General features: G+C 57.3%; 89 protein-coding genes and 1 riboswitch (1 of these 90 running past the window's edge). Of the genes, 67 read left to right on the plus strand and 22 right to left on the minus strand.

Translation table 11 applies throughout. The annotated features are described in order from the left end of the window. Positions 1-297 precede the first annotated feature (297 nt). From G438_RS0105610 to glmM, 6 genes are all read left to right on the plus strand, one after another. A complete protein-coding gene (locus G438_RS0105610) occupies positions 298-1,188 on the plus strand; it encodes an aldo/keto reductase (protein WP_034285386.1) in 891 nt (296 codons plus the stop codon). 26 nt (positions 1,189-1,214) lie between these two features. Beyond that, the gene (locus G438_RS0105615) at positions 1,215-1,973 is read left to right on the plus strand and encodes an ROK family protein (RefSeq protein ID WP_026460486.1); all 759 of its coding nucleotides are present in this window, start codon (positions 1,215-1,217) and stop codon (positions 1,971-1,973) included. Next, positions 1,973-2,905 carry a tRNA pseudouridine(38-40) synthase TruA gene (gene truA, locus G438_RS0105620; protein WP_026460487.1) on the plus strand — a complete coding sequence of 311 codons (933 nt, stop codon included), beginning with the start codon at positions 1,973-1,975 and terminating at the stop codon, positions 2,903-2,905. Before G438_RS0105615 ends, truA begins: the two co-directional genes overlap by 1 nt. A 247-nt stretch (positions 2,906-3,152) precedes the next feature. After that, a complete protein-coding gene (gene rplM / locus G438_RS0105630) occupies positions 3,153-3,596 on the plus strand; it encodes a 50S ribosomal protein L13 (RefSeq protein WP_026460489.1) in 444 nt (147 codons plus the stop codon). Between the two features lie 43 nt (positions 3,597-3,639). Next, positions 3,640-4,131, plus strand: coding sequence for a 30S ribosomal protein S9 (rpsI, locus tag G438_RS0105635; protein WP_034285390.1), 492 nt, complete (start codon positions 3,640-3,642; stop codon positions 4,129-4,131). A gap of 404 nt (positions 4,132-4,535) precedes the next feature. Beyond that, the gene (gene glmM, locus G438_RS0105640; protein ID WP_026460491.1) at positions 4,536-5,888 is read left to right on the plus strand and encodes a phosphoglucosamine mutase; all 1,353 of its coding nucleotides are present in this window, start codon (positions 4,536-4,538) and stop codon (positions 5,886-5,888) included. 204 nt (positions 5,889-6,092) lie between these two features. Here the strand turns inward: glmM and coaA are convergent, their stop codons facing one another. Next, positions 6,093-7,046, minus strand: a complete 954-nt coding sequence (gene coaA, locus G438_RS0105645; RefSeq protein WP_026460492.1) for a type I pantothenate kinase — start codon at positions 7,044-7,046, stop codon at positions 6,093-6,095. 103 nt (positions 7,047-7,149) lie between these two features. Here coaA and glmS point away from each other — a divergent pair, with 103 nt between their 5' ends. The 11 genes from glmS to tsaD all read left to right on the plus strand — a co-directional run bounded on the left by glmS (position 7,150) and on the right by tsaD (position 20,697). After that, positions 7,150-9,066: a glutamine--fructose-6-phosphate transaminase (isomerizing) gene (glmS, locus tag G438_RS0105650; RefSeq protein ID WP_026460493.1), complete on the plus strand. Its 1,917-nt coding sequence runs from the start codon at positions 7,150-7,152 to the stop codon at positions 9,064-9,066. A 241-nt stretch (positions 9,067-9,307) separates the two neighbouring features. Then, entirely contained in the window at positions 9,308-10,222 is a 915-nt protein-coding gene (locus tag G438_RS0105655; protein WP_026460494.1) for a GRP family sugar transporter, read from the plus strand. 114 nt (positions 10,223-10,336) lie between these two features. Continuing rightward, positions 10,337-12,427, plus strand: coding sequence for a leucine-rich repeat domain-containing protein (locus G438_RS0105660; RefSeq protein ID WP_165569236.1), 2,091 nt, complete (start codon positions 10,337-10,339; stop codon positions 12,425-12,427). Between the two features lie 305 nt (positions 12,428-12,732). Next, on the plus strand, positions 12,733-13,980 hold the full coding sequence (alr, locus tag G438_RS0105665; RefSeq protein ID WP_026460496.1) for an alanine racemase: 1,248 nt from the start codon (positions 12,733-12,735) through the stop codon (positions 13,978-13,980). Beyond that, entirely contained in the window at positions 13,968-14,519 is a 552-nt protein-coding gene (gene tsaE, locus G438_RS0105670) for a tRNA (adenosine(37)-N6)-threonylcarbamoyltransferase complex ATPase subunit type 1 TsaE (RefSeq protein WP_026460497.1), read from the plus strand. Before alr ends, tsaE begins: the two co-directional genes overlap by 13 nt. A 10-nt stretch (positions 14,520-14,529) precedes the next feature. Further along, the gene (tsaB, locus tag G438_RS0105675; protein ID WP_026460498.1) at positions 14,530-15,234 is read left to right on the plus strand and encodes a tRNA (adenosine(37)-N6)-threonylcarbamoyltransferase complex dimerization subunit type 1 TsaB; all 705 of its coding nucleotides are present in this window, start codon (positions 14,530-14,532) and stop codon (positions 15,232-15,234) included. Continuing rightward, positions 15,231-15,722: a ribosomal protein S18-alanine N-acetyltransferase gene (gene rimI, locus G438_RS11035; protein WP_051259342.1), complete on the plus strand. Its 492-nt coding sequence runs from the start codon at positions 15,231-15,233 to the stop codon at positions 15,720-15,722. Before tsaB ends, rimI begins: the two co-directional genes overlap by 4 nt. 233 nt (positions 15,723-15,955) lie before the next feature. Beyond that, the gene (locus G438_RS0105685; protein ID WP_026460499.1) at positions 15,956-16,657 is read left to right on the plus strand and encodes a succinate dehydrogenase cytochrome b subunit; all 702 of its coding nucleotides are present in this window, start codon (positions 15,956-15,958) and stop codon (positions 16,655-16,657) included. Between the two features lie 16 nt (positions 16,658-16,673). Next, entirely contained in the window at positions 16,674-18,653 is a 1,980-nt protein-coding gene (locus G438_RS0105690) for a fumarate reductase/succinate dehydrogenase flavoprotein subunit (RefSeq protein WP_026460500.1), read from the plus strand. After that, a complete protein-coding gene (locus tag G438_RS0105695) occupies positions 18,650-19,393 on the plus strand; it encodes a succinate dehydrogenase/fumarate reductase iron-sulfur subunit (RefSeq protein WP_026460501.1) in 744 nt (247 codons plus the stop codon). Before G438_RS0105690 ends, G438_RS0105695 begins: the two co-directional genes overlap by 4 nt. Before the next feature lie 233 nt (positions 19,394-19,626). After that, complete coding sequence (gene tsaD / locus G438_RS0105700) at positions 19,627-20,697, plus strand: tRNA (adenosine(37)-N6)-threonylcarbamoyltransferase complex transferase subunit TsaD (protein WP_026460502.1); 1,071 nt, start codon at positions 19,627-19,629, stop codon at positions 20,695-20,697. Positions 20,698-20,757: 60 nt separating this feature from the next. Here tsaD and G438_RS0105705 read toward each other — a convergent pair whose 3' ends face one another. After that, positions 20,758-21,981: a glutamate--cysteine ligase gene (locus tag G438_RS0105705; RefSeq protein WP_034285394.1), complete on the minus strand. Its 1,224-nt coding sequence runs from the start codon at positions 21,979-21,981 to the stop codon at positions 20,758-20,760. Positions 21,982-22,290: 309 nt separating this feature from the next. Here G438_RS0105705 and G438_RS0105710 point away from each other — a divergent pair, with 309 nt between their 5' ends. Next, the gene (locus tag G438_RS0105710; protein WP_165569237.1) at positions 22,291-25,047 is read left to right on the plus strand and encodes a DEAD/DEAH box helicase family protein; all 2,757 of its coding nucleotides are present in this window, start codon (positions 22,291-22,293) and stop codon (positions 25,045-25,047) included. 107 nt (positions 25,048-25,154) lie between these two features. Here G438_RS0105710 and G438_RS0105715 read toward each other — a convergent pair whose 3' ends face one another. Continuing rightward, the gene (locus G438_RS0105715) at positions 25,155-26,393 is read right to left on the minus strand and encodes a THUMP-like domain-containing protein (RefSeq protein ID WP_026460505.1); all 1,239 of its coding nucleotides are present in this window, start codon (positions 26,391-26,393) and stop codon (positions 25,155-25,157) included. Between the two features lie 187 nt (positions 26,394-26,580). Between G438_RS0105715 and groES the strand changes: the two genes are divergently transcribed. Further along, positions 26,581-26,877, plus strand: a complete 297-nt coding sequence (gene groES, locus G438_RS0105720; protein ID WP_026460506.1) for a co-chaperone GroES — start codon at positions 26,581-26,583, stop codon at positions 26,875-26,877. 314 nt (positions 26,878-27,191) lie between these two features. Here the strand turns inward: groES and G438_RS11970 are convergent, their stop codons facing one another. The 3 genes from G438_RS11970 to G438_RS0105735 form a co-directional block, all read right to left on the minus strand. Next, positions 27,192-28,325, minus strand: coding sequence for a cytochrome c biogenesis CcdA family protein (locus tag G438_RS11970; RefSeq protein WP_051259343.1), 1,134 nt, complete (start codon positions 28,323-28,325; stop codon positions 27,192-27,194). Between the two features lie 9 nt (positions 28,326-28,334). Then, positions 28,335-29,198, minus strand: a complete 864-nt coding sequence (locus G438_RS0105730; RefSeq protein WP_026460507.1) for a DsbA family protein — start codon at positions 29,196-29,198, stop codon at positions 28,335-28,337. A gap of 234 nt (positions 29,199-29,432) precedes the next feature. After that, positions 29,433-30,350 (minus strand): MerR family transcriptional regulator, encoded by a 918-nt coding sequence (locus G438_RS0105735; RefSeq protein WP_026460508.1) that lies wholly within the window; start codon positions 30,348-30,350, stop codon positions 29,433-29,435. Between the two features lie 349 nt (positions 30,351-30,699). On the opposite strand from G438_RS0105735, the gene G438_RS0105740 reads away from it, so the two are divergent. The 4 genes from G438_RS0105740 (at position 30,700) to G438_RS0105755 (ending at position 35,099) form a co-directional block, all read left to right on the plus strand. Beyond that, positions 30,700-30,993: a WhiB family transcriptional regulator gene (locus G438_RS0105740; RefSeq protein WP_026460509.1), complete on the plus strand. Its 294-nt coding sequence runs from the start codon at positions 30,700-30,702 to the stop codon at positions 30,991-30,993. 268 nt (positions 30,994-31,261) lie between these two features. After that, entirely contained in the window at positions 31,262-32,530 is a 1,269-nt protein-coding gene (locus tag G438_RS11050) for an AGE family epimerase/isomerase (protein ID WP_034285398.1), read from the plus strand. Positions 32,531-32,639: 109 nt separating this feature from the next. Next, a complete protein-coding gene (gene guaB, locus G438_RS0105750) occupies positions 32,640-34,166 on the plus strand; it encodes an IMP dehydrogenase (RefSeq protein WP_026460510.1) in 1,527 nt (508 codons plus the stop codon). 237 nt (positions 34,167-34,403) lie between these two features. Next, positions 34,404-35,099 (plus strand): transaldolase family protein, encoded by a 696-nt coding sequence (locus G438_RS0105755; protein ID WP_026460511.1) that lies wholly within the window; start codon positions 34,404-34,406, stop codon positions 35,097-35,099. A 20-nt stretch (positions 35,100-35,119) separates the two neighbouring features. Here G438_RS0105755 and G438_RS0105760 read toward each other — a convergent pair whose 3' ends face one another. Continuing rightward, positions 35,120-35,860 carry an exonuclease domain-containing protein gene (locus G438_RS0105760; RefSeq protein ID WP_026460512.1) on the minus strand — a complete coding sequence of 247 codons (741 nt, stop codon included), beginning with the start codon at positions 35,858-35,860 and terminating at the stop codon, positions 35,120-35,122. A 222-nt stretch (positions 35,861-36,082) separates the two neighbouring features. Between G438_RS0105760 and G438_RS0105765 the strand changes: the two genes are divergently transcribed. Continuing rightward, entirely contained in the window at positions 36,083-37,207 is a 1,125-nt protein-coding gene (locus G438_RS0105765) for a GuaB3 family IMP dehydrogenase-related protein (RefSeq protein WP_026460513.1), read from the plus strand. A 176-nt stretch (positions 37,208-37,383) separates the two neighbouring features. Here the strand turns inward: G438_RS0105765 and G438_RS0105770 are convergent, their stop codons facing one another. Continuing rightward, on the minus strand, positions 37,384-39,081 hold the full coding sequence (locus tag G438_RS0105770; RefSeq protein ID WP_026460514.1) for a fumarate hydratase: 1,698 nt from the start codon (positions 39,079-39,081) through the stop codon (positions 37,384-37,386). A gap of 502 nt (positions 39,082-39,583) precedes the next feature. Between G438_RS0105770 and G438_RS0105775 the strand changes: the two genes are divergently transcribed. Together G438_RS0105775 and G438_RS0105780 are read left to right on the plus strand one after the other, a co-directional pair. Continuing rightward, on the plus strand, positions 39,584-40,969 hold the full coding sequence (locus G438_RS0105775) for a class II fumarate hydratase (RefSeq protein ID WP_026460515.1): 1,386 nt from the start codon (positions 39,584-39,586) through the stop codon (positions 40,967-40,969). Between the two features lie 205 nt (positions 40,970-41,174). Further along, entirely contained in the window at positions 41,175-42,473 is a 1,299-nt protein-coding gene (locus tag G438_RS0105780; protein WP_034285403.1) for an MFS transporter, read from the plus strand. Here the strand turns inward: G438_RS0105780 and G438_RS12360 are convergent. The 3 genes from G438_RS12360 to G438_RS0105790 are packed head-to-tail and all read right to left on the minus strand — an operon-like array spanning position 42,409 to position 43,870. Next, positions 42,409-42,717, minus strand: coding sequence for a Sec-independent protein translocase subunit TatA/TatB (locus G438_RS12360; RefSeq protein WP_131245804.1), 309 nt, complete (start codon positions 42,715-42,717; stop codon positions 42,409-42,411). The two genes, G438_RS0105780 and G438_RS12360, sit on opposite strands and share 65 nt — an antisense overlap. After that, the gene (gene tatC, locus G438_RS11055; protein WP_131245805.1) at positions 42,714-43,610 is read right to left on the minus strand and encodes a twin-arginine translocase subunit TatC; all 897 of its coding nucleotides are present in this window, start codon (positions 43,608-43,610) and stop codon (positions 42,714-42,716) included. Before tatC ends, G438_RS12360 begins: the two co-directional genes overlap by 4 nt. Next, entirely contained in the window at positions 43,607-43,870 is a 264-nt protein-coding gene (locus tag G438_RS0105790) for a twin-arginine translocase TatA/TatE family subunit (protein ID WP_026460517.1), read from the minus strand. Before G438_RS0105790 ends, tatC begins: the two co-directional genes overlap by 4 nt. 120 nt (positions 43,871-43,990) lie before the next feature. On the opposite strand from G438_RS0105790, the gene efeU reads away from it, so the two are divergent. The 6 genes from efeU (at position 43,991) to G438_RS0105820 (ending at position 49,293) form a co-directional block, all read left to right on the plus strand. Beyond that, positions 43,991-44,899 (plus strand): iron uptake transporter permease EfeU, encoded by a 909-nt coding sequence (efeU, locus tag G438_RS0105795; protein WP_026460518.1) that lies wholly within the window; start codon positions 43,991-43,993, stop codon positions 44,897-44,899. Between the two features lie 41 nt (positions 44,900-44,940). After that, positions 44,941-46,119, plus strand: coding sequence for an iron uptake system protein EfeO (efeO, locus tag G438_RS0105800; protein WP_026460519.1), 1,179 nt, complete (start codon positions 44,941-44,943; stop codon positions 46,117-46,119). Positions 46,120-46,197: 78 nt separating this feature from the next. After that, positions 46,198-47,514: an iron uptake transporter deferrochelatase/peroxidase subunit gene (gene efeB / locus G438_RS0105805; RefSeq protein ID WP_026460520.1), complete on the plus strand. Its 1,317-nt coding sequence runs from the start codon at positions 46,198-46,200 to the stop codon at positions 47,512-47,514. Between the two features lie 13 nt (positions 47,515-47,527). Beyond that, the gene (locus G438_RS11060) at positions 47,528-48,415 is read left to right on the plus strand and encodes a class I SAM-dependent methyltransferase (RefSeq protein WP_051259344.1); all 888 of its coding nucleotides are present in this window, start codon (positions 47,528-47,530) and stop codon (positions 48,413-48,415) included. Next, positions 48,408-48,764, plus strand: coding sequence for a cupin domain-containing protein (locus tag G438_RS0105815; protein WP_026460521.1), 357 nt, complete (start codon positions 48,408-48,410; stop codon positions 48,762-48,764). The genes G438_RS11060 and G438_RS0105815 overlap by 8 nt, the downstream gene beginning before the upstream one ends. Positions 48,765-48,921: 157 nt before the next feature. Next, positions 48,922-49,293, plus strand: a complete 372-nt coding sequence (locus G438_RS0105820) for a TfoX/Sxy family protein (protein ID WP_026460522.1) — start codon at positions 48,922-48,924, stop codon at positions 49,291-49,293. 137 nt (positions 49,294-49,430) lie between these two features. Here G438_RS0105820 and G438_RS0105825 read toward each other — a convergent pair whose 3' ends face one another. The 5 genes from G438_RS0105825 to G438_RS0105845 form a co-directional block, all read right to left on the minus strand. After that, entirely contained in the window at positions 49,431-50,789 is a 1,359-nt protein-coding gene (locus G438_RS0105825; RefSeq protein WP_026460523.1) for a Fic family protein, read from the minus strand. Between the two features lie 209 nt (positions 50,790-50,998). Then, entirely contained in the window at positions 50,999-52,366 is a 1,368-nt protein-coding gene (locus tag G438_RS0105830; RefSeq protein ID WP_026460524.1) for an alpha-amylase family glycosyl hydrolase, read from the minus strand. After that, positions 52,350-52,733: a hypothetical protein gene (locus tag G438_RS0105835; protein WP_026460525.1), complete on the minus strand. Its 384-nt coding sequence runs from the start codon at positions 52,731-52,733 to the stop codon at positions 52,350-52,352. Before G438_RS0105835 ends, G438_RS0105830 begins: the two co-directional genes overlap by 17 nt. A gap of 24 nt (positions 52,734-52,757) precedes the next feature. Further along, positions 52,758-54,842 (minus strand): NAD(+) synthase, encoded by a 2,085-nt coding sequence (locus G438_RS0105840; protein WP_026460526.1) that lies wholly within the window; start codon positions 54,840-54,842, stop codon positions 52,758-52,760. Positions 54,843-55,027: 185 nt separating this feature from the next. Continuing rightward, the gene (locus tag G438_RS0105845) at positions 55,028-56,167 is read right to left on the minus strand and encodes an ROK family transcriptional regulator (protein ID WP_051259345.1); all 1,140 of its coding nucleotides are present in this window, start codon (positions 56,165-56,167) and stop codon (positions 55,028-55,030) included. A 191-nt stretch (positions 56,168-56,358) separates the two neighbouring features. On the opposite strand from G438_RS0105845, the gene G438_RS0105850 reads away from it, so the two are divergent. The 7 genes from G438_RS0105850 to G438_RS0105880 all read left to right on the plus strand — a co-directional run bounded on the left by G438_RS0105850 (position 56,359) and on the right by G438_RS0105880 (position 64,226). Next, positions 56,359-57,663 carry an alpha-L-fucosidase gene (locus tag G438_RS0105850; protein ID WP_051259346.1) on the plus strand — a complete coding sequence of 435 codons (1,305 nt, stop codon included), beginning with the start codon at positions 56,359-56,361 and terminating at the stop codon, positions 57,661-57,663. 63 nt (positions 57,664-57,726) lie between these two features. Beyond that, positions 57,727-59,013: an ABC transporter substrate-binding protein gene (locus tag G438_RS11065; RefSeq protein ID WP_051259347.1), complete on the plus strand. Its 1,287-nt coding sequence runs from the start codon at positions 57,727-57,729 to the stop codon at positions 59,011-59,013. A 66-nt stretch (positions 59,014-59,079) separates the two neighbouring features. Next, positions 59,080-59,997 (plus strand): carbohydrate ABC transporter permease, encoded by a 918-nt coding sequence (locus tag G438_RS0105860; protein WP_026460529.1) that lies wholly within the window; start codon positions 59,080-59,082, stop codon positions 59,995-59,997. Beyond that, complete coding sequence (locus tag G438_RS0105865; RefSeq protein WP_084403147.1) at positions 59,987-60,919, plus strand: carbohydrate ABC transporter permease; 933 nt, start codon at positions 59,987-59,989, stop codon at positions 60,917-60,919. The genes G438_RS0105860 and G438_RS0105865 overlap by 11 nt, the downstream gene beginning before the upstream one ends. 25 nt (positions 60,920-60,944) lie before the next feature. Next, on the plus strand, positions 60,945-62,408 hold the full coding sequence (locus tag G438_RS0105870) for a M81 family metallopeptidase (protein WP_026460531.1): 1,464 nt from the start codon (positions 60,945-60,947) through the stop codon (positions 62,406-62,408). Beyond that, the gene (locus G438_RS0105875; protein WP_026460532.1) at positions 62,405-63,352 is read left to right on the plus strand and encodes an ROK family protein; all 948 of its coding nucleotides are present in this window, start codon (positions 62,405-62,407) and stop codon (positions 63,350-63,352) included. Before G438_RS0105870 ends, G438_RS0105875 begins: the two co-directional genes overlap by 4 nt. 10 nt (positions 63,353-63,362) lie before the next feature. Beyond that, a complete protein-coding gene (locus tag G438_RS0105880) occupies positions 63,363-64,226 on the plus strand; it encodes a copper homeostasis protein CutC (protein WP_026460533.1) in 864 nt (287 codons plus the stop codon). Between the two features lie 200 nt (positions 64,227-64,426). Here G438_RS0105880 and G438_RS0105885 read toward each other — a convergent pair whose 3' ends face one another. Together G438_RS0105885 and pta are read right to left on the minus strand one after the other, a co-directional pair. After that, entirely contained in the window at positions 64,427-65,638 is a 1,212-nt protein-coding gene (locus G438_RS0105885) for an acetate/propionate family kinase (RefSeq protein WP_034285408.1), read from the minus strand. Between the two features lie 131 nt (positions 65,639-65,769). Then, a complete protein-coding gene (pta, locus tag G438_RS0105890) occupies positions 65,770-67,269 on the minus strand; it encodes a phosphate acetyltransferase (RefSeq protein WP_026460535.1) in 1,500 nt (499 codons plus the stop codon). Positions 67,270-67,400: 131 nt separating this feature from the next. Here pta and G438_RS11975 point away from each other — a divergent pair, with 131 nt between their 5' ends. The 4 genes from G438_RS11975 (at position 67,401) to G438_RS0105910 (ending at position 73,236) form a co-directional block, all read left to right on the plus strand. Next, the gene (locus G438_RS11975) at positions 67,401-67,889 is read left to right on the plus strand and encodes a DUF3017 domain-containing protein (RefSeq protein WP_051259348.1); all 489 of its coding nucleotides are present in this window, start codon (positions 67,401-67,403) and stop codon (positions 67,887-67,889) included. Positions 67,890-67,949: 60 nt separating this feature from the next. Beyond that, positions 67,950-69,170 (plus strand): NADP-dependent isocitrate dehydrogenase, encoded by a 1,221-nt coding sequence (locus G438_RS0105900; RefSeq protein ID WP_026460537.1) that lies wholly within the window; start codon positions 67,950-67,952, stop codon positions 69,168-69,170. 200 nt (positions 69,171-69,370) lie between these two features. Further along, a complete protein-coding gene (locus G438_RS0105905) occupies positions 69,371-70,684 on the plus strand; it encodes a dicarboxylate/amino acid:cation symporter (protein WP_026460538.1) in 1,314 nt (437 codons plus the stop codon). Positions 70,685-70,938: 254 nt separating this feature from the next. After that, complete coding sequence (locus G438_RS0105910; RefSeq protein ID WP_034285413.1) at positions 70,939-73,236, plus strand: 6-phosphofructokinase; 2,298 nt, start codon at positions 70,939-70,941, stop codon at positions 73,234-73,236. Between the two features lie 124 nt (positions 73,237-73,360). On the opposite strand, the gene G438_RS0105915 is transcribed toward G438_RS0105910, so the two are convergent. Further along, positions 73,361-74,398: an acyltransferase family protein gene (locus G438_RS0105915; RefSeq protein ID WP_026460540.1), complete on the minus strand. Its 1,038-nt coding sequence runs from the start codon at positions 74,396-74,398 to the stop codon at positions 73,361-73,363. A gap of 259 nt (positions 74,399-74,657) precedes the next feature. On the opposite strand from G438_RS0105915, the gene pgi reads away from it, so the two are divergent. Beyond that, positions 74,658-76,337: a glucose-6-phosphate isomerase gene (gene pgi, locus G438_RS0105920; RefSeq protein ID WP_026460541.1), complete on the plus strand. Its 1,680-nt coding sequence runs from the start codon at positions 74,658-74,660 to the stop codon at positions 76,335-76,337. 269 nt (positions 76,338-76,606) lie between these two features. On the opposite strand, the gene G438_RS11070 is transcribed toward pgi, so the two are convergent. Beyond that, positions 76,607-78,229: an alpha/beta hydrolase gene (locus G438_RS11070; RefSeq protein ID WP_051259349.1), complete on the minus strand. Its 1,623-nt coding sequence runs from the start codon at positions 78,227-78,229 to the stop codon at positions 76,607-76,609. Positions 78,230-78,496: 267 nt separating this feature from the next. Here G438_RS11070 and G438_RS0105930 point away from each other — a divergent pair, with 267 nt between their 5' ends. The 10 genes from G438_RS0105930 to G438_RS11085 all read left to right on the plus strand — a co-directional run bounded on the left by G438_RS0105930 (position 78,497) and on the right by G438_RS11085 (position 89,465). Beyond that, positions 78,497-79,486, plus strand: coding sequence for a malate dehydrogenase (locus G438_RS0105930; RefSeq protein WP_026460542.1), 990 nt, complete (start codon positions 78,497-78,499; stop codon positions 79,484-79,486). 223 nt (positions 79,487-79,709) lie between these two features. Beyond that, positions 79,710-80,576 carry a formyltetrahydrofolate deformylase gene (purU, locus tag G438_RS0105935; protein ID WP_026460543.1) on the plus strand — a complete coding sequence of 289 codons (867 nt, stop codon included), beginning with the start codon at positions 79,710-79,712 and terminating at the stop codon, positions 80,574-80,576. Positions 80,577-80,672: 96 nt separating this feature from the next. Then, a riboswitch (ZMP/ZTP riboswitch) is annotated at positions 80,673-80,758 on the plus strand. Positions 80,759-80,820: 62 nt separating this feature from the next. Continuing rightward, the gene (gene glyA / locus G438_RS0105940; RefSeq protein WP_026460544.1) at positions 80,821-82,110 is read left to right on the plus strand and encodes a serine hydroxymethyltransferase; all 1,290 of its coding nucleotides are present in this window, start codon (positions 80,821-80,823) and stop codon (positions 82,108-82,110) included. Next, positions 82,107-83,009 carry a bifunctional methylenetetrahydrofolate dehydrogenase/methenyltetrahydrofolate cyclohydrolase gene (locus G438_RS0105945; protein WP_026460545.1) on the plus strand — a complete coding sequence of 301 codons (903 nt, stop codon included), beginning with the start codon at positions 82,107-82,109 and terminating at the stop codon, positions 83,007-83,009. Before glyA ends, G438_RS0105945 begins: the two co-directional genes overlap by 4 nt. A gap of 328 nt (positions 83,010-83,337) precedes the next feature. Continuing rightward, positions 83,338-83,829: an FAD synthase family protein gene (locus G438_RS0105950; RefSeq protein WP_034285416.1), complete on the plus strand. Its 492-nt coding sequence runs from the start codon at positions 83,338-83,340 to the stop codon at positions 83,827-83,829. Beyond that, positions 83,826-84,572 carry a CDP-alcohol phosphatidyltransferase family protein gene (locus tag G438_RS0105955; RefSeq protein WP_026460547.1) on the plus strand — a complete coding sequence of 249 codons (747 nt, stop codon included), beginning with the start codon at positions 83,826-83,828 and terminating at the stop codon, positions 84,570-84,572. The genes G438_RS0105950 and G438_RS0105955 overlap by 4 nt, the downstream gene beginning before the upstream one ends. A gap of 4 nt (positions 84,573-84,576) precedes the next feature. Beyond that, positions 84,577-85,491, plus strand: a complete 915-nt coding sequence (locus G438_RS11075; RefSeq protein WP_034285419.1) for a glycosyltransferase family 2 protein — start codon at positions 84,577-84,579, stop codon at positions 85,489-85,491. A gap of 11 nt (positions 85,492-85,502) precedes the next feature. Further along, on the plus strand, positions 85,503-86,726 hold the full coding sequence (locus G438_RS0105965) for a YveK family protein (protein WP_026460548.1): 1,224 nt from the start codon (positions 85,503-85,505) through the stop codon (positions 86,724-86,726). A gap of 55 nt (positions 86,727-86,781) precedes the next feature. Further along, on the plus strand, positions 86,782-88,125 hold the full coding sequence (locus G438_RS11080; protein ID WP_240471005.1) for a glycosyltransferase family 2 protein: 1,344 nt from the start codon (positions 86,782-86,784) through the stop codon (positions 88,123-88,125). Beyond that, positions 88,122-89,465, plus strand: coding sequence for an O-antigen ligase family protein (locus G438_RS11085; protein WP_051259351.1), 1,344 nt, complete (start codon positions 88,122-88,124; stop codon positions 89,463-89,465). Before G438_RS11080 ends, G438_RS11085 begins: the two co-directional genes overlap by 4 nt. On the opposite strand, the gene G438_RS0105980 is transcribed toward G438_RS11085, so the two are convergent. Beyond that, positions 89,428-90,033: a hypothetical protein gene (locus G438_RS0105980; RefSeq protein ID WP_026460549.1), complete on the minus strand. Its 606-nt coding sequence runs from the start codon at positions 90,031-90,033 to the stop codon at positions 89,428-89,430. The genes G438_RS11085 and G438_RS0105980 overlap by 38 nt on opposite strands. 61 nt (positions 90,034-90,094) lie before the next feature. Here G438_RS0105980 and G438_RS0105985 point away from each other — a divergent pair, with 61 nt between their 5' ends. From G438_RS0105985 to G438_RS11095, 3 genes are all read left to right on the plus strand, one after another. Continuing rightward, complete coding sequence (locus G438_RS0105985) at positions 90,095-91,594, plus strand: oligosaccharide flippase family protein (RefSeq protein ID WP_026460550.1); 1,500 nt, start codon at positions 90,095-90,097, stop codon at positions 91,592-91,594. A gap of 79 nt (positions 91,595-91,673) precedes the next feature. Next, positions 91,674-94,556 carry a fibrinogen-like YCDxxxxGGGW domain-containing protein gene (locus G438_RS11090; RefSeq protein ID WP_051259352.1) on the plus strand — a complete coding sequence of 961 codons (2,883 nt, stop codon included), beginning with the start codon at positions 91,674-91,676 and terminating at the stop codon, positions 94,554-94,556. 40 nt (positions 94,557-94,596) lie between these two features. Continuing rightward, positions 94,597-95,313, plus strand: coding sequence for a WecB/TagA/CpsF family glycosyltransferase (locus tag G438_RS11095; protein ID WP_034285422.1), 717 nt, complete (start codon positions 94,597-94,599; stop codon positions 95,311-95,313). Between the two features lie 227 nt (positions 95,314-95,540). On the opposite strand, the gene G438_RS11100 is transcribed toward G438_RS11095, so the two are convergent. Continuing rightward, positions 95,541-97,001, minus strand: coding sequence for a sugar transferase (locus tag G438_RS11100; protein ID WP_051259353.1), 1,461 nt, complete (start codon positions 96,999-97,001; stop codon positions 95,541-95,543). Between the two features lie 316 nt (positions 97,002-97,317). Between G438_RS11100 and G438_RS11105 the strand changes: the two genes are divergently transcribed. The 10 genes from G438_RS11105 to G438_RS0106050 form a co-directional block, all read left to right on the plus strand. Next, positions 97,318-103,371 (plus strand): Ig-like domain-containing protein, encoded by a 6,054-nt coding sequence (locus G438_RS11105; RefSeq protein WP_051259354.1) that lies wholly within the window; start codon positions 97,318-97,320, stop codon positions 103,369-103,371. Between the two features lie 28 nt (positions 103,372-103,399). Then, on the plus strand, positions 103,400-104,365 hold the full coding sequence (locus G438_RS0106010; RefSeq protein ID WP_026460551.1) for an AAA family ATPase: 966 nt from the start codon (positions 103,400-103,402) through the stop codon (positions 104,363-104,365). Positions 104,366-104,369: 4 nt separating this feature from the next. Next, entirely contained in the window at positions 104,370-105,662 is a 1,293-nt protein-coding gene (locus G438_RS11110) for a DUF58 domain-containing protein (RefSeq protein WP_051259355.1), read from the plus strand. Between the two features lie 14 nt (positions 105,663-105,676). After that, positions 105,677-108,106: a transglutaminase-like domain-containing protein gene (locus G438_RS0106020; protein WP_165569238.1), complete on the plus strand. Its 2,430-nt coding sequence runs from the start codon at positions 105,677-105,679 to the stop codon at positions 108,104-108,106. Next, a complete protein-coding gene (locus G438_RS0106025; protein ID WP_026460553.1) occupies positions 108,099-109,340 on the plus strand; it encodes an RDD family protein in 1,242 nt (413 codons plus the stop codon). Before G438_RS0106020 ends, G438_RS0106025 begins: the two co-directional genes overlap by 8 nt. 75 nt (positions 109,341-109,415) lie before the next feature. Next, positions 109,416-110,654, plus strand: a complete 1,239-nt coding sequence (locus tag G438_RS0106030) for an FHA domain-containing protein (RefSeq protein ID WP_084403151.1) — start codon at positions 109,416-109,418, stop codon at positions 110,652-110,654. Between the two features lie 3 nt (positions 110,655-110,657). Beyond that, positions 110,658-112,124: a serine/threonine-protein kinase gene (locus G438_RS11980; RefSeq protein WP_051259356.1), complete on the plus strand. Its 1,467-nt coding sequence runs from the start codon at positions 110,658-110,660 to the stop codon at positions 112,122-112,124. A gap of 625 nt (positions 112,125-112,749) precedes the next feature. Continuing rightward, a complete protein-coding gene (locus tag G438_RS0106040) occupies positions 112,750-113,973 on the plus strand; it encodes an arginine deiminase (protein ID WP_026460555.1) in 1,224 nt (407 codons plus the stop codon). Positions 113,974-114,012: 39 nt separating this feature from the next. Further along, positions 114,013-115,011 carry an ornithine carbamoyltransferase gene (argF, locus tag G438_RS0106045; RefSeq protein ID WP_026460556.1) on the plus strand — a complete coding sequence of 333 codons (999 nt, stop codon included), beginning with the start codon at positions 114,013-114,015 and terminating at the stop codon, positions 115,009-115,011. 4 nt (positions 115,012-115,015) lie between these two features. Then, on the plus strand, positions 115,016-115,343 hold the 5' end (the start) of the coding sequence (locus G438_RS0106050) for a carbamate kinase (protein ID WP_026460557.1). It continues 653 nt past the right edge of the window; only the first 328 of its 981 coding nucleotides appear in the window; it begins with the start codon at positions 115,016-115,018; the stop codon falls past the right edge of the window.

Here is a 115,343-nt window from a genome sequence, read left to right on the forward strand (position 1 = left end):
TCTCGGCGTCCTAGTGATGGGTCAACCGTACCGAATTCGCGGACTCGTCTGACCGCGCCCGCATGGGAACTGGCCCTACCCAAAGGCGAGCACTACATCCCCTCGCGCCGCGACCGGTCACTGGAATAACATGCCCCACCCCACACAACTCGGCATCCTCACCACCAACGACCCTCGTACTGACAAAGGTGCGCTTGTCGTGGAGTTGATGTCATGGGTGTCGACAAGCGGCACAGACAATTAGGGAAAATCGCGTAATGTGCCACGAAAAATGAATGTAATGAGTACAATCGGGACATGTTAGAACAAAGCGACGTTGTTGGGCCGCGACTGCCACTTTCGCCAGAGGCCACCATTGCGCAAGTGGGCTTCGGTACCTTTCAAATACCGCCAGAATCCACACAACAAGCCGTTGAAGAAGCTCTTGAGATTGGTTACCGACATATCGACACGGCCGCCGCCTATTACAACGAAGCAGGAGTAGGTGCCGCGCTCAAAGCTTCAGCAGTGCCACGGGAGCAGGTTTTCGTCACCTCAAAACTGCGTAACGTGGACCACGGACGTGCCAGTGCGCGACAGGCGGTAGAAGCCTCCCTGAAAGCGCTCGGCCTCGATACCATCGACCTTTACCTTATTCACTGGCCATATCCCAGTAAAGACCTGTATGTTGACACGTGGCAAGCACTCATCGAAGCTCAAGAAGACGGCCTCGTCACTCACATTGGTGTGTCGAATTTTCTTCCGCACCACCTTGAACGTCTGGCCACGGAAACTGGTGTTATGCCAACGGTCAACCAAATCGAGGTGCATCCACGCTATTCGCAACCTGAGTTGCGTCGCTACGCGCGCGAACATGGCATTCTTATCGAGGCCTATTCGCCACTTGGCCAAGGCGCAGATCTGCAACACCCAACGATTGTGGCGTTAGCAGAGCGCCTCAACCTTGCCCCAGCTCAGGTCATTCTTGCATGGCATGTAGCCAGCGGTCGCGTTGTCATCCCCAAGTCGGTCCACCCTGAGCGTATGAAAGCAAACCTCGCTTCGGCAGGTATTCACCTTAACAAAGCCGACTGTGCGCTTATCGATAGCCTGCACGTCCCCAGTGGGCGCGTTGGTGGCGACCCGAATACCTTCGCCTTTACCCAAACCCGTGAAGATATGGCGGCACGCCTTGCGGCGAAGAAGTAAGCGATTCATTTCGCTAGGCTTAGCCTATGAGCGACAGCAGTAGGCAACGTACCCTCGCAGTTGACTGCGGTGGTGGTGGTATCAAAGCGTCGGTCCTTGACGAGCATGGCACAATGTTGGCCCCTCCCAAACGCACGCCCACGCCATACCCGCTACCGCCACAACTACTTGTCGATATTGTTGTTGACCTTGCCTCAGCACTACCCAGCGCTACGCGCGTGACAATGGGGATGCCCGGCATGATTCGCCATGGTGTTGTCATTGCCACCCCTCACTACATCACAAAAGAAGGCCCACGCTCCCGTATTGTCCCAAGCCTTGTCGAACAGTGGGACCATTTCGATATGGGTCGCGCCATCGAGGCAGTCCTAGAGCTACCGACGAAGGTCCTCAATGACGCTGAGGTTGCGGGCGCAGGTGTGGTCACTGGCACAGGCCTGGAAATGATTATCACCTTGGGGACCGGACTGGGGAACGCCGTCTTTGACGGTGGAAAACTTGCGCCTCACGTTGAAATCTCTCAAGGGCCCGTGCGATGGGGGATGACTTACGACGATTACGTGGGCGAACACGAACGTTTGCGTTTAGGGGACGCGCACTGGTCACGCCGTATTCGCCGCGTCGTCGAAGGTCTACGCCCCATGTATATGTGGGACCGTCTGTATATCGGAGGCGGAAACTCGAAACGGATCACCCCGGGTCAACTTGCGCGTATGGGCACCGATGTTGTGATCGTTCCGAACGACGCGGGTATCATCGGCGGCGTGCGGTCCTGGGAACTGTAATGGACAATGTCGCCTCATCCCCCGATGTGCTCCGCATCAAATTCACCCTCGCCTACGACGGCACATATTTTCGAGGCTGGGCAGCTCAACCGGGGCAGCGTACCTGTCAAGGCGAACTTGAAACAGCTCTTGCCACACTTGCGCGTCAACCGCTTGCGGTGACTGTGGCTGGACGTACCGACGCGGGTGTGCACGCGCGCCACCAGTGTGCTCACGTGGACCTGCCGAGCAACGTTTGGGATGGCCTCGTGAGGGAAGAAACAACCCCGCCCAACGACGAGCGCCGACTAGTTGCTCTGGTGCGCAGACTCAATGGTCTTATCGCGCGCAGGTATGGCGAATGGATGCGCGAACATGGGCTTCCCAGCGTGAAAGGTGCCGCTGATCTTCTTGTGCTGGAAGCCCAGGTGGTGAACAGTGATTTTGATGCGCGCTTCGCTGCCAGTGGTCGTGCGTATATTTACCGCGTCGGCGTAGGTATGGCCGACCCCATGCGCCGACATGCGGTCTTATGGATGAATGACACCCTCAAAATCGGCCCCATGCGCCACGCGGCCCGCACGCTCCTTGGTGAGCATGACTTCCTGTCCTATTGTCGACCCCGACAGGGGGCAACGACTATCCGCACCTTACGTCGCCTTGACGTGCTTGAGGACAGTAATGGGGAAATATCCTTCCACGTTGAAGCTGACGCATTTTGTCATTCCATGGTGCGTTCCCTTGTCGGCGCCCTACTGGAGGTGGGGTGTGGGCGGCGCGAGGCGGACTGGCCTCGGCAATTATTGGAGGCATGCAGTCGCGAGGCGGCGGCACCTATCGCTCCGGCGCACGGATTGACGTTGGACCGTGTCGACTACCCTGCGCCGCATGCCTGGGGTGAGCGGGTGGCCCAAGCGAAACGACGCAGAGATGCCGATAATTGCGGATGTTAGATAGTGGCGAGCTGCGTCGCGTGGGTCGCTGTTTGTATCTGATGAGGATTTAACCACAGTTGGCTAATGGCTTTGACCCGCCTGCCTGATATTGCATAGACTGGTGGACGCTGTGCGTCAGCAGCATCTGGGTGCTTTCCCACTCGCCCGAATGCAAAGACTGACGCCTCGCGGAACCGTTTCGTGAGCGAAACAACCATCTGCGGTTGCTTCGCTCCATCGACCAAGAGAATTGAAGGTTACGCCCGTGCGCACCTATTCACCCAAGCCTGGGGACGCAGACAAGAAGTGGTACGTCATTGACGCCACTGACGTCGTCCTCGGTCGCCTGGCGGCCCAGGTTGCCGCCCTCCTTCGTGGGAAGCACAAGCCGACATTCGCCCCTCATATGGATATGGGCGACTACGTCATCATCATTAACGCCGACAAGGTTGCCCTCACCGGCAAGAAGCTCGAGCAGAAGATGGCTTACCGTCACTCCGGCCAGCCCGGTGGTCTTACTGCCACCTCCTACCGCGATCTTATGGCGCAACGCCCAGAGCGCGCAGTGGAAAAGGCCATCCGTGGCATGCTTCCCCACACCAGCCTCGGCCGTCAGCAGTTCAAGAAGCTGCATGTCTACTCCGGTGCTGAGCACCCCCACGCCGGTCAGATGCCGGTTCCCTACGAGCTCACCCAGGTTGCTCAGTGAGCGCATAGCTTACTGAAAACACCGAATTTCCTTGAGGAGAATCGTGGCAGAGACCATCGAGAACATCGAACTGGACGAGGAAACCGTCCCCAGTTCGTACACCACTGAGACCGAAACCGCCCCCGCAGGCGCAGGTCAGTCCATCACTGCTCCCGGCGCTGGCCTTGGCCGTCGCAAGGAAGCAGTGGCACGCGTTCGCCTGGTGCCTGGCACCGGCGAATGGAAAATCAACGGCCGTACCCTGGAGGACTACTTCCCCAACAAGTTGCACCAGCAGCTCGTGAAGTCGCCCTTCGTCCTTCTGGACCTGGATGGCCGCTTCGACGTTATTGCTCGTATCAATGGCGGTGGCATCTCCGGCCAAGCCGGTGCACTGCGCCTGGGCATTTCCCGCGCCTTGAACGAGATCGACCGTGAAGCAAACCGTCCCGCCCTGAAGAAGGCTGGCTTCCTGACCCGCGACGCCCGCGCTATCGAGCGTAAGAAGGCTGGCCTGAAGAAGGCCCGCAAGGCGCCGCAGTACTCGAAGCGCTGATTTGGCTTCATACCAGGCTTTTTGGGCCTGGAATGGCAATCCCCGTCCTCGCAGCAGAGGGCGGGGATTGCGTTTGCGTGACGAGGCGCTGATGGCCTTGGGATAGGCACTGGATCTTGGTGCGCCTTCGGATACCGCTGGAGTAGGTGTTGCCCAAGGCAGCCGTGGAATCCTGGCGCGCCTTCGGATACCGCAGGGGGAAGGCGTAGGCTGCAGCAGACAGCGGCAAGATGCCACTGCGACGCGAGTGAGATGCCGCGCGACAGTGCTGGGATTAGGGTGTGACATTGGCAAGATCTGGACACTATGGCCACAATGCGATACGTCATTCTTCATGTCACGGCATCGCCCGCGCTAGGCTTGGTGTGATTTGCTCATTACCTATTGCCCTAAGGAGATGCCCTGTGGCTCGTATTTTCGGAACTGATGGCGTGCGCGGCCTCGCCAATGTTGATATCACTGCCACCCTGGCCCTTGACCTTGGCGAAGCGGCGGCGAGGCTTATTGGTGGTGGCGTACGCGCTGACGGCACGAAGCCGCGCGCGGTGATTGGACGTGACACTCGTATCTCAGGGGAGTTCCTTGATCACGCATTAGCGGCTGGTCTTGCCAGCGCAGGTATGGATGTTGTTCGCGTTGGTGTCGTCACCACACCTACTGTGGCGCACCTGACTGCAACCCACGACAATGTTGACCTTGGTGTGATGATCTCTGCTTCGCATAACCCGATGCCCGACAATGGCATTAAGTTCTTTGCTCACGGTGGATACAAACTCGCCGACTCTGTCGAAGATCGTATTCAGGACCTGCTGGGAACCAAATGGAACCGTCCGACCGGTGAAGGTGTCGGCGAAGTCGGTTACGAGGACGATTGGGCTATTGATTCCTATATTGATCATCTTGTCAAAGCGGTAGGGACGAACCTGCGTGGCCTACGTATCGCTGTTGACTGCGCAAATGGCGGCGCCTCGGACCTTGGCCCGCGCGCACTACGTGAAGCGGGAGCCGATGTTGTTGTTCTCAACGCATCACCGGATGGCCGCAATATCAACCACAAATCCGGTTCTACTCACCCCGAGCAACTGCAAGCAGTTACGGTAGCTTCGGAAGCTGACTTTGGTGTTGCCTACGACGGTGACGCTGACCGTTGCTTGGCGGTCGACCGCAACGGCAACCTGATTGACGGCGACAAAATCATGGGCGCGCTGGCCGTCAACCTTCGAGATCAAGGAAAACTTGCCAAAGATACGCTGGTTGTGACTGTCATGTCGAACCTTGGCCTTATTCTGGCCATGCGGGATGCCGGTATTAATACGGTGCAAACGGCTGTTGGTGACCGTTATGTCCTGGAAGGGATGCTGTCGGGCGGCTACAATCTTGGCGGCGAACAATCTGGGCATATTATCGCCTCGGACCATGCGACGACAGGTGATGGAATCTTGTCCTCTTTGCTATTAGCGCGCATGGTGAAGGAAAGCGGTCGCGACCTCGCCGACCTTACCGCCTTCGTTCACCGCCTCCCTCAGACGCTCATTAATGTGTCAGGTGTGGACCGGTCGCGCGCGAGTAGCGATCCGAAACTTGCCGAGGCGGTAGCGGCAGCGGAGGCACAATTGGGCGAAAGTGGTCGCGTCCTTTTGCGCCCCTCTGGAACGGAACCACTGGTGCGCGTCATGGTGGAAGCAGCAACGCAGGACGAGGCCGATACGGTTGCCGCTTCTTTAGCGGATGTTGTCAAAGCCGAGCTCGCGCTGTAGGTAGGGCGAGCCAGGAAAGGCTTTGGCTCCTTGCATGTGGCTCGCGAAACGGATAGCGGGCGTGTTTATGACCGTTCACGCTTCGTTTCGTGAGCCATATGTGCGCAGAAGGGCGTGAGGGTTTTGGGGTTAAGGGATCAAAAGGCGGTGTAGAGCCACATTTGCGCGGGGGAGGGGAAGCTAGCCTCGGCGGAGCTTGGTATTTTAGTCTCGGCGAAGCTGAAGACTTTCGACGCGGTGACTGGCACCCTTGGTAAATATCATCGTGGCACGCTCACGCGTCGGCAATATATTTTCCGTCAGATTCGGCAGGTTAATGGCGTGCCAAATCATGCGCGCAGTTGCTTCCGCCTCGGCATCGGAAAGATCAGCGTAGGTGCGGAAAAACGAATCCTCACGTGTAAAGGCTGTTTTGCGCAGTTTGAGGAATCGTTCGATATACCACTGTTCTATGTGGGTCTCATCAGCATCGACGTAGATACTGAAGTCGAAGAAATCTGATACCGCCAAACTTGGCTTATCGGGTTGTGTCTTTGGCGGCTGTAAAACATTCAGGCCTTCGACGATGAGAATATCTGGTTGTTCAACACTGATTTCTTGGCCAGCCACGATGTCGTAAACGACGTGCGAATATACCGGTGCGCTCACGCGGGGTACGCCGGCTTTGATATCTGCCAAGAAATTGATGAGCGCCTGGCGGTCATAGGATTCGGGAAAGCCTTTACGTGCCAAAATGCCGCGTGCCTCAAGGTGAGCATTCGGGTAGAGAAAACCGTCGGTGGTGACCAGGTCCACGCGAGGCGTATGCGGCCAGCGTTGCAGTAAGAACTGAAGTAGACGGGCAACCGTTGATTTGCCGACGGCCACCGACCCGGCGATACCAATGACAAATGGTGTGGATGGGGTGTCCGCCTCGGCAAGGAAGGTGCGACGTTCCGCACCGGTGCGTCGCCGACCGTCAACGTAGAGTTGTAGTAGTGCTGACAAGGGCCGGTAAATCTCCTCGACTTCACGCATATCAATGGGATCACCCACTGAGGCGAGGCGGTCGATGTCGCTTTGTGTCAGCGGCATCGGTGTGCGCGTGGCGAGGCGGTCCCAAGCCTGCCGCTCAAAGCGGGTATAGGGCGAATATGAAGTGCCGTCCACTCGAGTCATAACAGTATTGTTACCCAGGTGGCGCCTGTGGTGTTCCTGTGTCTTGCTGTGTCGACTGCGCATTGAGCGCGCGTGTCCAAGATGCTTGTGGTGCAATGGAGCTATGTGTGGAATCGTTGGACATGTTGGCCCCGAGTCGTCGAATCGTTCGCGCGAGGTGGTGCTTGCTGGTCTTGCACGCCTCGAATACCGTGGCTATGACTCGGCTGGTATTGCCATGGCAAGTCCTGGCCGCGTCGAAGTTGTCAAAGCCGTAGGTAAACTGGTGAACCTTGCAGAGGCTCTTGACGAGGTGACACCCTCTGATGCCTTCAGCGCGATTGGACATACGCGGTGGGCGACCCACGGGCGCCCCACAACAGCCAATGCTCACCCGCATACGTCAACAGATGGGCGTTTTGCGTTGGTACATAACGGCATTATTGAAAATGCCGATAAGCTTCGCCAAGCTTTACGAGCACAAGGCCAACAGTTCTATTCTGAAACCGATACTGAGGTTGTCGTTCACCTGTTGCAACGGGCTTTTGATAGTGCGGAGCTTGTCGTCTGGGAGGGTACAGCAGGTGGTCTGCCAGCAGGGAGTGACGAGGCGGTGGCGCGCCTCGTTGGTGCAATGCGGCAGGTCACTGATCAGCTAGAAGGCACGTTTACCCTGCTCCTTGTGTATGAGGATGCCCCTGGTGTTGTGGTTGCTGCTCGCCGTTCTTCTCCTCTGGTCATTGGGCTGGGTGAGGGAGAAAACTTCCTAGGTTCAGACGTGTTGGCTTTTGTTGAGCACACGACAAAAGCCTTGGAGGTGGGGCAGGATCAGATCGCAGTGGTCACTGCCGAGGCGGTCACCGTAGTGAATCATGACGGTTCCGTTGCCTCGCAGCCGAAGGTTTTTGAAGCAGATTTCACTTCTGATCGTGCCACCAAAGATGGGTGGCCGACCTTTATGGAAAAAGAAATCCATGAGCAACCGCGGGGTGTACGCGAAACTCTGGCTGATCGCCTCGATCATCATGGCTACCTCACTTTGGATGAGGTACGTATTTCCGAGCATGTGCTGCGGTCTATTGACAAGATGATCATTGTCGGGTGTGGTACCGCCTCTTACGCCGGACAGGTAGCGCGTTACGCCATTGAACACTGGTGTCGGATACCGGTCGAGGTTGAACTCGCCCATGAGTTCCGCTACCGCGACCCGGTGGTCACCGAGAAGACTTTGGTTGTGGCCATCTCCCAGTCTGGGGAAACAATGGACACGATTATGGCGATTCGTCATGCGCGCGAACAGGGTGCTCGTGTGGTGGCCATTGTCAACACTCCTGGTTCGACGATATCGCGCGAGTCTGACGCAGTGTTGCTCACCCACGCTGGTCCTGAAATCGCGGTGGCCTCAACGAAGGCCTTTACTGCGCAGGTCAGTGCGTGCTTTGTCCTTGGTCTGTATCTTGCGCAGGTGCGCGGCAATAAGTACGTGGATGAAATCCAGGATTATATGGAGAAATTGGAAAAGCTCCCTGAGCAGATCCAATGGGTGCTTGATCGCGGTGAAACTGTGCGCCAGGCGGCACGCACAATGAAGGACGTCAATTCGGTGATCTACCTGGGGCGTCACGTGGGCTATCCGGTGGCACTTGAAGGCGCGTTGAAACTAAAAGAGATTTGCTATATTCACGCCGAAGGTTTTGCTGCGGGCGAGCTTAAACATGGTCCCATCGCGTTGATCGACGAGGGCCAACCAGTGGTGATTATCGTGCCGACACCTCGTCGCCCTGAGTTGCACAACAAGGTGGTGTCGAATATTCAGGAGGTGCGCGCTCGCGGCGCTCGTACCATCGTTGTTGCTGAAGAGGGCGATACGTCGGTTGACGCATTTGCGGAAGTTATTTTCCGTGTGCCGCCGACGCCAACGCTTTATGCGCCACTACTTACCGTGATTCCGCTGCAGATCTTTGCATGCGAGCTGGCGACAGTCAAAGGCCTGGATGTTGATCAGCCTCGTAACCTTGCTAAATCGGTGACCGTGGAGTAGTCGCACGTTTTAGTGCCGAGGCGCACTTCCGTTTGGGACCGATGTGCCCTGCAGGCGGGCAGGAGTGTGCTGTCTGCGTGAAGTGGTGTTCTACCGTTTTGGATGCGAGGTGCACTACCGTTGGGGGCCGAAGTGCCCCGCCGCCGGAGGCGCAGGTACTACCGATGTAATCGATGCGTGTGACGCCATTGCGTGCTGTGGTGATTTCAAAGAAAACGGGCCTATTCGATAGGCTTGGCCGGTGTTTGACTATCTTCTTGCCCTCACGCCGAGTCTACTTCTGGGATCGATGAGCGTATTGCTCATGTTTTTTGGGGGTACAGATCGTCAAAAGGTCACAGGCCTTCTGATCGGTGGCTTCGTCATGTCGGTGGTGTCCACATTCTTTTTTGACGTGTCGTGGACATGGCAGACAGTGGCTATTTCCTTTGTTTCTGGGATGCTTTTGGGCTGGGGTCTTTACGATCAAACGCGGTGTCTGCGTGTGCTTGGCGTATCTCGCACGATGCCGATTTCGACTGGCGCACAGTTGGCCTGTATGTCGCTTGGTGGCGTATTGCTCTTTGGTGAGTGGCGGAGTCACGGCGCATTAATTGCCGGAGTGACGGGAATCGTGCTGCTTGTTGGCGGCGTGTGGTTGACGTCGTTGACGGAAAAGACGGCGTCATCTGCCTCTGTGTCGTCCCGTCTTGACTGGGCGCGTGGAGTGCGACTGCTGGTGACGTCAACGATTGGTCTTGTTTCCTATATTTTGCTTACTCAGTGGTTCGGCATCGATGGTCGCGATGCGCTGTTGCCGCAGGCATTTGGGTACCTGTTTATTGGTATGGTCCTGTCATCGGCAGCTATGGCACGCATGCGTGGTGAGGACGAGACGGCCCTTGGTTCACGATGGTCGGTGGTGACTGCCAAACAGGTGATTTCTGGTGTGATCTGGGGTGGTGCTGTCCTGCTGCTGCAGATTTCGACTGCACGTGTCGGTGTTGCCGTTGGGTTCACTCTTTCCCAATTGGGCGTGATTTTGTCGACCCTTGGTGGCATTGTCCTCCTTGGTGAACATCGCACGCGAAAAGAAGCGTGGTGGACCGGTGCTGGTGTGACCTTGGTGGTGCTCGGTGCGGTGTGTGCGGGTATTGCTAAATCGCTTGATGTCTAAGCCGTTAAATGGAAGAGATCACAGAGTGGTGTAAGGTCTACCGTAAATAACTTAGGTATTACTAATATTCTTTTCTGGACGTGCAGAATGCGCGCCCAGAAAGGACCAACACTCGTGTCGCCCATCACTATGTGCTTCCGGCGAATTATTGGCCTAGGTGCAGTCGGCATCCTCGCGCTCACCTTGCTCACACCTCACCAAAGCGCCACCGCAGCCGCCGCAAATGTCACCGTTGACAACATCGTTTACAGTATCGACGAGGCCAACCCCGGTTCGCCTGCGACCGTCGTCAATTACGTGCGCGGAAAGCTCGCTCGCACTATTACGATCCCCGAGCACATTACCCATAACAGCCATCAATACCCGGTCACCACGATTAGTGAAAGCGCATTCCAAGGCGCCTGGCTCACCAGCGTTACCCTGCCATCATCGCTTACGCGGATTGACACCCTGGCATTCAAATCCAACCGCCTCAAAGAAGTGACGCTTCCGCAAGGGCTGACACATATCGGTGAAAGCGCATTCGAATCAAATGCGCTGACCACAGTGACCCTGCCTGATTCGGTGAAAACCATGGGAAGCGCCGCCTTCAAAAACAACCTGTCGTTGACGAGCGTCACCCTGAGTAGCGGGCTAGCAGAAATACCCTCGTCAACCTTCATCAACACCAAGATCACGACAGTGGATATTCCGGCCACTGTCACCAAGATCGGTGCAGCGGCATTCGCCTCATCTGGCCTTGAAAGTCTCACGATTCCAGCAAGCGTTGCAACAATTGGCCCATCAGCTTTTGAAGCCAACCGTATTGCCACACTCACATTGCCGGAAGGGATGACTGCGATCCCTGCAGGGGCCTTCAAAAACAACCTGCTGACCAGCCTCACCTTGCCATCTACAGTGACTGACATTGGGGCAAAGGCATTCGCTTCGAACCGCATTACCTCGGTGATTATTCCGCAGGGTGTCACCAAACTGCCGGAACAGGTATTCCACTCCAATAACTTGACCTCGATTACCTTCCCCAACACGTTGGCCACCATTGGCGAAGAAGCCTTTGAATATAACAACCTGAGTGAGATCACGCTTCCAGCCAACGTCACTGAAGTTGGACGTGGCGCCTTCGGTTCCAACTACTCCCTGAAAACCGTTCGCCTTGAAGGTTCTGCCCCCACCATTGTTGAGCCAAGCCAATGGGGTGGTCATAAAGGATCCTTCGGCACATACCGCGATGGCCTAGTGATCGAATACCACCAGCGATACGACGCTACTCATGTGGGCGAAGGCGGCTACACCACACCGACGTGGAAGCGATACACCACTGTGTCACGTGTCCCCACACATGCGCAGCTTCAACTGACACCGGTGATTGACGGTGGTCAGGCGCAACCCAGCGATGTCGCCTTCGCCGTCACGCGCGTCGACACGAACGAAGCAGTAACTGATCAGGCTGCACTGCTTCCAGGCACCTATCGATTATCGGCACGCCTATCATTTGCCTCCGGTGGCGGCGCGTACGAAAGCCAAGGGTGGACCTGCCAGGAAAGGCAAACAAGTGGTGTCACAAAGGAGATTGCCCCCGACGGTACGCTCACCGTGGCAGCAGGCGACGAGATCACCTGTACGCATCGTTTCCGTTATGTTCCTGCGCCACCATCACCGTCACTTTCAGTTGCCGTTGATCAACTAAAGGTAGCGACAGGCAGTGTAATGACCTTTACCGCGAGTGGCTTTAGCGCTGACGAAGAAGTGACCTTCACTGTTCACTCCGATCCGGTGCTGGCAGGCAAGGCAGCAGCAGATGCCCGAGGTGTGGCGGTACTGCGATGGACGGTGCCCACCGATTTCCCAACAGGGGAGCACCGCGTGCAAGCTGCTGGGCGCGTTGGTTCTGCTCAAACGGCATTTACCGTGACAGCTGCGAATAATGCCAACAACACAGGTGGCAATGGGAATAAAGGCAGCAGCGCGAATGCGGGCACCAATGGGAACGCCGGTGCAATATCTGGCGCGCAAGGCGGCACAGCCGCCCACGCCGCTCCCAGCTCATCGCAACCTACTCAGGCGAAAAATGCCGCACGAAGTGGCCGAACCCTCGCTGTCACTGGTACAAGCACTATGTCACTGATGATCGCCGCAAGTGCAGCTGCCGCCATGACAGGCATCCTTGCCCTCGCATGGCGAAAAGACAGCAGGTCATTGGACTGACTTGTCGCGCTGGGGCCACCTGTGCCACCCCCACAATGGCCCCAGTTCGGCGCTAGGCGGCTGAAATGGCAGGCAACGCCTATCATGGGGGAGTGACATTACCCGATCGGCCCGAGGCTCTGCCCGCCTCAGCGCATGAGGCGTCGTCCGCCTCGTCGCACTTCCAGCCCGCCCACGAGGCCGAGGCTGCTGCGAGCGAAACCGAAGCCTCGGTAGGTAGCGCAGCTACCGCCTCGGCACGCTGTGCAGATAGAGTGCCTGTCGGCTTCGGCACGAATACAGCGCCCACCTGCCGCCCCGCCGTCATGCACCCAGGTGTTGTCACCGTCAACCTCGACGCCATCGCACGCAATATCAACACGTTGCGTCAACGTGCTCTTGGTACGGAACTTATGGCTATCGTGAAAGCCGATGCCTACGGGCACGGCCTAGGGCCAGTGTCCATCGCAGCACTCGAAGCTGGCGCGACATGGCTTGGCGTTGCCCAAGTCAGTGAAGCCCTGTCACTACGTGCGCTCCTTGATCAAGCAGGATTTTCACCAACACGCGCGCCAATCCTCACATGGATCGCCACCCCAGGAACCAACTGGGCCAGTCTCATCACCGCCCACATCGACCTCGCGGTGTCGTGGACGTGGGTCCTTGACGAAATATGCCACGCAGCCCACGCATGCGGTACACGTGCACGTATCCACATCAAAGTGGACACCGGTATGCTGCGCGCCGGTTCAACCCTTGAAGACCTGCCCGCCTTAGCACAGGCAGCTGCCGAGGCGCAGCGCGCAGGTCTCGTTGAAATCGTTGGGCTGTTCAGCCACCTGTCGCGAGCAGACGAACCGACACCGCAGGGCGAGGCGTCCACAATGGCTCATATTCAACGTTTCTGTGACGCACAAGACATCCTTCGCCACGCGGGTATTGAACCCGCCCTCTGCCACCTCGGCGCCAGCTCTGGTCTGCTGTGGCATCCCGATGCGCATTTTGACATGGTGCGTCCAGGTATTGCGCTATATGGTCTCAGCCCAGACCCGGAAGTAGCCTCCGGCGACGAACTGGGGCTGTGGCCCGCTTTACGTCTGACAAGCCAACTCACCAGTGTGAAAAGAGCCGAGGCAGGCCAGACGGTATCCTATGGTGGCACGTGGGCAGCTCCAACCAGCCGATGGCTTGGCCTTATCCCACTAGGATATGCCGATGGTATCCCGCGTTCAGCCTCCAACCAGGGAGCATGGGTGCTGATTGAGACTGCGCACGGCCCCTTACGTGCCACACAGGTGGGACGTATCTGCATGGATCAATTCGTCGTTGACCTTGGGAGTGCCGAGCGTGGCGCCCCAGCTCCAGCTGCCGTAGGCGACACCGTGGTCCTCATTGGTGATACGAGGCGCGTAGAACCCAGTGCGGACGATTGGGCGCGAGCGGCAGGAACTATCAACTACGAAATTGTGACCCGCCTTGGTGATCGGCTGACCCGAACCTGGACACGTGACAGCGCCATGAGCGACGCAACGTCAACGAGCGACACAACGGAAGGAAAACCGTGGACACACTGACGTTTCACACACATGACGCTGACACAACGCGAGCACTAGGACACGCGTTAGGTGAGCGCCTACGTGCTGGCGACCTCATCATGCTGCGCGGAGGCCTTGGTGCAGGAAAAACAACATTCACCCAAGGAATTGGACAAGGCCTTGGCGTCCGTGGGCAGGTCGCCTCCCCCACATTTATCGTTGCTCGTGTCCACCCATCCCTTGTTGGCGGCCCTGACCTGATTCATGCTGATGCCTACCGCATCACGAGCCTTGACGACTTAGAAACCCTTGACTTGGATTCCACCATTGACCAGGCTGTCACCGTGGTCGAATGGGGTGAAGGCAAAACAGAAGCGATGTCAGACGCTCGGCTGGACATTGACGTTGAACGAGCTACCGGTGGGCAGGTCCACCACACGGCAGACGGCATACTTGACCTTGAAACCATGGATGACGGTCACCGCACCATCACATTGCGTCCTCATGGCGCGCGCTGGGACGGCGTTTTCGATGATCTTGGTGAGCGTGCCTTATCCCTTGAAGCCGCCTCACGGTAGGATCGACGACGTGCTTCACCTATGCCTCGACACTTCGTCGGTGACCTCCATGGCCATCGTTCGCGATGGCCAGACGATTGCGCGTGCACGTTCTGCCTCAGTGCGACACCACGTGGAAAATATCGCTCCGATGCTTCGCGAACTTCTGACCGAGGCTGGCTTGCCAACTACCGGCGCTGACTTGCGTGCTGTTGGACTTGATGCAGTTCTTGTTGGCACAGGACCCGCCCCCTTTACTGGGCTGCGCGCCGGATTGGTCAGTGCCCGCGTATTTGCTCATGCGGCAGGTGTGCCAGTTTATGGTGTTGCCTCCCTTGATGTGTTGGCGCGTGGGGCCCTTGATGTGCTGCCGCCCGGGACGCCAGTTGTTGCACTGTCGGATGCGCGTCGCCGTGAACTGTACTGGGGGCTGTATCGAGCGTTGGGACCTGATGACGTGGCTTTGGAAGGGCGCCTTGAAGTGGGTGAGCCGACGCTACTGACCAGGGATTTGCGGCAGACGGAGGCACTTGTGGTCTGTGAGGAAGCCTTGCCACCGCATAGTGTGGAGGTGTTACAAGGCGCGCCGGTGGGTCCGACCGCAGTACTTGATCCTGCGATTATGGTGCGTATCGTCTTGGCTCGCCTGGCACGCGGTGATATGTTGCACCTGAATGCGGAGCCTCAGTATTTACGTCGCCCCGATATTCACGGCCAAAAACCGCAGCGACTATGAGTGCTCGTGCCGATATTGAATTGCGGGTTTTAGGTCCGGCTGATTTCGAGCAGCTTCTTAGTGCCGAGCGCGTCGTTTTCGCCGAAGATCCCTGGACGCCAGGCATGATTGGTGAAGAGCTTACCTCCACGTTACGGCACTACGTCGGGGCCTTTGAGCAGGGTACTTTCGTTGGTTGGGCTGGTCTGTCCCTTGGCGTGGACGGTGACGTGATGACCATTGGTGTGCTTCCCAATTTTCGAGGCCGAGGCGTGGGTCACCTGCTTCTTGCCGAGCTATTGCGCGTGGCCAGGCAAGCTGGTGTTGAACGGGTCTTCTTAGAGGTCCGAGCCTCAAATACCCAAGCTATCGGGCTGTACGAACGACAGGGCTTTGTGCATATTGGCCGCATTAAGCACTATTTTAGAAATCCCAGCGAAGACGCCGTGACCATGCGGGTGGACTTGTCGTTGGACTCGACACGAGATGGCGTCCTCGGTGTACCCTAAAGGAGGTTGACACAAATGCTTGATGTGTCACCTCATGAAATGTGAATAACCGGTGTTGTGAAATACCTAGGTGACACAAAGAAAAATTGCCGTCACCTGAACAAAGTATGGTGAGAAGGTTCGCTGAAAAAGTGGCTGAAAATCGCCAAAAATAGCTTGTGTTGCTCAGTGCATGTGACCTTCGGGCCCCGAGTCCCACAAATGCCTAATACCGTGCCTTTAATCTAAAGGACATGGCCACAACAACTGTCGCAACGAAGAAGCGTCGCGCCTGGACCACCACTGTGTTCGTCAAACAACTCATGGCGATCTCAGGCCTCGTCTTCGTATTTTTCCTCCTTTTCCACTCCTACGGGAACCTCAAAATGTTCATCGGTCAGGAAGCGTATGACTCATACGCCCACTGGCTCCATCACGAGGCTCTCTACCCGATCTTCCCTCATGGCGGCTTTATCTGGGTTTTCCGCGCAGCGATGCTGCTGATGCTCATCATCCACGTCGCCGCCGCTGCAATCACCTGGGCACGGTCACGCCGTGCACGTCGTAGCCGCTATGTCGTCAAAAAGAATGCGGCTGATGCCTACGCTGCCCGCACCATGCGTGCAACAGCGGTGATCCTGCTTGGTCTGATTATCTTCCACATCCTGCATTTCACCACCGGCACCATCCAAACAGGCTTCACCGCCGAAAGCACCCCATACGAACGTATGGTTGGCGCCTTCCAAAACCCAGTGATGGTCCTCGTCTACCTAGTCTTCGTCGCCGCAGCCTGCCTGCATGTTGCGCACGGATTCTGGTCGGCATTCCAATCTCTCGGCTGGGTTCGTGCAGGAACACGCCGCCTCTTGGTCGTTGCCTCCGGCCTTATCGGCGCAATCATCTTCGTGATGTTCGCCCTCCCGCCGTTCGCCATCGCCATCGGCTTTATCTCCTGAGAAAGGCTGAACGACTATGACTGAAACTCTCATCAAAGGTCTCTACCGCGAAGGGGAGCCTGCCATCGACACGAAAGCGCCGATGGATGTGCCGCTCGCCCAATGCTGGGAACAACGCAAATTCACTGCGGCCCTGGTCAACCCTGCCAACCGACGTAAGCTACGCGTCATCATCGTCGGCTCCGGCCTTGCAGGTGGGGCAGCGGCCGCCTCGCTCGGCGAAATGGGCTACAACGTTGACGTTTTCTTCTACCAAGACTCCGCTCGCCGCGCACACTCCATCGCTGCACAGGGTGGTATCAACGCTGCGAAGAACTACCGTAACGACAACGACTCCACCCACCGCCTCTTCTACGACACCGTCAAAGGTGGCGACTACCGTGCACGTGAAACCAACGTGTATCGCCTCGCAGAAGTAAGCGCCAATATTATCGACCAGTGTGTCGCCCAAGGTGTGCCTTTTGCTCGCGAATACGGCGGCCTCCTCGACAACCGTTCCTTTGGCGGCGTGCAGGTGTCACGTACCTTCTACGCGCGCGGCCAGACAGGCCAGCAGCTCCTCATCGGCGCGTACCAGGCAATGGAACGGCAAGTTGCCGCAGGTACCGTCAAAGAATATAGCCGCCACGAAATGGTTGAATTGATCGTTTCGGACGGGCGCGCTCGCGGTATCGTCGCACGCGACATGTCCACCGGCGAACTGAAGAGTTTCGTGGCTGACGCCGTTGTCCTTGCTTCCGGCGGCTACGGCAACGTCTTCTTCTTGTCTACCAACGCCATGGGATGCAACGCCACCGCGATCTGGCGTGCACACCGCAAGGGTGCGTGGTTCGGCAACCCCTGCTTCACGCAGATTCACCCGACCTGCATCCCGCAGCACGGCGACCAACAGTCCAAGCTCACATTGATGTCAGAATCACTGCGCAATGACGGACGTATCTGGGTGCCCAAGAAGGCAGAGGACTGCGAAAAAGACCCGCGCGATATCCCCGAAGAAGACCGCGACTACTACCTGGAGCGCATCTACCCAGCTTTCGGTAACCTCGTGCCGCGTGACATTGCGTCGCGTCAAGCAAAGAATATGTGTGACGAAGGACGAGGCGTCGGACCTAAGATCGACGGTGTCGCCCGCGGAGTCTACCTCGACTTTGCCGAGGCCATTAGCCGTATGGGACGCGCTGCCGTTTCCGCCAAATACGGCAACCTCTTCGACATGTACGAACGCATCACCGGCGACAACCCTTACGAAACACCGATGCGTATCTACCCGGCGGTGCACTACACCATGGGTGGCCTGTGGGTCGACTACGACCTTGAGTCCAACCTCCCTGGCTTGTATGTCACCGGCGAAGCCAACTTCTCCGACCACGGCGCCAACCGCCTCGGTGCTTCGGCCCTGATGCAAGGCCTGTCGGATGGCTATTTCGTCCTGCCCAATACCATCAACGACTACCTTGCCCACGCTTTCTCACTGCCTAAACTGGACGAGAACTCTGCCGACGTTGTTGCAGCGAAGGCCGAGGCGCAGGCACGGATCGACCGCCTCATGGCCGTTGGCGGTAACCGCTCAGTTGACTCCTTCCACAAGGAACTGGGCAACATCATGTGGGAATACTGCGGCATGGAACGCACCGAAGAAGGCCTGAAGAAGGCCATCGGATTGATCCGTGAACTTCGCAAGGAGTTCTGGGCCAATGTGCGCGTGCCCGGTAAATCCATTGGTGAACTCAACCAGTCCCTTGAAAAAGCTGGCCGTGTTGCCGACTTTATGGAACTGGGTGAACTGATGTGTATTGATGCTCTTCACCGAGAGGAATCGTGCGGCGGCCACTTCCGTGCCGAATCGCAAACCCCTGAAGGCGAAGCGCTACGCCAGGATGACAAATTCCTCTATGTCGCGGCGTGGGAGTGGACGGGCGAAGGCCAACCCCCCGTACTGCACAAGGAAGAACTGGTCTACAACAACATCGAGCTGAAGCAGCGGAGCTACAAGTGAACCTGACACTGAAGATCTGGCGTCAAAGCGGTCCACAAGACCCGGGCGCCATGCACGAATACCAGATCCGCGGCATTTCCGAGGATTCCTCATTCCTTGAGATGCTCGACGTTCTGAATGAAGAACTCTTCGCACGCGGAGAAGAACCGATCGCCTTCGACTCTGACTGCCGCGAAGGTATCTGTGGCCAGTGTGGCCTCGTCATTGATGGCATTGCCCACGGCCCCGAAGTCACGACGACCTGCCAGCTGCATATGCGTACCTTCAACGATGGTGACGTCATCACCATCGAACCGTGGCGCGCAGAAGGCTTCCCGGTCATCAAAGACCTCGTGGTCAACCGCAGCGCATTGGACCGCATTATTCAAGCTGGTGGCTACATTTCGGTGAATACCGGTGCAGCCCCTGACGCTCACGCAACACCGGTGCCTAAGCAGGATGCTGACCGCGCCTTTGAAGCAGCGGCCTGTATCGGCTGTGGTGCCTGCGTGGCTGCCTGCCCGAACGCCTCGGCGATGCTGTTCACCTCGGCGAAGGTCACTCACCTTCAGCTTCTGCCACAAGGTAAGCCTGAAAACCTTAAGCGCGTGGTGGCGATGCTCAACCAGCATGACGAAGAAGGCTTCGGCTCGTGCACCAATATTGGTGAATGTGCAGCCGTGTGCCCCAAGGAGATTCCGCTCGACGTGATCTCGACCCTTAACCGTCAGCTTGGTAAAGCTGCTTTCGCAGGCGTGTAAGCCTGAGCTGGCAAGGGAACACAGCGCGCTTCGGCATGAACAAGGCGTTGTTTGTGCCACGCGCGAAACGGTGACAAACTACTGGCCTCGTCGCATTGCGACGAGGCCAGTACTTGTGGGGGCTATTGGTGCAGTGATGGGCGAAGGCTTTTCCACGATGTGTTGTACAGCGTCGAATGAAGCACAAGATGGCATCGGCGACTACACTCAGCACCGTGAGTCAGGACAACGACATGACAACCAGCACAGGCGAAGAGCCGCTTATCCTCGGCATTGAATCGACATGCGACGAAACTGGTGTGGCCCTGGTACGCGGGTGCACGCTGCTTGCTGACCGCACCGCGACCTCCATGGACGAATATGCTCGCTATGGCGGTATCATTCCCGAAATTGCTTCACGCGCACACCTTGAGTCCTTCCTTCCCACCTTAGAGGCAGCCCTTGACGAGGCCAAGGTGAGCCTGGCTGATGTCGACGCTATTGCGGTGGCAGCTGGCCCGGGCCTCGTTGGTTCGCTCACCGTGGGGATTTGTGCGGCGAAAGCCCTTGCAATGTCGTTGGATAAGCCCTTGTACGGCGTCAACCATGTCCTCGGGCATCTTGCCGTGGACACACTTGTTGACGGCCCGTTGCCGGAGCGTTTCATTGGCCTAGTGGTATCAGGTGGACACTCTAATGTGCTTTTGGTGCGTGATATCGCCACTGACGTTGAAGAACTCGGAGGCACACTTGACGATGCTGCAGGTGAAGCCTTCGACAAAGTAGGGCGTTTACTTGATTTACCGTATCCTGGTGGGCCGCATGTTGATCGTCTTTCTCAACAGGGTGATCGCAACGCCATTCGTTTCCCACGTGGTCTGGCTGCTGGCAAAGACAAGGAACGTTACCGCTACGACTTTAGTTTCTCGGGCCTAAAAACTGCGGTGGCACGTTATATTGAGGGCGTGCGTGCGAACGGACACACTCCTAATGCTGATGACATCTGTGCGGGTTTTTCCGAGGCAGTGAATGACTCGCTGACCGCTAAAGCTATCGCTGCGGCACGTGACCACGACTGTGACACGCTTGTCGTAGGCGGTGGTTTTAGTGCGAACTCACGGTTGCGGGAACTCCTGGCTGACCGTGCCGAGGCTGCGGGGATTACGGTGCGTATGCCGCCGCTGCGTTTTTGTACGGACAACGGCGCGCAGATTGCTGCGATGGGCGCTGCGCTGGTCAAAGCGGGGGTTGTGCCATCCGGTTGGACGTTTTCCCCTGACTCGGCGATGCCTTTAACGCAGCCGTCGATGTTACCCGGACGCTAAAAAGTGCGGCGACGCCTGCCGCAGTGCCGATCTTGCCGTAGTGCTAAGCCCACGCAACCGCTACGCGCGGCGGGCACCTCGTGATTCTTGATGCGGCTCCCCTTCTCCGCGCGCCATCGCCAACTGAGCGACGAAGATCCGTGGATCCAGTGGCCGATCGGCACGCATTTCGGCACGCATAAACTCCACAACACTATCCAAAGGGTCCTGCGTTGCGTGCGCTGCCACATAGCGTTGCCGATCATAAGCTGCGCCACAACGCAAAATCTCCTCGACGCTTGCAAGTTCTTCGACGCAACCAAGGTCACGTGCCACGGGCGCAAGCAGATGCAGCAGACGCTCCACACCCTGACGTGCATCTTCCTGCGTGCCGCGGGCATCAACGATAAGTTCCGCATCAAGCCCATAGCGGGCACTGCGCCATTTATTCTCGGCAATAAACCAATCGGGCAGGCGGGGTAGGACGTGGTCAGCATCAATCTCGCGGGAGTACAGTTCAACCAAGCAATGTGTCAGGGCAGCAAATGCTCCTACTTCGAGAATATTTGACGCCGCATCAAATACGCGGTTCTCCAAGGTGCCCCACTTCGGCGAGGGACGAATATCCCATCGTACTTCGTCGAAACTGTTGATCACGCCCGTGTGAATCATGTCAGCGGTATATGCCTCAAGTTCTTCCCAATGGTCAAAATGGCGAGGAATACCTGCCGTGGGGAGTTGCTGAAACACCATGGCGCGGTTCGACGCATACCCCGTGTCGATACCTGCCCACACAGGTGAGGACGCCGAAATAGCCTGCAAATGCCCAATCCACGTGGCCAAAGCCGAGGCGATGGGTAGCACCTTCGTCCGCGCCTCAACGCCGACATGCACATGCACCCCGTATAGCAGCATCTGTCGACCCCAGTACTGGGTGCGTTCGACCAGGTCAGCGTAGCGTTGTGAATCTGTTACTCGCTGCAAGGTGGGCATCGCAAAGGGGTGCGTGCCTGCAGCGGCCAAATCAATCCGCAGCTCATTGGTCACTGGTCGAAGAAACGCTGCCGTCTCAAGCAAATCATGCATACATTCGGCAACGGTGTTGTGAGCGCCGGAAACAAACTCCACGGTATTGAGCAGCATTTCGCGGTGAATACGCCCATGAGGAGAGCCGTCAGGTAAGACAGCTCGTGCGATCACCGCGTCTGCAGATTGGCGCAGGTCGTTGGAATCCTGGTCCACAAGTTGAAGTTCCCATTCCACGCCGATGGTGGACCGGCGCGAGGAGGAAAAATCCAGGGGCACGGCAACTCCTTCCCAAGGCTACTGACTCCATCATTGCGGGAAGTAGCGCAGCAGGCGAGACCAGAACACTAAATGGGACTGTGTGAAGTCTCTCCCGATAGGATTGACGAGGCTGTGCGCTCCTTGGGTGCAGCGCGGATTCTTGGGTGCAGCGCCGCTCCTTGGTGCAGCGACGTGGCAGAGGCCGCAAGAGCACTGTGTGCCGTGCAGCGCGGCGCACCGCGCTATCCTGGATTTTGGACGAGCGGCAGGCGAACGGCCACATCATTCTCCAGTCGACTACCAAGGCGCTGGCTGGCGCATGCCACCATGACTGACGATAGGGGCAGTGCAATGGCCACAGACTCTGGCCACACCGAATACGGCGGCACCGAGGCGCCTGGCGCCAAGTGCCAAGGGAGCTGGCGCTTTATTGGACAACTACGCAGCTACCAAGCGCGGGTCCTTTCCCATGTTGACCAACTGACCCGTGATCACCGACTTCATGTCGTCGCCGCACCCGGCTCCGGGAAAACGATCCTTGGCCTCGAAGCTGCCGGTCGCCTCGGATATCGCACCCTGGTCCTTGCCCCCAGCCTGGCCATACGCGACCAATGGTGCGACCGCCTCGTCACGCATTTTGCGGCCAGCAGTGCAGCAATTGGCACATCCACTAGCCTTCGTGCTCCTGCGTACCTCACAGCCAGCACCTATCAGAGTCTTTTCGCTGCCTATACGCGCTCAACCGACGAAGATACCGGCGAATCTTTCGCTGACGCTGACCTTGTTGCCCTTTTCGCCGACGTGGGCACCATCATCCTTGACGAGGCGCATCACCTTCGCACCCAGTGGCACCGCGCTTTAACGTCATTTATCGACGAATTACATCGACAACGACCCCAATTGAATATCATTGCCCTCACCGCCACCCCGCCCTACGACAGTTCACCGCAGGAATGGCAGCGTTACGAAGCACTATGCGGACCAATCGATGCTGAAATATCGGTGGCGGAACTCATCGCAACCGCTGATTTGGCGCCACACCAGGACTATATTCTCCTCAATGAACCCAGCGCCGACGAATGCAATACCCTGCTGGCACTACGCGCACATACGCGCGCAGTCATCGCTGAATTGGCACCACAAGCACCGGATATGCTCAGTCGCGGGCCGCTCGCACACGTACCCGAACAGTGGATCGACGAATGCCTTGACGACGAAGTCGGATGTGTCGGCTTCCTGCACCTGTGTCGCATGTGGGGCCATACACCCTCACCGATACTCACCACTCTGCTGGCTAACGATGCGCTTGAAGCCACCTTTGAAGACGGATTCCAATTCATCGTCACCCATACGCACCTATTCGACGCTGACTTCATTCAGGCCGTGACCGATTGCCTGTCACGCCGTCACCTCCTGGGCAGCAACGGTGTCATCAACACCTCAGCATTGGACGCCAACCGACTGTTACTGAATTCGGTGGGCAAACTCGATTCGATTGCCACCATCGCGGTGCATGAAGCGACGGTGTGTGGGCCAGGGCTGCGGATGCTTGTCTTAGCCGATCATATTCGTGCCGAGACCCTTACCCAGATTGGTGGCAGTGACCCAATGGTGAAACTCGGTGTCTTACCTGCCTTTGAAGTTATTCGCCGCAGATTTGACACCGAAGCTGACCTGCGCAGCCACCAGCGGCTCGCCGTACTTACCGGCCGATGCGTGATCATTCCTTCGGCTATTGCCGAGGCACTCGCGGGCTTGGCGCAGCAGCTGGGGTGTGCAGTCGATACGACAGTGTTGGAACGGTGCCCCGCGTATAGTCAAGCTCGTTTCGAGGGTGGCTCAAAGAATGCGGTGGCTGTGATGACACGGGCATTGTCGTGCGGCATGGTCACCATCGTTGTGGGTACCGCGGCCTTGCTTGGGGAAGGGTGGGATTGCCCTCAGCTCAATACGCTGGTGCTCGCAAGCACGGTCAAAGCCACAATGATGACGAACCAAATGCGTGGCAGAGTCATTCGTATTGACCCGGATAATCGGCGCAAAGTGGCGAATATTTGGCACCTGGCGACCGTAGATGTCGACCATATTCTTGCCTCAGGTGCATCGAAGAAACCGTTACGAGATGCCTGGGATGTGCGTAAACTTTCGCGACGCTTCGATACCTTTGTTGGTCCACACGCAGTCAAACCTTTGGTGGAAAGCGGTGTGGAGCGGTGCGCCAGCGATCGGCGCTTCTGGGAGGACGATAAGGTTGAGGCCCTCAATAATGACAATCTTGTCCGTTGTACTAATCGACAGCGAGTGTGGGAACTGTGGCACGAAGCCATCGCGCGCCACGATGTGAATGCGCCAACGGGTATGGATCTTACGCGTGAGGTGCGGCTTGTCAGCGCAGCACCTGTGCAGGTATTGATGGGCGCTGACTATTTAATGGCGCTCGTTCAGATGGGCATCTGGGCGTTGATCGCTGCAATAGTGCGCTTGGGGGCCGGATTTGGGGTCGAAGGCTTAGGGTGGGTGCTGCTTGCACTTGGGGTGGGCAGTGTGGCGCTCTTGGTGTCCCATGGTGCGAAACTCCTGCTGCGGCGCCGACTGCTGCATCCGCGGCATCGTCTGGTTGCGCAGTCGGGCGCATTGGTCGAGGTGCTACGGACGATGGGCATTATCGAAACAGCAGGGGCGTTGCCTCGGGTGGAATATCTTGCCGCATCTGAAAGCCTTACCGTGTCGCTGACCGGAGCCAGTGTGCGTGAACAGCAGGTATTTACCGAGGCGGTGGCTGAGTTATGTGCCCCCACACGAGCTCCGCGTTACCTGCTGGTGCCCAGTGGAATGTACCGTCTTGGACAAATATTTTTGGCACAAAATGTCCCTAGCGTTATTGCCACTAATCGTGCCCATGTTGATCGTTTTGTGGCCGAACTAGCCAAGGTGGGGTTGAAGATGGAAGCGGTATATACGCGTAACGAGGAGGGACGATCAGCTTTAGTGACCGCGCGGCAGATGTCGGCCAGCAATATTGCGACAATATTTGCTGGAACAAGGCGTGTGCTCAGTGCAGATCGCCTCTATCGGAACGGATAGTGGGGGATAGGAATAAGCCACGCGGCTGCTGCGTGGAGGCACGCGACAAATGCGCGCGATATTCGCCGCTGGGTCGCGCTGCCCGCCAGTAGGCCGACGGCGTAGGCCTAGTCGTGCGTATGCAGTCGCCTGGCAATAATTGCGCGGTGCTCTCCACCGATTCGCGTGGCAAAGACTGTCGCTTCGCCGCTACCGTCCATTTTCAAGGAACGACGCAGTGTGGCCGGGTCAATGTCGGCACCTCGCTTCTTAATTTCGACACGACCTACATCGAGTGTCTTTAACGCTGCTGCGATGTGTTTAGGGCGCAAAGCCGTGACTTCAAGGACTTCGAAGGACGACATGAATGGGCTGTGAGGCAGTTGGTCGCCACTGAGGTAGGCAATTTTTTCGTCAATGAGATGCATGGACGTATCGAAAGCCAATTGAGCGATAGCGCCGCAGCGAATGACGGCATCATCTGGCTCTGCAAGATAGGCGCCGAGGGTGCCAACCGAGGCGAGTTGTCGAGGCACATATGGTTGAGTAGCGCTGGTATCACGCAGCACATGAACGCTGGTGCCGTGTATGACCTGCGCGCTGCGCCCCGGCCCTTCGATTGCCAATGGGCCACACCATAGGGCCGCCTCGACAAGGCAGCCATCAACGCTGGTCCACTGGACGTGTGCGCCGTCGGGCAGCGCCTCGTAAGCAATTCCTGGAGCAACTTTCACCCCGAGTGCTGGGATGCTGTGACGCCACTCCAGCACCGTTGACAGGGGAGGGGCCCAACATTCTGGGTTGCTAATGCGGGTTGCCCCTTTGGTGGCGCCCGATCGGCGCGCAGGATCAGCGAAGATCGCGTCAACACCTGCTGCGGACAAAGCCGACAGGTCCAGGTCGGTGACGTCGCCGTGCAGGACTTCGCTGCTGGGGAAGTCGCGCAGATTTGCCGAGGCGGCTGCCGCGGACTCAGGGTCAATGTCGACGCTTAATGTGCACATACCTAAACCTGCTGCAGCAAGTGATTCGGTGCCGATGCCGCAACCAAGATCGGCAAGGTAGGTGACGCCTGCGTCGCGCATCCGTTGGGCGTGCAGAGCGGCCACTTGGAAGCGGGTTGCCTGTTCGAGGCCGTCGCGGGTAAAGACCATATGGCGTGCGATGGGGCCAAATTTGTCTTCGGCACTGTCACGTAAGGATAGTTGCCCCAGGACCGCGGCCGCTACCTCGTTACTGACCCCTTGAGAGCGTAATGCGGACCCCAGGGCCAGTGGATCCATTGTTTTGCGTTCGGGGCGTGCCTCCCATGCTTGAAGAAGATCCCAGCCAGGGGAGGATAGGAGGTGCGACAACGAGGAGGTCATATGTTGATTGTCCCATGTTTGTTTCGCTGAAGAAGACGACACATTTGGCACTCGGCTTGCTGGAGTGCCAACGCGGTTCTAAGCTAGACGTTGTCACGCGGCTTAGGCCGCAGGCTTTCACTGCTACCCGCGACGGCAGGCGCAAAGCCACCCCCCTTACTTTTCAACGGAAAAGGAGTGAACGACAGTGTCGATCACCATCAAACCTCTGGAAGACCGCATCGTCATCCGCCAGCTCGAAGCTGAGCAAACCACTGCTTCGGGTCTCGTTCTGCCTGACACTGCTAAAGAAAAGCCGCAGGAAGGCGTTGTCATCGCCGTCGGCCCAGGCCGCATTGACGACAACGGCAACCGCGTCCCTGTCGATGTGGCTATTGGCGACACCGTTATTTACAGCCGCTATGGTGGCGCCGAGGTCAAGTACGACGGTGAGGAATACCAGATCCTTTCCGCTCGTGATGTGCTCGCTGTTGTGGAGCGCTGAGCGACTATTTGTTGAAAAGCCCGGTTGGCTATATGGCTGGCCGGGCTTTTCCATGCCATTCGTCGGCATTTTCTGGTATCTGCCGACATTTCCTTCGCGCTTTCTCGGGGTACGTAGCGGCTGTGCCGCATTTTGCTGCCTCCACATGCACAGATCATCGTCTTGTCGCCGCTTAATCTGCGCGGTTGCTGACCTTATCCGAATCTTCTTGTCTGAATCTGGCCATCGGCCCGCGAATGTGACCGACACTCTGAATCTGGCCATCGGCCCCTCATATGGTTGGCGCAATGTCGAAGGTTCGATGTTGGTGGTTATTAGCTAATTTGTGAGCCACATTCGTGGGATGCGTCGTGTGTGGAGCCGTTTCGTGAGCCAATGTCTTGGGGTGTGTCAGGTGACGATGGGCGACGTGCAGCTGCGAGTAAGACCACCGCAATGCCGGTTAGAACAAGCATCGTCCACGGTAGCCATGCCGGTAAAGCCGCGAGACCCTGAAGAAGCACACTTTCCCACGATGCTAACCGACCTCCATCGACAAGCGACGGCAGGGGGCTATGCGCGCCAAAGGCAACGAAAAAGAGGCCAACGGCAATAAAGAGCAGGCCAGATACGACGTTCATCCACGTTGTAGAGCGTCCAGCCAAAGACACTGATCGCGGTCGAATCCAACGCGCCCGGGCCAGGCGCGACCACAACAGTGACAGCAGTACAAGAGGAAGCGTCATACCTGTGGCATATAGGACTACCAGCAGTACGGCATGAGTCACCGAACCGCCGATACCCGCACTGAGCAGCACTGCGCCAAGGATTGGACCAGCACAGCCAACACCTGCGAAACCATAGACCAGCCCCATGAGGTACACCGATAGTGCACTTGCCCTCGCGGTGTCCGTGTCAGGGAGCCGACCTGTATCTGGGGTACTTGCCGAGGTGGTGGCATCCGCATCTGAGGCAGCTGGGATTGCCGAGGCGATGGCATCCATCGCAGGCATTGCCAACCCGATTGGGGTATCTGGTGAGGGGCCACCGTCTGTGGCGGAGGTGAGCGCGGCTCGAATCTCCTTCATTTGTGGCAGGCGTGAGGCGTGCACAGTCCCAGGCCGAGGGCCAACGCCACCTAACGAGCGACGCCAGCGACGCCTCAGCAAGAAAAAGAACGGATCAACAGCGAATATTTGAGCGACCCCCAAAAGGATAATCAGCGTGCCCGCTCCAACTGCAATCTGCTGTTCCCATGTGCGCAAATAGGCGCCCAAGCTGCCAGCCATGACGCCAAGCGGCACCAGCGTGGTCAGGAGTCCGCACCAAAAGAGCACGGTGCGAACAATGAGGGTGCGCCGCTCGGCGAAGGCGTGGGCAAAAAACGCAGGTAACAGCAGCGCTGAACAGGGGGCAAAAAGGGTGAGAGCTCCCCCCAAAAGTGCAGCAAGAGCTGGAATATCACCCATCAAGTGACCTTATTTCACTTGTTCAAGAATTGTTTGGCGCACGTAGTTCGCGTCACGATACCCGCTAATGACGGCATCGCCCACCACCATAAAAGGTGTTCCAGTAATACCCACCTGGTATGCGTGAGCTTTAGAGGCCTCGACCGCTGCGACCGTTTCAGCGGAGGTCATATCGGCTGTAAATGCGTTGATATCGGGCACGCCAGCAGCCTTGGCATATTCCACCAGCGAAGCCTCAGTGAACTCAGGATGTCCTTGGGTTGACAGGTTGGCATAGACCGCGTCGTGGAATTGCCAGAAATACCCTTGATTAGCTGCCGCAACACCAGCTTGTGCGGCCAGGGGTGACGACGCCGAAATCTGGGCCAGATCGCGCCACTCGATACGCAATGTTCCGGCATCAACAAGATCTTGCAGCTGCGGGGTCACTTCCTGCGCCAGCAGCACGCAGTAGGGGCACGAAAAATCAGAGTAGAGCACCATCACTATGGGCGCGTCAACACTGCCTTTGGCCTGCCCATCTGCCGGGTCACGTCTTACCTCCGCGTGGAGGAGTTCCAACAGTGCAGGGTCAGTGACAACGGGCGCATATGTGTCCTGCTGGGTGGTGGAAGTATCGGTTGACGGGGCCTGCGCATTTTGCTCGGTCGTTGTGGCGGGCGGTGTTGCAGACGTCGCGGCAGTGGTGTCGTTGGGTTTGACAGTGAGCAAGACAGCGATGACAGCCAGCAGTGCGACGATCAGCAAGAGCAATAAGCTCACAACGATCATTAACGGGTTGCGTGACGAGGCGGTGGTGCCTTGGGGGTCGCGTAGTGTCCCGTTGTGAGGGTCGCGTGGCGACGTTGCTGTGGTGTCAGGAGTGGTGCTCATGCATGAACCTGTCTGAGAGGAAAACTACCCACACCACGGTAACCTAGTTGGCGTCTCTTGTCTCTTAGAACGCCACAGGCAATGCCCACTGGCACATATTTTGCTCGAGTGCGGGCACGTTGTTGCTTAGTGCGCCACAGGCTGGGCTAACGGGCGGAAATCGGAGGAGGCCGGAAATGTGAGAGAATCCGGGAGGCAGAGGAAGACGTAAAGTGGCCCTGTCGTTCTTAGGAACTAAGCGAAGGGAAGCGTCTGCGTGCGTTCTTGTAGGAGTGCGCGAATCTCTTCGACGGCGGCTCCCACGGTGCGCACGCGTGAGACCTTGGGGTCCATAACGGTTGGGGAACTGGCCCCCACCAGTAGCACGTTAAGGCTCAACGCAGAGGTGAGGGTCGTAATGAGCTGTTCACAGTCGGTGCCGCGGCCCATGACCACAGCTAGACGGGCAGGACGCTGTGAACAGTGTGCGCTCACACGTTCAGTGGCAGTAGTTCCAGCGTGGCACCCGGTCGCCATAATGGCGGTGTTGATGCCGTTCCATTGCAGGGCGACCCCAAGTACGTGAGCAGCAAGGGTGTGTTCTTCATCGGTGAGGACGAGGACGCAGTCACTATTTGCTGCAATGGGTGGGCGATGGTCCGACACTTCTGTTAAGACACGCAGTACTGACAGTGTCAGCAGCGCTGATGGCGCATGACCAGGCTCTTCACCTTCGTGGGAAGCGCGGATTGCTTCTAATGCAGGTTCAATCAGGCGTGTCCACGTTTGAACAAGACCTTCGGCTGCAATCGCACTTTCAAGAAGGTGGAATAGGTGCTCAAGGTTGCCTTGGCGGGCAGCATTAATGATTTCAGGTGTATCTGAAGGGGGTGCAAAGTCGGCAGTATCGACCGCACTGCCGGAAAGAACGATAGACGCTGCCTCCGAGGTGGGGACACCAGCGTGAATAAGTTCCACCATTTTGGCCAGGCGGGTCACGTCTTCTGGGAGATATCGGCGGTGAGTGCCTGAGGGGCGTGAGCCAAGTCCCAGTCCGTAGCGACGTTCCCACGTGCGCAATGTGGAAGGGGAAATGCCAAGGCGAACTGATACTGCGGCCACCGACAAAGGAGCATCGGGCAGTGACGAGGCGAGCAGATGGGCTTTGGGCATGGGCTCCCTCCTTGTCACAGGCTGATCGTTCTTACCGAGGCATCATCGCCGAAGCGCAAATGCCTATGACATGATTGTGGGCTGCTTTCGCATCTACCGCCACCGGAACAGTGTTTTTGCAGGTCGCAAGCGGTTGTGGTGAGTGTTGGTCGCCGGGTTGTTCCTGGTGAATTAGTGCGCGGGAAGCATGCCTATTTTCTCAGGCTTTTTTCAGTTTCGGCGCAAGTCTGGGAATTTGCGGAGAATTTGTGTCACGGTCTTGAATAACCCTTGCGTAGTTTTATAAGATATTCAGTGGTTGCCGAAAGGAACGTCCTGAACGCAAAACAAGCAATGGAAGGGAGTGCTCATGACCGACGTCTCACGACTGCCAGGGCCGATGATCGATGCCTGGGAGTGGCAGTACCAAGGTGCATGCCGCGACCTCGATACCGAAATGTTCTTCCACCCCGAAGGTGAACGCGGCTCTACCCGTCGTCGTCGCGCTGAAGCTGCCAAAGCAGTGTGTGCAACCTGCCCCGTGTTGGAACAATGCCGCGAATATGCTCTTGCTGCACAAGAACCATACGGCATCTGGGGAGGTATGACCGAGGAAGAACGTCGAGAGGCTGTGCGTGCCCGCGTACGTCGCCGCGCCTCGTAAAATACGTACTTTGCTGCTCCTGGTCACAACCGCGTCGTCAACACCTGACCACAAAACCATTGGCTGAGCAGGAGCCAAAAATCGCTACACACCCCAATGAAAGGCCACCACACACGTGGTGGCCTTTAACGTATCCGTCAAGCGTGCCTACTGAAGCGCCACCGAGTGCTAACGTGGCACTGACGTAGTGACAAAAGTGACAACATCCGCAGCAGCCCACGCGAAAGGTACCGCCTCTCCACTGCTGCACGTATGGAGGGAGAACCACATGGACACCCCATGGGATGACCGCGCGCTGATCGACAGTTTCACCGCAGAGTTCAACGACCTCGTCGCATTCGCCACAGCATCAGCATGTCCCAGTGGCTTTGGATACCTCAATGGTGATGGCACGGTTGATCTGGACAGGCCCGTGGAACTGTGGATTACCTCGCGTATGACCCACGTTTTTTCGCTGGCAACCATGCTGGGGATTGAACAAGCCCACGACTATGCCACGCACGGTGTGCGCGCACTGAGCCTTGCTATGCGCGACCACGAATACGGCGGGTGGTTTAGCGCCGTCAGTCACGACGTCAATGACGCCGGGCATGCGGAATATGTGGGCGATGGTCGCAAAGAAGCCTACGCACACGCCTTCGTGCTTCTGGCTGCTTCCAGCGCCACCCAGGCCGGTATTCCAGGTGGCCTTGACCTGCTGGCCCTTGCAGCTAACGACCAGGATCAGCATTGGTGGCAGCCGCAATACGGGCGCGGACGTGAATCGTGGGACCGCAGTTTCACGACGTCGGAAGCCTATCGTGGCCTCAACTCCAATATGCACACAGTGGAGGCCTACCTTGCTGCTTTTTACGCCACAGGGGAACGTCTATGGCTTGATCGGGCGCGCGCCATACTGCGCTGGGCGGCTGACCTTGCAGTTCAATGGGACGGGAGACTCCCTGAACACTTCACCCAAACATGGGAAGTGCAGCCTTCATTCAACAGTGACAAACCCTCTGACCCTTTCAGGCCATATGGGGCAACCCCGGGCCACGGTTTTGAGTGGGCGCGCCTCATGCTGCACCTTCGCGGCGCATTGCGTGACCTTGATGATGAAATCCCCAACTGGACGCTTGACGTGCCCGCTCTTCTCTTTGAACGCGCTGCCGCGGACGGGTGGGATGAGGTTCACGGCGGATTCGTCTACACCACCGATTTCTCGGGCACTCCCGTAGTACCCACGCGTATGCACTGGGTGGCTTGTGAAGCTGTCGCAGCGGCTGTCACTCTGGGACGTGAGTATATGCGGGAAGGGCAAAGCGAAAATGTTGACGTCGTGTCAGACCATTTCGCAACTTGGGTGGCGTGGATGGACCAGTACCTGCGTGAAGCGCCCGGTAGGTGGATACACGAAGTCGACGAAGGCGGGCAGGCGTCGTCAACAACGTGGGCGGGTAAGCCTGACGCCTACCACGTGGCGCAAATGCTACTTATGCCGCTTCTTCCGTCTGCCGCCTCGTTTGCCGAGGCCGTTCGCCGTTATGTGCAGTCCTGACGCCGACGCGCCGGTACTGTTTGCTCACGCAGGTGACACTCACCACGGAGCGCCCAAAAAGGTCATGCTGGCTTGAGATGGGTGAGGGGAGGGCGCCTAAACTTGGTGCATGGGAGAACGTGACATGCGCGCAGAAAACGATCCTTTTGCCCTGATGGGCCTGACCTACGACGATGTTCTGCTTCTGCCGGAACTCACCGACGTGGTTCCCTCAACGGTGGACACCACATCTCGCCTGACCAAAGGCATCACCCTCCGTATTCCTCTGCTATCTGCGGCAATGGATACCGTTACTGAGGCTCGCATGGCAATTGCTATGGCCCGCCAAGGCGGCATTGGCATCCTCCACCGCAACCTCTCTATCGAAGAACAGGCCCAACAGGTTCGCCAAGTTAAACGCTCCGAATCAGGTATGGTCGAAGACCCGGTAACTGTTGGGCCAGACGCCACCATTGAAGAACTCGACTCGTTGTGTGGCCACTATCGCGTATCTGGTCTACCTGTTGTTGGCGACGATGGTGCGCTCCTGGGCATCATTACCAACCGTGACCTGCGTTTCGTTCCAGCTCATGACTGGGGTCACCTGCGTGTGCGTGACTGCATGACGCCACGTGAACGGCTTGTCACAGGGCATGTTGGCATTTCCCGTGAGGACGCAAAGGCACTGCTGGCTCAACACCGCGTGGAAAAACTCCCCATAGTCGACGACGATGGTCACCTCACGGGCCTTATCACCGTGAAAGACTTCGTGAAAACCGAGCAGTACCCGAATGCGACGAAAGACGCGCGTGGACGCCTCGTTGTTGGCGCAGCCGTGGGCTATTGGGGTGACACGTGGGAACGTGCGTCTGCTCTTGCCGAGGCCGGGGTTGATGTCCTTGTGGTGGACACAGCCAATGGTGGCGCGGCACTTGCGCTGGACATGATTCGCCGCATTAAATCCGATTCCGCATTTGATGGGGTGCAGATCATTGGTGGAAATGTTGCAACCCGCGAGGGTGCGCAAGCCCTCATTGATGCTGGTGTTGACGCTGTTAAGGTCGGCGTTGGCCCAGGGTCGATCTGCACGACCCGCGTCGTTGCCGGTGTTGGTGTGCCGCAGATTACCGCCATTCACCTTGCCGCGCAGGCCTGCGGCCCTGCGGGCGTGCCACTAATTGCTGACGGTGGCCTGCAGTACTCAGGCGATATTGGTAAAGCGCTGGTGGCGGGCGCAGACACAGTCATGCTGGGGTCACTTCTGGCTGGCTGTGAAGAATCGCCCGGCGAATTGGTTTTCACCAACGGGAAACAATTCAAACGCTACCGTGGCATGGGGTCGCTGGGTGCGATGAGTTCGCGCGGTCGCAAGTCGTATTCGAAAGACCGTTACTTCCAGGCCGACGTTTCTTCGGATGACAAGATTGTGCCTGAAGGTATCGAAGGGCAAGTGCCCTACAAGGGTGCGTTGGCTTCGGTTGTCTATCAGCTTGTTGGCGGCTTGCACCAGACGATGTTCTATCTGGGGGCAGCCAGTATCGCTGACCTTAAAGCACGTGGACGTTTCGTGCGTATCACGTCAGCTGGTTTGCGTGAGTCCCATCCGCATGATGTGCAGATGACGACTGAGGCGCCAAACTACCACAGCTCAAAGTAAAGGTCGGTAGCGCAGCGGGGCTTGCCACCTGGCGGAGTGTGGCCCGGGGAACCCCGGATCCGCAGTCTGGCGGCCTGTGGCCTCGGGAATCTTGCACAGTACCCAACTGAACAGCGGCGGCTTGTTGTGACACTGAGTCACGGTCGGCCGCCGCTTTGCGCTGAGACTTTTGGCTCTGAACCACTGCTATCCCGACACTAAGATAGTGACATTGGCAACCACTGGAGGTCCCTCACCATGCTCATTCTCATCGACGATGCTGACCCGGAAGCAATTGAAGACACACTGTCGTATTTACCCGTTGATGGCGTGACAACCAACCCGACAATCCTGGCACGCTACGGCGCTGACCCGCTGGCCACGTTGAAGCGCATCAAGGAAATACTGCCTTTTGGGGCGCAGATGCACGCCCAGCTGGTGTCGACACGCACTGCTGAAATGCTTCGTGAAGCAGCTGCGCTACGTGAGGCGCTGGGCGAAAATATCTATGTCAAAGTGCCGGTGACCCGCGAGGGCTACGCGGCAATGCCAATGTTGAAACAGCGGGGCTTCCTTATTACAGCCACCGGTATTCACTCGGCAATGCAAGGATTTATGGCTGCAAAAGCGGGATGCCGCTACATTGCTCCGTACGTGAACCGTATGGATAATTTCGGTATTTCTGGTGTGCGTGTTGCCGAGGACATGCACAAAATGTTGCGCGCACAAGGTTTGGATGCTGATGTGTTGGCCGCCTCGTTCAAAAACTCTGAGCAGGTCCTTGAACTGGTCCGAGCTGGCATCGGTGCAATCACTGCTCACCCGGACGTGTTGGCACACCTTGTGGGTAATCCGGCCACCGAAATGGCTATCGCGGATCAGAATAATGACTTCGCGAAGCTTGTTGGCGGCACCCTCAACTGGGCGGATCTCATTGAGGCTTCCGCAGACTAAAAGGCGCGTTTTCGCGACAATTAGCGGGCGTGACCTTCCACCGGCCACGCCCGCGATATGCGAGAATCTTTCCCTTGTTTGTGCAGGAAGGCTTCAAAGTCATCGGCCCACTCAACGTGGGCTTTCATCTGCCACTGGTGAAGTTCTGAGGCGCTGAGATCCCCAATGTGTTCAACGTGCTTACGCGCCATACCGCCAAGCACATCCAGTGTCATTGCCACATCAACCTCTGCTGTATGCGCGTTCTCTTCAGCAGTTACGCCATAGGCAGGTGCCATCGACACCAGGGTTTTCTTCCCTTTACGGAAACGATCAAGTTTGCGGTCGATCACCAGCGGATCAATAACCGGGGCAGGTGAAAATCCGAGGCGCTGTGTCAACGTTGCCAGTCCGTGACGGGACAATTCGGCCTCCATCAGCGAAATATCGTAGGTCGCATTGAAAGCCACCACAGGATAGCCCCGAGACCAATGATCGGCTAAGGTTGCTGCCACCTGGTCAAGAACCTCCACAATAGGGTGGCCGTTCGCGCGCGCATACTCCGTGGTAATGCCGTGAACCTGGGTGGCACGTTCGGGAATATCCACACCTGGGTCAGCAAGCCATGTGCGTACAAGGTCGTCTTCATAGGGGCGCGCCCCGCCCCGCCGCAGTACTACCGCAGCGGTTACCAGACGATCCTTGGACGGGTGAATCCCCGTGGTCTCTGTGTCAAAGCCAAGCCACGGCAGGTCAGTCCATAACGTCGGTGTGGTATTCATACTTCTAGTGTGAAGCATTGGACTGATATCTGCGGTATCGCGTCGACCTCTGGCACGTGGAAGCAACGGTGACCGACCCTGGATTACGTGTGTACGTGCGATCTGAAGAGGATGCGCGCAGACCCACATCTGGAAACCACAGTCCACATCGGGGGCGCACAATCGGTGGTGGAACGTAGCGCACGGCCCACATCTGATGCTGTGGGCCGATAAACTGCCATTGTGAGTAATGAAGTAGAAATTGGTCGCGGCAAACGTGGACGCCGTGCCTACACCCTTGACGACATTGCCCTCGTGCCTGCGCGACGCACGCGCGACCCGGAAGATGTCAACGTCGGCTGGCAAATTGATGCCTACCACGTGGATATCCCCATTATGGCTGCACCGATGGACTCTGTAATGAGCCCACATACAGCAATTGAGTTTGGGCGGCTGGGTGGCATTGGCGTCCTCGACCTTGAAGGGCTGTGGACACGATATGACGATCCCACGCCACTTTTGGATGAAGTCAGCCACCTCGACGGTGAGGAATCCATCCCCTTCCTTCAGCGCGTCTATTCTGAGCCGATCAAACCGGAACTCATCACCGCACGCCTGAATGAGATTCGCCAAGCGGGTGTGGTTGTCGCTGCGGCTTTGTCGCCGGCGCGCACCCAGAAATATTGGCGGGATGTCGTTGATGCAGGTGTTGATCTGTTCATTATTCGTGGCACCACTGTTTCAGCTGAACACGTGTCGTCCCGTGCCGAACCACTTAACCTCAAACGCTTCATTTACGAGCTTGACGTGCCGGTGATCGTTGGCGGCGTGTCGACGACCACTGCTGCCCTTCACCTTATGCGCACAGGTGCTGCTGGTATTTTGGTCGGCTTTGGTGGCGGTGCGGCCCACTCGACGAGGCAGTTGCTGGGTGTGCACGCACCTATGGCGACGGCGCTGGCTGATGTTGCAGCGGCACGACGAGACTATATGGATGAATCCGGTGGTCGGTATGTGCACGTCATAGCTGATGGCGGTATTGGCCGCTCCGGTGACCTGACGCGTGCCATTGCGTGTGGAGCCGACGCCGTCATGTTGGGCGCAGCATTGGCGCGCGCTGAGGAAGCTCCGGGCCGCGGTTGGCATTGGGGAAGCGAAGCGACCCACCCGGTGATGCCACGAGGCCAACGCGTCCATGTGGGTACCAGTGGAAGTATGCGGGAAATCCTTTACGGGCCTTCCACGCGTGCCGATGGGTCACTTAACTTCGTGGGCGCACTCAAACGCACTATGGCCTCGACAGGCTACAGCGAAGTGAAAGACCTGCAGCGTGTCGAGGTGGTTGTCAGCCCCTACCAGCCAAGTTAGAGGCCCCAGCGCGCAGAATTGCTACCGGGGGAGCGCCTTTGATGGGTTTTAACAGCCACAACTTGCAGGAATCCCACACAATATGTGTACGCAAACAGCTTAAGGGGAGGCAACCGCCTCCCCTTAAGCTGTTCCAACCGATGGAGTGAAACCCTTGTTCAGGACTGATCGAAAGCTTACAGTCCTGGACGTTTGCCGATAGTCAGGGTCACTTCCTGTGTGCCAGCGAAGAAGTCATTGCCTTTGTCGTCGACGACAATGAAGGCCGGGAAGTCGACGACGTCAATCTTCCAAATGGCCTCCATGCCAAGCTCGGGGTATTCGACCAATTCCACATTCTTAATGCAGTCCTGTGCCAGGCGAGCAGCTGGGCCGCCGATGGAGCCAAGATAGAAACCACCGTGTTTGGCACACGCATCGGTGACAGCCTTGGAACGGTTGCCTTTTGCCAGCATCACCATCGAACCGCCTGCTGCTTGGAACTGGTCGACGTAGGAGTCCATGCGTCCGGCAGTGGTCGGTCCAAAGGAGCCTGACGGCATCCCTTCTGGAGTCTTGGCTGGTCCGGCGTAGTACACGGGGTGATCCTTGAGGTACTGCGGCATTTCCTCACCGGCGTCAAGGCGTTCCTTGATCTTGGCGTGGGCAATGTCGCGGGCCACGATAATGGTGCCAGTGAGCGATACGCGCGTCTTAATTGGATGTTTGGTCAGTTCAGCCAGGATTTCGGGCATTGGGCGGTTAAGGTCGATTTTGACTGCTGCCCCCTTGCCTGTGGAGGATACGCCGCACGCTTCAGCGTCAAGGTCAGCGTCGGTTACCTCAGGCAGGAAACGACCTGGATCCATGTCGAGTGCTTCAAGGAAGACACCCTCGGGGGTGATCTTCGCTCGTGCCTGGCGGTCTGCGGAGCACGATACGGCGATGGCAACGGGTAGTGAAGCGCCGTGACGTGGAAGGCGGATAACGCGCACGTCGTGGCAGAAGTATTTGCCGCCGAATTGGGCGCCAATGCCGATCTGGCGGGTGAGTTCCAGGACTTTTTCTTCCAGCTCAACATCACGGAAACCGTGTCCTGCAATGGACCCTTCGCGGGGAAGTTCGTCAAGGTATTTCGCAGAGGCGTATTTTGCGGCTTTGAGGCAGAACTCTGCTGAGGTGCCGCCTACAACGATCGCGAGGTGGTAGGGGGGACATGCGGCGGTGCCAAGGGAACGAATCTTTTCCTCAATGAACTGCATCATCCGTTCGGGGTTGAGCAGCGCTTTCGTTTCCTGGTACAGGTAGGACTTGTTGGCGCTACCGCCGCCTTTGGCCATGAAAAGGAAAGAGTATTCCGTTTCGTGTCCGGGTTTCGTGTCGGCAGCAATTTCAATCTGTGCGGGCAGATTATTACCGGTATTGCGTTCATCCCACATGGTGATGGGCGCATTTTGTGAGTACCGCAGGTTCAGGGTGGTGTAGGCGTCGTAGATGCCGCGTGACAGGGCTTTTTCGTCCGGCCCGTCGGTGAGGATTTGTTGACCGCGCTTTGCTGAAATGATGGCGGTACCGGTGTCTTGGCACATGGGGAGCACGCCACCTGAAGCGATCACAGCATTTTTCAGCAGGTCAAGGGCAACGAATTTGTCGTTGTCGGAAGCTTCGGGGTCATCCAAGATATTGCGCAGCTGCTGTAGGTGCGCAGTGCGCAGGTAGTGGGAGATGTCGTGGATTGCGGTCTCGGCCAGAAGCTGCAGTGCTTCAGGAGCCACTTTGAGGAATGTGCGACCGTCGGGCCCTTCACATGTTTCTACCCCCTCGGTGGTGAGGAGGCGGTACTGGGTGGGGTCGGCCCCCAGGGGAAGAAGGTCTTCGTAGACAAAGTCGGTCACAGTGGCTCCTTAGTGCCTAGTGGTGTGGATAAGGCAACCGTATGACGAGCAGTCCAAGTGGCGGGGGACAGGGGTCCCCTTGAAGGATTGCCGAGGCGTCGCGGCGTTGCGCTTGGTGCCATAAGTGGCGTTATTACAGGGTTTTCTAGGTGGTGATGAGAGGGTGAGTTGTTGAAAGAATTGCGGTGTTGGGGTGGTTTTTATTGGGAAAGTTGTGCCAGAGATACCGGTATTACGAATGAAGTGTTTGTGCATTATCTATGAATTACGTCCCGACAGTTTTGCGAAAATAGGTGCACAATAGGTAGGGGCTGCACACGGTGTGCCGCGTCACGCAGAGCAGCGCGCAAAGGCACGGCAACTGCCGGAGGAGCTAAGTCGCCTCGCCAAGATGGCGTGCCTGGTCCGGTCAGCGCAGGAGGACAACATGACCCGGCCAACGCATGCGGTGCGTCGGCCAGCCAAAGCAGCACCGCCTCGTCAATAAAACGATAGGAAACCCATGAGCGACTACCGCATCGAATACGACACTATGGGCGAAGTTCGTGTCCCCGCCCATGCCCTATACCGCGCCCAAACGCAGCGCGCCGTTGACAATTTCCCCATTTCCGGCCAACGACTGGCTCCGCACCACATTGCCGCCCTGGGACACATCAAACGCGCAGCCGCCCTAGCCAACCACGAACTCGGCGTGATCGACCACGCCACCGCCAACGCAATCGTCGCCGCCGCTGACCGCGTGATCGCCGGCGAAGTCAACGAACATTTCCCTGTGGACATTTTCCAAACCGGGTCGGGCACCTCGTCAAATATGAATACGAACGAGGTGATCGCCACCCTGGCATCCAATGCCTCAGGTTTGGCCATTCATCCCAACGATCACGTCAACGCCTCGCAATCTTCCAATGACGTATTCCCCAGCTCCATTCACATTGCCGCCTACCAGGCAGTGGTGGAGGTGCTGTTACCTGGACTGCGGACGCTACACGCATCACTTGATGCGAAAGCCGTCGAATTTGCTGACGTCGTCAAGGCTGGCCGAACACACCTGATGGATGCCACGCCCATTACGCTTGGCCAGGAGTTTTCCGGCTACAGCACGCAAATTGGCAAAGGTATTGAGCGAATCGAGGCGACCCTCCCTCACCTCGCTGAGCTTCCCCTGGGTGGCACGGCAGTAGGTACAGGCATTAATACGCCACAAGGGTTTTCCGCACGAGTTATTGAACTTGTTGCCGAATATACCGGATTGCCGCTGCGTGAGGCCGATAATCACTTTGAAGCCCAAGCGGCCCAAGATAGCTTGGTGGAGCTCTCAGGCGCGATGCGCACAGTCGCTGTGTCGTTGGTGAAAATCGCTAACGACCTGCGGTGGATGGGTTCAGGTCCGCGCGCGGGCTTAGGTGAAGTGCGGCTACCAGATTTGCAGCCAGGCTCGTCGATTATGCCGGGCAAAGTCAATCCTGTGCTGCCCGAGGCGACTGTGCAGGTATGTGCCAAAGTGATAGGCAATGACGCCACCATTGCTTTTGCTGGAGCGCAAGGTAATTTTGATCTCCTTGTCATGCTGCCGGTGATGGCGTCAGCAGTCCTGGAATCAGCGGAGATACTGGGGAATGTGTCGCGCGTTTTGGCCACGCGTTGCGTGGACGGCATTAAGGCTGACCAAGAACGTTGCCTACGCATGGCGGAATCATCGCCATCTATCGTCACGCCACTTAACCGCCTGATCGGCTACGAAGCGGCAGCAAAGATTGCCAAACATTCGGTAGCACATGACCTCACGGTGCGTGAAGCAGTGATTGACCTCGGTTTTGTTGAACAGGGGCTGGTCAGTGAAGCCGACCTTGATCGCGCTCTGGATGTGCGCTCAATGACCGGGCAGTAATCCATATACGTTCGGCGTGATGTGGTGGGCACGTTGCGTGTATGTGGATCAGTGTGCTGAGTGCGCGTCACCTTCGCCTGCGCACGTGGGCACGCCGCGTGAACGTGGGTCTGTTGCATGCAGCGGATGTGTTCAGCGTTAAGCGGCGGGCATGGGCGTCCTCTAGGATGAAACGGTTAACACATGTGCCGTGATGGAGAATCCCATGCCCCCCGCTGACCTGCAACGCCGCTTGAGTCGAGCACGCGGCGCCGTATTCGCTCTCTTCTTCACTAACGGCGCACTCTTTGCCAATATCATCCCGCGCTACCCTGAAATTAAAGATATTTTCGGCTTATCAGACCCGGTCTACGGCCTCACCGTCGCACTATTTCCACTGGGTGCGATTGTGTCTGGCCCGCTGGCGGCAGTGGCGATACGTCGCCTGTCGTCGGCAGTGACCGCTGTGATGGGCACGCTGATGATCGGTCTTTCTATGACGATTGTGGGCGCGGCTGTCATGTGGCGGCAATATCTGGGCAGTGGTGACACGAATGGGATCTTGTCGACCCTTGCTTACATCCTCTTCGTTGTCTTTTTCTTCGTCGCAGGTGGATGGGACTCACTGACCGATGTCGGACAGAACGCTCATGGATTGCGCGTACAACGCCTCGTAGGGCGTCCCATTATCAATTCGTTTCATGGTGGGTGGTCGATCGGTGCCATGACAGGTGGCTTGATGGGATCGGTGGCTGTGACGCTGGGGATTCCTTTGGGGTGGCACCTTTTTGGTGCAGCACTCATTATGGCTGCGGTGGGTTTGACTGCGAAGTGTTTTGCTCTTCCTGGGAAAGACCCTGAACGCGGTAGCCTCGATCCGCTGCTTGTTGCGCCTGGGACGACCGCGGGTGGTCGTGAGGTGTCCGCCATACAGGACGATATTGAAGAATTAAATGTCAGGGCTTTGCCTTTGTCGCCGTGGCTAATTGTGGCCGCGATGACGGTGCTCTCTATTGGAGGGATGCTGGTCGAAGATGCCACGTCAACATGGTCAGCGCTGTATATGCGTGACTACCTGCATGTTACGGGCGGTTTGGCGGGGACAGCATTTGTCACGATGCTTGCCTCCCAAGCGATTGGTCGCCTCACTGCGGACTGGCAGATGGCTCGCTTGGGGCCTCGGCGCACATTGGAAGTAGGGGCTGGCCTGATTGTCGTGGGCATGGGGCTGGCGGTGACCTTCCCCAGTGTGCCGCTTACTCTGGTCGGCATGGCCTGCGCAGGCTTTGGCTGTGCAGCGATGGTGCCCATTGCAATGAATGCGGCTGATGATGTGCCAGGGTTGCGTCCAGGAACCGGGTTGACAGTGGTGACGTGGTTGGGACGCCTTGCCTTCCTGTGTGCGCCGCCGCTAGTCGGCATAATCGTCGAAGCCACCAGCCTACGTGCCGCCATGATTGTTATCCCTCTTGCTGCTCTTGTGGCGGCATTGAGTGCCCAGGTGATTGCGTCGCGGGTGCGGTAGCGGGTGGTTGCGCCGCGGGTGCGGTAGTCTTCCCAGAAGGTTCCTTCACGGGCGTGGTAGTGGGTGCTGGCTGGCCAATGATGTCGCTCAGTTCCTCATTGACGAGGCGCCGCCACGATGCCAGGTAGGCGCGCCCTCGCATAATGGTGCGAGCCAGTGTTGCCATTGATGACGGGCCTAGGAGGATCAGGGCAACGGTGGCCAAGATGAATGCCTCCGCACTGGAAATACCAAAGAACGTCATGACACTTCCTCGTGCCCATTTCGTGCCAAATGCTTTTCAGCAGTGTGGGCCTGTGTGGCCTGCGAAGTGTGCGGGGTCTTTCGTCGTGTCAACGCTTCGCGAAGATAGGGCCACCACTGCTTGTGCCGAGCGCAACGCCACCATTGGCGCAGAGCACACAGAGCTACCGCCGCGCAGTACAAGGAAAGGAGTATCCCTGCCTGTAAGAAGAAAGACCACAGGTCTGGCAGAGGATTTGTGATAGCTGCGAAAGTGAAGGCAGCCATAATGGCCCATCGCCATCTCATGATGAGGGTGCGAACGGTGACTAACCCCAATGCGTGGGCGCCAACGATCAGGAGCGGAAATAGGGCACTACATCCCATAACAAGTGTGAGGATAACGACGAATGTTAGGTAGGAGTCCATATCGAGGAGGGCGCCAGCACCTGGTGGGACTTCGGAGAGAAGAAGCGCGAGTGCGCGGGGAAGGAAAAGCCAGGCAGCGCCCGCGCCGAGCAGAAAGAGTGCAGCGCCTGCCGTGCTGAGGTACGCGATACGTCTGCGTTGTCTGCTTTCCAAAGCGGGGGCAACAAAAAGCCAGCCTTGTGCGATCCACCAAGGGGACGCGGCAATAAGGCCACCCCAGGCCGAAAGGTATAACCGAGTGGTCAAAGGTGACAGTACGGTGCGGAAATTTAGGCCGCTAATGGGAGCGTGTGAGTCGAAAGCGTTCAACGGTGAAAGAAGGTGCGGCACGAGCCACGGGTAACAACACCATGCCGCCGCTGCCATGACCGCGATGGCCGCAAGACTTGAAAGAAGACGACGACGCAGTTCCAGTAGGTGCGCCGTCAGCGGCATTACCGCATCAGCGTGGGGCGGCGGTGCAGTGTTGCGTTTTCGGCCATTCACGAGGCGGTGTTGGTTGGGCTGGAAGATGCAGCAGGCTCCGGCGCAGTAGGTGTCACAGTTGCGCTTTGCGATGTGACAGGTGTCGCCGCTGCATTTTCCGAGGTCGCAGCTTGGGTGGTCTCCTGTGTGCCAGGTTCATGGAGCTCTTTTTTGAGTATTTTCAACGATTGGCCTAGGTTGCGTGCAAAATCAGGTAAGCGCTGAGCGCCAAATAGCAGCAGGGCGATTAGCGCGAGGATGAGGTAATGGTGGGGCCGCATGAGGAAAAACACTTTCTGAATGAAGGCTTGCAAATCGGTCAGTAATAAGGGTAGCCTAACCTGCGTTGAATAAGGAAAGTGTGGCCTTGCGTAATTTGGTCACACCTTATCGGAGGTACCATGTTCCTCGCGAACTTTCTCATCGCCCTGCGCGAAGGTGTCGAAGCTGCCCTGGTCGTCGGCATCATCCTCGCCTACCTCGCGAAGGTGGGCAGGCGAGACCTGTTCCCCAGAGTAGCAATCGGCGTTGTCCTGGCCACCATCATCCCTTTAGGTGCAGGCGCATGGATGACCTGGGGACCCTACACGCTGAGCTTCGTCGCCCAAGAAGTCATCGGCGGCACACTGTCATTACTTGCCGTCGCCATGGTCACCTGGATGATCCTGTGGATGTCAGGCAACGCCCACACAATGGTTGCCCAACTCAAAGAGGACGTTGCGCAGGCGTTAGACTCAGGGTTCCCCTGGGGCATCGTGTGGATCGCCATCGTCGCAGTGGCCCGCGAGGGCATCGAAACCGCCCTTTTCGTATGGGCAACCGTGAAATCCTCTGCCTCACAAGGTGCCCTTGAGCCGAGCCTCGCGGTCCTTTGCGGCCTCCTGGTTGCCATCGTCATCGGCTGGGCTGTCTACACCGGAGCTGTACGCATCAACCTTCGGGTCTTCTTTAACGCCACGGGACTGCTGCTCATCATTGTGGCAGCAGGCATCGTGTCCTACGGCATCGGTGACTTCCAAGAAGCCAATATTCTGCCAGGCTGGGGTATTGCCGCATACGACTTCACCCACCTGGTTGACGGCTCCATAGCCCCATGGCTCAACACCGCCTCGTGGTGGTGGATCCTGCTGGAAGCAATGTTCAACCTCAATGCCGCACCGACCCACCTGCAGGTCCTCGGATGGTGCTTCTACATGGCCATTGTGCTGCCCATCTTCCTTGTGCGCTCAGGAATGGTGGGACCCAAAAGGACAGTCATCACCTCAAACACCCAAACCGCCTCGGCAACTGCCCACGCAGATGCTCAATAACCACCATCCCTCATCACACACTCAAATCCCACAGGAGAAATATGTATCGCTCACAACGCGTCCACGCCCTCGCAGCCACAGCAGTTGCCGCACTGGGACTATCCGCATGTGTGGCAAACGCCCCCGCTGGTAGCAGCACACAAGCGCTCACCGTTGACATTAGCGACGAAGCCTGCGTCGTTTCAGCAAATACCAGCCCGTCTGGCGTGACCACCTTCATGCTGACCAATAACGGTACAGTTCGCAACGAATTTGAAATCCTGGCAGACGACAAACTCCGCATCGTCGGCGAACGCGAAAATGTTGGCCCAGGCACCACCGTCGAATACACCATCGCCCTTCAGCCCGGCACCTACTACACCGCATGTAAAACCAATATGGTGGGTGCACTCGTGGGTGTCGCCGAGTTTACCGTCACCGACTCAGGACAAAGCATTGAGGTCAGTGCAGACGACCAAGAACTCATTGACTCAGCCGTCACAAACTACACGGCATACGTCCGTGACCAAGCCGGACAGCTCCTCGAAGGCACCGAAAAATTCGTTGAACTTTACCTTTCTGGCGATACCGAAGCTGCGAAAGCAGCATACGCACCCACACGTATGCACTACGAACGTATCGAACCTACCGCCGAGGCTTTCGGTGATATCGACCCGGCGCTGGATCTGCGAGAAGTGGACTTCCAAGCAGGTGACTCCGGCGTAGACGAATGGATCGGCTGGCACGTCATTGAAAAAGACCTATGGCGTCCCGAAGGATACGCAGGCCTGAGTGATGCGGATAAAGAACGGATGGCCAAACAGCTGCTGGCTGACACGCAACGCCTGTACGACCTTGTGTACTCCGAAGACTTCAGCATCAACATTGACGAAATCTCTAATGGCGCAATCACTCTGCTGGAAGAAGTCGCCACCACGAAGATCACCGGTGAAGAAGAAGCCTTCTCACACACCGACCTATGGGACTTTGTTGCCAACGTTGAAGGCGCGAAAGTTGCCTTCGGTAACGTTCAGGCGCTGGCACAAAAGAAAGATCCAGAACTGACTGCTTCCATTGAACAGGCACTGACCGATCTTCAAACAGCACTGGACGCCTACAAAGACGGCGACGGCTACGTCTACTACGACACCGTCGACGAGGCTGGCCGCAAGGCCCTGTCCGACAAGGTCAACGCATTGCGTCTGCCACTTGCCCAACTCACCGCTGTCATCTTGAAGTGACCCTTACACGGTGGTGTCTCGCACGTAAATAACACGCGCGAGACACCACCGTGTAACCGCCAGGAAAGCATGTGCATGATGATTACGCCGCATACTCCAGACGACACTGAGAAAACATCGCCAGAATCAGGCAGAGGTGGCCTGTCCCGCAGACAATTCCTTGGTTTAGCGGGCTTAGGTGCAGTCACACTAGGTTTGGGTGGTATTGGTGCCTTCAACCTTGGGCGCAACGCGGGCGACGGCATCGCCTCGGACCTGATGGCCACCATGTACCCATTTCGAGGAGAGCACCAAAGCGGTATCCTCACCCCCGCTCAACAACAAATGCACACCGCCGCATTTGACCTCATCACAGATGACCGTAATACCCTGATTGACCTGCTTAAAGACTGGACACTGGCCGCTGAACGGATGATGGCAGGCGACCAAGTGGGCGCCCACAGTACCGACCTTAACGCCGCACCGAAAGACACAGGGGAGGCAACAGGACTGGGACCTGCAGGTTTGACCATCACATTCGGTGTTGGTCGCAGCCTCTTTATTGACCATGCCGGAGCAGACCGTTTTGGCCTCGCGTCCCGTCTACCAACAGTCCTGGACCAAGGAATTCCCAGGATGGCCGCCGAAAAACTGGATCCACAACGCGGCGGCGGTGACCTAGTAATCCAAGCCTGCTCAGAAGACCCGATGGTCAACCTTCACGCCCTCCATAACCTCACCCGCATCGCATTTGGCCGCGCAACCATGCGGTGGACGCAACTGGGGTATGGGCGCACCTCGTCAACGTCCACAGCCCAGGCGACACCTCGGAACCTCTTTGGATTCAAAGACGGCACGTCCAATATCAAAGCGGAAGAAAGCGCCGAAGAACTCAACAAACACCTGTGGATTCAATCAGCTGACGACCAAGGCCAGTGGGCCTCAGGCGGCACCTACATGTGCGTGCGCAAAATCAAAATGATGATGGAAGTGTGGGACGACCTGGTCCTTGGTGAACAGCAGCGCATTATTGGCCGCGACAAAATTGAAGGCGCACCCCTGTCTGGCGGCCACGAGTTCACGGCCCCCAATTTCCATGCCACCGTTGGCGGCGCACCCGCAATCGACCCGGCGTCCCATGTGGCACTAATGCACCCGGACAATAATGCTGGGCGACGGATGCTGCGCCGCGGCTACAACTATCTTGAAGGCGTTGACTACCTTGGGCGCCTTGAAGCTGGCCTGTTCTTTGTGGCATTCGTACGTAACCCGGCTGAAGGTTTTATCCCGGTCCTGTCACGTATGGCAGGCGATCTGTTGACCGAATATCTCCAACATGTGGCTTCGGGTATGTACCTCATGCTGCCTGGCGTGGGCGATGGGGACGAATACGTCGGTCAGAGGTTGATGAGCTGAAAGGACAATGATGATGAGTAACGCCGAAGAACACGCAGATACCGCCGCGGAGTCAAAGGTCGTGCGTTTGCCACACTCGCAGCGCCCTACCGCCACTGCCCCCGGTCACTGGGTACTTGCCCGAGCTGGGAAGAAAGTGTTACGGCCCGGGGGAGCGGCCTTGTCTCATATGATGCTTCGGCGTGCAGCAATCCCAGGGGCCGACGTTGTCGAATTTGCTCCTGGCCTTGGACGCACCGCTGCCGTCATCGTGTCGGCAGGACCAGCCTCGTATATTGGCGTCGATCAGGACCCTGACGCGGCGCGGATAGTTGGCACGGTGGTGGCCCCCGTTGGTGGCAGCGTTCGGCAAGGGGATGCGTCCGACACGGGACTGCCAGACGGCTGCGCTGACGTGGTCATTGGCGAGGCGATGCTCACCATGCAAGGTGACGCAGGCAAACGCGCCATTATTGCCGAGGCGGCCCGCCTGTTGCGGCCCGGCGGACGTTATGCGATCCACGAACTCGCCGTTACCCCCGATTCGATTGAAGCTGAAGAACACTTGCGGATTCGCCGCGAACTGGCGCGCGCTATTCACGTCAATGCCCGCCCAATGACTCGCGCACAATGGGTGGCTTTCCTTGAAGAAGCGGGCTTGGAAGTGGAGTGGAGCGACACCGCGCCGATGGCCTTGTTGCGGCCCAGCCGGGTCATCAAAGACGAAGGTTTCGCGGGTGCTTTGCGGATTATGCGCAATGTGTTACGTGACCGTGAACTGCGTGCCCGCGTGAAAAGTATGGCGGGGACCTTCCGTCGCAATGAACGGCATATGTGTGGCGTGGCGCTGATTGCTCGTAAGCCCGACAATGGTGAGGGTAGGGCCGGTGATATTGCTGTGAAGGAGAACTGTGATGACTGATATGCCTGCAGATAATGCCCCCGTGATGACGGTGGTCGAGGATGTGGCCTCGCTGATTGTGGTCAACGAAGGGGCCACCGTTTCGCGCACGGTGATGAGTTGCGAAAATATGCGGCTGGTGCTGTTTTCTTTCGACACGGGTGAGTTCTTGTCGGAACACACAGCGGCAATGCCGGTGATCCTCCAGACCCTTGAAGGCGCATTGGAAATCGAAGCCGATGGGCGCACAGTAGTGCTGCGGCCGGGCGACGTCATCCATTTTGGGACGCGCTTGCCTCATGCAGTAAAGGCATTAGAACCGTCGAAACTTGCGCTGTTTATGCTTGATCCGCGCCAGAAGCAGAAATAGGGGAGCGGTAAGTAGGGGCTTGACCTGAGTGCGAGGCGGCCTCGGCACAGCGTGCAGGTGCACGTGGGGCTAAGACCCCGCGGCTGGACGCCCTTGGCAACGCCGACTGTTACGCGCGTAGGTGCCCACACGAAGCAGAAAGCGTTAGGCTTGGCACATGGGGACAAGTGCCGACACAATGGAGTTCCTCCTCGACCAACTAGCCGAGGTACCGAACCTGCATACGCGCAAAATGTTTGGCGAATACTGCCTGTACCTGGCAGGTAAACCCATCGCCTTCGTATGTGACGACGAACTTTTCATCAAACCCAACGATGCTGCAGCCGAGTTCATTGGGCAGCCCGACATGGGACAGGCCTACCCAGGTTCGAAACTGTATATCCGCATTACACCCGACCGGTGGGAAGATCGGCAGTGGCTTGCCCAGGTTGTGCGCTTGACCTACGAAGCGTTGCCTGAACCTGCGCCACGGAAACCACGTGCGAAGAAAAAATCGTCGGCCACCGACACGAAGGGTAGTTCGCGGTAGGTGGTGCGTGCCACGCAGGGCCGGTCGACAACTCAGGCAGCGCAGGGGAAACCATTGCAAGGACGATGGCGAACCGATGTGGCCAATAATGCAGGTGAATGACTCAGGTTGACTGTGCTGCGCTGTCTTTGAGGGTGTCAGTTTGGCTGCGCAGCGGTGTCGGCGTCAAGGCGTTGTTCAATGTCAGGTGAGGGAAGGAAAAGGAAGCGGTTTCCTCGTTTTATCTTGCGTACGTATCCGCGCTTTTCCAGCTCTAACAGATCCGTGCGCGCTGTCTGGTACACCACCTGATGTATCTGCATATGCGTATCAATGGTGGTGTGCCGGTCATCGCGCAGCATCCCTTCGAGTACATCAATCTGCCGATGATTAAGGTCGAGGCCGCGCATCCGTTGGGTAGCAGCATGAAACTGTGAGCTTTTGACTTCCAGGTAGCGGTAGAGATCATCAATTGCTTGACTCACGGTGCGCGCTTGGTGGAGAAAGAAATGAGTGAGGTCGCCGCCGTCTTGTTCGGTATGAAGAAACGCTCGGGCGTATTGTGCTGGTGCTTTGCGGAGTAGACGTGAAATCGAAAGATATTCAGCAAGGAAGAACCCTTGATTGAGCAGTGACCAGTAGAACACTGTACGGGCTGTGCGACCGTTTCCGTCTTCGAAATAGTGGTCATGGCCCATCATAAAGTGCAGAGTGAATGCGCGTAACAGCGGGGGCATGTAGGTCCCGACCGTGTCATATTCGTTGGCGAAACGGCATAGGGTGTCAAGGCGTTCAGGTAGTTCCTGGGCAGGCGGCGGTATGTGAAGTAATTGGTCTTCGTCATGTGAGCCGTAGATGCGTACGCGTTCTTCGTTAACCTGTTGAAGTCGGCCTGCTGCGTCGGGATTGTCCAAAGTGTCGGCAGTAATCATTCGATGAAATTCGCAGACGAGTTCTGGGGTGAGGGGCTCATCTTTCAAGGCACTGACACGTTGCATCGCCATGTAGCTATTGACGATCATCCGTTCGCTGCGGTTTGTTGGTTCGCGCTGTTCGTTGAGCATAATGCGGGCGTTACGGCGGGATGTCGATGCGCCCTCTAATTGTGCCGTTGTGATTGCTTCTTCGATGAGAGAAGACAAAAGGTAGCGGTTTTTATTCGTCGGATTTGCGGCAGGAGTGGGTAATTCCACTTTTCCCCGTGCCTGTACTGTGATGACGTCGTTGAGTTGTAACAGACTGTCGGGCAGATTATAGGTCAGCGGTGTCCCGTCAGTAAGTGTAAAAGGTGTTGGACGCGCATTGCCGAGGCGTTTCGTGCGTACCGCTGCCCACCACAATTCACGGCTCAGCCCTTTTGGAGGTTCGTGGTATGCGAAGTAGTCCCACGGGTGGTAGGCGCTTTCAAAAAGGGGATCGGAATATGTCAGGGCACTGCGCACTTCGTCCTCGGTAAGGGCGTGCCGTGCGATCAGCGTCAAGAGTGACCCTTGTGGCGGCGGGAGTGGGCGCTTCACTATGACCCTCTTTCAAGCCAATTACTAATTACTACTAATTTATATACTAATTAGTAGTAATTAGTAATTGGAAGAGATCACAACCCGTTGCCCTAGCGGCCCCTGGAGAATCTGGACAAACCCACTGTCCAGATCGGCGCAGCGGCGTTCGACAGCCTGGTAACCCTTAGCGATCCCCGGCGAACCTGGAGTGACTTCCTCCCGCGGCCTCAGGCCAGCTGCTCCCACAGGAGTGCTCCGGCCTCGTCAATGATGCGCACCCGGTTGGGGGAGGAAAGATCAATGGCCACCTCAATAAAACGCGAATCGTCATCGCGGGCAATCGTGCGGTAGCGGAAATATTCGTTGCTGAGATCCACGGTATATGTGCGCCCCTGAGTCAGCCACGGTCGGGCGCGGCGAAGCGCAATCAATGCTGTGTGAGCAGCAAAGAAGACCTCCGCCTGCGAGGATGATGGCCAGCTGTCGGGTGCGGCAGGGTAAGCGGGACGAATCGCGTCGTCGCCACCAACGCGTTCCTCCTTCACACCCGTTAACCCCACTTCATCCCCGTAGTAAATACTGGGGATACCACCGACACTCATCAGCATCACCAGCGCTGTGATGGCATTGGCGTCGCCCACCTTCGAGACAATGCGCGTCACATCGTGGTTGCCAATAAAGGTCTGCGGAATGAAATGCTCCAAGAACTCCTGGTGACGACGCAGCGACCACTCAAACTCGTACATATTCCGGTCATTGAGGCTTGACCACACCGCTTTCCACAATTCGTACTGGGTGAGCGTATCGACACGCGAGTGGGCAACAAAAGCTGGATAATCGCCGTGGATCACTTCACCAAGGAACCACGCGTGGGGAAAACGGTCACGCACACGGGAAAGCACGGCCGCCCAAAAATCTGGCGACACCGAATAGGCGGCATCAAGCCGCCACCCATCAGCTCCACGCTCCAGCCAAAACGTCATTACGTCTGCAACATAATCAGCAACCTGTGCTCGGTCGTGTGCTAAGCGGACGAGGGTGGAGTGGCCTTCAAAGACATGCGGTGTCGGGCCGCTTTCAGCCTCCCAATTGATATCAAGCATTTGTGCGCCGGTGCTCCCTTGACCAACGGTCAGTGCTTGTGTAACCCACGGGTGATCGGCGCTGATGTGGGAAAAGACGCCGTCAAGGACGATACGTAAGCCGCGCTCGCGGCAGGCCTGCACGAAGGTGTCAAAATCGGCTATGGTGCCTAGGCGCGGGTCAATCGAATAGTAGTCCAGGGTGTCATAGCCGTGGGTTGACGATGCGAAAATTGGTCCGAGCAGCACACCCGTCACCCCTAGGTCGCATGCATGGTCCAGCCACGCAGTGAGGTGGCTCAGGCGCGGTGCGGCGGCAGAGTCAGTGAGTGCGACAGTGTGGTCCGATGCCGATGCCGATGCCGATGCCGATGCCGATGCCGATGCCGGTGTCGGTGCGGGTGCGCGGTCCACCCCTTGGTTCGGCGCAGCGCTGGCGTGGTTATGGATCGGTGCGCCCGTAAAACCCAACGGGTAGATATGCCACCACACCATGTCATGAGGCCACGTCATCAGTGTTCACCTCTCTTGCAGTGCGATTCGCCAATGAGGACGCCACCAAGCGCACACCTGCACAGGCAATAAGGCCAGCCACCACAAGGACTTGTCCTAAAGGATCAGCCGACGACGTGGACGTCAACGCCACGAAGGCACAGCCCACCATATGTACCACCGCAACTAGGCCGCCCAAGAATATAAAGAACGCGGCAGCTTCATGTCCAGCTTTCCATGCCTTGGCCGAGGCCAACACCTCCCTGCCACGCAACCCCAAAGGTGAAGCAAACGGCAAAGAACCCGCTTTGGCATGTCCAGCGCTATACAACGACAAGGCAGCGTAGAGCGCAAATAACACCAGACCGACAAGTGCCAGAATATTCACCGTCAATCACCTTTCCCGTTACGCTCAGTGCGCCTGGTCAATACCTGAACCGGGCACGCCCGCAAGCGCGCTGTGAAGCTCAGCCAACCACGCTGCGGGCGAGGCATCGGAAGGCATACGCCAGTCGCCACGAGGTGACAGCGACCCGCCCGCCATTACTTTCGGGCCATTTGGCAGCGCCGTGCGTTTGAACTGCTGACTAAAGAAACGGCGAATAAAAAGCTCTTCCCATTTGACTATCTCGGCCAGCGAGTAGGCGCATTTTTCATGTTCAGGGAAGGAAGCGGGCCATGCGCCACTGCTGGCATCACGCCACGCATGGTACGCCAAGAAGGCAATCTTTGAGGGGCGCGATCCGCGACGCAACACGTGAAATAACGTGAAATCCTGCAAGTTATAGGGGCCAATACGATCCTGCGTCGACTGCATCTGCCCATCAGGTCCGGCTGGCACCAACTCGGGTGAAATCTCCTGAGCCAACACTGATTCCAAAACCTCGGCCACTGCCTGGTCAAACTGGCCAGAAGCCGCCACCCAGCGAATCAAATGCTGAATCATTGTCTTAGGCACACCCGTATTGACCGCATAGTGGCTCATCTGGTCCCCCACCCCGTAGGTGCACCAGCCAAGCGCAAGCTCCGACAAATCGCCTGTGCCTAACACAATGCCACCATGATGGTTCGCCAAACGGAACAGGTAGTCGGTTCGCAGACCGGCCTGCACATTTTCAAAGGTCACGTCATAGTGGGCGGCGCCATCAGCATAAGGGTGACCCATATCAGCCAACATTTGCTTGGCAGCGGGGCGAATATCAATCTCAGCAAAGGAAATCCCTAGGCGCCGTCCCAACTCCCACGCCTTTGACTTCGTGTGGTCGCTGGTCGCAAAACCTGGCATGGTGTAGCCCAAAATATCGGTGCGTGGACGCCCCAAACGGTCCATCGCCTGCGCAGCAACAATCAGCGCGTGCGTCGAATCCAAGCCACCTGAAACACCGATGACGACCTTGGGATTACCAATGGCTTTGAGGCGCCCAATGAGTCCAGCCACCTGAATGTTGTACGCCTCGTAGCAGTCGTGAGCTAGGCGCTCAGGGTCGTCAGGCACAAAGGGGAAACGGTCGTGGGGCCGCAGTAACCCCAAGTCGGTGCGCGGCGGATTTACTGTGAACGACACGGACATGGGGCATGTGAAGGGAAGATGCCCGTTGGCGCTTGCGGCCAGGTGGTCAGCATTGTCAGCGAAAGAGTTTTGCTGGTGGCGTTCTGCTACGAGCCGGTCAAGGTCCACGTCGGCGTAGGTAATCTGCGTGCCCGCAGCGAAACGAGGGCCTTCAGCCAACAGGTCCCCGGCCTCGTAAATCATGGTGTGCCCGTCCCAGGCAAGGTCCGTGGTTGATTCCCCTTGGCCGGCGGCGGCGTACGCGTAGGCGGCGCACAGGCGGGCCGAGGCTGAGCGTGCGTGAAGGCGTCGATCTTCCCCTCGGCCCACGGTGATCGGCGAGGCCGACAGGTTGAGGATCACCGTGGCCCCCGATAGCGCGAGGGCCGACGCTGGGGAGAAAGGCATCCACATGTCTTCGCAGATTTCAATGCCGACATTGAGGCCAGGTATGTCAGTGGCACCGAGGATCATCGAGCCGAAGGGGACACGTTGGCCTGCCACTGTAATGGTGGGTGTGGTGGTAGCACTGGGGGTGGAAAAATACCGTTTTTCGTAAAACTCACGGTAATTGGGCAGGTGTTGTTTGGGTGTGACCGCCACTATGGTGCCGCGGTGGATGGCGACCGCACAGTTAAACAGTCGCCCATCGTGACGCAGGGGCGCACCCACAACAATCAGTGGGAGCAGGTCGCGTGAAGCCTGGGCGATGGTGGCAAGCGCGGCTTCGGCACGGTCCAGCAGGGGTGCCGACAGGAACAGGTCGTCGAGCGCGTAACCGGTGACGCACAACTCGGGAAAGAGGGTAATAGCTGCGCCATTGTCAGAGCATTGGCGGGTGGCCTCAATGATTTCGGTGGCGTTCGCGTCAGGGTTTGCCAAGTGGACCGGCAAAGTGACGGTGGCGATGCGCGCGAAACCTTGGTCGTACAGGCTGTGGAAATACATGGGCTACTCCTTTACGGCGGCAAGGTTCATTGTCTCATTCGCGACGCTGTGACGGCACGTTGGGGTGAGAATATTTGAGGTGCTCCCTAGCGCGTAAGAGAATAATGTACTGGGAAACTGGCACCAACTAGGACATTATCCTCGCCAAAAGCCGCCGCCACGCCACAGCACAGCAACAACCCGCCTTAGCCTTTCAGGAGTTTCGTGCTGGCAAGGTGAGCTGCCCCCAGTGCGCCCGCATCAGGCCCTGTGCTGGCCCGTTCAATAATGAGGCTGCGGGTGACAAGCGGGTGACACCCCCGGTACAGGGAGGCGCGAACGGAGGCAACGAAAGCATCGGCTGACGACAGTAATCCGGCAAGGAACAACGCTTCTGGGTTGAAAAAAGAGGCGACCGCACATAGCGCATCTCCCAGGTGTTCGCCTGCTTCGCGCAAAATATTGGTGGCATGTACTTCGCCGTTGCGGGCGGCACGCATCATCTGTTCAAGGTCGCCGTCGTTACCGCTTTCACGCTGCCACCGTTCAAGCAAGGCCGCGCCAGCAACGATCGTGGCTAAACACCCCTTATTGCCGCAGGCGCACGGCATATTTCCGTAACTAGCCCTGCGCACATGGGAAATGTCGCCTGCAGCTCCCGTGGCGCCTCGATGAACCTGCCCATCAATGACGATACCCACACCTAACCCGCTACCGGCCTTCACGGTGAGCGTGTGCCGAAGGTGCGGATGTGCAATATGTTCCCCCAGAGCCATCATGTCAGCATCATTTTCAATGACGACAGGTACACCCAGGTTCTCAGACAGATGCTGACTGATGGGAAAACCGTCCCACCCTGGCATGCGGGATGCTGAATCGAGCAGGCCCGTTGCAGGGCTGACTGGCGCAGGCAGTGCCAAGCAAATACCAGAGGCGGCAGCATTGTGGTCATCAAGTAGCCCCCGGCAGTGCTGCGCAATAGCGTTCAGAGACGGTACCGGGCCTGCGGGTAGGTCAATGTCGTGGTGACGAATCTCCACAACTGTGCCGCGTGCATCCAACAGGGCGTAACGCGCATGCCCGGTGCCCAATTCAGCGCCAATGAAATACGCCGAATCAGATCGCAAACGCAGCAGTCGGGCGCGTCGCCCACCGGTGGAGTCAGAATCGCCGACCTCTTCAAGGTGTCCCGAATCCAAAAGTTCCAAGACGCGCAGCGAGATGGTTGACGGCGCCAGGTGCAGGGTGCGTGCCAGGGTGGCGCGCGTTGTAGCGGCCTCGGAATCGACGAGGCTGAGGATCTGCTGGTGGATCGGCTGAAGATCACCGTTGGTGGCTGTACCCATCATGCACCTTTATTCGATCTGACCAACTTACTTCGATAGTGTCCCATATTTCGGCGTCGTGCGCAGCTATTTTGGTGAATTGTCGTCCGATAGTTCGCAAGATATTGCAAGAGTTCGAACTTATTTGCTAATCTCTCAAACGAACGCACTAAGTAGTGCAACTTAGTTTGATTGGTCGAAGGAGACTGTGAATGAACGCGGCTGCCATCTCTGTTGCGGGCGACGCTAAAACCGAATGGTTCGACCACGCTCGCCTCGGACTTTTCGTCCACTTCGGCCTGTACTCCGTGGCTGCCCGCCACGAATGGGTAATGACACGCGAACGCACAGACGTAGCCACCTACGAACGCTACCTCCACGCATTTGACCCCGACCTTTTCGACGCGCGCGACATTGCGCGCCAAGCCAAAGCAGCAGGTATGGGCTACGCAGTCCTCACCAGCAAACACCACGACGGCTACTGCCTTTTCGACACCGCACACACCACCTACAACTCCGCCGTACACCAAGGCCGCGACTTCGTCGCCGAATGGTGCCAAGCACTACGCGACGAAGGACTGAAAGTCGGCATCTACCACTCACTGCTTGACTGGCACCACCCCGACTACACCATCGACTTCCATCACCCCCGCCGCGACGACGTCGACGCGCGCACACAAAACGAAACGAAAGACTTTTCTCGCTACCGCACCTACCTGCACGCCCAAGTCGAAGAACTCCTCACCAACTACGGCCAAATCGACTACCTTTTCTTCGACTTTTCCTACCCGTGGGAGGTCGACGGATGGGTAGGAAAAGGCCGCGACGACTGGGGGTCACGCGAACTTGAAGCCATGTGCCGACGCCTTCAGCCAGGCATCATTATCAACGACCGCCTCGACATCCCCGGCGACCTGGTGACCCCCGAGCAATACCAGCCATCTAAACCCATGGAAGTCAACGGGCAGCCCGTGCGCTGGGAAGCCTGCCAAACACTCAACGGATCATGGGGATACGACCGCGACAACACCGACTTCAAAAGCGTCGACATGATCCTGCGAATGCTCGCCGACACCGTGTCAAAAAACGGAAACCTCCTGCTCAATATCGGCCCCGATGGACGAGGCGCCGTCACCGCACACGACGCCACCATCCTTGACGCTGTAGCCAAGTGGATGCGCCTGCATAGTCGCGCCATTATCGGCGCAGGCCACAGCACCTATAAGGCGCCAGAACATGCGGTGTACACCCAGCGAGGCAACCGACTCTACATCCACCTCATGGCCTGGCCATTTGGACACCTCCACCTGCCTGACCTTGCAGGCAAAGTCACTTTCGCACGTCTCCTTGCCGACGGCTCTGAACTGCGCATGGAAGTCCACGATCCAGGAAAGGAGGCACTCACCACCGAAGTGGGAGGACAACCCGCAGGCACCCTCACCCTGGTACTGCCCACGCGCGCCCCAGATACACCACTGCCCGTCATCGAACTGTTCCTAGCAGACGACGCCAGTTAAGGCACACCATCACCCCGTGACACACATTCAACGACGAATCACCCCATACCGAAAGGAACTCCCATGAGAACACGCAAAGCGCGAGCCGCCCTCGCACTCTTCGCCATCGCCGCCACCGTTGGCGCCGCCGCCTGCTCCAACTCGACAAGCAGCACCGCTGACGCGAGCGACGCCTCGTCAAGCAAAATCTCCGTCACCTGGGACATGTGGGCAGGTGGCGAAGAATCCCAAAAATGGGTGGCCGACACCGCAGCCATCGCCCAAGCCCAAAACCCCGACATTGACATCAAAACCCAAACCGCATCCTGGTCTGACTACTTCACGAAACTCACCGCAAACGCCTCCTCTGGCAACCTCGCGTGTGTCACATCCATGAACGGCCAGCGCCTCAACACCTTCTACCAGGCCCTGTCACCCCTGACTGAAGAAGACCTGAAAACAGCAGGTATCGACACATCGAAGTTCCAAGAAGGTGCCCTAGACATCCTCAGCTACGACGGCAAACTCTACGGCCTGCCCTACGACGTTGCTGCCATGATGGTGTACTACAACAAAGACATGCTTGCCGAAACTAACACCCCGGAACCAAGCGCCACATGGACCTTCGACGACTTCGTTTCCACCGCAAAGAGCGCAACCACCGACGCACACCCCGGCTTCGGTATCGGCATGGGTGAATTCCAATGGATGGCTCTGCCTATCGCCAAATCCGGTGTCCAACCCGTCAGTGAGGACGGCAAACTGGAGTTGACCAACCCCGATTTTGTTGCCGCAGCTGAATGGTACGCGGGCCTGGTCACCACCGAAAAAGTCGCACAACCCGTCCCATCAGCCTCAGAAGTTGGCTGGGGTGAAGAACAATACAACGCCGGAAACGTTGCCATGGCCGTTGACGGCACGTGGAACGCCAAGAGCTACTTCACCAACGAAGCAGGCTTCAAAGCTGGCGCCACCCGCCTACCCACCGGCGACAACGGATCCCTAGGCCTGGTACTTGGCTCCGGCTTCTCCATTGCCGCCAACTGCCAAGGTGAAGAACGCGAGGCAGCGCTGAAAGTCCTGGGCTCACTGGTATCAGCAGAGGCACAAAACTTGTTGGCATCCTCAGGGCGCTCCTACCCGGCACTAGTTGAATCGCAACCCCTCTACTTTGAGTCACTGCCCGAAAACGTGCGCGCCGAGGTGGAAAAAGCTTTCTCTGAAGCCTTCACCGGCGTCGTCGGACAACGGTCAGTGAGCACATGGGCACAGGTCAACGAGTACTTCACCCCGAACCTCGTGTCGGTCTACACCGGAAGTATGACAATGACCGACATGCTCACCCAAGGGCAAAGCCAATTCGGTAAGTAATGCGGCGCACGCCCCTTACCCATCCCAAAACCACCACCCCGTCCCCACACCGGAAGTGACACTGCAGTGACAACACACGCAGCCGCCCCAAAGAAGCGGCGGAGCCGGTTGGCGAGGACCGAGTCCTACCAGGCGCTGGGCTTTGCGAGCCCAGCCCTGGTGGGCCTTGCCCTCTTCACCGTCGTCCCCGTCGTACTGTCCATCATCATGAGCCTGTATAACTGGCCCGCCTTTGGTGAACGCACATTCGTTGGCGCCGACAACTACCTGTGGCTACTGACCGAAAGCCCAGATTTTTGGCCCGCAGTACGCAACTCCGTGGTCTTCACCGTCTTATACGTGCCCATTAATATCATCGTGTCGCTAACAATGGCGATGATCATTGGGCCACGCATCCGGGGACGCAATATTTTCCGAGTCCTCTTCTTCATCCCCGTGGTCACCCCCATGGTGGCAAACGTCCTGGTGTGGAAGATGCTGCTGAACCCTCAGGGCCTCTTTAACGGACTAGCCCAAGCGTGGTTCGGCGTTGAACTGCCAGCATTCCTGGCGCACCCGCAGTGGGCCATGATCATGATCGTCGTCATGAGCGTCTGGCAAGGCGCAGGCTATAACATGCTGATCTTCTCAGCCGCCCTTGAACAACTGCCCGAATCAGTGATGGAGGCAGCCCGAATCGACGGTGCACGAGGATGGACCATGCTGGTCAAAGTCATCCTCCCCATGATGTCGCCCTCCATATTCTTCGCCTCCGTGATGACCGTGATCTCGTCACTTCAAGTCTTCGTTCAGCCCCAGATGCTGACCGGTGGCGGCCCTGGAAACTCCACTCTGCCACTGGTGATGTTCATTTACAACACAGGATTTAAGTTCCAACAGCTTGGCATGGCTGCCGCAGCAGCATGGATCCTTTTCGCTTTGGTCATCCTTGTGACCGCCTTCCAATTCCAAGCACAAAAGAGGTGGGTGCACTATGAAGTCTGACAACACTGCGACCGCCCCCACTCAAGGCACGCCTGCGCCTCGTCGTGCCCGCACAAGCTACGCACCCCTGTCACAAGCGGGACTGCTTGGCGGCGAACCCTCCCGCCTCAAAGACGCCATCGCCCACATCACCGTATGGATCGGCGCCTTCCTTTTCGCGTCACCACTGATCTACGCTTTCTTTTCCTCCCTCAAACACAAAGACGAGATTTACCAGGTGCCGCCAAGTCTCTTCGGCAAAGAACTACGCTGGTCAAACTACGTTGACGTCTTCACTTACGGCCCGTTCGTCACCTATATCCTCAACAGTTTCATCGTCGCCATCTTGGGCACACTGGTCGTCATTTTCGTCTCGACAACCGCTGGATATGCCTTTTCGCGCTTACGGTGGAAAGGCCGCGACGGCGCCTTCATTCTGTTCCTGGCCACCATGATGATCCCCGCCGAAGTGCTGGTCATCCCCATGTTCATCCTCATGCAACAATTCGGCTGGGTGAACACCTACCAGGCGCTCATCTTCCCTTTCGCTTTCGGCGCCTTCGGCACATTCCTCATGCGTCAATTCATGCGCGGCATCCCCTTCGAACTTGAAGAAGCGGCCCGCGTCGACGGAGCAGGCCCCATCCGCACCTTCGTGCAAATCATCCTTCCGCTGACCAAATCCGCTATCGCAGTTCTCGCGGTCTTTACCTTCATGGGGTATTGGAACTCCTACCTGTGGCCGCTCATTGTTACCGTCGACTACGACTCCTTGGGGACACTCCCTGTTGGCCTTGCCTCCTTCTCGACCCAGGAAGGAACGCGCATGGATCTGCAGATAGCGGCCTCGATTATTTCAATGGTGCCCACCACGGCGCTGGTCCTTGCACTGCAAAAGCACCTGGTTAAAGGCATTGCCATGTCCGGTATGGGCGGACGCTAAACCCACACGACAGGAGAATCATCCTATGCCCACCCGAATCGCCATCTGCGGCATCCACATCGAATCATCGACCTTCACGCCCTACACCTCCACTGCTGCAGACTTCACGGTGACACGAGGCCAGGCCCTCCTTGCCCGCTACGACTGGCGTGACGAAGCGTGGGCGAGCGCCGTCGAATGGGTACCGATCCTGCACGCCGGAGCACTACCTGGTGGCGTCGTCGAAAAGGCCACCTACGAGGCGTGGCGTGAAGAAATCCGCAGTGGCCTTGCACAGGCACACACCGAAAGGCCACTGGATGGCGTATTCTTCGACATCCACGGCGCCATGAGTGTGACAGGATACGACGACGCTGAAGGTGACCTCATTACTGCACTTCGCGACGCGGTTGGCAGTGAAGTAATGATCTCGGCCAGTATGGACTTGCATGGCAATATGTCGCATACGCTTTTCGACGGCCTGGACCTAATGACCTGCTACCGTATGGCGCCTCATGAAGACGCCCTTGAATCACGCAAACGGGCAGCCCGCAACCTTGTTGACCGTCTAAGCCAGGGCCTGGGTAAACCAGCAAAAGCCTTGGTTCATGTGCCGATCCTGCTGCCAGGCGAAAAAACCTCTACCCGCATTGAACCCGCGAAATCTCTGTACGCATTGGTGCCGCAGGTTGAAGCAACCGAGGGGGTCACCGATGCAGGTATTTGGATTGGTTTTGCGTGGGCTGACCAGGCGCGCTGCCAAGGTGCGGTTGTCGCTTACGGTGACGACCCAGAGGCCGTCAAAGAGCAGGCACTTCGTATTGGGCGAGCCTTTTGGCGGGCGCGTGACGACTTTGAGTTTGTGGCGCCGGTTGCCACCATGGCCCAGTGCCTCACCTGGGCCGAACATGCTGCGCGGCCCACGCTCATTTCAGATTCGGGTGACAATCCCGGAGCGGGCGGTGCCGGTGACGTGACGGTTGCTTTGGCGCACCTGTTGGCGTGGGAGCCAGTAAAAGACGACCTTTTGGATGTCATCCATGCCTCCATCGTGGACCCTGTGGCAGCAGAGCAGTGTTGGAATGCTGGTGTTGGGGCCACAGTGAGCGTCGAGGTGGGCGGACATATTGACCAACGTGCCCCCGGTCCGCAGCGCATCATCGGCGTGGTACGTGCCCTTACTGACGATCCACGAGGCGGACACACAGCCGCGCTGAAAACAGGCGGCCTCACAGTGATCATTACCAGCGCACGCAACCAATACACCGAATACGAACAATTCGCGCGTCTTGGCCTTGACGTGCGCAGCGTCGACGTGCTTGTCGTGAAAATCGGCTACCTTGAACCGGACCTGTACGAGGCACAACGCGACTGGAAGATGGCACTGACCCCTGGTGGTGTCGATCAGGATCTTGTGCGTCTGGGACACCAACACATCACGCGCCCAATGTTTCCTTTCGACACGGTTTTTGACTCCGACCCCATCACGGTAAGGCTCGTGATGCCATGAATGCCCAAGCCCGCTATGTCGGCATTGACATTGGCGGTACCACCATCAAATGGATGCTGGTGTCCGCCAGTGGACAGCCCGTTGCCAGCGGACATGAACCGACCGACGCCACGCGCATGGTCAGACAGTTGACGACACTGGGTGAGCGTCTAGCCGATGAATACACGCAGCTGGCTGGTATTGGTGTTGTCTGCCCTGGTGTTCTTGACGAAGGAACAGGTCAGGTGCGGTATGCCTCCAATGTGGCACTTGCCGGGCTGCGACCTGCGGAGCTGCTTGCAGGCAGTTCGGGTGTGCCCGCGCGCCTAGGGCACGATGGGCGCGCCGCTGGTTTGGCTGAAGGGCTTTTCGGTGCGGGTAAAGGCGCCGTCTCGTACGCCATGATTCCCATTGGGACTGGAGTTTCGGCAGCCCTCTACCTACAGGGACGTATGTGGGCGGGCGCGACACTCTGCGCTGGCGAAATTGGGCATACACCGGTCTTTCCTGGCGGCGAACAATGTGCCTGCGGGCAACGTGGCTGCTTGGAGGTCTATGCCTCGGCTCAAGGTATTGCGCGTCGCTATGCGCAGGCGAGTGACAAAGTGGGTCGGGCACCTGGTGCCAATGGGATCGGCGCGAAAGAGGTAGAAAAACGTCTGGGTGCGGATCCTGTTGCTGACCAGGTGTGGGCCACTGCTGTTGACGCATTAGCATTGGCACTTGTGCACCTTACCCTTGGTTTTGATCCTGAGCGTTTCATTATTGGTGGCGGTTTGTCTCATGCGGGGCCGGTACTTGTTGAGCCACTAAAAGCGCGCCTCGAACAGTATTTGGCGTGGCGTAAGGCGCCGCAAATCGTGCTTGCGTGCCTGGGGGAGAAGGCGGGCCTGTGGGGTGCGCTCGCATTGGCCTCAATGGCCGCCGGAAGCACTGATCACGAGTCGTGGTGCGTCAACGGATAGGTGTGTGGTGATGACACGGATCGAAATATGTGTCGATGATGTTGCGGGTGTGAGTGCTGCTAGCCGGGCGGGTGCGGACCGCGTGGAATTGTGTGCACGCCTTGATTTGGGAGGCATCACCCCGTCTGCGACCCTTGTTGAAGAGGCACTACCGGTAGCTCCTGCGGGTGGCCTTCGCGTCATTATTCGTCCACGCGGCGGCGATTTTGTGCACACGGATGCTGAGGTTGACCAAATGGTTGCCTCGATTGAGGACTTCGTGCAACTGTGGGTGCGCTTACGGAGGAGGAAAGCGGCAGGTGGCGTGACCTCGGCCAGCGCGGCTGATCAGGCAAGCGGCGCCCTATTGGGTGGCGTGCCGCTTGCCACAGGTGGTGGCGTGCCGCTTGCGGTTGAACCTCGCAGCCTGCCGCCCCTGGGTTTCGTGGTCGGGGTCCTTCGGCCCGACGGGCGTATCCACGAGGCGGCAGCCAAGCGCCTGCGGGAGGCTGCACGCGAATACCCGCTGACGTTTCATCGGGCCTTCGACGTTGTGCCCGACCGCGCGCAAGCCTTAGAAACCCTGATTCGCCTGGGCTATACGCATGTGCTGACCACCGGTGGACATCCCAGTGTTGCACAAGTGGATGAACTGGCAGCGCTGACACGGCAGGCACGGGAGCGGATAGCAATTATCGCCTCCGGGGGCATAAGACAAGGCAATGTGATCGACGTGATTGCCGCCAGCGGCGCCCCAGAGGTACATATGCGTTGCCCACTGCCGCGTGCAGGCGCAGGTGGCGTCAGCGAAGGTACCACTGGTGGGGGCACTGATGCCAAGCAGGTGCGGCAGATCGTCACTCTGGTACGTACCTGGGACGCGTGCCGACAGTAAAGGCTTGGTCCACGAATTGGCCGCGCCAACCCCGGATGCGGTGCTTTCACAGCATGGCCGCGCTACCGCAACGGGGCCGCGCCAATCCGGGGTTGTGCTCTCGCAGCATGGCTTCGTTACGGCACCCATGCCGCGCCAACCCGGGTCGGCCACTGGCTGCGAGCAGAGGGACGTCCGCCTCGGCTCGCAGCCTTAACCGATCAGACGAGGGACAATGCCTGCTGAGCGATGGCGTACTCTTCATTGGTTGGCACAACCATGACGCGCACCGATGACTCCGGCGTAGAAATCGTGGTCGAGCGGACAATACGGGAGGTATTCACCTCTTCGTCCAGCACGACACCGAAGGAAGCCAGGCGCTCACACACCTCGGTGCGCAACGCAGCATCGTTTTCGCCAATACCAGCGGTAAAGGTCAGCACATCCAGGCCGCCAAGCTCAGCAGTGTAGGCGCCGATGTACTTGATAATGCGCGTGATGTAAATATCCAATGCCAAGCGTGCGCGACGACGCTGTTCGCCTTCGCCTGAGATCGACATGGTGCGTACTGCACGCATATCGTTTTCTCCGGTCAGACCTTTCAGGCCTGATTTCTTGTTAAACAGCGTGTCAACCTCGTCGGCACTCCACCCGGTTTGACGCTGCAGGTGGAAGACGACAGCAGGGTCAATATCGCCTGTGCGCGTCCCCATGACCAAGCCCTCCAGCGGGGTAAGGCCCATTGACGTGTCAACAGCAGCACCGTCCTTAATGGCCGACACCGATGCGCCGTTACCCAGGTGCAGCACCACCTGACGCAGGTCTTTACGCCCAAGGATTTGCGACACGCGGTTCGACACATACTGGTGGGAGGTGCCGTGAGCGCCATAGCGGCGAATCGAGTACTTCTCAGCTACTTCACGATCCAGTGCGTAGGTTGCCGTTTCAGCAGGCAGTTTCTGGAAGAAAGCCGTATCAAAGACGGCGACGTGGGGAACATCAGGCATGAGTTCGCGCGCCACGTCAATACCTTTCAGATGAGCAGGATTATGCAGCGGCGCCAAAGCACACAGCTGCTCAATCAGCGCACGCACCTGGTCATTAATCAGTGCCGGGCCGTCAAAGTATCGACCACCCTGCACGACACGGTGCCCAACAGCGACGATATGCGCATCGGCCAGGCGTGGCCCTACCTGGTCAAACAGACGCAGTACTTCACGCATACCAGCTTCGTGGTCACCAATAGGCTCATTGAGATCAACGACCTCGTTGCCGTACTTATGTTGGATATGGCCTTCAGATTCGCCAATGCGCTCAACCAGACCCTTTGCTAGGGCCTCGCCAGTTGTGGGATCCACAAGCTGGTATTTAATCGAGGAAGAACCGGAGTTAATAACGAGGACAGTCTGTTCCACGGCGTGTGGGCCTTTCATAAATGGGATGGCGGGGGATTGGGAGGTCGGCCAGTGCTTGACGAGGCCAAGCGAGCATCCAGCGGTTTCGCGCCGCCAGGCAGATGGTGCCTGTTATGCAACGCGCATGGCTGGACCCTGCTGGCAGCGCCTTATTCTTGCGCTTGAATCGCAGTGAGCGCGATCGTGTTGATAATGTCTTCAACCAATGCGCCACGAGACAGGTCATTGACCGGCTTATTGAGGCCCTGCAAAATCGGGCCGATGGCGACAGCACCAGAGGAACGCTGCACGGCTTTGTAGCCAATATTTCCAGCGTTCAGTGACGGGAAGATAAAGACATTTGCATGTCCAGCAACAGGGGAGCCAGGCATCTTCGACGAACCCACAGCAATATCGACTGCCGCGTCGAACTGGATGGGGCCATCGATGGGAAGCTCAGGAGCTTTTTCCTGCGCAAGGCGGGTCGCCTCGTAAATTGCATCCACATCAGGGCCGGTGCCTGAGCGGCCAGACGAATATGACAGCATCGCAATCTTTGGATCGACGCCGAACTGGCGGGCCGTTGTCGCGGACGAAATGGCAATATCGGCCAGCTGCTCGGGCGTTGGATTTGGGTTCACAGCGCAGTCACCCATGGTCCACACGCGGTCTTCAAGCAGCATAAGGAATACGGACGACACAATGGACACGCCTGGTGCGGTCTTAATGATTTGGAAGGAGGGAACAATCGTGTGGGCGGTGGTGTGGGTAGCGCCTGACACCATGCCATCTGCCTGGCCCATATGCACCATCATCGTGCCGAAGTAGGACACGTCTTTGACGGTTTCGCGAGCCTGTTCTAGTGTCACGCCCTTCTTTTCGCGCAGTCGCGCAAATTCGGCGGCGTAGGTTTCGTGGAGCTCAGGGTCGTTGACTGACACGACGGTGGCAGCAGAAATATCCAGTCCCAGTTCGGCTGCGCGGCCACGCACCTCGGCTTCTTCGCCAACAAAAACAATGTCAGCAATGCCGCGTTCCAACACTTCAGCGGCAGCAGTCAAAATGCGTTCGTCTTCCGGTTCGGGAAGCACGATGCGTTTACGGTTAGCGCGCGCACGGTCAATAAGGTCGGCTTGGAAAGCCAGCGGCGTGACGGTCTGAAGTGCAGGTGCGGAGGTGAGTTGAGCGGCGGCCTCGTCCCCAAGGGGTAGGCCGAAGGTGAGGATGCCATCAATATGCAGCGCACCCATTGCCGAGGCGGGCAGTACCACCGCGTACAAGTGCGCATTGTGGAGTTCAGCGCGCAGGCGGGCGGCCTCCACTTCGGCGGCCAGGAGTTCAGCGGGCATGCCTTCGGTGTCGAGGGCGAGGATGACCTGCGCGCGCGTTGAAGCAGCCAGTGACAGGTTCCAGCCAAGGGAATCAAAGAATCGGACAGCCACGTCGTGTATGCCTTCGATCACGGCGAAATCGCCGTCAAAGGAGCGGACAGCTTCCACCGCAGCAGCAAGGGCTTCATTCGGGTTGGTGGCTGCAGCTTCAGTATCGGTGCCAATCAGTGCATCTGCGCGGTTGACGGTGCCGTGGGCTGCAAGGACGTGTTCAAGTTCGTCGGCGATCCGGGTGGCATAGCCAGCTTCCGGGGCGATGACGAGGAAACGGGAAGTCACGAATGCTCCTTCGTATGCGTGCAATTTTGATGTGGCCGTCCTGGTCACTGATACCCATTTTATCGGGCATATTTAGGCAAACGTGCCGCTCGGGGTGTGAAGACTGGCTCACTGGCCGATAGGCTTAGTGCGTGACCGAACAGACCAAGGACGAGCAGTTGAGTGCGGAAAAACCTTCGCAGGACCAAGAGCAGGAGACAAGCGAAGCGGAAAAATCCGATGCCCTTTGCGCTATTAAGGACGACAGTGTTGCTGGCAGTGAGGTCGATGTGCAGCCACGTAATGATGTCGATGAGCCGTCCGGTAATGACGCCAATGTGCAGGCACATAATGCTGCCGCATCAATGCGTCCGAGCCTGCGCATGTGGAACCGTGTGACCCTTGTCGGTGTGCTGGTGAGTCTGGCAGCCATTGGTGGGTATATTGTCACTGACCATCCGCATCGCGCGGTTTTATCGTTGGTGGCAACTTTGGTAGCCGGTGCCGTGTGTCGTCTTATCATCCCAGGTCGACCGTGGTTTGCTTCCAGGGGCCGTTTTTTTGATGCACTCATTTTCGTCATTGTGGCTCTGGCAATATGGTGGCTTTCTCCATGGACGGCTGCGGTGAACATTACCTGACAGATCTCTCGATATCGAGTAATCTATGGGCTGAAGGCATGATGCTGCAAAGGAGTCCCCATGTCGAAGATTAAGGTTGCAGGCCCGGTCGTCGAGCTCGATGGCGACGAGATGACCCGAATTATCTGGCAATTCATCAAAGACCGACTGATATACCCCTACCTTGATGTTGATCTGCGCTACTACGACCTGTCCATCCAGAATCGTGACGCTACCGACGACCAAGTCACCATTGACTCCGCTTTGGCCATCAAAGAACACGGCGTGGGCGTTAAATGCGCGACCATCACCCCCGACGAAGCTCGCGTGGCCGAATTTGGGCTGAAGAAAATGTGGAAGAGCCCCAACGGCACCATCCGCAATATCCTCGGCGGTGTCATCTTCCGTGAACCCATCATCATTTCGAATGTGCCTCGCTTGGTGCCCACATGGACCAAACCCATCGTCGTTGGCCGTCACGCATTTGGCGACCAATACAAAGCCACAGATTTTAAAGTTCCCGGCGCAGGCACAATCACACTGACATTCACCCCAGAAGACGGTTCTCAACCCATCGAACACGAGGTCGTGAAAGTGCCAGAAGGCGGTGGTGTCGCACTGGGCATGTATAACTTCAACGAATCTATCGCCGACTTTGCGCGCGCCTCCTTTGCCTACGGTCTGAAACGCGGCTACCCCGTGTACCTTTCCACCAAGAACACCATTTTGAAAGCCTACGACGGCGCATTCAAAGATATCTTCGCTGAAATCTTTGACACCGAATACCGCGAACAATTCGAGGCCGCAGGTATCACCTACGAACACCGACTGATCGACGATATGGTCGCCTCCTCCCTCAAATGGGAAGGTGGCTACGTGTGGGCCTGCAAGAACTACGACGGTGACGTCCAATCCGATACGGTGGCACAAGGCTTTGGCTCCCTTGGTCTGATGACCTCGGTCCTGATGACTCCAGACGGGCGAACCATGGAAGCCGAGGCCGCACACGGCACAGTGACACGCCACTTCCGTCGCCACCAGGCAGGTGAGCCCACCTCGACTAACCCGATTGCCTCAATCTTCGCGTGGACGCGCGGCCTGGCGCACCGCGGCACTTTGGACGGTACCCCAGAGGTCACCGCATTTGCCCAAGCTCTTGAAGACGTTGTCATCCGAACCGTCGAAGGTGGGCAAATGACGAAAGACCTGGCGGTGTTGATCAGTAAGGACACCCCGTGGTTGACCACCGAAGGATTCCTTCATGCCCTCGATGAAAACCTCCAACGCCGCCTAGCTGAGTAGCCCAACGACGTGCCTCGGTAGGCGGAGCGCCCCAGGTACAGCACCCCCCTCCATGGCTGAACCTGGGGCGCTATCTCTACAACGTCGCGGACCCGCCACCGCCTCGACACCTGTCCAAAATATGAGACTCCAAGCCTTGTTTTTCGCGCCCTAGGCAGTCTTTAGACATCCCCATTGTCCAATGGACCCAAGGAAGACACATGCGTAAGTTCATGGAAAAAAGCGGAATCCTTGTGTGGGTGCTGGTCGCGATCGTCCTCGCACTCATCCTCGGTTCTCTGCGCGTCGGCGATAACCACCTCGTCCCAGCAGAAATTGGCCGCGTATTCCTCACCTTCTCGGCAATCTTCAGCCAATTCCTCAAATTCGCTATCCCACTGATCATCGTCGGCCTGGTGACCCCAGCAATCGCTGACCTCGGCAAGGGAGCAGGCAAATGGCTCGGCGTCACCGCTGCCATTGCTTACGGATCGACCCTCTTCGCAGGTTTCGTCACATACGCCGTATGCGCCGCCGTATTCCCCTTCCTGCTGTCGGGCGCACTAGAGGACGTCGCAGAACCCGGTAGCGCACTGTCGTCCTACTTCACCATTGAAATGCCGCCTGTATTTGACGTGATGACCGCGTTGCTGCTGTCCTTCGTGGTGGGTATTGGCCTGTCAATGATCCCACGCGGCGTCCTGCGCAAGGGCTTCATTGAGTTCCGCGCTATTATCACGAAACTCATTGAGCGCATCATTATCCCGCTGCTCCCCCTGCATATCTTCGGCATCTTCCTAGACCTGACCTACACCGGTGAGGCGTGGGACATTATGCGAACCCTGCTGTCCGTGGTCCTGGTGGTCCTGGGCTTGGAGGTCCTCATCCTCCTCACGCAATATTTTGTGGCGGGTGCTATTGCGCGTGTTAACCCCTTCAAGGCGCTGGCTACCATGATGCCTGCTTACCTCACCGCACTTGGCACCTCCTCGTCCGCTGCCACCATCCCAGTGACCCTCAAGCAGGCGCGCCGCGCAGGTGTGTCCGAACCAGTTGCCGCCTTCACCATTCCGCTGTGCGCCACGATTCACCTGGCAGGCTCGACCTCGAAGATCTTCGCTTTCGCCTTCGCGATTGTCTTCACACAAGGCATGGACGTTCCCTTCACCCAGTGGGTCGGCTTCGTCTTCATGCTGGGCATCACCATGGTGGCCGCTCCCGGCGTACCCGGCGGTGCGATCATGGCAGCAACCGGCTTGCTTTCCTCCATGCTGGGGTTTGACGAGGCTGCCGTCGCCCTGATGATCGCCACCTACATTGCGCTGGACTCCTTCGGCACCGCAACCAACGTCACCGGTGACGGTGCTATCGCGCTGGTGGTCGACAAATTTGCCGGTGGCAGCATTGGCGATGAAGGCGACCCTGAGAATGCCAAAGAACTGGCATTTGACGGCATGGCCTACCTTGACAAGGTCTCAGTCCAAGGCTTTGTCACTGAGGAAGAACTCGCAGCCTCGCGCTCTCAACTCAGTTAATTTCGTGGGGCGCCGATCGATACGCGGGTACCCATGAGCCAGTGGCGTGACGAGGCATCCGTGTCGCGACGACACGCGGCATGGTGCTTGGCACCACCACTGACGTCTCATGGGATGCACGGTGCTGGGCGTTACCACTGACGTGCTCTAATGGCGGGTGGCCACTTCGGTGGTCACCCGCCTTGGCTATCCAGTCGTGACCGTGACCGCCTAGAATAGGGGTGATGGAGCCAACACGTGGATGGGACATAGCTATGGATTCCTTGGGCCAGACCGACACTTCACGAGCCACACAACCAAAAATTGGTGTCCTCACCTCCGGCGGAGACGCCCAAGGGATGAATGCGGCAGTACGAGCCGTCGTTCGAAGCGCCCTGGCACACGGAGCCCAACCCTACGCCATTATGGAAGGATGGTCCGGTGCTGTCGCAGGCGGCAGCGCAATTAAAGAAATGGCGTGGTCGGACGCTTCTAGCATTCTTGCTGAAGGCGGCACTGTCATCGGTACCGCGCGTTGCCCCGAGTTCCGCGAATACTGGGGACGTCACGCAGCGGCAAAGAACTTATTGCAGCATGGTATCGACCGCCTCGTCATCATCGGTGGCGACGGTTCACTGTCGGGCACCAACGAGTTCCGTTCCGAATGGCCACAACACCTGGCTGAACTTGTCGCCGAAGGGGAAATTACCCAAGAAACAGCCGATGCCCACGCTGAATTGCGGGTCGTCGGACTGGTGGGTTCTATTGACAACGACCTCGTTGGTACCGATATGACCATCGGCGCTGACACAGCACTACACCGCATCCTGGACGCTATCGACCAAATCTCGTCAACAGCTGCCTCCCACCAACGCACCTTCATCATCGAAGTGATGGGCCGCCACTGCGGATACCTCCCACTGATGGCAGCGGTCGCTGGCGGGGCCGACTACGTTTTCACGCCAGAGAACCCAGCGGGCCCAGGCTGGGAAGACGACATGTGTACCAAACTGCGCCTCGGCCGTGAAGCGGGACGCCGCGAATCCCTGATCCTCGTGGCCGAAGGGGCCACCGACCGTGACGGCAATGACCTCACTACGACCGACATTGCCAAAGCCTTGAAAGAACGCAACGGTGAAGATGCCCGCATCACGATCCTTGGCCACGTACAACGAGGCGGCTCCCCGTCAGCCTACGACCGTTGGATGTCCACGCTGCTGGGCTATGCTGCTGTTCAAGAAATCTTGCGCAATGGCACCCAAAAGGAAGCATGTATCCTCGGCGTGCGCCGTAACCGAATCACCCGCATCCCACTGATGAAAGCCATCGCCAATACGCGCGGAGTAAAAGACCTCATCGAAGCCAATGATTTCGCGGGGGCACAGGCAGCACGCGGCACATCCTTTACCACAATGGTGCGTATTAACGAGGTACTTTCCACTCCGCCTCAGCTTGCCCCGGACGCTCAAGCACACCCCAAGCGTGTCGCAATCCTTCACTGCGGTGGTCTGGCCCCAGGAATGAACACCGCAGCCAGGGTCGCTGTTCGCCTCGGCATTGCCCGAGGCTGGACCATGCTTGGCATTGACGGCTCGTGGGCGGGACTTGCTGACGGGCAGGTCCGCGAATTGTCCTGGGCGGACGTAGAAGGCTGGGCATTTAAAGGCGGCGCCGAATTAGGGACCAGGCGCCCTGTACCCGAAGTCGAGCAGTTCTACGCCATCGGTCGCGCCATTGAACGGCACGAAATTGACGCCCTCATGGTGATCGGTGGCCTGAACGCCTACCTGGCGGTGAACGCCATGAATGCCGAACGGAAACGCTACCCGGCATTCCACGTGCCCATTGTGTTGATTCCAGCCTCCATTGACAACAACTTGCCGGGTTCTGAACTGTCGATCGGCGCCGACACCGCCCTCAACAATGCCGTGTGGGCACTTGACCGGGTGAAAGAATCAGCTGCCGCCTCGAAACGCTGCTTCGTTGCGCGCATGATGGGGCGGCGCTGCGGCTACCTCACCCTAATGTCGGGCCTAGCCACCGGAGCCGAATACGCCTACCTCAACGAAAAACCCATCACCCTGTCCGATATTGACCGTGATGCGCGTAAACTCGGGGAATCCTTTGCCAAAGGCCGCCGTCTTTTCCTTGCGGTAGTCAACGAAGAAAACGACAGTCACTACGACTCAGAGTTTATTGCTGCTGCCTTTGACGGCGAAGGGCATGGCACCTACGACGTGCGTCACACGGCCTTGGGGCACCTGCAGCAAGGCGGCTCCCCAAGTGCCTTTGACCGACTCATGGCCACGCGTCTGGTCGATCGGGGTATTGAAGAAATCAGCGAACAATTTGACGCTTCGGTGGCGCGCCACGTGTATATCGGCCAGGTTGAAGGCGGTATGGATGTGCGCGATGTTGAGCGGATGTTTGATGATTTGGATATTGCAAACCGTAGGCCATTTACGCAGTGGTGGGTTGAACTGCGACCGGTGCTGACGACCGTCTCCTTCCAAGACCCCGACCTTCAGCCGCTGCCGATCACCATCCTTGACGAGGCCGACACAGCTCACTAGGTCAGGCGCAGGTAGGGGAGCGATGCCGCATTGCGCTGGTTGTGCCAGGAAACAGGTTGTTAGCGCGGCATGGCACTATTGTGCCTGTTGCCAATTGTGACGATGTTTTGTTGCGCTGCGACCTTTAATGGCCACCTGATAGAGCAAAGGGAGCGCGCCACAGCCACGGCAGTGCCACCTTCGTCAGATGCCACAATACGAGCGGCACAAGGGTGCCGACCGCTGTGCCAAGCACAACGTGCACAGTCACGTCAGTGACCCCAAGTTTGACCAACACAATGCGTGTAGCCGCCATCGCAAGCACATGGGCCAGGAAAATCTGCAATGAATAGCGACCCACGTAGGCCAATGGCTTTGCCGTTGCCTCAAAGCGTGACAAAAGAGCGGACACAGCCAAGACGGCGACGACACCCAGCGTTGTGGCGAGGACACTGACAGCAATATTTGGCGCCGTACGCACTAGCTTGGAATAGGTGGGGCCAGCTGCGGGCGTGTACACCATGAGTGTCAGCCACGCGCCACCAGCAACGAGTCCAACTGTTGCTTCAACGCCAATGCTACAGCGGCTGCGCACATACTGGTAGGTGCCCAGCGAAATGATCGTGGCAACAACAAAATAGCCGCTAAGCCCGTGCCCTTGAAGGAAAATAACCGGACCAAAAAGACCCCACACCGCCACACTCAACACGAGTGCGCCACCACCAATAATGACAGCCCGCATTGGGCTCACCCAGGGCCGCGTGAAGGCAACGAATGTGCAACACAGTGCGATCCACGGGAAAAACCACATGTGGCTATCAGGATGTATCAGGTCAAAAACCGATGCCCAACTCTGCCCATTATTGACCGACCCTGCGAGCAACACCTGCAAACTCCCCTGGAGAAGCGACCACAGGATATACAGCCACGCAAAATCTGCCAGGCGGCGACGGGTATAGGACGTGGCACCTCGTTTCTCAACAGCGTTTTTCACAACAAAACCCGCAGCCAACGCAAAAACCGCAAGATGGAAGGAATAGATAGCGCGGTCCACTAGCAGATAGCCCACAGCGTCTTTACTGACCAAACCTGCATTACCGATGCCGCGCACAACATGGCCCGCAACGATGGCAATAATGGCAATACCTTTAGCAATATCGAGTGAGGAATCTCGGTGCTTCACATGGCAAGTGTAATGCTACTGTGCCCCAGTGGCGCCATTCAGCCGAATCGAGGTGTGCGCTACAGAGGCAGTGTATCGGCAGGTTAACCTGCGCGTGGACACTACTGCCCGCCAAAGCCCAACTGTGGTTGCTCTGCTGGGTCAGCCCGTGCCTCGGCAATATCGCCCGTTGCCAGCGTGAGCTACGCTAGAGGGGAACATGCGCTCCGGCTTTCGACGCACAGATGAGCGCTCATTTCACTGAAGGAGGACGTTACCGATGAGTGACCTCACCCCCGTTGACCCCACGATGACACCCGCTTGGGAAGCCCTGGACCAGCGCGCCGAAACATTCGACCCTGACCTGCGCGCATGGTTTGCCGCTGACCCTGACCGGGCCGCACACTGGACACGCCGCGCAGGCGACCTGGTCGTTGACCTATCAAAAAACCTGATCGACGACGAAATCCTCGCCGACCTTCTTGCCCTTGCCAAACAAACCAAGGTCGAACAACTGCGCGACGCAATGTATGCAGGCGCGCATATCAACACCACTGAAGACCGCGCTGTCCTCCACACCGCGTTGCGTCGTCCAGCTGAGGACACGCTCATCGTTGACGGCCAAGATGCCATCGCAGATGTCCACGAGGTCCTCACCCGTGTCTACGACTTTGCTGAACGTGTACGCAGCGGCGAATGGGTGGGTGTAACCGGAAAGCCGGTGCGCACCGTCGTCAACGTGGGAATTGGCGGTTCCGACCTGGGTCCTGTAATGGCGTACGAGGCACTCAAGCCTTACGTGCGCGCCGGTCTGGAATGCCGCTTCATCTCGAATATCGACCCCACTGATGCGGGCGAAACAACGAAAGATCTGGACCCTGAGACTACGCTGGTAATTGTTGCCTCCAAGACATTCACCACGCTGGAGACGATTACTAATGCCCGCGTCGTTCGCGACTGGTTCCTTGGGGCACTGCGTGAGCGTGGCCTAGTGAACGCAGATGACGAAGCCGCAGAAAAGGACGCCATTTCGAAGCACTTCGTTGCCGTATCCACTGCGCTGGACAAGGTCGCTGATTTCGGCATCGACCCGGCGAATGCCTTTGGCTTCTGGAATTGGGTGGGTGGCCGCTACTCCGTGGACTCAGCTGTTGGCCTGTCTTTGGCCATCGCGATTGGCCCCGATGGTTTCGCAGACTTCCTCGACGGCTTCCACACAATGGACCGTCACTTTGCCGAGGCGCCCACAGCGGACAATGTGCCGCTCCTCATGGGCTTGCTCAACGTGTGGTACTCCAATTTCCTTGGCGCCGACACCCACGCAGTGCTGCCCTACGCGCAGTACCTCCATCGTTTCCCGGCTTACCTACAGCAACTCACGATGGAATCCAACGGCAAATCTGTGCGTCGTGACGGCGCGCCGGTCACCTATGAAACGGGCGAAGTGTTCTGGGGCGAGCCTGGCACGAATGGTCAACACGCCTTCTACCAGCTCATCCATCAGGGGTCGCGGATGGTGCCCGCCGACTTCATTGCTTTCGCTAAACCCGCGTGGCCACTGCGCGACGATCAGGCGGATATGCACGAGCTATTCCTGTCGAATTTCCTCGCCCAAACCAAGGCCTTGGCCTTTGGAAAGACCAGTGAGGAAGTGCGTGCTGAAGGAACACCTGAAGCGATCGTTCCTGCGCGGGTCTTTACCGGAAACCGCCCGACGACTTCCATTATGGCGGCGGAGTTGACTCCATCGGTCCTTGGTCAGCTTATTGCCCTATACGAGCACATCACCTTCGTTCAGGGTGCAGTCTGGGGATTGGACAGCTTCGACCAGTGGGGTGTAGAGCTGGGCAAGGTGCTGGCCATGCAGATTCTGCCGGCCATCACAGGTGACCAGACGGCCCTTGAGGCTCAGGACTCATCTACCCGAGGCCTCATCGAGTTCTACCACGCCAACCGGTAGGGTACCCGAGAGCGGTGCTTTGCTCAACGACGTTGAGTGAGCCTTTGTGCGAATAACCCAGGGGCTGCTGCATCCACTTTCACGTGGCATTCGTTGAGTTTCATACTTGCGGTAATGAGTGTGGGTCCATCGCAATAGCGATGGACCCACACTCGGCTATACGTGCACTGTTCGGCATCTACGCTGCCATCTCAGCTACGAGGCACATCGCCTCGTGATCTGTGCTGCCAGGTGCTGTGGATGCCTTGAAGCTCCGTGGCGCTTCGAACCTAAATTGCGCCGGAAGGAGCATCTTGCGTGCACACGGTGCCTTCTTGGGGAACAGTGCCGTTGAGAAGGTAGTCATCAACTGCCGTGTCAACGCAGCGTGACTTCCCAGAGTAGGAGGCACCATGACCATCCCCTTCAAGGGTCAGCAGTGAAGCCTTGCCAAGCTCCTTCGTCAAGGTTTTTGCATGTTGATACGGTGTGGCGTGATCCTTGGTAATTCCAACGACCAGGAGCGGTGTTTCTACCTTCGAGGCATCAAATGCGGTGGTGAAGTCTTCGCCTGCTTCTTTCAGCACCGAGCAGTCAAGGTTAACGAATTCACGCAGCACGTCATCGCTGAGCTCTGGACCACCCACGAATGCTGGTACACCTACCTTCTTCATGTGTTCGATCAGAGCTGGCACGTCAGGTGTCTTAGGGCTTGAGTGACACAGGGTGATCTGCCCAACTGTGTCAACTGAAGCACCACCATTGGCGATTTCCGTTGCAATGGCGTCGATAGCTTCCTGGCTGCCAGCTTTAGCTTTGCCAATGTTGTCAAGCGTGGTGGCTTGTATCGCTGGTTGGTACAGAGAGGACGTGAGGTAGTCCCTGAGAGCACGTCCGTCAATAGTGCTGCCGTCGCCTGCTTTCCACGGCGTGGCGTCAAGGCTTTGTTTGAGTGTGAGCACTTCCTCTTCGTTGGTGAAGGGACACTGAACAGGTTGTCCGTCCTCGAGGACTGTGGTCGGGCAGGCTTTTGCCAGTTCCATCACTGCCTTGGTGACAGCCACCTGCTGGTCGAAGCTGTGGATCAGCGAGGCCCATTGGGCGTTTTCAGCAGAGTCAAGGACCATGCGGCCGGCTTTTTCTGGGAATAGAGTGGCGTAGGTGGCGCCCAGTACCGTTCCGTATGAATACCCAAGGTAGTGGAGGCGGTCACTGCCACTGAGTGCACGTAACAGTTCCATATCGCGAGCGACCTGCGACGTGCCCATGTAGTGGCTTAGTTCATGTTTGCCTGCGCAATCGGCGATGAGGACTGCCGCATTATCGGAGTCTTGTTCGCACTTGAGTGGCGTAGAGGCGCCAACGCCTCGTGGATCAAAGCCCCAAAGGTCGTAGGCGTGCCGCACCTTATCCAACTCAGGGGAAGCGATAAGTGAGAAGGTGTGTTGGACACCACCAACCCCAGGGCCGCCAGGGTTGCCAAATAGTGGCTTCGCCTTCTGAGGGTCGCCGGTGGCGCGAATACGGTTGATGGCCAATTCAATGGTCCGCGTATCGGAAGGGTCAGCCCAATTCATCGGGGCTTTGACTTTTGCGCATTCAAATGCGGAGTAATCTATCTGCGCTTCGTCAAGAGCAGCGGCAAGGTCTTTGGTGAGGCCGTGGCTTTCGTTGCAGGTTCCCCAGTTAATCTGTTGATCGTAGAAGCTGCGGAAATTGTCGTGCTGCCACGCGGCATTGAGCGCCGTGTTGGCTGCGCTGGAGGGGGTCGATGTGGTGGTACTTGTTGCACCGGGGATTAGTGTTGCCGGTGAACATGCGGCTAGGCCCATGGCGATTGCCGAGGCGGCAGCCAGTACAGCTAATCGTCGTCCGTGGCGCGTTGGCGGCGTTAAAGTCGTACGATCGAGCACGAGGTTCCTTTCTATGGTGTGTATATCGTGTTGCTCAGGCCGTGTTGTTTCGAATATTCGCCACATTGGTTACTGAGCAAGTGGTAACTAGTTTGACGTAGGTTTCTGGAAAATCTCTGAAAATTACCTAGGGGTCGTCCATATGGGACCGGAGACATAGGCAAGGGCAGTTCGCACCCCGTAGGCTTATCCCTGGAGGCCCGGAGAAGCTCCGGGCGCAGTGGCGCCACCCAAGGTGCCACACCCGTGACAAAGGAGCAGTCAACTATGGCCAACCCCCGTATCGTTACCGTCACCGGCGCCGCTGGCAATATCGGTTACGCCCTTCTCTTCCGCATCGCCTCCGGTGCTGTCTTTGGGCCGGATGTCCCTGTCAAGCTCAACCTTTTGGAAATCCCACAGGGGGCGAAGGCAGCTGAAGGTACCGCCATGGAACTCGACGACTGCGCTTTCCCATTGCTCGCGGGCGTTGATATCTTCACCGATGCCACCCCAGCCTTTGAAGGTGCAAATGCGGCTTTCCTGGTAGGCGCAATGCCGCGCCGCGCAGGTATGGAACGCGCAGATCTGCTTGAAGCCAATGCGGGTATTTTCGGACCACAAGGCGCCGCTATCAATGCCGGCGCAGCTGACGATATTCGCGTGCTTGTGGTGGGCAACCCTGCTAACACCAACGCCACCATTGCTGCAGCAGCCGCCCCCGATGTTCCCGCATCACGCTTCACCGCAATGATGCGCCTCGACCACAATCGTGCGATCTCGCAGCTTGCGAAGAAGACAGGCGCACCTGTGGCCGATATTAAGAATATCGTCGTGTGGGGTAACCACTCAGCTGACCAATACCCGGACGTTTCGTGGGCTACCGTTGGTGGCACGCCAGCTACCGAACTCGTCGATGAAGCATGGCTTGCTCCCAACTTCCGGCCGGTCGTTGCCAAGCGTGGCGCTGCCATCATCGAAGCCCGCGGCGCTTCCTCCGCCGCCTCGGCAGCCTCCTCGGCTATCGACCACATGCGTGACTGGGTGCAGGGAACTCCCGCAGGAGAGTGGACCACCTCGGCTATCATGTCGGACGGCACCCACTATGGTGTGCCTGCCGGACTGTGCTTCGGCTTCCCTGTCACCTCCGATGGTGGAGACTGGAAGGTTGTCGAAGGACTGGAAATTTCTGAAGGCTCCCGCGCAGGTATCGACCACAATATCGCTGCCCTGCAGGAAGAATACGACGCAGTGAAGGCCCTGGGTTTCCTCAAGTGAACCCAACTTCGCCGTGTTTATGAGGCGCTAAACAGCACCTCAGTCACTTCGATCAAGTGATTGTGGTCTGTTGTCTCTTTCGTGGAACTTTGGCCGTCACCTATGGTGGCGGCCAAAGTGTTGTTTAAGGCCGCGCCCGGTGTCTCGCATGCGCACCTGCTGTGCCGAGTCTGCCTTGGTGGACGGTTACGCGAATAGTGGGCAGGTTGCGTACCCTTTTGTCATGACTGAAACGACCAACGCCCGCACCAAGCTCATTGTCACCCTGTCGTGCCCCGACCAGCCCGGTATCGTGCATGCAGTTACGGGCGTCATGCAAGCCAATGGGTGCAATATCATTCAGTCCCAACAGTTTGGCGACCCAGACTCAGGCCTATTCTTCATGCGTGTTGAAGTGGATTCGCCAGTGGGGCGTGCACCCGTTGAAGAAGGGTTAGAAAAGGTTGCACAACGCTTCAACGCGACGTGGAATGTTGACCTTCTTGGGCGTGCACTGCGCACAGTCATTATGGTGTCACGTGAAGGACATTGTCTCCAGGATCTCCTGTACCGCCAACGTACCCAGGGACTGCCTATTGACGTGGTCGCAGTGGTTGGTAATCACCCGGATCTCGCGCCAGTTGCCCAGTTCTACGGGGTTCCTTTCCTTCTGGTACCCGTCACCAAAGACACCAAAGCGGAGGCCGAACAGCGTCTCCTTGACCTCATTACCGCGGAAAACGTCGAGCTCGTTGTCCTGGCCCGATACATGCAGATTATTTCGGAGCAACTGTGCACGCGTATGGCTGGACGCATCATTAATATCCACCACTCCTTCCTCCCCAGTTTCAAGGGTGCGCGCCCCTATGCACAAGCCCACGAACGAGGCGTCAAACTCATTGGCGCGACCGCGCACTATGTCACACCCGACCTTGACGAAGGTCCAATTATTGAACAAGATGTCGCACGTGTCACCCACGCCGACTCCACCCCGGATATGGTCGCATTAGGTCAAGACGTCGAACGCCGTGTGCTGGCCCAAGCGGTGCGGTGGCATACGGAGCATCGGGTCCTTATGGACGGTTCGCGTACCGTCGTCTTTTCCCGTTAACGACGCTTACACGGGCCGAGGCGCACTTCCTAGCACTTGACCGGGCCGAGGCGGCAGTGGGCGAGGCGTACCGCAGTGACGCAAGGTGCGTTAGGCTTGTCCTGTCGTGACTGGCGCACAGGTGGGTGACCACCGGGGAGCGATACAGGGGCAACGATCGGCCGCCCGCCTGGGCCGAAGCCCACGCAAGGCACCAATGTCTTGTAGGCAGCACGGACACTTATGAGCACAGATGGAGACCCGAATGGATTCCCTCAACGACCTCACTTTGGCGCAACTCGACCCTGAAATTGCGGCGGTCCTCGACCAAGAGCTTCACCGTCAACGCACCACCCTTGAAATGATCGCCTCGGAAAACTTCGTGCCGCGCGCAGTGCTCGAAGCGCAAGGTAGCGTCCTGACGAATAAATACGCCGAAGGCTACCCAAGCCGCCGCTACTACGGCGGGTGCGAATACGTCGACGTGGCCGAAAACCTTGCCATTGAGCGCGCAAAAGCAGTATTTGGCGGCGACTACGTCAACGTCCAGCCCCACGCGGGTGCACAGGCGAATGCCGCCGCACTGATGGCAATGGCCAATGTTGGCGACACTATCCTTGGCCTCTCCCTTGCCCACGGCGGACACCTCACCCACGGTATGCGGCTGAATTTCTCCGGAAAAAACTACAATGCGGTTGCCTACGAGGTCGATCGCACCACAATGCGCATCGAACCAGAAGCAGTGCGCGAGGTAGCGCTGCGTGAGCGACCCAGTGTCATTATTGCTGGCTGGTCGGCCTACCCGCGTCACCTTGATTTCCAAGCATTCCGCGATATTGCTGACGAGGTGGGAGCTGCCCTGTGGGTTGATATGGCCCACTTTGCAGGACTCGTTGCAGCCGGCCTGCACCCAAACCCAGTACCGTATGCCGACGTGGTCACCACCACTGTCCACAAGACCCTGGGTGGTCCACGTTCAGGCATGATCCTGTCCTCGCGTGGCGAGCAGTGGGGCAAGAAACTGAACTCCGCGGTATTCCCCGGCCAACAAGGTGGTCCGCTCATGCATGCCATCGCTGCCAAGGCTATTGCCATGAAGGTTGCTCAAAGTGACGAATTCAAAGACCGACAGCGCCGCACGCTTGAAGGTGCACAGCTTCTGGCAGAACGTCTCGGAGCTGCTGACGCACAGGCTGCCGGCATTAAACTCGTCACGGGCGGCACTGATGTTCACCTGGTCCTCGTTGACCTTGTTGCATCCAACCTCGACGGCAAGGCCGCTGAAGACCTGCTGCATACTGTAGGTATCACCGTGAACCGCAACGCGGTGCCTTTCGACCCGCGCCCAGCGATGGTCACATCGGGTCTGCGTATCGGCACGCCAGCACTGGCTACCCGCGGTTTTGATGCCGATGACTTCGCTGAGGTGGCCGACATTATCGCGACGACCCTGGTCCAGGGTGCCTCCGGCGCAGCAGTGGACGTTGATGCGTTGCGTGGTCGCGTTACGCGCCTGACAGATAAGCATCCTCTTTACGTTGGGCTTGGCCAGTGAGGGCACCGTGGAATGGGGCTGCTCAAGTCCTTGACGGCACCGCAACAGCTGCTGCCATCAAGGCTGAGCTTGCCCAGCGTGTCGCAGCCTTACGGGAGCGCAGCGTTGTGCCGGGCCTTGGCACAGTTCTCGTTGGTCAGGACCCAGGGTCGGTGGCCTACGTGGCAGGTAAACACCGTGACTGCGCTGAAGTCGGTATTGAATCCATTCGCGTAGACCTCCCTGAAGATGCTACGCAGGCAGATATCGAGGCGGCCATTGACCGTCTCAACGCTGATCCGGCATGCACAGGATACATCGTGCAATTGCCGCTGCCACGTGGCATTGACACTAATGCGGTACTTGAACGTATTGACCCAGCTAAAGATGCCGACGGACTGCATCCGACGAACCTTGGTCGCCTGGTATTGCGAGGTAATGAGCAGATTGATTCGCCATTGCCCTGTACGCCTCGTGCTGTCATTGAATTGATGGAGCGCCACGGCATCACTTTGGCTGGTAAAGATATCTGTGTTGTCGGACGTGGCGTCACCGTGGGGCGATCCATTGGGTTGCTACTGACACGACGCGCGGTAAATGCCACGGTGACGCTTTGTCACACAGGTACGGTGGATCTGCCTGCGAAGGTGGCGGCCGCAGATATTGTGGTGGCAGCTGCCGGTTCTGCGGGGCTCATCACTGCGGACATGGTCAAACCTGGCGCTGTAGTCCTCGACGTGGGGGTGTGCCGTGTGATTGACGAGGCCAGTGGCAAGGCTCGTCTCCACGGTGACGTCGCCGACGGGGTTGATGAGGTGGCATCATGGCTGTCGCCTAATCCTGGTGGGGTCGGCCCGATGACCCGCGCGTTACTGGTGACCAATGTGGTCGAGGCAGCGGAGCGTATCGCGCACAACTGAAGGTGCGGCGCACAGTAGAAGGTACTGTATGCAGCTCAACGTGCGGCGCAATGCGGGGAATAGGACCGTGTCATGTCCTGTTCCCCGCAAGCCGTCCACGTGCGGGCTTTGGCGGCGGACGAGAAAGGTGCGGTACCGCGCCTGGATCTCACAGCATGACAGTTACCGGGAATGTGTAAAGCGTCGCAGTGCTTGGGTGCATGGCAGGGACAAAAGGCACTGTGAAAGGCGTGATCGTGGGAGGACCGCCATACCCTATGCTGTGATATGGCTGTATCTTAGGTCGTGATACTTTGACAATTGGCCTCGTTTCCGCCACGGTTAACGTATGACAGGTCCTCTCACCACCGAAAAGGTGCGCCGTATCACCGGATATGTTCCAGGTGGCTTCGATATGCTCCACGTTGGACATATCAATATCCTTCGAGCTGCACGCGAGCGTTGCGACCGCCTGATTGTGGGTGTCGCCACCGATGAATCACTTGAACGAATGAAGGGTCGCAAACCAGTAATCCCACTGCGGGAGCGCTGCGATTTACTCGCCTCGTTACGCATTGTTGATGCGGTGGTTGTGGACCTTGACCAAGACAAACGTCTCGCGTGGCGCCTTCAACCTTTTGATGTGCTCTTTAAAGGCGACGACTGGAAAAACACCGAAAAAGGCCGACGCCTAGAAGCAGAACTTGCCGAGGTCGGCGCCGAGGTCGTGTACCTGCCGTACACGCAGTCCACCTCGTCCACCATGCTGCGTCGCTTCCTGTCAGCCGATGAAGTCAACGCCGAGTTTGGTGACTCTGCACCTCAGGGAGGACTCCTGTGAGCACAGCGCCAAGTTGGGGGGCGCGCTTTGGTGCGTATCGTCGTCAATTGGATCAGGCACAGAAACCAGGCGATGGGGTGCCTGCCTACACGCGTTGGGTGAATCGACGAGGCGCACGCCTAGTTGCTGCCGCAGGTGCAGCAAGCGGGTGGAGTCCGAATCACGTGACAGCCCTTTCCTTCCTCTTATCGCTCAGTGGCATGGTTTTCCTTGTAGTCTTGCCGCACACCTGGTGGTCGGGACTACCTGTCGGCACGCTACTGGCGTTGGGCTACCTCTTTGACTCCGCGGACGGGCAACTTGCGCGCCTCACCGGTGCCTCGTCAAAAACAGGGGAGTGGATCGACCACGTTGTTGACGCATTCCGATCCCCCGCGATCCACCTGACTTTGGCGGTTTCAGTAATGATCCACGCGCCACACCTATGGTGGTTTGCCATTGTTGCCTTGGCGTATGCACTGGTGACCAGTGGGCAATTCCTCAGCCAAATCCTTGCGGAAGCCTTCGTGAAAGGAGCGGGACGCGCACAGCGGCGCGGCAAAACGCTCACCTCTTTCCTGCTGTTACCCACCGACCCAGGCACCCTCTGTTGGTCATTCGCCCTTTGGGGCCTGACCAACATATTTGTGCCGGTATATGCGGTGCTTGCCGTACTTGCCGTGGCCCATTGCGCGCTGTCCCTAAGCCGACGGTACAAAGATTTGCGCAACCTAGACCAGGCAGCACGAGGCGCCGACAAATAGTGTCATGCCTGATATCTCCGTTCTAATTCCAGCACTTAACGCCCGCGCCACAATAGGTGCCGCCATCACCTCTACCTTTCGGGCGCTACCAATTGACAGTGAAATCATTATCCTTGACGACGGCTCCACTGACGACACTGCTCAGCGTGCAGCCGATGCCGCACAGCAGTGCGGACGTGCAGGCAATTTGCGGATCCTTTCCCACCAAACACCACAAGGGGTAGCCACTGCTCTCAACGAAATGTTGAACGCCTCCGATTCACGTCTGGTGGCAAGGATGGATGCTGATGACATTACGCTACCGGGACGCTTTCGTGCAGGACTGAAAGCGATAGCGGGAGGCGATGACTTCGTCTTTAGCCAGATGATCCGTTTTGGTAGCGGCTTGCCGCGACCCTACCCGCCGCTCGAAATTACGCCAGAAGCACTACGTCTGGAATTACTGATCACAAACCCCGTGTGTCACCCAACCATGTTGGCGACCCGAGATGCGCTGCAGCATCGTCTTGGTGGCTATCGCACCGTACCCGCCGAAGACTACGATTTGTGGCTACGGGCCGCGACACTCGACATGAAGCTGCGACGCTTGGCCTCATGGGGATTACTGTATCGAATGCACCCAGGCCAAGTGACCGCATCCAAAACGTGGCGCAGCCAATCGTGGGCCAGCCAAGCACAGGCACAGGCCTATGCTGCTTATACAGAACACACAGTTGGCGTACCATTGAAACGCCTCGTTGCTATTGCTGCAATGAGTGGGGACCAGCGAATAACAGAAATGGACCGATTTACCACACACGTCGGCCCTGCCCTGGATGCAATCCCCGGGTTTCATGGCCGCTTGGTGCGCCGCCGCTACAGGCAGCGTATCGCGTGGGCCACACACCAACAACCGAACGACTCAGGTGCCAACAACTGAAGGACCATTCATTGAATATCCTCACCCTCCCCCCACAAGATGGGCCGCAGGTAGTGGCCCGGATCCTTGCCACACGCTGGAAGACGATCCTCGCCTCGGCGCTATGTGTGCCCCTCCTCGTTGCTGGATGGTTGGCTATCGCAGGGCCGCATTACACGGCGCGCACAGCAGTAGAGTTAGCCATCGTTGGTGTTGAACCTGCGTCCTCCTCCCGATCGGCCAACTCCGCAATCGACATGGCCACAGAAATTGCCTTGGTGCGTTCCGGCGAAACTGGAAGCCGGGCCTCCCAACTCTTGGGCGGTGAAGTCAGTGCGGAAGAAATCGCTAGCAAGGTGGGTATTGAAACCAATTCTGGTGCTGTCGTTATTATGGTGACGTGGACAGCGAAAGACCCTGAGACAGCGCGGCGTATCAGTGGCGCTATCGCGCAGGCCTACCTGGCAGTGCGCGGCGACCTTGTCCTTGAACGAGCCAGTGCCATCGCACAATCCTTGGACGAAGAAATCGCGCTGCGTGAAGTGCAGTTAGCCGCTGTTGTCAGTGGCACCGCGGAGGGGGCTGCGTCGCGAGAAAGCTTGTTGGCATCAATATCGTCGTTGAATTCACGTCGTGCCGCCCTGGTGGGCCTTGACGCACCCACCGGGCGGATTATCACGCCCGATTCGACGGTGGACGTCGTAAAAGGCCCATCAAAGAAGAAATATCTGCTTGTGGCGTTGGGGGCAGGTGTCTTCGTGGGCTTGGCGTTGGCACTGATACGTGAACGTACCGATCAACGTATTCACAATCCGCGGCACCTTGCCCATGTAGTGGCGGCCCCCGTGTGGTCACCGGACGAGGCCGACTATGGGCAGCTCCGCTGGTTCGGTGCGGCCCGCATGGCAACACTCATAGCCAAAGAAAAAGGCGTTTTGGCGCTACTTATTGCTTCCTCAGAACCAGAGGCACCATTGTTGGTAAGTGCCCTCAGTGCCGCCCAGTCAGACCTTCACCCGGATGTGCACCTGCGTGTCCTAGACCTGGATGGTTCCCGTGCTGACTTGTTACGTGAGCTTGCGGATGTACAACAGGTGGCTATTGCGCCGAGCGCACGAAGCCGTAAGAACGATGTCGTGCAGCTGGTTGACCAAGTGGACTTAAGCGGGTGTGAATTAACCGGTGCATTCTTTATTCCGCGTTCCTCAGCAAAGGAACTCACTTTAGCTGCTGATACATCAACGGAAGAAGTCTGAGGTGGGCGCCACTTGCGGGCCCGCTGCGCACACAGAAGGCACCTACATCGCTCACGTGGACGTACACACCGCCCACCATACCGTCATTGCGGGGACACTTACTGATCCGCATGCGCTGATCCTTCTTCGTGACGGCGCGCGCACCATCGATCTTATTGACACCACTACCCATGACCTTGAAGTGCACCTTAGCCACTATATGGCGTGTGGCAATGGCCAGGTAGCAGCGCAGGTTCACGGCGCCTCGCCCCAAGAGGACCACACCGATGGGACAGGCAAGGAATGCGAGCAGACTTCAGGCCCGAGCGCCTCGTCCATCGCGACCCACGAGAATGCGACGGCGCTGGTACACAAACGAAGGAAGCGACACTGGGATGGCGTGACTACGCTGCCATCAGCAACAGTCATTCTCTGCACCACCGGCAGCTCAGACCTACTCGCCGCAGCTGTTCAATCAATCCTTGAGCAACGTGATGTGGATGTTGACCTTATCGTCGTCGACAATGCACCACATACAGGTGCTACCTTGGACGCACTCGCCGCTGTCAATGACCCGCGCCTGCGTATCGTTGCCCAGACTCATCCTGGTCTGTCGTGGGCGCGCAATCGTGGTGTCCTTGCCGCCAAAGGCGAGGTCCTTGTCTTCACTGACGATGACGCACTGGCAGACCCCATGTGGCTGCGAGCCATGATTGAACCATTTGCCGTTGATACCGCACACCGGATCGGTGCGACCACTGGCACACCCCTTCCCCTTGAACTCACGTATCGCGCACAACGGTGGTTCGAATCGCGCGGAGGATTCCCCAAAGAGATGAGTCCACGCCTCTGGTGGCTCGGTGGCGAGGATCCGTACCTTGACGCCTTTGGGGAACGAGGCGTCGGCGGCCCCCTATTCCCAGTGACCACCGCCCGCGTAGGCGCAGGCGTGTCGATGGCCTTTCGAGCAAGCACATTGGCCGACGTCGGTCCATTCGACACCGCATTAGGAGCAGGTACTCTCACACGAGGTGGAGAAGACCTAGATATCTTCGCTCGGTTGCTGGCAGGCGGCTGGGCCATTGTTCACACCCCTGACGCCATCGTTCACCACCGGCACCGACGCGACGAAGAGGGCCTCACCCTGCAAATCCGAGGCAATGGGTCAGGCACAGCTGCATTGCTGACGAAGACACTCCTACCTCATCCTCATATGGCAATCAGCCTTGCTGCGCGTATCCCCGCGGTTGCACGGCGCCTCGCCCCTGGTTCTGCCCGCGTATCCGGTACCACATCGGATGTGCCGCGAAGTCTCACCATCGCTGAGATCAAAGGGTTCCTTGAAGGACCGTTACTGTACCTGAGATCAGTTGCTCGTCGGGGCCGAACCTCGTCCCATTGCAGGCGGAGGCACAGGTGACACGGCAACACCTGCCTGCTGGTAGCGCGGCGCGTACACGTCGCTTGAACGCGCTACGTCCAGCGCGTGGCCTGAAGGTTACGCGTCTACCTGCATGGCCTGTGATGGCCCCCTTCGCGTTCTTCATCGTGTGGTGGGCGGTGGGATTTGGCGATATCGCGTGGCTCCTCGCAGCAGGATGTGCGGTTATCTTCTGGCCGGGACAACGCGGCATGAGCAGCCCACGCATCGGTATTCTGTGGGCACTATTCCTCTTCTGGGTGCTGGTTTCCCTGGTGATGGTTGACACCTCAGGGCGCCTGATCGGCGCCATCTACCGTTTTGCTTTCTTCCTTGCCGCTGGCATCCTGGCGCTTCACGTGTACAACGCGCGTCATAGCTTACCTTTACGACGCATATTCGTTGCCATGACTGCATTCCTGGCCTGTATGACCATCGGCGGCTACCTTGCGATGGCCTTTCCCGAATACGTACTTCACACACCGCTGTCGTATATCCTGCCGAAAAACCTGCTGAGTAACGACCTTGTGCGCGATATTGCACTGCGGAGGATGACGCAGTGGAACCCGAATTCGTGGATCGTGCAGGAGCCTCGTCCTTCAGCCCCCTTCCTGTACACCAACACCTGGGGCAACGTGTATTCGCTGGTGTTGCCACTGTCGCTCCTACACCTGCGCATGGAATGGGTGCGGCGCTCGCGGTGGCGTTGGGTAGTTGCTGCGGTCATCGCAGCATCAGTTATTCCAGCGGTCAATACGATGAACCGGGGAATGTATATCGGCCTAGGTGTTGTCGCGGTCTGGGTGGGTTTCCAGATGCTGCGTGTCGGCAGGTGGAAGGAAACCCTCGCAGGTGTTGCCGTCGTCGCGTCGGCGGGCCTCGTATGGTGGTTCTCGTCGGCAGGTGCCGAATTGTCGTATCGTCTGGCCACCACTCAATCAACATCGGATCGCTTGGCGCTATATGCAGGTACCGTTGAGGAACTCGCTAAATCGCCTCTGATTGGCTACGGTGCCCCGCGTCCTGCCACCGAATATTGGCTGCCAGCATTGGGTACCCAAGGGCAGTTGTGGACGGTGCTTTTCTCTTATGGTGTTGGTGGTGCGCTGCTATTTGTTGGTTTTTTCGTCATCGCTTTCGCTTATGCCGTGAACCGTCTTGACCTTTTGGGTGCGGTTCTTGGCGGCATCATCTTGGCCACCCTTGTCGAATCGTTCTACTACGGGATGATGACAGGGCTGATGGTATCTCTGCTGGCAGTTGCGCTGTTATTTCGGGGTGACCGCATTGAGGTGTGCGCGACTAACATTGCGGATCCTCGGCGAAGGTTTCGTCAGTGAGTTTCCATGTTCCGTCAAGCTTTTCAAGGGTGACCACAAAACGCGTGCGCTGCGGCATTTCGGGTGCGGCCATTGGCACACCGTTTTCGTCTAACACCCGCACCTGCGAGGTATCCACACATACAGACCAGAGCTGGCGCGAGTCGCCACCTTCAATAAGGTCTGCCTGCACGAGGCTGGGTTTGCCTTCCTGGTGCAAGCCCTCATTCGACCATTGTTCAACAAGGGCTTGGTGCGATTCCAAGGCGTTGCCGCCCAGGTGGCTGCTGGCTTGTGACGCTGTTTCTGGGGTGGCCAGGTCAGCGGAGATCGCATCAAATGCGCCCGTCAGGACCGCTGTTGCCTCCTCACCCGAAGGTGGCTGCGCCTCGTTAGGTATTGGCGAGGCGGTTCCTGGGCTACCGGGTGTGCTCTGCTGTGGCGTGGCTACAGTGTCGTTTGTTGATGACGGTGTTTGTGCGCCGCGCTGGACGACAAATATTGCAATGGCGACAGCGGCGATGACACAGGCGACGATAATGGCCAGTAGAACGCGCGGGCGACGAAAATAACTGAGGACGCGGTGCACAAAGGCTCCTTCAACACAATGGTTTATCAGAAAATATTACTTAGGTCGGAAGGTAGAAGCGATGGCGGAAAAAGTCAACTCGCGCGCCACGATGGCTCGAGGAGGCATTGTCGGCTTTTTGGGTGCAGCCACAAGCGCGGTCCTTGGCTTCATCCTGACATTGCTCCTCACACGCCTAATGGGCAGCGAAGACGCCGGCATCGTCATGCAAGCGACAGCAGTGTTTTCTGTTGTCTTGGCCTTGTCGAAACTCGGCATGGATTCAACGGCCATATTTTTACTGCCGCGTCTAAAAATTGACACCCCTGAACTTATCCGACATCACCTGCTGTATATGGCGACACTCGCCGGTGTTCTTAGCGGCGTCGTTGGTGCCGTGCTCTACATTGCTGCCCCTTATGTGTGGGGTGCCAATCAGGGGGAGTTGGTGCATGCGATCCGCACAGTGGTTTTCTTTCTACCTGCAGGGGCACTTTTGCTACTCTCCTCAGCTGCACTGCGTGCCTTGGGAGGGATGAAAGAGTACGTCCTCACACAAAATATCGCTTTGCCGCTGCTGCGCCCATTGCTGGTGGCATTTGCTATCGGGACAGTGGGAAGTATCGTCAGTGTGAGCTTCGCGTGGGCGTTCCCTTTTTTGGTCGTATTCGCGGTGTCTGTGGCGATGCTTATGCGACGCATGAAAGCCTTCGAGCAAGCTCCGGGTCTATTCCCGCCAAAGAAGCAGCGTCTGGCAACTTTGGCTTTCGCAGCCCCGCGCACGTTGGCTGCAGGGCTGGAGCAAGCAATTCTGTGGCTTGACATTCTCATAGTGGGCACATTGGCCGGCAATGCTGCGGCCGGTATCTATGGTGGCGCCAGCCGGTTTATACAAGCGGGTATGGTTGTTGACACGGCGCTAAGGGTTGTTGTCTCTCCGCGTCTATCGGCTTTGGTGCATCGCAAGAAAACCAGTGAAATTGTGGCGCTTCATACGACCACCACTATGTGGTTGATTCTTTTTGCCACGCCAATATATGTGCTGATGGCAATTTTTGCGCCCACGATGATGATGATATTGGGTGACGACTTTGCCTCCGGTGCGCCTGTTCTTGTACTTTTGTCGATCGGTGTGAGTGTCACCTTCCTCGCTGGAAATATCCACACGTTGCTCATTATGAGTGGGCATAGTATGTGGGCAGCGCTCAATAAAGTCGTGGTTCTTGTTCTCAATGTGGGTGGCAATCTCTTACTGATACCTCGGATGGGCACGGCGGGTGCTGCCATCACATGGGTGTTGTGTATGGTCGTTGACGCGGTACTTGCCAGTGTTGAGGTGCGGCATTTCATTGGGGTATCACTCAAGCCCATAGTTTTTGTGAAACCACTTACGGTGGTGGGGCTGACGGTAGCGGCGCCTGCACTGCTTATCGAGGCGGCATTCGGACAGGGGTATCGTGCATTTGTGCTGGCCACAGCTACTTGTGTTGTTCTATTTGCTGTGGCTGTGTGGGTAGGACGCAAGGGTTTGCACCTGAATAATCTTCGGCAAAGGCGCAATGTTGGCCCATCAGCAACATAGCGAAGCGCTGGTGGAGGCGCTAGAGTGGGATGTCACAATAATTTTTCGGTATCCATCCGCGGATAATTAACGGAGTATCATGTCGATCCGTCATAAAATTACGGTATCTGCCGCTGCCTTGGGGCTCCTCGTCACCTCGGTCGTAGCTCTTACGCCGCAGTCCACAGCTGCCCCCGTCCAACGCGACGGACTTAGTGAAGCAACAGCAGCGGCATCATGCTGGGAAATTAAACGGAATAATCCCTCGTCACCTGACGGCACCTACTGGCTGCTTACCTCTACCATGGATAAGCCAGAACAGTTCTTCTGCGACCAAACCACCGATGGGGGTGGCTGGGTACTCATTGGCCGGGGCCGTGAAAAATGGGATATTGAACGTCACGGTGTCGGCGACCCTGCGCAACTGCAGAAACGTGACCGTACACCGCAAGCTTTTGCGACGGTTCAACACAGTGAAAAAACCATTAATGGACTTCTTGGTGGGACTGCCGTACATGACCTCAGCGATGGTATCCGCGTGGTGCGAGCAACAAATGCTGCAGGAACCAGTTGGCAGAAAGTCGACATACGCCCATCAAATATGCGCGAATGGGTATGGCCGTTCAACTCCTTTGGAACAGCCCAATACCGCTTTGATAACGGCCGCTGGTACTCAGGGGCGCGTCTCAATGAAGAGTTCGGAGTCTCCTCAGCGTGGCACTACAACTCGAATCTTGAGCGTGTCAATATGGGCAGCACGCTCAGGAAAATCCATCTGCGTGGTTTCGCGTATGGGTCGTGGTTCAATGGAGGATCGAGTTCGTCGACCTCTTATCTATGGCGTAACAACAGCCCAGTCTATCCATTTGCCGAGGTCTACCTGCGTCCCATGGTGACCTCCACCTCGGGATTTACCGCCATCAGTGACCAGGGGAGTCCAGCCAAGGTCGTTGAGGAAGCCACCGTCAGTGATCGTGCAAGCCGCACCAACTGGGGTGTTGTGGGAAATCTCAACGGTCGCACAAGAGAAGGCAACGCTCCTGTTCAGGCCTTCGCGCAAATCGGTACCACGATGTTTGTTGGCGGAAACTTCACCGGAGTGCAGCGCGGTAAAGGAGGAACGCCCGAGTCACGCACAGCACTCGCAGCATTTGACTCCACCACAGGGGAGTGGATACCTGCCTTTAATGCCACCTTCAACAACCAAGTGAAGGCCCTTCTGGCGATGCCCGATGGGAATCTTTTAGCGGCAGGCGATTTCACTATGGTGAACGGAGAATCTCACGTTGGTACCGTCTTGCTAAACCCTGTTGATGGTTCAACGGTATCGAGTTGGGATTTGCAGGTATCGAACCGTCTTCGCTCAAGCGGAGGAGTGGTGAGTGTCCGTGCACTAGGGCTGGCTGATGACAAAGTGTACCTGGGAGGCTCATTCACCCACCTTTCTGGTAAAGGAGCCAACAATGTCTATGGGCGTGCCGCAGCCCGCGTTGATCTTGCAGGAAAACCGGACCGCAACTGGAATCCTGAGTTCAATGGCACGCTCATGGACCTTGATATCAAGTCCGGGTCGGGACGCTTTTACGCCGCTGGATATTTCACCAAATCAGCGAAAAACAATGCCTTTAAAGCAGCAGCGATCTCGACGGATCCAGGTGCGCCGCTAGCAGTCAACTGGACCTTTATACCCAGCGACCCGTACACCGGCACCTACCAGCAGACGGTGACCGACAGTGGCAAACTTGTCTTCGTTGGCGGTGCCCAACACTCCATCCAAGGGCATACACCACAGGCCATGCAGCGCGTCTCAAGCGCCATCACGATGAGTAACGGTGGCGACTTTCAGGCGAGCGCCACTGATGGAAATGTCGTGTACGCAGGCTGCCACTGCTTTGAATTCGCCTACGAAAACTCCTACTCCTTCCCTGACCCAGGCACAAATTGGAAGAAAGCAACCCAAATTCAATCGGTCGGTGCATGGGACGCACAAACGGGCGCCCAGTACTCGTGGACCCCATACCTGCTTCGAAGCCACAATGCGGGTGCATGGGCACTCCATGTTGCCGATGACGGTGCACTATGGATTGGTGGTGACTACTTTGGTTCTCGCACCATCAACGGTGCTGACCAATGGAATGGTGGTTGGGTTCGCTACCCCGCGCAAGACCGCACTGCTCCGGATACGCCCACAGCGCTCATAGTTCGTGACACCGGTAACGGCACACATGAACTTTCCTGGCGCGGCGTTGACGGTGCCTCGGCCTATCACGTACTACGCGACGATCGTGTAATCGCTACCGTCACTGAGCCTCGTGCCACCGTGCAGGCGGGCGGCGACGGACGCTACTTTGTGCGCGCAGTTGACGAAGCAGGCAATATCGGTGCCTCTACCAGTGTTGCCACACCAAGTGATGCCCCGGCAGTAGAGGAACCGGGTGGGGATACACCAGAGCCGAGTGAGCCCCAAGACGACAGCGAACGTACCGTCATTGAAAAGGGATCGACGTGGAATTACTGGTACAGTGACACTGCTGTGGATTCCATGTGGAAGGATGTCGCATTTGATGACACATCATGGGCGAAGGGGCCTGCGCCGCTCGGCTATGGTAACTCAGTCATCACCACGTCTCTGCCTACCGGTGATGTGGCTCAACGACCCATCACGACGTACTATCGGCAGACCTTCACCACTGAGGCATCACGAAAGCATACCTTGACCTATGTGGCTGATGACGGTGCGGTGGTGTACGTCAACGGGCAAGAAGTCTCACGTGAACGCATGCCCGTCGGCAATGTCGGTCACCAGACGCGTGCCAACCAGGCGATCAACACGACTGCAGCCACAGCGGCACCGACGACAGTGGTCATACCTGCTGAATTGCTGCGCGACGGAACGAATGTCATTACAGTGGAAACACATCTGAACTACCGTTCCAGCCCGAATACGAGCTTCTGGGCGACATTGGTGGCAGGACCCCAGTAACGTGTCAAGCTATGATGGCGAGCAGCCGAAAGGATAGACTGTGTCTGACAATGACCCTCTCCTGGAGGTTGCTCGCCTCGTAGCTGAGCCAGGTACCACCTCGACGTGGCTTAATCATTGGTCCCTGCTACATGCCGACTGGTCGGCACTTGCGCGCATGGATTTCATTGGTTTTGACGGCACGCTTCTACAGTTGATGTTGCATAGGTGCGGCCATGACGTCGAACGTTCCTCAGCAGATCTTGTGCTGCCTTTAGTTCTCGGCCACGTCATTGAAAGCGATGCTCCCGTGGCGTTAATTGGTGCAGCACCCGGCGTTGCCCAGCGTGCTGCTGTCCGCCTCGCCCCGCGGCCTGTGCTGGCTGTCGATGGATATGACGAACTGAAAGCCTTACGTGCTGATCCCACGGCCTTAATACGGACAAAGCCACGTTTGATCATTGTTGGACTTGGCGCAGGACTTCAAGAAGAAGTAGCCAAGGAATGCGCGGAACATGTGCCCCACGCCGCGGTATGTACGGCAGGCGGGTGGATTGATCAATTCGCGGCGAAAGAAATGTATTTTCCGCCGATTATTCACCGTTTACGTCTGGGCTGGGCGTGGCGTATTGCCCATGAACCGCGCCGCCTCATTGGCCGATATACGGTTGAAGCGGCAGCTTTTATCAGCCAGGCGCCCCGCCTGATACAGCGCTTGAGTGGGCTTGGCGCTTACACGCCGCTAGGTATTGACACCCGCCGCCACCCAGATCGATAGTGGCGTCGGTGCGTCGGTGCGTCGGTGCGTCGGTGCGTCGGTGCGTCGGTGCGTCGGTGCGTCGGTGCGTCGGTGCGTCGGTGCGTCGGTGCGTCGGAGAGCTAGGGCCGCCAGGCAGGGCAGCCCACATCTTGACGAGGCGATGCTGGAGTACGTGCGCATTGGCGAGGTGTGCATTGCCAGGACCGAGCGGATTGTTCGCGCATTGATGTGGTGCGGCAAGGGCGTCAGTAGGCGCCATCTTGTTGGAGAACAGCTTTGAAGGTCTTGAACAGGATCTTCAAATCAAAGCGGAATGACCGATTTTCAACGTAGTGCAAGTCGAGCCGTACAGATTCTGCCCACGACAGGTCGGAGCGCCCAGATACTTGCCATAGTCCCGTCATGCCGGGGCGTACATTGAATTTACGCATCACGCGCGGCAAATACTGTTCCACCTCGCGTGGCAGTGGTGGGCGTGGCCCCACCAGCGACATATGACCCCACCACACATTGAATAGCTGAGGTAATTCGTCGATACTGGTGCGGCGCAGGAAATGTCCCATGCGGGTAATTCGAGGATCATTCTTAAGCTTAAATAAAACACCGGTATCGGGATCGTCATCGTCAACAAAGGGGGTGCTGCGCCGCGCCTCTTCCTGTGCCCGTAGCTCCTGAAGGCGCGCCTCTGCATCAATCACCATGGTACGGAACTTCACCATCGGGAAGGTGCGACCGCCTCGACCCACACGTTCCTGAAGGAAGAACGCGGGGCCATTGTCATCGCGGCGAATCGCCACAATAAGGTAGAGCCACAGCGGGGTGAGGAGCACAATAAGAATGGAGGAAACGCACAGATCAAAGCTACGTTTGATAAAGGCTTGGAGGAGCGTGTCCTTTCGTGCGTTAGTCGCAATAACGGCGATACCAGGCGCTGACTCAATATCCAGTAGCGAGGCACCTAAACAGGTGGGTTCAAGGACAACATCAAGGCGGAATCCCTCATTTTCCAACTGCCACCTCAGATCTTGAAGATCGCTGAGTGCGCTCAGCGCAGAAGGACTGAGGAGCAGTACTGTGGCACCACAGTCACGCATCGCGTTAGCAATTTCGTCAAAGCGATCGGATAGCGACGTGGTCAGCAGTGGTATGTGATCATCCCAACCCATGACGCCAACGACAGTGACACCAAGGGAACGCCCGTACTGGCTGATGTGGTTACTTAAGGGCAACAGGAGAGCTTCCGGTGCAAGTAGCATTGCCCGCGTGATACGTGCACGTATGCGGCGGTGTCGGAAACGCGCCCATATATGAGTCAGCGCCACAATAAGTAGTGGAATACCGAGAAAGGTGTGCGGCGGCGTGTCCGCTATCGCTGGGAACAGGGTGTGTGCAGCGTGGAAAAAAGCAAACACGGTGACGGCGAGCAAAATAAAGTAGCGTGGCGACGAGAAGGGTGAGGCAACTTCTCGTCCTTCGCACGTTCCGCACAGAAGTAACGCAAGAAACCAGACGGTAAGGCCAAGAAGATACGCTGAAAACTGCGTGCTTGTGCCCAGGTCATGTATAAGTTCGATAACGCTTGGGGCTGCATCGACGTGATACTTCAGTGCAGGCGGGCCAATGTGGATCGCAAGCCAGATACCGATCAGCGTTGTATCCGCCAGTAGTAGCGTGCCTACAGGTGCCCCTCGACGTGGAGTCCACATTTTTGGCGTCGGTCGTGGGCTTCCGCGATGGCGTGCGGGAGAATGCAACTGGCGAACGTCCTTCCAGTTCAGAACAAGGGAGCGGATAAGTGTAAGTGGGAGAAGAACAGAAATATCAGACTAAAGTTTACTCCGCATCTTAGTGTTCCAGCCAATAAATAGGCTCAATATATTATGTGCACAGGTGGGGCGCCGAAACGACTGCTGGTACAGAAATTCCTCACCATGTTAGGGTGATTTTCATCATTCGATTAGCAATATTCATCGAAGACTTTGCGGACTACACTATGTAGGTCGTGATTGTTTGGTAAGTTCCATGATTTTTGCTCATCATCTGGGGGTTTTCTTGGTGGCTCGAGACTTTGGGAAGAAGCTCGTCACGCTTGCCATGGTGGCCGCAGTATTTGTTGCGCTCGTCGTTGCTGCATTGAACCCAGGGGTACGTGCTGCGGAAGTCAAGCTCAACGATGGTGGCGTGTGGGTGACCAATGCGCGCCTACAACTGGTAGCACACCTCAACTACGCATCGCATACTTTTGACTCTGCCCTGCGAATGCCCACCAAAGAAATTGACGTTTTCCAAGATGGTGAGCATGTTTATGTCTCAGACATGACAAGTTCGGTCTTATCGGGTGTGGATGTTGCTCGAACGGCACTGGGATTGAGCGTGACGAACCCAGGCCTCGTCAGTATTGTAGGTGGAGGCGTTGCCGCCTTTGCTGACGTTACCACTGGCAATGTATGGCGCCAACATGCGGGTGAACTCACTGCGGTGGACACCTCAGAAAGCCCTGCTATCAGCGATATGCCTGATATGGAATTGGCGGTCGGTGGAGACGGAACCCTTCACGTAGCTTCAGCACAACGGGGGAGTATCGTCTCACTTCCCGCCACAGCAGACTCCGACGACGCGAAGACTCGCGCGCTCAATGGCGTGAGTGGAAATGCTGATCTGCAACTTGCCGCTATCGGCGACAAAGTCGTGGTCCTTGACCGCACGACGCGCACACTCTTTCTGCCCAGTGGTGAAATGGTCATCGACGGAGAGGGCCTGCAACTACAGGAGAATGGCGCAGCATCAGATGTTGTGGTGGTCGCGTCCAACGAAGGATTGATAGAAGTTCCCTTGTCTGGCGGAACACCACGTATCAAGGCCGTCTCGCTTGTCGGTGGTGCCGCTGTGAGGCCAGCACGCCTAGGCCAGTGCTCCTATGGGGCATGGACCGGGACAGGTGCATTCCTACGAGCTTGCGAACAAGAAGCCGACAATATCGACATGCGCGTTGACTCTCTCACGCAGGCACGACAGACACAGTTCCGTGTTAATAGGTCAACGATTGTCCTTAATGACATAGAGTCGGGCACACTGTGGCTGCCCGACGAGAAAATGCTTCTCGTTGACAACTGGGATCAAGTCGATTCCACGATGGAATCCGACACTGAATCTGAAGAAGAATCCGCGGATAAAACCAATGAAGTCGCACAACCTGAACGCAGCGAGGAGAATACGCCACCGGTTGCGGTTGATGACACCTTCGGTGTGCGAGCAGGGCGTTCCAATGTGTTGCCAGTGTTGCAAAATGACACCGACATTGACGGCGACTATATGACCGTGACCAAGGTGGGACAGACCTCACTTGGCGAACTATCTGTCACCCGCGAGGGCGGCGCTCTGCATATCGTCGTGCCGTCGACCGCCACAGGTTCGTCCGTCTTTGAATACGAAATATCTGACGGACGAGGCGGTAGTGCCACCGCGAAAGTCACCCTCACAGTTCACGATTCCTCCATCAATAGTGCTCCTGTGCAGGTCACTGCACAGGCACTGTCGTTAGGTGAAGGGCGCAGCGCAAGTGTCAATACCCTTGCGAACTGGTATGACCCTGACGGTGATCCATTCTATTTGGCCGGAGTGCGTGCACCTGAAGGCCTCAGTGTGCGGTATCGCGAGACCGGCACTGTGGATGTCACTGCCAATGGGCACCCTGCTGGTGAAAACACCATTGGTCTGAGTGTTTCTGACGGTCGTGATGTCGGTGAAGGACGTATTGACGTCACCGTCAAAGGCGATACAAATGCGGCACCAGTGACTAATACGGACCACCTTGTTGTCAAAGTGGGGCAGACCGCGACGATATCACCAATGGATAATGACACGGACCCGAATGGTGACCCCCTGCGCCTAGTCCAGGTTGATCCCGTCGATGAGGGCCTGTCGGTGAGTATGGATGGTGCGCTGGGCACTATTGATGTCACCGGGCATCAAGTGGGTAGCTACTACCTGAGCTACGCCATTACTGACGGGCCAGCGACCACGCGGGGCTTTATTCGTGTTGATGTCTTCGAATCAGATAGTGCGACACCGCCGACCGCAGAAGACGATATTGGGGTGTTGCCTGCAGTTGGGCAGGTCCTGGTCAATCTTTTGGCCAATGATTACGATCCTGCTGGCGGGATACTCACGGTTCAGCAGATTGACCTTCCGGCAAATTCTCCGCTACGTGTTGCCCTTTTAGATCGTCAAGTGGCGCGTATTATCGCACCTCAAGGACTGTCTATTCCCGAGACCTTCTCTTATGTCGTCACTAACGGATCACAACAGGCACGTGCATCGGTCACTGTGATCCCAGGGCCGCCCATCAATACGAGCGCCCCACCTGAACTTACTGATGACACGCTTGTTGTGCGTGCTGGTGACGTTGCTAGCGTGTCAGTACTGGCAAATGACCGGTCTCCCGCTGGTCTGTCAATGACAGTATCCAACGAACTTCAACACACGATCAGCCCGGACGTGGCATCGGTCTTTATTTCTGACAACGTTATTCGTGTTCGTGGTGGAGCGAATGCCGGTTCGGGCAGCATTATCTACACCGTGACTGACTCGGCAGGTAATGTGGCCTCGGCGAAGGTTGACGTCACTGTCCTGCCGCTGGATGAGCAGAACAATACGCCGCCGCGGCCTCGTAACCTGGTGGCACGTACCGCTGCTGGCCAATCTGTCCCGATCGTGGTCCCCCTTGAAGGCATTGACCGTGAAGGGGACTCGGTGACACTGCTTGGAATTGCCACCTCTCCCAAGCTGGGGACCGTGGAAACACAAGGAAATCGTTTCACATACACTGCAGGACCTACAGCCTCGGGTACAGACACCTTCACCTATGTCGTCGAAGACCACCTGGGTAAACAAGCGACCGGCACCGTCCGAGTGGGCATTAGCCCGCCGACGGACATTAACCAAAATCCAGTCGCGCTTCCTGACGAGGTGCATGTGCGTCCAGGCACGCGCGTCTCTGTGGCGGTGCTGACCAATGACGTTGACCCTGATGGGGATCGCCTTACTCTTTCACCTGAGTCATTGGATGACAAAGGCGCCGGGATGAACCTGAGTGACAACCGTGGACGTATCATCCTTACCGCCCCAGCGAATACGGGCATCTTCCTTGTCACATATGGTGTGAGTGACGGTGCTGGTGGATATGGTGAAGGATTACTGCGGGTAACCGTGGCCAATGATGCTCCGCGTCTAGCACCTATTGCTCGCGATGACGCCCTTACGGAAGAACAACTGGCCATCGCCCGCAAAGAAGGCAAAATCACCCTTCAAGTACTGTCCAATGACGACGATCCTGATGGGGATATTTTCGAGGCGAAGGTGACCTCTGAGGATTCCACGATGCGTTCCCTGGGTGGGGGAGAAGTGGAAATCACATTAACGCCTCAACCACAAGTCCTCATTTACACGGTGACGGATGCGACGGGACTGTCGGCCTCTGCTGCGATACGTGTACCCGGTACCGAACTGACACGTCCCTACCTTGATGCCACTACTGTGCCCGTGCGCGTCAAGGCTGGCGAACGTATTGACATTCTCATTAACGATCATGTGAAAGCGCGGGATGGGCGTCAAGTCATCCTTACTTCTGAAGGCACAGTTTCAGTTGGTGCTGGCTCGGATGGTTCGTCCCTCGTCAAAGACCGCCTGACGTTGACCTTTAAGTCGACGCCAGAGTTCTACGGGCGTACCTCCCTTACTTTCGAAGTGACTGACGGCGAGAACCTTAACGACTTCACTGGACGTACTGCGCTAATTTCTTTGCCCATTGAAGTCGAGTCAACGGGTAACCAGCCACCACAGTTGCGTCCCACACCGATTAGTGTCATACGCGGTGGCGAAGCTGTCACAGCCGATTTGTTACAGATGTCCTCCGACCCGGATGCCGACTCTACACTGGCATTCGATATCGTTGGCTCCACACCCGCAGGTATCAGTGCGTCGATCTCCGGTTCGCATCTGAATGTGCAGGCGGGTGAGGAGGCAGCGTTAGGTGATACCCAACGCGTCATGGTGCGCGTTACGGATCAAGAAGGCGCATCACACGAGGCAGCTGTGCCTATTGTGGTGAAGGACAATGTAATGTCCCTTATCCAAACGAGTGAAGCACGTGTCAGCGTTGAGCCTGGGGCCTCGACAAATGTTGATATTCGCCAATACGCAACCAATACTGATCCCAATGCTGGTCAGATGCGTATCGTTGGCACCCCCACTGCCTCTGAAGGTGGACGCGCCACAGCCTCGGGTACCGTGGTCACCGTCAGTGCAAATCCGAATTACTCAGGGACCTTCACCGTCACTTATACCGTTGTTGATGGCGATGGTAAGCCAGAACGTCAGGTCACGGGATTAATCACGGTGTCTGTGCGTGCAGCACCAGCTAGCCCACAAGGTGTAAGTGCACAAGCGACATCGTCATCAAGTGTGGAAGTCCAATGGGCTCCAAGTCGCGCGAATGGTGCACCGATCACGAATTACACGGTGACAGATCATACTCAAGGGGACAGCCAACAGTGTGGTGTGGTGACGCGTTGTCTTCTCAACAATCGAACCAAGGGCGTCACACATGAGTTTTCGGTGACCGCCACAAATGAGGTGGGGACCTCGGATCCGTCAGAACGCGTACGTGTCAGCCTCGATACAGCGCCACCTGCTCCTGCTACGCCGTCGGTGGTAGCTGGTAATGGCACGGTGACTGTCACATGGATGCCGCCCACACACGACGGTTCAGCTATCCGCAGCTACGAGGTCCTGCTTTCGCCGGGTTCCGCAGTGACTGTGACTGCCTCAGGAACAGGTGAGCAGCGTTACGTTGCCAGCGGTTTGGCAAACGGTACAGAGTACACAGCCCAGGTGCGTGCAATCAATGCTGAGGGTGCTTCACCGTGGTCACCGCTTTCTCCAGGTGTGCGTCCTTACGGGCCGCCGGGACAGATCACTTCATTCAATGCGTTGGTGAGTTCGTTAGCTCCTGGAGCCTCTACAGCACAGGTAACACTCACGTGGGCAGCCCCTAATGACAATGGTCGCCCCATCGAGTACTACACGGTCAGTGGCGCAGGTGTGACGAAGCAAGTAACAGCAGGTCACACCACGTCAACGGTGATTGAAGGGGTGCCAGTATCCGATACGCCTGTTACGTTCACGGTGACCGCAACAAATGACTCATCTCAGGCTGCTACCTATACGTCGGTACCTGCTCAAACTTCCATCCAGGTCGTAGGTCGTCCCAACGCACCGACGCTGAGTTCAGTGTCGCCCACAGGAGTGGATAACCAGATCCGAGTGACATGGTCGCCAAGTGCAGCTGGGAACGGGTGGACGCCAAGCGATTTGCGTTATGAGTGGACGATCGGCGGAAGCTGGTACCCGTTGCAAGGCGACACCATCACTGGTAATGGCCTGGCCAATGGGCAACAAGTCACAATTCGCCTACGTGCTGTTGGTATCAAAGCGGGTAATCCTGTGTATTCGACGGAAGTAGCATCTAACGTCGTCACTCCGTATGGGCAACCCGTTGCCCCATCGGTCTCGTGTGTTGGAGGGCATCGTTCGGTCACCTGCCACTGGCACAGCGGCAGCGGTAATGGTCTGCCAGCGACGTTCTGGCTTGAAGGGCCGGATTCGGGCTGGGTTGAAGCCAGCGGTCGACGGACATATTCGGCCTCTCCGGGGCAGGAAGTGCGTATCTGCGTCAAGACCGTCCAAGGAACAACAAATACGCATGCGCCCACCTGCGCCAGTGCCAAGGCCTTCGAGGAACACATCACGCCGGTTCGTGTCGAGCGCAATGGAATGGATGTCAAACTGACGATGACACATTTCCACTGGGCGGGCTACTACATGCTGAGATGCTGGAATGCTGACGAGCCAGAAGACGCGCATTACTGGAATTTCCTTGGCCAGACAGCGCCGATTGCTATCCCTAAAGATGGCACTGTCAGCTTCAGATGCCCAGGTAATCCAGAAAACCCAGGGCTACAGCCCGACGAAGATTTCAGCGTAGAGTTCCACCCGTACGGCGGCTGGTACCGATGACCTTTTGTCCCCATATTCAGGAGAATCAATGACCGTCACTGCCCAGGATGCCCAATGGTTTGCTGGCACCTTTACTCGTGTGGTTGATAACGTCGCTACCGCAGTACTAGGCAAAGAAAATGTGATCCGCTTGGCGCTTACTTGCATGTTCGCCGAGGGACATTTGTTGCTCGAAGACGCACCTGGTACTGGTAAGACAGCGCTCGCGCGGGCCATCGCCGCATCCGTTGCAGGCACACATTCGCGTATCCAATTCACCCCCGACCTGTTGCCCAGCGATATTACGGGCGTCACCATCTACGACCAAGAGCAAAAAAAATGGGATTTCCATCGCGGCCCCATTTTTGCTTCGATCGTGTTGGCGGATGAGATTAACCGTGCCTCCCCAAAGACGCAATCAGCGCTTTTAGAGGTGATGGAAGAGTCGCGTGTCACTGTCGATGGTGTGCGTCACGAGACAGGTCGTCCATTTATGGTGATTGCGACACAAAACCCTGTGGAGCAGGCAGGCACCTATAAGCTACCTGAAGCCCAACTTGACCGTTTCCTTATGAAAACGCAGCTGGGATATCCTGATCACGCCTCGGGTATGAGTATTATCCTCGGCGCCAAAGACCCTGACCGTTCGAAGAATCTTGAATCAGTAATCGACAGCGACACGGTCATAAAAATGTTGGAAATGGCTGCTGATAACTACCTTGATCCCATTGTTGCCGACTATGTGCAGTCGCTATGCGAAGCCACCCGGGCCGACTCGACGGTACGTATTGGCGTGTCGACGCGCGGCGCGATCGGCATGGTGCGCTCAGCGCGCGTATGGGCGCTCGCCCAGGGACGCCAATACGTGACCCCTCATGATATTTCCGTGCTCGCAGAGCGCGTGTGGGCACACCGCATCGTCCTTGACCCGGATGCGGAGTTTGTTGGCGCCACACGCCAAGCTGTGATCCAAGCTGCCCTCAGCCTCGTGCCTGCCCCGTCAGCGAGGAACTGAAACATTGAAGCAACGACGAGCCACATTGTCGAGGCGGCGGGCAGCTGCGCGCCGCACCTCCCTCCATGCCGTTACCCAGTACTTGGGTAACGTCGGTGGCATCGTTGTTGCCTACGCGTCGAAGATACGGCCCTTGACCTACATCGTGACAGCACTGGGTGCTGTCACACCTTTAGGGTGGGGCGCATTAATTGTGGGGAGCCTCGGCGTAATACTGGGGGCGACAATGGCCTGGAAAGAATTATTCATTCCAGGGGTTGCTGTGCTCACCATCGTTGTCACGGCCTTTATCTCGTCGCTACGGCGCTTGCGATGTCACGTCGAAATTGACGTGCCCCTCAAACGCGTGGCAGTGGGTGAAGATATCGCCGGCACGGTGATAGTCGATTCAGACCCCGATAAGGCGCTGCGCTCAATCCAGCTGCGTTTAGCGGCTGGCCCCCATATTTTGACGCTGTGGACTCCTCGCTTGAAGGCCGGGCAACGTCACAGTGAACCCTTTATCATCAGCACATCCAAGCGTGGTGTCCTCAATGTTGGTCCTGTAGAAGCCGTCCACGCTGATGCACTCGGCATGGCTCGTCGTGTGAAAAGTCGTTCGAGTGAAGTGGAAGTGTTCGTCCATCCTAAAACTATTCGCATGACCGGCGCGGCCGTGGGATATTTACGTGATATTGAAGGTATTAGCACCCAGGACTTGTCCTCTTCGGATGTGTCATTTCGTGCGTTGAGGGATTATGCACCAGGGGATGACCGCAGGATGATCCACTGGCGCACCTCAGCGCGTATTGGACGACTCATGATCCGCCAGTTCGAAGAAACGAGGCGCGCCCACCTTCTTATCGTATTCGACCTTGACGTGATGTCATGGCGCGATGATGACGAGTTCGAAGACGCTGTATCAGCGGTGGCCTCGTTGGCGCGCGGTGCCCTTGACGAATCTGTGATGGTGGCTGTGGTCACCCAAGAAGGGATGCTCAATACTGCAACGGCTCTTCGCGCCTTGGATTCTCTCACTGAAGTGATGCTGCTGGAAGCATATGAAGACCTTGCCCAGACCGCGCATTTCGCAGCTGCTCAGGTATCGCAAGCGTCCGTTTCTGTTGTGGTGACTGGTAGCGGGGTGTCCGTGACCAAGTTGCACGAAGCCTTACGTGTATTGCCGCATTCGACGCGCAATATCGGGATCCGTCTCAGTCGTGGCTCCACAACAAAAACTCATACCTTCGGCGAGCTTCGCATTGTCGAGATTCCGCATATTGATGAACTTCCACTAGCCATGAATCGAGTGCTGTAATGCTAGGCGATACCATGACGGCTGCATCGCATAATCGGCGCCACGCGTCACAGCATGTTCACACTCTGAACAGGGTCATTGATCTGGTTTTGATTGTTGCGCTCCTTGCCGTACTTGCCTTAGCCCATGGGGGCGTCTTTTCTGGCACGGTTGGGTATCGAGCGGTCTATGGTGGCTTGGCGGTTGGTGGTGTGTCGGCCCTAATATGTGCGCGACTTCGCTGTCATGCGATCACTACAGTTGTCGCAGGTATAGGTGCTCTCCTTGCCGGCGGAGGTATCAGCGCACTGCCTGAAACAACCCTGTGGGGTTTTGTTCCTACCCTCGACACTATTCGTTACACGCTGCGAGGCGTAGTCACCAGTTGGAAAGATTTGCTTACCGTGGTGACACCTGTACCCGATTTGCCCATACCTGTGGTGTTGCCATATGTCGTTGGGGTGTTGTCAGCTTTCATTGCAGTCACGCTGGTTGCGCGAACATGTTTCCAAATGTGGGCACTCTTACCGGCCGCATTTTTGCTGTTAACTGGTATTTTGTGGGGGAGCCAGAACGCGCCTTTTGCCCTGATAGTGGCAACCCTAGGTGGTGTGTTGTTCCTGCTTTGTGCGGTTCGTTTTCATCACAGTGGCAATAGTGCTGAGGCTGAAGCAACGATACATTTGGCGTGCACACATGCTCCCCGCTTTGCGCAGCTTGTGAGCGCGGTGACACTTATCGCTGTGGGTGCCGCGGCCAGTGCCGTAGCGCTGCCAATGGTTGACTTTGAGTCGCGTGAACGCACCGTTTTGCGCAGCTACGTAGAGCCGCCGCTTGACCTCCGCGAATACGCCTCGCCGGTGGCAATGTTTCGACTATGGAATACGCGAGAGGCAGATACGGAACTGTTTCATTTGTCGAAGGCACCGCGTTCAGGCAAGATACGCCTTGCCACCTTGGATTCCTACGATGGAACGGTCTTTCAGATTGGTGCTGACAATAGCAGCGGAACTTTCCTGAAAGTCGGCAGCGTTTTCAGCGACAACCCCTTCCCGGATGCTGATACGACTGAATTGGATGTCACTATTGACGGCTACGTAGGTAACTGGGTGCCCGGCGCCGGACAGACGCTGTCGTTGCAATACCAAAGTGAACGTGCATCGCTGTTGAAATCGTCCACCTACTACTCCGATGGCCTGCAGTCAATCCTTTCAACGACGCCACTGAAAAAGGGCGATACATACCGTTTACAGGTCGTTGAACAACCCACGTGGAATGAGTTCCAGCTTCAGGATCGCCCGATCGCACAGGTCCCAATCCCGGCTGATACCAACGTGCCTGACTCCACGATGAAGGCCGCTTTGTCGTTGACAGCGGGAGCTACCCTGGGTTTTGAACAGGCGCGCCTATTGCAACTTAAACTCAGTGCAGAAGGTTTCTACTCTGACGGTTCCGATGGCCAGGCCCCAGGACATCGAACTGATCGTCTTGAAGCCTTCCTGTCGGGTGACTACATGGTTGGCGATGATGACCAATTCGCGCCCGCGATGGTACTCATGTTGCGTTCGCTGGGAATCCCGTCACGTCTGGTCATGGGCTTTGTGGCTGAGCCATCTGTTGATGGCAGCGTTACGATTCGCGGTCGCGATGTGCGCATGTGGGTGGAAGTTCCATTTGAAGGACTCGGCTGGGTACCCTTTGAGCCGACACCTCCTAAAGACCAGACCATGCGTACTGAAGTGCCGAAACCGAAGCCGCAGCCTCGGCCTCAGGTACTGCAACCGCCAGACCCTCCTGAAGAGCCTGCAGAAATTGCTCCAGAAGAACTCCTTGAACCGGACAAGGATAAGGAGCGTGAGCAGGATTACCTGTCCTGGTTGTATTTCGCAGCCCGTGTCGGTGGTGGCATATTAGCCTTGTTGTCACCTCTGCTGCTACTTATTGCCTTTAAAGCGATGCGTTCACGTCGTCGACGTTTGTCTACACTGCCGGAAGTCCGGTCGGTAGCAGCATGGGATGAACTCCTTGATCGCGCAAATGATCTTGGGGTCAAGGTCCCTAAAGATGTGCCACGTATTGTGCAGGCCCAACACATTGATGCGCAGGTGTGGCGAACCCAGGATGAGCCCGTCTCGGATTTTAGAGGCGTTGACTCAAGCCGCAGTGAGGTCACGGCACTCGCCGATTCGCTTGATAACGTGGTTTTTGGTCCTGACGAGGCCCATACGACGGCTGCCGATATGATTTGGGATCGCTGCGATCGGATTGTGGCCTCAATGAGGCAGGCGCTGGGGTGGCGTCGGCGTGTTCGGGCTGTCCTTGCTGTAGGGAGTCTACGGTCGCAGTGGCTGACGAAAAAACCTCAATCAAAATCACCGTCCGCCTTATCTGAGACGCAGATATGCGATACCGTCAGTACAGACGACTCCACCAATGAATTGAGGAAGGAGGCAGCCGTTGAGTGATGCAATAGACAAGGCAAAGACGTCATTGCCGCGCCATCTGGGTGCCTATCGACTCGCGGGTGATCATATGCGTGCACGTGCGCACTTTGTTGACCTGCTGATCGTGCTCCTACCAGCTGTTCTCCTTGTGGCAGGCATTCTCCTCAGGTGGGGTGGTGATGGTGCCACCAGTGCCTTGGGCACCTTTGCCATCTATGTTGGCGGCGTTATTTTCGCAGTACTGGCTGTCGCCTCCACCCTTTTTCTGGCTGCTGGCGGGCAAACGATCGGTATGCGCGTCGCTGGGGTACGTTGGGTGAAATACTCCACGGGGCAGCACAGTGCTGCAGGCTGCCTGGCCAAATTGTTTATCGAGGTGGTCCTTGCTGTTCCCACACTTGGTATCATCCCGATCCTCATTTCCTTTCTGTCACATCGCGAGTTGAACCGCACGTGGTTTGACCAGCTATGTGACACCATCGCAGTGCAGGCTGACCGTCCCGGTGCCTCTCGTGCCCGACACCGCTACTCGCCACTGACACATGCTGTTTCAGCAGAAAAGACACCTGCTGCACCTTCATCGGTGGACTCCTCGGCACTTGACAGCGCCCAACTGGAGCAAAGGACTGACGGCGACCACAGCGGGATCGCACATGCTGACAGTGAAACGTCGTATAAGCGCTACCACCTGGGCAGTAGTCGGCCCCACCCGTCGTCGGCTGAACACGTCATTGCTGACATACCTGCCCTTGACAATGAAGTGCTAGGAGAATCCCAATGGGATCGCACGGTTGCACACTCAGCAATTAACCTCGCCTCTGTGGGCCGATCTGCGCGCGACTCACAATCAGTGAGGGAACTGAGCCCACCACTATCCGATGTCAATACACTTAGTGACCTTGAACGATCAATCGGAATGCGTCCTGCAGGTTCGGTGCGCCTTGTTTTTGATGACGGCACACGTTACGACCTGGTAGGACGCCTCCTGGTTGGCCGTGACCCCGTTCGTGTTGCGCCCTACCTGGACGCTGCCATGCTTGCGGTGTCAGATTCTGAGCGTTCAGTGTCGAAGACGCATTTTGTTCTTTCGGTAGAGAACGGGCAGGTGATCGTCACTGACTTACATTCCACGAATGGTACGCGCCTGAGTTCGCCCTCAGGTACTACCCGTTCCCTTCCCCCCGAAACGCCCACGGCAGTGACACCGGGGACGCTCGTGCTCTTTGGACGACGGAGGGTAATTATCAGCGGGTAACAGCAGTTTGACCTTCACCGACCATTTATCGCACAAAGCCACCGTATTGGGATGGCATGACGGAAGAAGTACATAATGGAATCGACAATGAATAGCTCCTCCTGGTTGGCGGGTGACCGCCCAGCTGCGATCACTCCAGCGGGTGTCGTCGTCCTCGCACCTGGAAATGAGAAACTCGCACGCCATTTTTGGACCTTACTGACCGAAGGCACCACTTTCGCTGCCCTTGTGCAGGTACTTACCACCGAGTTTGGCGCCGACCTGACTGCTTTGCCAGAATTTGCCATGATTCTGCACGAGGCTGACGGTGAGCGCGTTGCGGTGCGCGGCTCCTTTGCCGTACGCCTGCGGGCTGATGGTCGTGAATCGACCATTGACGGTGGCTCACTGATTACCTGGTCCGAGCGTCAACTGTCCAATATTGAAGCGTGGACTATTGCGGTGACTGCAAATGCCCTGAATGAGGAGGTCGTTGAATACACCGGCATGGTCAGGGATGCCGTGATCCCGGTGTCTCGCTTGAGTACGGGTGCGTGGGAAGAAACGCCTTCGCATGAAGACAGTGCGAATGAGGAGCACGCTCCCGTTGCGGTAGCAGCGTCCGATGAACAAGGCGGCGAAGACTCTCAGGTGGCAGGTGGAACTGACGAGGCGTTACCTGAGCGAGGTGAACCCGACGCGGATCAAGCTGAGGCTTCCTGTGACGAGGCGGTCGAGGACCAGCAGGACGCGAAGGATCCGTCGGAAAGCACTGCCAAGGCCCTACATGATGGGCGTACTGTTAACCTCACCTTAGCAAATGCGCGCCCGTCCACTGTTCATGTCATTGACCGGGAAGGTGAAGAGGGCAACGAGGCCAATGCCCCAAAAGTACTTGCAGTGCCGTGCGTTGATGGGCATCCTAATCCTCCCTATATGCAGTCCTGCCGCGTGTGTGGGAAGGAAATGAGCCGCACCCTTGCACGTGTGAATCGCCCTTCTTTGGGGCGCCTCGTCATGTCGAGCGGTGAGGTTGTGGAATTAGACCGTGATATTATCTTTGGTCGCAACCCGAAGGAACTGTACCGGGCGAGCCGACCCGATGTGCGCCTCGTATCGGTTGATAGCCACGACCAGGAGATTTCACGGACTCACTGTGAAATCCGCGTCGATGGGTGGGATGCGCGTGTGCGGGACCTTGGTTCGCAAAACGGGACGTTCGTGACGCACGCTGGCAAAGAGCCTGAACGCGTTGACCAGGCAACGCCGGTGATACTGCGATGCGGGGATGTCATCACATTGGCGAATTCAGTAAGTATGCGATTGGAGTGTTAGTCGATGGGGGAGCACCGCTCCAAGCCGCCGAAGATCCCCACCTTTGAATGGGTACGGGATCTGGGAAGCGGTGGTTTTGCGGATGTTTTTCTGTATAAACAGAGTGTTCCTGAACGCATGGTCGCCATTAAAGTGCTGAGGACGACCGGGAACGAGCAGCTTGACGCAGCCTTTAGGGCTGAAGTCAACTTGATGGCTCGGATGTCAGCTCACCCTGCGGTGGTGTCCGTATTTGGTGCCGGCGTTACCGACGATGGGCGGCAGTACCTTGTCATGGAGTACTGCCCCCCGCCGACGGTCGCGCAGCGCGCCAGACAGCAACCCTATTCAGTGCATCGCGTTTTAGATATGGGGGTTCGTTTGGCTGGTGCTGTTGCCTCGCTTCACCGCGAAGGCATTTTGCACCGCGACATCAAACCGTCCAATATCTTGCTTACCGAATTCGGGCACCCCGTGCTGGCCGATTTTGGGTTGGCGGCCTCGTTCCACGATGGAACTATTTCGGCAGGCCGAGGCTTTTCGGTACCGTGGGCACCGCCGGAACAACAGAACGGTTCCGGCGACTTGGACACGACCGTGGACGTGTATTCGCTGGCTGCTACCCTACATACGATGCTGACGGGACATTCGCCCTTTGAGCTACCTGGTGGCGACAATAGCGAATTGTCAATGATTTTACGTACGTTGCGATTGCCGGTGCCACCCACTGGGCGAACTGATGTACCGCCACAGCTGGAGCGCGTCTTGTCGATCGCCATGTCGAAGGATCCACGGCAACGCTATGCCAGCGTGGTGGAATTCGCGCGCTCACTTCAGCAAATCCAGGTGGATTTGCGCCAACGCATGACGCCTATCGATGTGCTCAGTGATGAAGAACTGTTTGAGCGTGACGACAGCGATTTTCCTGAGACGCGGCGCCCCGTTATTATTCTCAGTGACGAGGCTCCTGAGAGGACGCAGGAAAACGACAGTAAGGTCGAAAACTCCGTCCGCCGTTCGCGTCCACTCTCTGACTCGCGGGGAATGCGTGCACAAGCGGCCCGTGAACGTCAAAAGACACGGCAACGCGCGAGTATCGTTGCGACGGTCCTTTTTGTCTTTTTTGTGGCTTTGGGCTGCGTGGTGGCGCTGTTGTGGGCCAATCGCCACTGGTTTGCTCCTACGACGCCGACCGAAGAAGAATTGCAGGTTCCCGAAATATCGGTACCTGTGTCGCCACAATCTGTGATCACCGGGCTTAGTGGTGAAATTGAGGGCGATAAGGTGCGTTTTACCTGGGATCCTGCCTATGAGGGTGCCACTTACCTGTACCAGGTGCTTGACCCGGTCGTACTCAGAGATGTACGTCAGACACAGGAAACGTCAATCCTGATTGACCAGGAATTGGGGCAAACGTGCCTTGCTGTAGCAGTGGCAACTGAAAATGGGACGATGGCTGATTCGACCGCTGCGTGTGTGGTAACACCCTAAGGGGCTCCCATATTTATCTAATGCCCAGTGGTCGACGCCATGTAAAGACGTAAGTGAAACGTCTGCCCGCATTCTTGTAGCGTAACAACCATGTTTCTTTGCGCGATACTGGCTGTTGCGGTGCATCCTGCATGGTAATTCAAGGGTGCGGATTTCCGCACAGTGGTTTCCCATGGCGTTTCGAACGTAAAGGTCGCGCATTCAAGGCTACCGGCTGCTTTATTGCGTGCGTGTCCACGCCCATGCAGGATCGCTGGGTGACAATACCGCCGACCTATCTCTGCTCCACCCAATAGTCGCCTCAGGGGAGCATTGTCATGTGACAACACGTTGACGAAGTGGTGCGATATGAATGAGGTTAGACCTGCAGAAACAAATGTGAGATGTGACAAAGTGTCATCATATAAGGTACACGCGTACTGCTTGTCAGTTCCTCAATAACCATTGCTGCGCGATGAAGAAATATTCTATAAAACTGCAGAAAAAAGGGCTTTTGAGAAAAGTTGTCAGAAAAGTCTGTTGGGGAAATTTTCTAAAACTCTTGACATGTTTCGAAAAATTAGTACGATTGTACTAACTCAGTGAGGTGTGAGATTCGCAACGATGCGAGATTGGAGGAAATAACGTGAGACCACGTGTCACTTCAGAGATTGGGACACTTCAACAAGTGCTGCTTCATCGTCCTGGTCGGGAGATGCTGCGACTGACCCCGTCCAATAAGGATGAACTGCTCTTTGATGACGTCCTATGGCTCGAAAAAGCGCAGGAAGAACATGACGTCTTCGCAAACGCTATGCGTGCGCGCGGCGTCGACGTGCTGTACTTCCAGCAACTACTAGCCGAAGCCCTAGAAAACCCAGCAGCCCGCCTAAAAGCTCTCTCCGCAGTATTCACCGAAGAAACCTGCGGAACCGGCGCAGTCGACGCCATCTGCGCCCTGGCTGAACGTCTTGACGCTCCTAGCCTGGCCGAGCTCTTGATCGCAGGTATTACGAAGAAAGAACTTCTAGAAAAAATACCTAATACGCGCTCGGTATCCTTAGAGTCGATCGGTGACGATAACTTCGTACTTGCGCCATTACCGAACCACTACTTCACTCGCGATACATCATGCTGGGTCTACGGCGGCGTCTCTATTAACGCGATGCGCAAAGAAGCGCGTCAACGCGAAACCATTAACGCCGAAATTGTTTACAACTTCCACCCGCGCTTCACCCAGTACGAACCCATCATTTATTCCAATGGTATGGAAGCTGGCACAGCCACTGTTGAAGGTGGTGACGTCCTAGTCATTGGTAATGGATCGGTGCTCATTGGTATGAGTGAACGTACCTGCCCTCAGGGCGTCGAACGACTTGCTTCGCGTCTCTTTGCTGCCGGACAAGCGCAGCGTGTGATTGCATTGGAAATGCCTAAAAATAGGGCACAAATGCACCTAGACACGGTGATGACGATGGCCGATGAAGGGACCTTCGTGAAATATCCGGGGTTGGGAATGCTTCGCTCTCAGACAATCCGTCCCGGCAATACGCCAAAAGAACTTGATGTCACAGTCAATGCGCCAGAACAAATGCACGACGTCATCGCTGAAGGTCTGGGACTGGATTCCATACGTGTGCTTGAACCACCATTTGATTCCCTCACCAGCGAACGTGAACAGTGGAATGACGGATCCAATGTGCTGGCACTGGCCCCGGGCGTGGTCGTTACCTACCAGCGCAACACCGCGACCAATGAATTCCTTCAAGACAACGGCATCGAAGTCGTTGACGTTCCGGGCGACGAATTGGGACGAGGCCGAGGCGGGCCTCGTTGCATGAGCTGCCCCATCGTGCGCGACGAAGCGTAACGGTTACAAAAGAAAAAACACCACAGAAAGGCACATGTCATGGCACATGCACTCCAAGGACGCCACTTCCTCAAAGAAACAGATTTCACCCCAAAAGAATGGCGTTCCCTGCTTGAACTTTCCGCTTACCTCAAGGCAGCGAAGAAAGAAGGCCGCGAAGCCCAACACCTGCTTGGTCGCAATATCGCTCTGATCTTCGAAAAGACGTCAACCCGTACACGCTGCGCCTTTGAAGTGGCAGCCCACGACCAGGGTGCCCACGTCACCTACCTCGATCCCTCCGGTTCACAGATGGGCCACAAGGAATCGGTGGCAGATACCGCTCGCGTCCTGGGACGCATGTTCGACGGCATTGAGTTCCGTGGATCAAAACAAGAACACGTTGAATTGCTTGCGGAACTCTCGGGTGTGCCGGTGTGGAATGGCCTCACAGATGAGTGGCATCCCACGCAAATGCTTGCCGACCAGCTCACCATGATCGAAGCCAGTGGCAAGGATATCTCCGATATTTCAATAGCATATGTCGGCGATGCCCGTAATAACGTTGGCAATTCACTGCTCATCTCCTGCGCAATGATGGGCATGGATGTGCGTATGGTGGCCCCTAAAGCCCTCCAAAACGACCCAGCTATTGTCGCCAAGGCTCAAGAACTCGCTGCAGCAAACGGAGGATCGGTACTTATCACTGATTCCGTTGACGAAGGTGTTGCTGGCGTCGACTTCGTCTACACCGACATTTGGGTATCCATGGGTGAACCTAAGGAAGTGTGGGACGAACGCGTTGAATTGCTCAAAGACTACCGCGTAGATGCCGCACTCATGGCAAAGGCCAGCCCCGAGGCGAAGTTCCTCCACTGCTTGCCTTCCTTCCACGACCGCAACACTACTGTCGGCGAAGATATCTACCAGCGTACCGGCCTTGACGGACTGGAAGTCACCAATGAAGTCTTCGAATCTGAAGCCTCCATTGTTTTCCAGCAGGCAGAAAACCGTATGCACACTATTAAGGCCGTTATGGTCGCCACGTTGGGGCGGTGACACCATGCGTATCGTTGTAGCACTCGGTGGTAATGCGCTCCTGCGTCGAGGTGACGTGCCCGATGCGCGCACACAAATTGAGCATGTGCGTCATGCTGCCGAACAGCTCGCACGGCTCGCCGAGGAACACGAACTCATCGTTACCCACGGCAACGGCCCACAGGTTGGTGTACTCGCCCTAGAAAGCGCTCAGGATGAGCGCCTTACCGAACCCTACCCATTCGATACTCTCGGTGCTGAAACCCAAGGGATGATCGGCTACTGGCTGCTCCAAGCACTACAAAACGCGCTCCCGGGACGTCACGTCGCCTCGATGATCAACCAAACCCTGG

It is taken from the genome of Schaalia suimastitidis DSM 15538, from assembly GCF_000429105.1.
Classification (GTDB): Bacteria; Actinomycetota; Actinomycetes; order Actinomycetales; family Actinomycetaceae; genus Pauljensenia; species Pauljensenia suimastitidis.

Coding starts and splice junctions, on each gene's coding strand:
- G438_RS0105610 (WP_034285386.1), top strand. CDS start 298: ATGTTAGAACAAAGCGACGTTGTTGGGCCGCGACTGCCACTTTCGCCA.
- G438_RS0105615 (WP_026460486.1), top strand. CDS start 1,215: ATGAGCGACAGCAGTAGGCAACGTACCCTCGCAGTTGACTGCGGTGGT.
- truA (WP_026460487.1), top strand. CDS start 1,973: ATGGACAATGTCGCCTCATCCCCCGATGTGCTCCGCATCAAATTCACC.
- coaA (WP_026460492.1), bottom strand. CDS start 7,046: ATGACTCGAGTGGACGGCACTTCATATTCGCCCTATACCCGCTTTGAG.
- glmS (WP_026460493.1), top strand. CDS start 7,150: ATGTGTGGAATCGTTGGACATGTTGGCCCCGAGTCGTCGAATCGTTCG.
- alr (WP_026460496.1), top strand. CDS start 12,733: ATGCACCCAGGTGTTGTCACCGTCAACCTCGACGCCATCGCACGCAAT.
- rimI (WP_051259342.1), top strand. CDS start 15,231: ATGAGTGCTCGTGCCGATATTGAATTGCGGGTTTTAGGTCCGGCTGAT.
- G438_RS0105685 (WP_026460499.1), top strand. CDS start 15,956: ATGGCCACAACAACTGTCGCAACGAAGAAGCGTCGCGCCTGGACCACC.
- G438_RS0105690 (WP_026460500.1), top strand. CDS start 16,674: ATGACTGAAACTCTCATCAAAGGTCTCTACCGCGAAGGGGAGCCTGCC.
- tsaD (WP_026460502.1), top strand. CDS start 19,627: ATGACAACCAGCACAGGCGAAGAGCCGCTTATCCTCGGCATTGAATCG.
- G438_RS0105710 (WP_165569237.1), top strand. CDS start 22,291: ATGACTGACGATAGGGGCAGTGCAATGGCCACAGACTCTGGCCACACC.
- G438_RS0105715 (WP_026460505.1), bottom strand. CDS start 26,393: ATGACCTCCTCGTTGTCGCACCTCCTATCCTCCCCTGGCTGGGATCTT.
- G438_RS11970 (WP_051259343.1), bottom strand. CDS start 28,325: ATGGGTGATATTCCAGCTCTTGCTGCACTTTTGGGGGGAGCTCTCACC.
- G438_RS0105730 (WP_026460507.1), bottom strand. CDS start 29,198: ATGAGCACCACTCCTGACACCACAGCAACGTCGCCACGCGACCCTCAC.
- G438_RS0105735 (WP_026460508.1), bottom strand. CDS start 30,350: ATGCCCAAAGCCCATCTGCTCGCCTCGTCACTGCCCGATGCTCCTTTG.
- G438_RS0105740 (WP_026460509.1), top strand. CDS start 30,700: ATGACCGACGTCTCACGACTGCCAGGGCCGATGATCGATGCCTGGGAG.
- G438_RS11050 (WP_034285398.1), top strand. CDS start 31,262: ATGGACACCCCATGGGATGACCGCGCGCTGATCGACAGTTTCACCGCA.
- guaB (WP_026460510.1), top strand. CDS start 32,640: ATGGGAGAACGTGACATGCGCGCAGAAAACGATCCTTTTGCCCTGATG.
- G438_RS0105755 (WP_026460511.1), top strand. CDS start 34,404: ATGCTCATTCTCATCGACGATGCTGACCCGGAAGCAATTGAAGACACA.
- G438_RS0105760 (WP_026460512.1), bottom strand. CDS start 35,860: ATGAATACCACACCGACGTTATGGACTGACCTGCCGTGGCTTGGCTTT.
- G438_RS0105775 (WP_026460515.1), top strand. CDS start 39,584: ATGAGCGACTACCGCATCGAATACGACACTATGGGCGAAGTTCGTGTC.
- G438_RS0105780 (WP_034285403.1), top strand. CDS start 41,175: ATGCCCCCCGCTGACCTGCAACGCCGCTTGAGTCGAGCACGCGGCGCC.
- G438_RS12360 (WP_131245804.1), bottom strand. CDS start 42,717: ATGACGTTCTTTGGTATTTCCAGTGCGGAGGCATTCATCTTGGCCACC.
- G438_RS0105790 (WP_026460517.1), bottom strand. CDS start 43,870: ATGCGGCCCCACCATTACCTCATCCTCGCGCTAATCGCCCTGCTGCTA.
- efeU (WP_026460518.1), top strand. CDS start 43,991: ATGTTCCTCGCGAACTTTCTCATCGCCCTGCGCGAAGGTGTCGAAGCT.
- efeO (WP_026460519.1), top strand. CDS start 44,941: ATGTATCGCTCACAACGCGTCCACGCCCTCGCAGCCACAGCAGTTGCC.
- efeB (WP_026460520.1), top strand. CDS start 46,198: ATGATTACGCCGCATACTCCAGACGACACTGAGAAAACATCGCCAGAA.
- G438_RS11060 (WP_051259344.1), top strand. CDS start 47,528: ATGAGTAACGCCGAAGAACACGCAGATACCGCCGCGGAGTCAAAGGTC.
- G438_RS0105815 (WP_026460521.1), top strand. CDS start 48,408: ATGACTGATATGCCTGCAGATAATGCCCCCGTGATGACGGTGGTCGAG.
- G438_RS0105820 (WP_026460522.1), top strand. CDS start 48,922: ATGGGGACAAGTGCCGACACAATGGAGTTCCTCCTCGACCAACTAGCC.
- G438_RS0105830 (WP_026460524.1), bottom strand. CDS start 52,366: ATGACGTGGCCTCATGACATGGTGTGGTGGCATATCTACCCGTTGGGT.
- G438_RS0105840 (WP_026460526.1), bottom strand. CDS start 54,842: ATGTATTTCCACAGCCTGTACGACCAAGGTTTCGCGCGCATCGCCACC.
- G438_RS0105845 (WP_051259345.1), bottom strand. CDS start 56,167: ATGGGTACAGCCACCAACGGTGATCTTCAGCCGATCCACCAGCAGATC.
- G438_RS0105850 (WP_051259346.1), top strand. CDS start 56,359: ATGAACGCGGCTGCCATCTCTGTTGCGGGCGACGCTAAAACCGAATGG.
- G438_RS11065 (WP_051259347.1), top strand. CDS start 57,727: ATGAGAACACGCAAAGCGCGAGCCGCCCTCGCACTCTTCGCCATCGCC.
- G438_RS0105865 (WP_084403147.1), top strand. CDS start 59,987: ATGAAGTCTGACAACACTGCGACCGCCCCCACTCAAGGCACGCCTGCG.
- G438_RS0105870 (WP_026460531.1), top strand. CDS start 60,945: ATGCCCACCCGAATCGCCATCTGCGGCATCCACATCGAATCATCGACC.
- G438_RS0105875 (WP_026460532.1), top strand. CDS start 62,405: ATGAATGCCCAAGCCCGCTATGTCGGCATTGACATTGGCGGTACCACC.
- G438_RS0105880 (WP_026460533.1), top strand. CDS start 63,363: ATGACACGGATCGAAATATGTGTCGATGATGTTGCGGGTGTGAGTGCT.
- G438_RS0105885 (WP_034285408.1), bottom strand. CDS start 65,638: ATGAAAGGCCCACACGCCGTGGAACAGACTGTCCTCGTTATTAACTCC.
- G438_RS0105900 (WP_026460537.1), top strand. CDS start 67,950: ATGTCGAAGATTAAGGTTGCAGGCCCGGTCGTCGAGCTCGATGGCGAC.
- G438_RS0105905 (WP_026460538.1), top strand. CDS start 69,371: ATGCGTAAGTTCATGGAAAAAAGCGGAATCCTTGTGTGGGTGCTGGTC.
- G438_RS0105910 (WP_034285413.1), top strand. CDS start 70,939: ATGGATTCCTTGGGCCAGACCGACACTTCACGAGCCACACAACCAAAA.
- pgi (WP_026460541.1), top strand. CDS start 74,658: ATGAGTGACCTCACCCCCGTTGACCCCACGATGACACCCGCTTGGGAA.
- G438_RS0105930 (WP_026460542.1), top strand. CDS start 78,497: ATGGCCAACCCCCGTATCGTTACCGTCACCGGCGCCGCTGGCAATATC.
- purU (WP_026460543.1), top strand. CDS start 79,710: ATGACTGAAACGACCAACGCCCGCACCAAGCTCATTGTCACCCTGTCG.
- glyA (WP_026460544.1), top strand. CDS start 80,821: ATGGATTCCCTCAACGACCTCACTTTGGCGCAACTCGACCCTGAAATT.
- G438_RS0105950 (WP_034285416.1), top strand. CDS start 83,338: ATGACAGGTCCTCTCACCACCGAAAAGGTGCGCCGTATCACCGGATAT.
- G438_RS11075 (WP_034285419.1), top strand. CDS start 84,577: ATGCCTGATATCTCCGTTCTAATTCCAGCACTTAACGCCCGCGCCACA.
- G438_RS0105985 (WP_026460550.1), top strand. CDS start 90,095: ATGGCGGAAAAAGTCAACTCGCGCGCCACGATGGCTCGAGGAGGCATT.
- G438_RS11090 (WP_051259352.1), top strand. CDS start 91,674: ATGTCGATCCGTCATAAAATTACGGTATCTGCCGCTGCCTTGGGGCTC.
- G438_RS11100 (WP_051259353.1), bottom strand. CDS start 97,001: ATGTGGACTCCACGTCGAGGGGCACCTGTAGGCACGCTACTACTGGCG.
- G438_RS11105 (WP_051259354.1), top strand. CDS start 97,318: ATGATTTTTGCTCATCATCTGGGGGTTTTCTTGGTGGCTCGAGACTTT.
- G438_RS0106010 (WP_026460551.1), top strand. CDS start 103,400: ATGACCGTCACTGCCCAGGATGCCCAATGGTTTGCTGGCACCTTTACT.
- G438_RS0106020 (WP_165569238.1), top strand. CDS start 105,677: ATGACGGCTGCATCGCATAATCGGCGCCACGCGTCACAGCATGTTCAC.
- G438_RS0106030 (WP_084403151.1), top strand. CDS start 109,416: ATGGAATCGACAATGAATAGCTCCTCCTGGTTGGCGGGTGACCGCCCA.
- G438_RS11980 (WP_051259356.1), top strand. CDS start 110,658: ATGGGGGAGCACCGCTCCAAGCCGCCGAAGATCCCCACCTTTGAATGG.
- argF (WP_026460556.1), top strand. CDS start 114,013: ATGGCACATGCACTCCAAGGACGCCACTTCCTCAAAGAAACAGATTTC.